Origin of the sequence: Rahnella woolbedingensis (genome assembly GCF_003602095.1) — a bacterium.
Classification (GTDB): Bacteria; Pseudomonadota; Gammaproteobacteria; order Enterobacterales; family Enterobacteriaceae; genus Rahnella; species Rahnella woolbedingensis.
Genome location: NZ_RAHH01000013.1, coordinates 57,672 through 148,929, shown reverse-complemented (window position 1 = coordinate 148,929; position 91,258 = coordinate 57,672). Strand labels below are relative to the sequence as shown.

88 protein-coding genes, 1 pseudogene and 1 riboswitch (1 of these 90 running past the window's edge) are annotated in these 91,258 nt (G+C 52.1%); of the genes and pseudogenes, 53 read left to right on the top strand and 36 right to left on the bottom strand.

The features are described from left to right. Window positions 1-309: 309 nt before the first annotated feature. The gene (murI, locus tag D6C13_RS13055; RefSeq protein WP_120133168.1) at window positions 310-1,191 is read right to left on the bottom strand and encodes a glutamate racemase; all 882 of its coding nucleotides are present in this window, start codon (window positions 1,189-1,191) and stop codon (window positions 310-312) included. Next, complete coding sequence (gene btuB / locus D6C13_RS13050; protein WP_120133167.1) at window positions 1,136-2,998, bottom strand: TonB-dependent vitamin B12 receptor BtuB; 1,863 nt, start codon at window positions 2,996-2,998, stop codon at window positions 1,136-1,138. Before btuB ends, murI begins: the two co-directional genes overlap by 56 nt. 71 nt (window positions 2,999-3,069) lie before the next feature. Further along, a riboswitch (cobalamin riboswitch) is annotated at window positions 3,070-3,345 on the bottom strand. 141 nt (window positions 3,346-3,486) lie between these two features. On the opposite strand from btuB, the gene trmA reads away from it, so the two are divergent. Further along, complete coding sequence (gene trmA, locus D6C13_RS13045; RefSeq protein WP_120133166.1) at window positions 3,487-4,587, top strand: tRNA (uridine(54)-C5)-methyltransferase TrmA; 1,101 nt, start codon at window positions 3,487-3,489, stop codon at window positions 4,585-4,587. Window positions 4,588-4,651: 64 nt separating this feature from the next. Here the strand turns inward: trmA and bglB are convergent, their stop codons facing one another. From bglB to fabR, 4 genes are all read right to left on the bottom strand, one after another. Further along, window positions 4,652-5,791 (bottom strand): beta-galactosidase BglB, encoded by a 1,140-nt coding sequence (gene bglB, locus D6C13_RS13040; protein ID WP_120133165.1) that lies wholly within the window; start codon window positions 5,789-5,791, stop codon window positions 4,652-4,654. A gap of 24 nt (window positions 5,792-5,815) precedes the next feature. Then, on the bottom strand, window positions 5,816-7,402 hold the full coding sequence (locus tag D6C13_RS13035) for an MFS transporter (RefSeq protein ID WP_120133164.1): 1,587 nt from the start codon (window positions 7,400-7,402) through the stop codon (window positions 5,816-5,818). A 274-nt stretch (window positions 7,403-7,676) separates the two neighbouring features. After that, a complete protein-coding gene (locus tag D6C13_RS13030) occupies window positions 7,677-8,036 on the bottom strand; it encodes a YijD family membrane protein (RefSeq protein WP_120133163.1) in 360 nt (119 codons plus the stop codon). Continuing rightward, on the bottom strand, window positions 8,011-8,691 hold the full coding sequence (gene fabR, locus D6C13_RS13025) for an HTH-type transcriptional repressor FabR (RefSeq protein WP_112289361.1): 681 nt from the start codon (window positions 8,689-8,691) through the stop codon (window positions 8,011-8,013). Before fabR ends, D6C13_RS13030 begins: the two co-directional genes overlap by 26 nt. Window positions 8,692-8,903: 212 nt before the next feature. Between fabR and sthA the strand changes: the two genes are divergently transcribed. After that, entirely contained in the window at window positions 8,904-10,304 is a 1,401-nt protein-coding gene (gene sthA, locus D6C13_RS13020; protein WP_120133162.1) for a Si-specific NAD(P)(+) transhydrogenase, read from the top strand. Here sthA and oxyR read toward each other — a convergent pair. Further along, on the bottom strand, window positions 10,287-11,210 hold the full coding sequence (gene oxyR / locus D6C13_RS13015; protein ID WP_120133161.1) for a DNA-binding transcriptional regulator OxyR: 924 nt from the start codon (window positions 11,208-11,210) through the stop codon (window positions 10,287-10,289). The two genes, sthA and oxyR, sit on opposite strands and share 18 nt — an antisense overlap. A 160-nt stretch (window positions 11,211-11,370) precedes the next feature. On the opposite strand from oxyR, the gene D6C13_RS13010 reads away from it, so the two are divergent. The 7 genes from D6C13_RS13010 (at window position 11,371) to D6C13_RS12980 (ending at window position 17,527) form a co-directional block, all read left to right on the top strand. Beyond that, entirely contained in the window at window positions 11,371-12,132 is a 762-nt protein-coding gene (locus tag D6C13_RS13010) for a glutathione peroxidase (RefSeq protein WP_120133160.1), read from the top strand. A gap of 187 nt (window positions 12,133-12,319) precedes the next feature. Then, on the top strand, window positions 12,320-13,357 hold the full coding sequence (locus D6C13_RS13005) for a LacI family DNA-binding transcriptional regulator (protein ID WP_120133159.1): 1,038 nt from the start codon (window positions 12,320-12,322) through the stop codon (window positions 13,355-13,357). A 146-nt stretch (window positions 13,358-13,503) separates the two neighbouring features. After that, the gene (locus D6C13_RS13000) at window positions 13,504-14,595 is read left to right on the top strand and encodes a Sapep family Mn(2+)-dependent dipeptidase (RefSeq protein WP_167458026.1); all 1,092 of its coding nucleotides are present in this window, start codon (window positions 13,504-13,506) and stop codon (window positions 14,593-14,595) included. Further along, window positions 14,537-14,845, top strand: a complete 309-nt coding sequence (locus D6C13_RS12995; protein WP_120133157.1) for a M20/M25/M40 family metallo-hydrolase — start codon at window positions 14,537-14,539, stop codon at window positions 14,843-14,845. Before D6C13_RS13000 ends, D6C13_RS12995 begins: the two co-directional genes overlap by 59 nt. A 2-nt stretch (window positions 14,846-14,847) precedes the next feature. Beyond that, window positions 14,848-15,168 (top strand): PTS fructose transporter subunit IIB, encoded by a 321-nt coding sequence (locus D6C13_RS12990; RefSeq protein WP_120133156.1) that lies wholly within the window; start codon window positions 14,848-14,850, stop codon window positions 15,166-15,168. 36 nt (window positions 15,169-15,204) lie between these two features. Beyond that, the gene (locus D6C13_RS12985; protein ID WP_120133155.1) at window positions 15,205-16,446 is read left to right on the top strand and encodes a PTS fructose transporter subunit IIC; all 1,242 of its coding nucleotides are present in this window, start codon (window positions 15,205-15,207) and stop codon (window positions 16,444-16,446) included. 13 nt (window positions 16,447-16,459) lie between these two features. Next, window positions 16,460-17,527 carry an aminopeptidase P family protein gene (locus tag D6C13_RS12980; RefSeq protein ID WP_120133154.1) on the top strand — a complete coding sequence of 356 codons (1,068 nt, stop codon included), beginning with the start codon at window positions 16,460-16,462 and terminating at the stop codon, window positions 17,525-17,527. A gap of 42 nt (window positions 17,528-17,569) precedes the next feature. Here the strand turns inward: D6C13_RS12980 and argH are convergent, their stop codons facing one another. The 3 genes from argH to argC form a co-directional block, all read right to left on the bottom strand. Beyond that, window positions 17,570-18,946, bottom strand: a complete 1,377-nt coding sequence (argH, locus tag D6C13_RS12975; RefSeq protein ID WP_120133153.1) for an argininosuccinate lyase — start codon at window positions 18,944-18,946, stop codon at window positions 17,570-17,572. Window positions 18,947-19,035: 89 nt separating this feature from the next. Then, window positions 19,036-19,809, bottom strand: coding sequence for an acetylglutamate kinase (argB, locus tag D6C13_RS12970; RefSeq protein ID WP_120133152.1), 774 nt, complete (start codon window positions 19,807-19,809; stop codon window positions 19,036-19,038). Between the two features lie 129 nt (window positions 19,810-19,938). After that, the gene (gene argC / locus D6C13_RS12965) at window positions 19,939-20,943 is read right to left on the bottom strand and encodes an N-acetyl-gamma-glutamyl-phosphate reductase (RefSeq protein ID WP_120133151.1); all 1,005 of its coding nucleotides are present in this window, start codon (window positions 20,941-20,943) and stop codon (window positions 19,939-19,941) included. A 137-nt stretch (window positions 20,944-21,080) separates the two neighbouring features. On the opposite strand from argC, the gene argE reads away from it, so the two are divergent. Then, the gene (argE, locus tag D6C13_RS12960; RefSeq protein WP_120133150.1) at window positions 21,081-22,232 is read left to right on the top strand and encodes an acetylornithine deacetylase; all 1,152 of its coding nucleotides are present in this window, start codon (window positions 21,081-21,083) and stop codon (window positions 22,230-22,232) included. 290 nt (window positions 22,233-22,522) lie between these two features. Further along, window positions 22,523-25,168, top strand: coding sequence for a phosphoenolpyruvate carboxylase (ppc, locus tag D6C13_RS12955; protein ID WP_120133149.1), 2,646 nt, complete (start codon window positions 22,523-22,525; stop codon window positions 25,166-25,168). A 72-nt stretch (window positions 25,169-25,240) separates the two neighbouring features. On the opposite strand, the gene metF is transcribed toward ppc, so the two are convergent. From metF to metB, 3 genes are all read right to left on the bottom strand, one after another. Continuing rightward, window positions 25,241-26,149, bottom strand: a complete 909-nt coding sequence (gene metF / locus D6C13_RS12950; protein ID WP_120133148.1) for a methylenetetrahydrofolate reductase — start codon at window positions 26,147-26,149, stop codon at window positions 25,241-25,243. 246 nt (window positions 26,150-26,395) lie between these two features. After that, window positions 26,396-28,831, bottom strand: coding sequence for a bifunctional aspartate kinase/homoserine dehydrogenase II (locus D6C13_RS12945; RefSeq protein ID WP_120133147.1), 2,436 nt, complete (start codon window positions 28,829-28,831; stop codon window positions 26,396-26,398). A 2-nt stretch (window positions 28,832-28,833) separates the two neighbouring features. Next, window positions 28,834-29,994 carry a cystathionine gamma-synthase gene (metB, locus tag D6C13_RS12940; RefSeq protein WP_120133146.1) on the bottom strand — a complete coding sequence of 387 codons (1,161 nt, stop codon included), beginning with the start codon at window positions 29,992-29,994 and terminating at the stop codon, window positions 28,834-28,836. A 331-nt stretch (window positions 29,995-30,325) separates the two neighbouring features. Here metB and metJ point away from each other — a divergent pair, with 331 nt between their 5' ends. Continuing rightward, window positions 30,326-30,643 carry a met regulon transcriptional regulator MetJ gene (gene metJ, locus D6C13_RS12930; RefSeq protein WP_004392248.1) on the top strand — a complete coding sequence of 106 codons (318 nt, stop codon included), beginning with the start codon at window positions 30,326-30,328 and terminating at the stop codon, window positions 30,641-30,643. 153 nt (window positions 30,644-30,796) lie between these two features. Here metJ and rpmE read toward each other — a convergent pair whose 3' ends face one another. Continuing rightward, the gene (gene rpmE / locus D6C13_RS12925; protein WP_112289349.1) at window positions 30,797-31,009 is read right to left on the bottom strand and encodes a 50S ribosomal protein L31; all 213 of its coding nucleotides are present in this window, start codon (window positions 31,007-31,009) and stop codon (window positions 30,797-30,799) included. Window positions 31,010-31,210: 201 nt separating this feature from the next. Between rpmE and priA the strand changes: the two genes are divergently transcribed. From priA to rraA, 7 genes are all read left to right on the top strand, one after another. Then, on the top strand, window positions 31,211-33,406 hold the full coding sequence (gene priA / locus D6C13_RS12920) for a primosomal protein N' (RefSeq protein ID WP_120133144.1): 2,196 nt from the start codon (window positions 31,211-31,213) through the stop codon (window positions 33,404-33,406). A gap of 203 nt (window positions 33,407-33,609) precedes the next feature. Then, window positions 33,610-34,638: a DNA-binding transcriptional regulator CytR gene (cytR, locus tag D6C13_RS12915; RefSeq protein ID WP_120133143.1), complete on the top strand. Its 1,029-nt coding sequence runs from the start codon at window positions 33,610-33,612 to the stop codon at window positions 34,636-34,638. Window positions 34,639-34,758: 120 nt separating this feature from the next. Further along, a complete protein-coding gene (ftsN, locus tag D6C13_RS12910) occupies window positions 34,759-35,697 on the top strand; it encodes a cell division protein FtsN (RefSeq protein WP_120133142.1) in 939 nt (312 codons plus the stop codon). A gap of 115 nt (window positions 35,698-35,812) precedes the next feature. Further along, complete coding sequence (gene hslV, locus D6C13_RS12905; protein ID WP_056774599.1) at window positions 35,813-36,343, top strand: ATP-dependent protease subunit HslV; 531 nt, start codon at window positions 35,813-35,815, stop codon at window positions 36,341-36,343. Window positions 36,344-36,355: 12 nt separating this feature from the next. Next, on the top strand, window positions 36,356-37,690 hold the full coding sequence (hslU, locus tag D6C13_RS12900) for an HslU--HslV peptidase ATPase subunit (RefSeq protein WP_120133141.1): 1,335 nt from the start codon (window positions 36,356-36,358) through the stop codon (window positions 37,688-37,690). 96 nt (window positions 37,691-37,786) lie between these two features. Continuing rightward, on the top strand, window positions 37,787-38,713 hold the full coding sequence (locus tag D6C13_RS12895) for a 1,4-dihydroxy-2-naphthoate polyprenyltransferase (RefSeq protein ID WP_120133140.1): 927 nt from the start codon (window positions 37,787-37,789) through the stop codon (window positions 38,711-38,713). A gap of 120 nt (window positions 38,714-38,833) precedes the next feature. Continuing rightward, window positions 38,834-39,319 carry a ribonuclease E activity regulator RraA gene (gene rraA, locus D6C13_RS12890; protein ID WP_120133139.1) on the top strand — a complete coding sequence of 162 codons (486 nt, stop codon included), beginning with the start codon at window positions 38,834-38,836 and terminating at the stop codon, window positions 39,317-39,319. 64 nt (window positions 39,320-39,383) lie between these two features. Here rraA and zapB read toward each other — a convergent pair whose 3' ends face one another. Next, a complete protein-coding gene (gene zapB, locus D6C13_RS12885) occupies window positions 39,384-39,623 on the bottom strand; it encodes a septal ring assembly protein ZapB (RefSeq protein WP_013577585.1) in 240 nt (79 codons plus the stop codon). 576 nt (window positions 39,624-40,199) lie between these two features. Between zapB and D6C13_RS12880 the strand changes: the two genes are divergently transcribed. From D6C13_RS12880 to glpX, 3 genes are all read left to right on the top strand, one after another. Further along, entirely contained in the window at window positions 40,200-41,048 is an 849-nt protein-coding gene (locus D6C13_RS12880) for an MIP/aquaporin family protein (RefSeq protein WP_120133138.1), read from the top strand. A 45-nt stretch (window positions 41,049-41,093) separates the two neighbouring features. After that, window positions 41,094-42,617, top strand: coding sequence for a glycerol kinase GlpK (gene glpK / locus D6C13_RS12875; protein WP_120133137.1), 1,524 nt, complete (start codon window positions 41,094-41,096; stop codon window positions 42,615-42,617). A 142-nt stretch (window positions 42,618-42,759) separates the two neighbouring features. Beyond that, the gene (gene glpX, locus D6C13_RS12870) at window positions 42,760-43,770 is read left to right on the top strand and encodes a class II fructose-bisphosphatase (protein WP_120133136.1); all 1,011 of its coding nucleotides are present in this window, start codon (window positions 42,760-42,762) and stop codon (window positions 43,768-43,770) included. Between the two features lie 63 nt (window positions 43,771-43,833). Here glpX and emrD read toward each other — a convergent pair whose 3' ends face one another. Continuing rightward, window positions 43,834-45,027: a multidrug efflux MFS transporter EmrD gene (gene emrD, locus D6C13_RS12865; RefSeq protein WP_120133135.1), complete on the bottom strand. Its 1,194-nt coding sequence runs from the start codon at window positions 45,025-45,027 to the stop codon at window positions 43,834-43,836. Window positions 45,028-45,335: 308 nt separating this feature from the next. Between emrD and fpr the strand changes: the two genes are divergently transcribed. Next, entirely contained in the window at window positions 45,336-46,082 is a 747-nt protein-coding gene (fpr, locus tag D6C13_RS12860; protein ID WP_120133134.1) for a ferredoxin--NADP(+) reductase, read from the top strand. A gap of 15 nt (window positions 46,083-46,097) precedes the next feature. Here fpr and D6C13_RS12855 read toward each other — a convergent pair whose 3' ends face one another. Then, on the bottom strand, window positions 46,098-46,520 hold the full coding sequence (locus tag D6C13_RS12855) for a DUF805 domain-containing protein (RefSeq protein WP_120133133.1): 423 nt from the start codon (window positions 46,518-46,520) through the stop codon (window positions 46,098-46,100). 158 nt (window positions 46,521-46,678) lie between these two features. Here D6C13_RS12855 and D6C13_RS12850 point away from each other — a divergent pair, with 158 nt between their 5' ends. Together D6C13_RS12850 and tpiA are read left to right on the top strand one after the other, a co-directional pair. Further along, window positions 46,679-47,287, top strand: a complete 609-nt coding sequence (locus D6C13_RS12850) for a DUF1454 family protein (protein ID WP_120133132.1) — start codon at window positions 46,679-46,681, stop codon at window positions 47,285-47,287. A gap of 127 nt (window positions 47,288-47,414) precedes the next feature. After that, window positions 47,415-48,182 carry a triose-phosphate isomerase gene (tpiA, locus tag D6C13_RS12845; protein WP_120133131.1) on the top strand — a complete coding sequence of 256 codons (768 nt, stop codon included), beginning with the start codon at window positions 47,415-47,417 and terminating at the stop codon, window positions 48,180-48,182. Between the two features lie 80 nt (window positions 48,183-48,262). On the opposite strand, the gene D6C13_RS12840 is transcribed toward tpiA, so the two are convergent. The 3 genes from D6C13_RS12840 to cpxP all read right to left on the bottom strand — a co-directional run bounded on the left by D6C13_RS12840 (window position 48,263) and on the right by cpxP (window position 51,278). Beyond that, a complete protein-coding gene (locus D6C13_RS12840) occupies window positions 48,263-49,252 on the bottom strand; it encodes a sulfate ABC transporter substrate-binding protein (RefSeq protein WP_120133130.1) in 990 nt (329 codons plus the stop codon). Window positions 49,253-49,435: 183 nt separating this feature from the next. Continuing rightward, complete coding sequence (gene pfkA, locus D6C13_RS12835) at window positions 49,436-50,422, bottom strand: 6-phosphofructokinase (RefSeq protein ID WP_120133129.1); 987 nt, start codon at window positions 50,420-50,422, stop codon at window positions 49,436-49,438. A 346-nt stretch (window positions 50,423-50,768) separates the two neighbouring features. Next, the gene (gene cpxP / locus D6C13_RS12830) at window positions 50,769-51,278 is read right to left on the bottom strand and encodes a cell-envelope stress modulator CpxP (protein WP_120133128.1); all 510 of its coding nucleotides are present in this window, start codon (window positions 51,276-51,278) and stop codon (window positions 50,769-50,771) included. A gap of 152 nt (window positions 51,279-51,430) precedes the next feature. On the opposite strand from cpxP, the gene cpxR reads away from it, so the two are divergent. Genes cpxR through trmL form a run of 3 tightly spaced genes read left to right on the top strand, consistent with a single transcriptional unit; the run spans window position 51,431 to window position 54,010 of the window. Next, the gene (gene cpxR, locus D6C13_RS12825; RefSeq protein WP_120133127.1) at window positions 51,431-52,132 is read left to right on the top strand and encodes an envelope stress response regulator transcription factor CpxR; all 702 of its coding nucleotides are present in this window, start codon (window positions 51,431-51,433) and stop codon (window positions 52,130-52,132) included. After that, window positions 52,129-53,499, top strand: a complete 1,371-nt coding sequence (cpxA, locus tag D6C13_RS12820) for an envelope stress sensor histidine kinase CpxA (RefSeq protein WP_120133126.1) — start codon at window positions 52,129-52,131, stop codon at window positions 53,497-53,499. Before cpxR ends, cpxA begins: the two co-directional genes overlap by 4 nt. 37 nt (window positions 53,500-53,536) lie before the next feature. Further along, window positions 53,537-54,010, top strand: a complete 474-nt coding sequence (gene trmL / locus D6C13_RS12815; RefSeq protein WP_120133125.1) for a tRNA (uridine(34)/cytosine(34)/5-carboxymethylaminomethyluridine(34)-2'-O)-methyltransferase TrmL — start codon at window positions 53,537-53,539, stop codon at window positions 54,008-54,010. Between the two features lie 65 nt (window positions 54,011-54,075). Here trmL and cysE read toward each other — a convergent pair whose 3' ends face one another. From cysE to D6C13_RS12790, 5 genes are all read right to left on the bottom strand, one after another. Next, window positions 54,076-54,897 carry a serine O-acetyltransferase gene (gene cysE / locus D6C13_RS12810; RefSeq protein WP_120133124.1) on the bottom strand — a complete coding sequence of 274 codons (822 nt, stop codon included), beginning with the start codon at window positions 54,895-54,897 and terminating at the stop codon, window positions 54,076-54,078. A gap of 87 nt (window positions 54,898-54,984) precedes the next feature. Next, entirely contained in the window at window positions 54,985-56,004 is a 1,020-nt protein-coding gene (gene gpsA, locus D6C13_RS12805) for an NAD(P)H-dependent glycerol-3-phosphate dehydrogenase (protein WP_120133123.1), read from the bottom strand. After that, complete coding sequence (secB, locus tag D6C13_RS12800) at window positions 56,004-56,474, bottom strand: protein-export chaperone SecB (RefSeq protein WP_013577602.1); 471 nt, start codon at window positions 56,472-56,474, stop codon at window positions 56,004-56,006. The genes gpsA and secB overlap by 1 nt, the downstream gene beginning before the upstream one ends. Window positions 56,475-56,533: 59 nt before the next feature. Further along, on the bottom strand, window positions 56,534-56,788 hold the full coding sequence (grxC, locus tag D6C13_RS12795; protein ID WP_120133122.1) for a glutaredoxin 3: 255 nt from the start codon (window positions 56,786-56,788) through the stop codon (window positions 56,534-56,536). A gap of 52 nt (window positions 56,789-56,840) precedes the next feature. After that, on the bottom strand, window positions 56,841-57,272 hold the full coding sequence (locus tag D6C13_RS12790; protein ID WP_120133121.1) for a rhodanese-like domain-containing protein: 432 nt from the start codon (window positions 57,270-57,272) through the stop codon (window positions 56,841-56,843). 303 nt (window positions 57,273-57,575) lie between these two features. On the opposite strand from D6C13_RS12790, the gene gpmM reads away from it, so the two are divergent. From gpmM to D6C13_RS12765, 5 genes are all read left to right on the top strand, one after another. Then, window positions 57,576-59,120 (top strand): 2,3-bisphosphoglycerate-independent phosphoglycerate mutase, encoded by a 1,545-nt coding sequence (gene gpmM, locus D6C13_RS12785; RefSeq protein WP_120133120.1) that lies wholly within the window; start codon window positions 57,576-57,578, stop codon window positions 59,118-59,120. A gap of 172 nt (window positions 59,121-59,292) precedes the next feature. Then, window positions 59,293-60,558, top strand: coding sequence for a murein hydrolase activator EnvC (gene envC, locus D6C13_RS12780; RefSeq protein WP_244212688.1), 1,266 nt, complete (start codon window positions 59,293-59,295; stop codon window positions 60,556-60,558). 2 nt (window positions 60,559-60,560) lie between these two features. Next, a complete protein-coding gene (locus tag D6C13_RS12775) occupies window positions 60,561-61,493 on the top strand; it encodes a divergent polysaccharide deacetylase family protein (RefSeq protein ID WP_120133118.1) in 933 nt (310 codons plus the stop codon). 179 nt (window positions 61,494-61,672) lie between these two features. Then, a complete protein-coding gene (locus tag D6C13_RS12770; RefSeq protein WP_120133117.1) occupies window positions 61,673-62,896 on the top strand; it encodes a glycosyltransferase in 1,224 nt (407 codons plus the stop codon). Window positions 62,897-62,898: 2 nt separating this feature from the next. Then, window positions 62,899-63,828 (top strand): hypothetical protein, encoded by a 930-nt coding sequence (locus D6C13_RS12765; protein WP_120133116.1) that lies wholly within the window; start codon window positions 62,899-62,901, stop codon window positions 63,826-63,828. Between the two features lie 66 nt (window positions 63,829-63,894). Here the strand turns inward: D6C13_RS12765 and tdh are convergent, their stop codons facing one another. Next, a complete protein-coding gene (gene tdh, locus D6C13_RS12760; RefSeq protein ID WP_120133115.1) occupies window positions 63,895-64,917 on the bottom strand; it encodes an L-threonine 3-dehydrogenase in 1,023 nt (340 codons plus the stop codon). 9 nt (window positions 64,918-64,926) lie between these two features. After that, window positions 64,927-66,123 (bottom strand): glycine C-acetyltransferase, encoded by a 1,197-nt coding sequence (kbl, locus tag D6C13_RS12755; RefSeq protein ID WP_120133114.1) that lies wholly within the window; start codon window positions 66,121-66,123, stop codon window positions 64,927-64,929. 241 nt (window positions 66,124-66,364) lie between these two features. On the opposite strand from kbl, the gene rfaD reads away from it, so the two are divergent. From rfaD to coaD, 12 genes are all read left to right on the top strand, one after another. After that, window positions 66,365-67,297 (top strand): ADP-glyceromanno-heptose 6-epimerase, encoded by a 933-nt coding sequence (gene rfaD, locus D6C13_RS12750; RefSeq protein WP_112289323.1) that lies wholly within the window; start codon window positions 66,365-66,367, stop codon window positions 67,295-67,297. A 30-nt stretch (window positions 67,298-67,327) separates the two neighbouring features. Next, window positions 67,328-68,377: an ADP-heptose--LPS heptosyltransferase RfaF gene (gene rfaF / locus D6C13_RS12745; RefSeq protein ID WP_120133113.1), complete on the top strand. Its 1,050-nt coding sequence runs from the start codon at window positions 67,328-67,330 to the stop codon at window positions 68,375-68,377. After that, the gene (rfaC, locus tag D6C13_RS12740; protein WP_120133112.1) at window positions 68,377-69,360 is read left to right on the top strand and encodes a lipopolysaccharide heptosyltransferase RfaC; all 984 of its coding nucleotides are present in this window, start codon (window positions 68,377-68,379) and stop codon (window positions 69,358-69,360) included. Before rfaF ends, rfaC begins: the two co-directional genes overlap by 1 nt. Before the next feature lie 2 nt (window positions 69,361-69,362). Next, a complete protein-coding gene (locus tag D6C13_RS12735; RefSeq protein ID WP_120133111.1) occupies window positions 69,363-70,460 on the top strand; it encodes a glycosyltransferase family 9 protein in 1,098 nt (365 codons plus the stop codon). After that, window positions 70,453-71,457, top strand: coding sequence for a glycosyltransferase family 8 protein (locus D6C13_RS12730; protein ID WP_120133110.1), 1,005 nt, complete (start codon window positions 70,453-70,455; stop codon window positions 71,455-71,457). The genes D6C13_RS12735 and D6C13_RS12730 overlap by 8 nt, the downstream gene beginning before the upstream one ends. Continuing rightward, window positions 71,454-72,740, top strand: a complete 1,287-nt coding sequence (locus D6C13_RS12725) for an O-antigen ligase family protein (RefSeq protein ID WP_120133109.1) — start codon at window positions 71,454-71,456, stop codon at window positions 72,738-72,740. The genes D6C13_RS12730 and D6C13_RS12725 overlap by 4 nt, the downstream gene beginning before the upstream one ends. A 66-nt stretch (window positions 72,741-72,806) precedes the next feature. After that, a complete protein-coding gene (locus D6C13_RS12720) occupies window positions 72,807-73,814 on the top strand; it encodes a glycosyltransferase (RefSeq protein ID WP_120133108.1) in 1,008 nt (335 codons plus the stop codon). Between the two features lie 160 nt (window positions 73,815-73,974). After that, on the top strand, window positions 73,975-75,057 hold the full coding sequence (gene rfaQ, locus D6C13_RS12715) for a putative lipopolysaccharide heptosyltransferase III (RefSeq protein WP_120133107.1): 1,083 nt from the start codon (window positions 73,975-73,977) through the stop codon (window positions 75,055-75,057). Then, window positions 75,050-76,198 carry a glycosyltransferase family 4 protein gene (locus D6C13_RS12710; RefSeq protein ID WP_120133106.1) on the top strand — a complete coding sequence of 383 codons (1,149 nt, stop codon included), beginning with the start codon at window positions 75,050-75,052 and terminating at the stop codon, window positions 76,196-76,198. Before rfaQ ends, D6C13_RS12710 begins: the two co-directional genes overlap by 8 nt. A gap of 120 nt (window positions 76,199-76,318) precedes the next feature. Further along, window positions 76,319-77,593: a lipid IV(A) 3-deoxy-D-manno-octulosonic acid transferase gene (gene waaA, locus D6C13_RS12705; protein ID WP_120133105.1), complete on the top strand. Its 1,275-nt coding sequence runs from the start codon at window positions 76,319-76,321 to the stop codon at window positions 77,591-77,593. Next, window positions 77,593-78,360: a glycosyltransferase family 2 protein gene (locus D6C13_RS12700; protein WP_120133104.1), complete on the top strand. Its 768-nt coding sequence runs from the start codon at window positions 77,593-77,595 to the stop codon at window positions 78,358-78,360. The genes waaA and D6C13_RS12700 overlap by 1 nt, the downstream gene beginning before the upstream one ends. A 6-nt stretch (window positions 78,361-78,366) precedes the next feature. Then, complete coding sequence (coaD, locus tag D6C13_RS12695) at window positions 78,367-78,849, top strand: pantetheine-phosphate adenylyltransferase (RefSeq protein WP_120133103.1); 483 nt, start codon at window positions 78,367-78,369, stop codon at window positions 78,847-78,849. A gap of 8 nt (window positions 78,850-78,857) precedes the next feature. Here the strand turns inward: coaD and mutM are convergent, their stop codons facing one another. The 4 genes from mutM to radC form a co-directional block, all read right to left on the bottom strand. Continuing rightward, window positions 78,858-79,667: a bifunctional DNA-formamidopyrimidine glycosylase/DNA-(apurinic or apyrimidinic site) lyase gene (mutM, locus tag D6C13_RS12690; RefSeq protein ID WP_120133102.1), complete on the bottom strand. Its 810-nt coding sequence runs from the start codon at window positions 79,665-79,667 to the stop codon at window positions 78,858-78,860. Between the two features lie 141 nt (window positions 79,668-79,808). Continuing rightward, entirely contained in the window at window positions 79,809-79,976 is a 168-nt protein-coding gene (gene rpmG / locus D6C13_RS12685) for a 50S ribosomal protein L33 (protein ID WP_004392084.1), read from the bottom strand. Between the two features lie 11 nt (window positions 79,977-79,987). Further along, a complete protein-coding gene (gene rpmB / locus D6C13_RS12680) occupies window positions 79,988-80,224 on the bottom strand; it encodes a 50S ribosomal protein L28 (RefSeq protein ID WP_004953342.1) in 237 nt (78 codons plus the stop codon). 265 nt (window positions 80,225-80,489) lie between these two features. Next, on the bottom strand, window positions 80,490-81,170 hold the full coding sequence (radC, locus tag D6C13_RS12675) for a RadC family protein (RefSeq protein WP_120133101.1): 681 nt from the start codon (window positions 81,168-81,170) through the stop codon (window positions 80,490-80,492). Window positions 81,171-81,354: 184 nt separating this feature from the next. On the opposite strand from radC, the gene coaBC reads away from it, so the two are divergent. From coaBC to slmA, 3 genes are all read left to right on the top strand, one after another. Beyond that, on the top strand, window positions 81,355-82,572 hold the full coding sequence (gene coaBC / locus D6C13_RS12670; protein WP_167458025.1) for a bifunctional phosphopantothenoylcysteine decarboxylase/phosphopantothenate--cysteine ligase CoaBC: 1,218 nt from the start codon (window positions 81,355-81,357) through the stop codon (window positions 82,570-82,572). Next, window positions 82,550-83,008 (top strand): dUTP diphosphatase, encoded by a 459-nt coding sequence (gene dut / locus D6C13_RS12665; protein ID WP_147408181.1) that lies wholly within the window; start codon window positions 82,550-82,552, stop codon window positions 83,006-83,008. Before coaBC ends, dut begins: the two co-directional genes overlap by 23 nt. Window positions 83,009-83,179: 171 nt before the next feature. Beyond that, a complete protein-coding gene (slmA, locus tag D6C13_RS12660) occupies window positions 83,180-83,776 on the top strand; it encodes a nucleoid occlusion factor SlmA (RefSeq protein ID WP_120133099.1) in 597 nt (198 codons plus the stop codon). A 208-nt stretch (window positions 83,777-83,984) separates the two neighbouring features. Here slmA and pyrE read toward each other — a convergent pair whose 3' ends face one another. Both pyrE and rph read right to left on the bottom strand, forming a co-directional pair. Further along, window positions 83,985-84,626 (bottom strand): orotate phosphoribosyltransferase, encoded by a 642-nt coding sequence (gene pyrE / locus D6C13_RS12655; protein WP_120133098.1) that lies wholly within the window; start codon window positions 84,624-84,626, stop codon window positions 83,985-83,987. Window positions 84,627-84,709: 83 nt separating this feature from the next. Beyond that, window positions 84,710-85,426 carry a ribonuclease PH gene (gene rph, locus D6C13_RS12650; protein ID WP_013577632.1) on the bottom strand — a complete coding sequence of 239 codons (717 nt, stop codon included), beginning with the start codon at window positions 85,424-85,426 and terminating at the stop codon, window positions 84,710-84,712. Window positions 85,427-85,552: 126 nt separating this feature from the next. On the opposite strand from rph, the gene D6C13_RS12645 reads away from it, so the two are divergent. From D6C13_RS12645 to D6C13_RS12630, 4 genes are all read left to right on the top strand, one after another. After that, the gene (locus D6C13_RS12645) at window positions 85,553-86,416 is read left to right on the top strand and encodes a YicC/YloC family endoribonuclease (protein WP_120133097.1); all 864 of its coding nucleotides are present in this window, start codon (window positions 85,553-85,555) and stop codon (window positions 86,414-86,416) included. 236 nt (window positions 86,417-86,652) lie between these two features. Further along, on the top strand, window positions 86,653-87,873 hold the full coding sequence (locus tag D6C13_RS12640) for a tyrosine-type recombinase/integrase (protein ID WP_120133096.1): 1,221 nt from the start codon (window positions 86,653-86,655) through the stop codon (window positions 87,871-87,873). Window positions 87,874-88,039: 166 nt separating this feature from the next. Continuing rightward, on the top strand, window positions 88,040-88,603 hold the full coding sequence (locus D6C13_RS12635; protein ID WP_120133095.1) for a hypothetical protein: 564 nt from the start codon (window positions 88,040-88,042) through the stop codon (window positions 88,601-88,603). Between the two features lie 90 nt (window positions 88,604-88,693). Continuing rightward, window positions 88,694-89,011, top strand: coding sequence for a helix-turn-helix domain-containing protein (locus D6C13_RS12630; protein WP_120133094.1), 318 nt, complete (start codon window positions 88,694-88,696; stop codon window positions 89,009-89,011). Between the two features lie 10 nt (window positions 89,012-89,021). Here D6C13_RS12630 and D6C13_RS12625 read toward each other — a convergent pair whose 3' ends face one another. Further along, window positions 89,022-89,282 carry a helix-turn-helix domain-containing protein gene (locus D6C13_RS12625; protein ID WP_120133093.1) on the bottom strand — a complete coding sequence of 87 codons (261 nt, stop codon included), beginning with the start codon at window positions 89,280-89,282 and terminating at the stop codon, window positions 89,022-89,024. 97 nt (window positions 89,283-89,379) lie between these two features. Here D6C13_RS12625 and D6C13_RS12620 point away from each other — a divergent pair, with 97 nt between their 5' ends. Continuing rightward, on the top strand, window positions 89,380-89,712 hold the full coding sequence (locus D6C13_RS12620) for a helix-turn-helix domain-containing protein (RefSeq protein WP_120133092.1): 333 nt from the start codon (window positions 89,380-89,382) through the stop codon (window positions 89,710-89,712). Window positions 89,713-89,909: 197 nt separating this feature from the next. Here the strand turns inward: D6C13_RS12620 and D6C13_RS25915 are convergent, their stop codons facing one another. Both D6C13_RS25915 and D6C13_RS25910 read right to left on the bottom strand, forming a co-directional pair. After that, window positions 89,910-90,959: a helicase RepA family protein gene (locus D6C13_RS25915; RefSeq protein ID WP_244212686.1), complete on the bottom strand. Its 1,050-nt coding sequence runs from the start codon at window positions 90,957-90,959 to the stop codon at window positions 89,910-89,912. Window positions 90,960-91,022: 63 nt separating this feature from the next. Further along, a pseudogene (locus D6C13_RS25910) lies at window positions 91,023-91,258 on the bottom strand (primase-helicase zinc-binding domain-containing protein); its annotated part runs 655 nt beyond the window's last position; the annotation flags it as partial.

The following is a 91,258-nucleotide window of genomic DNA, read 5'->3' as shown; positions in this document are numbered from 1 at the left end:
GATATTTTTTGCCACCGAGGTGGCTGATATCGCCTTGTGAGTGCCCACACAGATTGTCTGATAAATTGTTAAAGAGCATGCCGCGGTTCGCAAGGAATCTTATGCGGCGCGGGAGGCGTATATTACGTTTTCCCGCTGAAGAGTCAAGAGATTATTCATTCGAACTTTCACCTTTTTCTCTTCCTGTCCGAGCGACTTGTCAGTCGTTGTTCCCGGTCAGTGGAGGCGCATTATAGGGAGTTCTCAGAAGGCCGCAACCCCTAAAATACAAATAATTTACTGACCGCTGAATCTTTCATCAAATGGCGTTTAAAGCGGCAATTGCTGGATACTTCTGAAGCCATATGACTGTAAAACAGGCAGCAGACTTTGCGCCTCTGGGGTCATCGCCATGCAGTAGGCGACACTTTCTATTTCAACACCGGCTTTTTTTTCTGGAATAGCGGCGTGAGAAGTCTCAATTAACCAGTGCGCACGTCTGGCAATCGCAGAACCGGAGTCGATCATACGCGTGCCGTCGGGTAAAACCTGTGACAACTCTTGCGAAAGCAGCGGGAAATGCGTGCAACCTAATACCACAGTGTCCGGCGGTTCACGTAAACGCAGCCACGGATGCAGGATTTTCTTCAATGCCGCCAGTGAAACCTCTTCGCCATGCAGCTTCGCTTCGGCCAGTTCCACCAGCTCCGCCGAACCCAGCATCAGAATCTGGCAATCTGTCGCAAACCGCGCCACTAAGTCATGCGTATAAGGACGTTGTACCGTCGCGCGCGTCGCCAGCAATCCAACCACTCCATTACGGGTTAATTTGGCCGCAGGTTTGATGGCAGGGACAACCCCGACAACAGGGCAACTGAATTTGGCGCGTAATGCAGGAAGTGAAACGGTGCTCGCAGTGTTGCAGGCGATGACAATAACAGAGAGGGGATGGCGTTTCGCGACAGCGGTGACAATCTCAACCACGCGCTCGACGATAAACTCTTCGGATTTCTCGCCGTAGGGGAAAGCCACATTATCGAAGGCATATATATAGTGCAGGTCCGGCAACATCTGCCGGACCTCATCATAAACCGACAACCCGCCGACGCCGGAATCGAAAACCAGCACCGTCGGGCGGTCAGGAACTTGTGTTGTATCAGAAGGTATAGCTTCCAGAGAGGTAGTACTCACGTCCTGGTGTGGCATAGCCATAAGCCGTCTCGTAATCTTTATCAAACAAGTTGGCAATTCTACCACGAACTGTCAGGTGTGAGGTCACAGGATATGAGGCTGCCAGATCCCATAAGCTTACGCCACCCAGTTTAACGGTCTGATAAGGATAGGTTCCGTAGTCGGTATCGTAACGTTGTCCCAGATACTGATAGTTGATCGACCAGTCGATGTCAGCGATGTTCCAGTCAATCTGGTATTTCGCCTGTTGCTTCGCACGACGAACCAGAATTTCATTGGTTGTGGCGTCACGCGGATCGAGATATTCCAGCGTGATCTGGTGTTGCAGCGGACCGGTATCGAAAGACCCCGTCCATTCCACACCTTTAATCGTCGCTTTACCGATGTTGTAGTAAACATTGGTCGAGTCGTCGTAATCAATCATCTGATCGATGTCGTTACGATAGACGTTCAGGCGCCAGCTGAGAGGCCCCGTCAGACCTTCCAGCCCGCCTTCCCATTGCTTACTTTCTTCTGGTTTAAGATCCGGATTGCCGCCGTAACCGCTATACAGCTGCCCCAGGTTCGGCGATTTATAGGCTGTGCCGTAAGACGCTATCAGACGATAACCGTCGATGAATTCCCACGCCGCGCTGCTTTGCCAGGTAGTGTGCTGACCAAACTGAGAGTTATCGTCGCTACGCACTGCGCCTTCCAGCGTGAAATCGCGAATTTTTTGCTGTGTGGTCAGATACACGCCGGTGTTGTGCTGGTCATAGCCATCGGCCAGATAGTTGGTTCCCGGCTCGGTGGTCAGTTTCTGCCAGTCCAGACCGGCGCTGACTTCCCCTTTCCATATCTGGAACGTATTCCCCCATTGCACGTTGTACTGATCGGAGTCATCCAGAGAGGCCGAGGGATCATACGGGCCGTATTTCGGATCGTAGTTATAGTCTTTGACGTGGCTGTAGCTGCCGATGAGCTGCGTGGCGTAAATACCATTCTGATAACGCAGCCCGGTGTCATAGGTACGGCTGTAAAGCTGGCGGGTATCAATCAACGGGCTGCCCGGAGAATCGTAGGCATCATAAGCCGTGCGGTTATCGAAACCATAGGCGCGGGCAAAGCCGCTGATCTCTTCATTAAACTGGTGCTGCAATGCCAGATAGAGCGTTTTACTCATGAAGCCGTCGCGGTCGGGCTGCGGAATGCCGCCTGTTGCGCCGTCGGCAACCACATCAATACCGCGCGTATAGGTGTAATCCCCCGCTGCGGTCACTGTGGTGTTTTCACCAATTTTTTGCTGCGTGGAACCGTTATAGTTTTGATAACCATGCGAGCCCACACCGGCACCGAGCGTTGTGCCGTCGGTATCCCGCGTCGTAATAATGTTGACGACACCACCGATGGCATCCGAGCCATACACCGCCGAACGCGGGCCGCGGATAAACTCAATGCGCTGAACCAGCGAAAGTGGGATCTGGCTGATATCGGCAGAACCGGAAATACCCGCCTGATTAAGGCGTACGCCATCGATTAAAACCAGCGTATGGCTGGAATTGGTACCGCGAACGAATAAGGAAGACTGCTGCCCCATTCCGCCGTTTTGCGCAATATCTACACCCGGCAAGCGGCGCAATACATCCGCCACGGATTTTGACTGCCATCTGTCGATATCTTCACGCGTAACGACATCCGTCGGTGCGAGGACAGAAGAGACCGGCTGAGGGAAACGGTTAGCGGTAACGACCATATTATCGCTGCTATTTGTGGAAGTGCTGTCTTGCGCCCACCCTGAAAAAGCCGTGACGGATAATGCCGTCAGCAGCACGTGCTTTTTAATTGTCATGAATCGAGCATCCAAACTTAATTGGCGGATGCCGCAGAGGATCACCGGCGGTATTTCGCGACGACGATGATTAATGCGACGTAACATCGGCAGGTTTTCGGACTTAGGATTTGCAGGCTCATTAATTACGGCGTAATTAATTGAACACACCCGCACCGAGCGATGACTTCCCATCCCTTCTTCTCTTCTTGTCTTTATATATAAAGAGGGAAAGAAAAGAAGAAACAGTGTCTGCATAATAAAGAATGCTATCGCCGTGATTTCCCCATACCGCTGCGCGCCAGTTCCGGATTCACACCGGATTCCCTTTTAACTCAGTCAATGAGGCCGAAGCGCAATCCTACGATCAACCCATTTGGAAATCCAGACATCCGTAATACCAGATGGACTTTCCCGTTATAAACACAACAAAGGTGGACATAGGGGAGACTTTGCCTACAATCCCCCGCTAAGTTTGTACATTCATTCCCTGGTAGACGAGAAAACTGATGACGCCTGAAAACCTGCCCATTGAACAATACGACGACCAGCTGGCGGAAAAGACCGCACGTCTCACGGCGATGATGTCGCCTTTTAATGCGCCGCAGCCTGACGTTTTTCGTTCTCCTGTCAGCCATTACCGTATGCGTGCGGAATTCCGCGTCTGGCATGATGAGGGCGACCTGTACCACATCATGTTTGATCAGCAGACCAAAGCCCGTGTGCGCGTGGATCAGTTCCCGACCGCCAGCGAACTGATTAACCGCCTGATGCCGGTACTGATCTCAGCTATCAAGCAAGACCCGGCGCTGCGTCGTAAGATTTTCCAGATCGACTATTTGTCGACCCGCAGCGGCAAAATCATCGCCTCGCTGCTCTACCATCGTAAACTCGATGAAGAATGGCAGCAGGCCGCCACCGCGCTGCGCGACCAGCTGCGTGCTGACGGTTTTGACATCCAGCTGATTGGCCGCGCCGCGAAAACCAAAATCATGCTCGACCAGGATTATGTCGATGAAGTCCTGCCGGTTGCGGGTCGCGATATGATTTACCGTCAGGTGGAAAACAGCTTCACCCAACCCAATGCTGAAATGAATATTCAGATGCTGGAATGGGCGCTGAAAGCCACTGAAAACTCAACCGGTGATTTGCTGGAGCTTTACTGCGGTAACGGCAACTTCTCGCTGGCTCTGGCTCGTAACTTCCGCCGCGTTCTGGCAACTGAAATCGCCAAGCCTTCCGTTGCCGCCGCTCAATACAACATTGCCGCGAACCATATTGATAACGTGCAGATTATCCGCATGGCAGCGGAAGATTTCACTCAGGCGCTGAATGGCGTACGTGAATTCCGTCGTTTGCAAGATGTCGATTTAAGCGGATATGAATGCAACACGATTTTTGTCGATCCACCGCGCAGCGGGCTGGATGACGAAACCGTGAAAATGGTGGCAGGCTATGACCGTATTCTTTATATCTCCTGTAATCCGGAAACACTGTGTGCGAATCTGGAAACCCTGAGCACAACGCACCGCGTGACGCGTCTGGCGTTGTTTGATCAGTTCCCGTACACGCACCATATGGAATCGGGCGTTCTGCTGGAAAAAATCTGATGATCACCGGATGAAAAAAACGGGCACCTCGGCGTGCCCGTTTCCTTTTACTGCACAACTCTTTTTATAGATAAACCCGCAGATATTCTGACAGGCAGAGGATCGCCATCGCCTGTCCGTAAGGCATAGACGTCAGCGCAATTTCGCGATAGAAATCGAGATTGTTCCCCATCGCCGTACCGAATGAGGTTTGCGTCAGTTCCCCGGCCGGATTGATATGCTTAATGACCCCCTGAATGGCTTTCTCAGCCACCGGCGCATACGACGCATCGATATAACGCTTACGCACCGCTTTCAGAATGCCGTAGGCGAAACCGGCAGTCGCCGAGCTTTCCAGATAAGAGTGCGGATCGTCGAGCAGCGTATGCCATAACCCGCTGTCATCCTGACATTTCGCCAGCGCACTGACCTGACTTTCCAGCACCTGCAATAAATAGCGGCGTGTCGCGTTGTTTTCCGGTAAATCCACCAGTTCAAGGAATTCAGGAATGGCGATCGTCAGCCAGCTGTTGCCGCGCGCCCAGCGGGCCTGTGCAAAATTATGATGGCCGTCGAATGTCCAGCCGTGGAACCACAGGCCGGTTTCACGATCCATCAGATACTGCACATGCAACAGGAACTGATACGTCGCCTCTTCAACAAACTCCGGGCGGTCAAGCAATTTGCCAATTTTGGCCAGCGGCAGAACACTCATCATCAGGGTGTCGTCCCACATCTGCTGATGGTTTTCGTTGTTATAAACGATGTGCTGCATCGCGCCTTTGTCGGTGCGCGGCATTTCATACATCACCCATTCTGCCCAGCGTTCCAGATAAGGACGCCATGCCGCATTACCGGTTTCTTCGTAACGATACGCCAGCGTCAGGAACGGACTCATGGTATTGACGTTTTTGGTCGGCGTCCCTTCTGCCAGACGCGCGGTAAACCAGTCGTCGATCACCGCGCGCATTTTTTCGTCGCCGGTCTGCTGGTAATACTGATAGATCCCATACAGCCCGATGCCGTGCGTCCACTCCCAGCCTGCCCAGCCTTTGGTATCAATCACGCGACCGTCATCGAGTCTCAACAGGAATTCCCCGGTTTTATCTTCGATATTCACCAGATTATTGGTCACGTTGTGGATCAGCGATTTCAGTTCCCCGCGTGAAATGAAATGTTCCGGCTGTCGCAGCAAAGCACTGTGTTTAACTTCAAAAACTTTCATGGCGTTCTCCTGTGAATTCAAAAATTACAAACGTCCCTGGACCGGCATTTCGGCGGTATTTTCGCGGGTCAGCTTTTCGGGTGGCGGGTTATTGCGATGCAGATAACCGATATTGTTATTGCCCCACAGAGATTCGTATTTTATCCCTGTCAGCATTTCGACGGTTGCCCGGTCTTCCGGTGTGATTTGCTCCGGCACAATGCGGTTGGCATCACGCATTTTTTGCGTTTCACGGGTCAGCACACCGTGAGTTTTCTGGTTCAGGTGGAAGAACAGAGAGATGATGAAGCCCATGCTGAGCATCAGCAACGACCCGATCACCAGCACACCAAGAATGGTATGGCCGACCGCCGGAACCTGCTGGCTTTGCCCGGATACAAATCCGGCAAGTTGTAAAATAATCCCCACCAGCATTACCGCGCCCGCCTGAGAAGCTTTACGGGTCAGCGTCATGACGCCCGCGAAAATCCCTTCGCGGCGCTGTCCGGTGATGGTTTCATCGACGTCAGCAATATAGGTATAGATATTCCAGGGTACGTAGTTGATCCCGCCACGTCCCAGACCGGCCAGCGCGGAGATCAGCAACAGCAACGACATCGAATCATTCATACCGGTGTAATACAACACGCCGTAAGACAACGCCGCGAGCCCGAACAGGGAAACCGCCAGCCGGTAAGAAGGCGCAGGGCCGAACCGGATACACATCGGGATCATGCCGATCACCGCCACGAATTGCAGAATCGCCATCATGCCCATCAGATTGGAAGCAATCGCCGCACTTTGCATCAGCACGAACACCACGTAATACGTGAACACGGCATTAAATACATCCTGCGCGATATACCCGCCAAGATATAACCCCAGATGCTGACGGAAAATCTTGATGCGCAGTGTCGAAGACAATTCGACTTTCAGGCGTTTCAGGCTTTGTGCCAGCGTCAGTTGCTGACGTTCGCGTTCGATTTTCTTCGTGGCTTCAGATTTGAGTTCTTCCGGACGCTCCCAGGTAAAGAAATACACCAGCGTCAGAACGAAGGCACAAATCACCGCAAAGACCAGACTCGAATAGAAGAAGGAAATGGCGTTATCTTTGCCGAAATGCTGCAACAGAATCCCCGGCAGGAATGCAGCGAGGATGGCGGAAAGCTGCGCCAGTGCGATACGGGCACCAGAGAATTTGGATTTCTGTTTGAAATCATCCGTCATTTCCGGCACCAGTGTTTCATACGGTACCAGGATCATGGTGTAGACAATGTCGAACAGCAGGTAAGTCAGCAGGTAATAGACGTATCCCATGTCGCCCACCCACATAAAGCTGTAGCTGAAGACACAGGGGATGCCGAGCAGAATGAAGAATTTACGGCGGCCAAACCGTTTGCCGAGCCAGGTGTTACCGAAATTGTCGGTGAGATAGCCCATCATTGGACTCAGTACCGCATCGGCGACGCGTGCGGTAGCAAAGATAAAGGTCGCCTCGATGGGCGAAAGGCCGCAGAACGTGGTGTAGAAATAGAGCAGCCACGCCGCCGTCAGGGCTGTGGTCCCCGCCCCCAGAAAATCGCCAGAACCGTAGGCGATGTAATTAAAGATCCCAATTTTACGAGTTTTCATTGCCGTCTTGCCTCTGTTAAATCACCTATAGGCATAGGCTGAATGCGAACGAAAACACTTCGTCCGGCCATGATTCAAACTAACGAGGTGCAGGAATGAAAACCTTTTGGTTTTTGCCACTCAAACGAATTTTATGGCAAAGAAATAAAGAAGTGGGCGATCAATATCTAAATATTGAACATGGGTTTGATATTAATGAAATGTCAGTTCATTAAATGACGGGAACATAAAAAAGGCAATCCGCAGATTGCCTTTTTAAATATCAGAATAGGTTTTACTGAATTGAAGATTTTCGTTTTTTCAGCTTCAGGCCTATCCAGAACACCAGCACGACACTGATCAGCGACGGCATGAAATTCGAACCCAGCTCAGGGTATTCCGCGCGGACAATCGTGCTGTAAAGCAGCAGTCCCAGCAGGAAACTCGCCGCTGCCAGCACCGGTAATCCTTTCGGCATTTCACCTCTGTGGTAGCGAACATGCAGGCAATATACCGCTAACACCAGGGAAACGATCGGGAAAATCGAAAACGTGACGATGGAGCTGAATAACGCATCGAAAGTGCCATTAATCGACAGCCCGGCAATCAGAGCCAAAACCAGAGTGCCATTATCCTGGTTCGGTTGTTCGGTCATCTTCTTTACCTCGGGTCTTATTATTGATGGGAGTCACAGCCGTACGTTCCTGTTGACGGCGATACCAGTAATACGCGCCTTTGGAAATCATCCGCAACTGCAACACCAGTCGTTCTTCGAGCTGACGACGCTGTGCGATATCCACATCCAGTGCTTCAGCACCGGCGTTGAAAACGATAATCACCATGGCTTCAGCCTGCGCTTCGGTAAAACTGCGCGGCATATGGTTTTCGAGTTGCAGATAGTCAGCAAGTTCCGCAATAAAATGCTGAATTTCACGGGCGACAGCGGCACGGAATGCCGAAGACGTGCCGGAACGTTCACGCAGCAGCAGGCGGAATGCGTTGGGATTGTTACCGATGAATTCCATAAAGGTGGAAACGGACGTGCGGATCACGCTGCCGCCTTTGGCAATACGCTGACGTGCCTGACGCATCAGCTGACGCAGCATCAGGCCACTTTCATCCACCATTGTCAGGCCCAGTTCATCCACATCACGAAAATGCCGGTAAAAGGATGTGGGTGCAATTCCTGCTTCGCGGGAAACCTCACGCAAACTCAGACTGGCAAAGCTACGCTCGGCACTGAGCTGGCTAAAAGCCGCCTCAATCAGCGTGCGACGCGTGCGCTCTTTTTGTTGTGCTCTTACGCCCATAACCTTCATCCGGATAGTATTCTTCTTTTTGATTATTCGCCCGTTACCGATTCACTATACCAAAATTTTTAACGGGCGGAGCCAAAGATACAACAGCATAAAGTGGGTCAGAATGTTGCTGCTTTACCATTAAATGACAACTGCATGTGGGGTAAACAGGTGTAATATGTTACTTTCTCGTTGTGATTTTGTATAAAAATAGGTTTCGAACTATGCCACAGCACTCACATTTTGATGCCATCATCATTGGCTCAGGCCCTGGCGGAGAAGGCGCCGCGATGGGACTGGTTAAACAAGGCGCCCGGGTTGCTGTCATCGAACGCTATAACAACGTCGGTGGCGGATGTACTCACTGGGGCACCATCCCTTCCAAAGCACTGCGCCACGCCGTCAGCAGAATCATCGAATTTAACCAGAATCCGCTCTACAGCGATAACTCGCGCACCATGAGTTCCAGCTTCCCGGATATTCTGCGCCACGCCGATTCGGTTATTAATCAGCAGACCCGTATGCGTCAGGGTTTCTATGAAAGAAACCAGTGCCAGCTGTTTTCCGGCGATGCCAGCTTCGTGGATGCTAATACCATCAGCATCCGTTATGCCGACAACACGCACGAACAAATTACCGCTGATAACATCATCATCGCCTGCGGCTCGCGTCCTTACCGCCCAGCCAACGTCGATTTTGGTCATCCCCGCATTTATGACAGCGACCTGATCCTCGAACTGAGCCACGAACCGCGCCACGTCATTATTTATGGTGCAGGTGTGATCGGCTGCGAATATGCGTCGATTTTCCGTGGTCTGAACGTCAAAGTGGACTTAATCAACACCCGCGACCGCCTGCTCTCTTTCCTCGATCAGGAAATGTCAGACGCCCTTTCCTATCACTTCTGGAACAACGGTGTGGTTATCCGCCACAACGAAGAATTCGAGATGATTGAAGGCGTGGAAGATGGCGTGATCATGCATCTCAAATCCGGTAAAAAAGTAAAAGCCGACGCGCTGTTGTACGCCAACGGACGCACCGGTAACACCGACAAGCTGGGTCTGGAAAATATTGGTCTGGAAGCCGACAGCCGCGGTTTGCTGAAAGTGAACAGTATGTACCAGACGGCGTTGTCGCATATTTATGCGGTCGGCGATGTCATTGGTTATCCAAGTCTGGCATCAGCCGCTTACGATCAGGGCCGTATTGCCGCGCAGGCGATGATTCAGGGCGAAGCCAAAGTCCACCTGATTGAAAACATTCCGACCGGTATCTACACCATCCCTGAAATCAGCTCCGTCGGTAAAACCGAGCAGGAACTGACCGCGATGAAAGTGCCGTACGAAGTGGGCCGTGCTCAGTTCAAGCATCTGGCTCGCGCACAAATTGCCGGCATGAACGTGGGCAGTCTGAAGCTGTTGTTCCACCGGGATACCAAAGAAATTCTGGGTATTCATTGCTTTGGTGAACGCGCCGCCGAGATTATTCACATCGGTCAGGCAATCATGGAACAGAAAGGGGAAGGCAATACTATCGAGTATTTCGTTAATACCACCTTCAACTATCCGACCATGGCAGAAGCCTATCGTGTTGCCGCGCTGAATGGATTAAACCGCCTGTTTTAATACCGCGGTTCTGTCCATGTAAGGCTGCATGTGCTCTTTAATGGCTTCAGCAAGTTGTTCGTAACGCCCGCGCAGTGGCGAACCGGGACGATATACCAGTGCGATAGTGCGTCGCGGTTCCGGTTTGTCACACGTCAGATAAGTCACTCCGTCACGGCTGCGCTCTTTTGGCACGGCCAGTGATGGCAGTAAGGTAATACCGCTGCCTGCCGCTACCATGTTGCGCAGCGTTTCCAGACTGGTGGCACGAAAATGCGTATCCTCGTCTGCACCTGCCTGGAAGCAAAAACCTAAGGCCTGATCGCGCAGACAGTGTCCGTCTTCCAGCATCAGCAGTTTTTCACCCGCCAGATCTGCCATCGCCACGCGATCCCGTGATGCCCACGGATGATCGTCATAGATCGCCAGTTTCATCGGTTCATCGAATAACGGCACTTCAATAAACGCTTCGCTCTCTTTCACCAGCGCCAGAATGGCACAGTCGAGTTTTCCGCTGTCGAGTTGCGCCAGCAGCTGATGGGTTTGTGCTTCATGCAGATACATTTCCAGTTTCGGGAACGTCTTGTGCAGTGAAGGAATAATTTGCGGCAAAAGATACGGTCCGACAGTCGGTATCAGCCCGATATGCATGGGTCCGGACATCGCTTCGCCCTGCTGGCTGGCCATCTCTTTCAGCACTTTCACTTCGCGCAGCACCGTGCGAGCCTGATCGACCAGCAGTAACCCCGCTTGCGTAAACAGCACCTTACGGCTGGTTCTTTCCAGCAACATCACACCCAGCTCGTCTTCCAGTTTGCGGATCTGTCCGCTCAACGTTGGCTGGCTGACATGGCATGAGTCTGCGGCGCGACGGAAATGACGGAACTCTGCCAGTGCCACCAGATACTCTAAATCACGGATGTTCATTTTTCCTCCAGTCCCTATAAGGCAATGCGATAGCCGGTAACGATAGATAAGATAGCAATCAACGATTATATCTATCAACCATTATCGTTAATAATGCTTCCCAACGAAACGGCACGACCGTAAAGACATTCATTTTTATTTAGTAATTAGGAGGTTATTCATGTTTGCAAGCCAGGAAGGTAAACACGTACCGCAGGTTACTTTTCACACCCGTCAGGGCGACCAGTGGGTAGACCTCACCACCGATGAGCTGTTTAAAAATAAAACAGTGATTGTCTTTTCACTACCGGGCGCTTTCACCCCGACGTGCTCTTCGAGCCATCTGCCACGTTACAACGAACTGGCACCGGTGTTTAAGAGCCACGGCGTTGACAGCATTCTGTGCGTTTCCGTGAATGACACCTTCGTGATGAACGCCTGGAAAGCCGAGCAAAATGCCTCCAACATCACTTTCATCCCGGACGGTAACGGTGAATTCACCAAAGGGATGGACATGCTGGTTGAGAAAGCCGATTTAGGTTTCGGCCCGCGCTCATGGCGTTATTCCATGCTGGTGCGTAACGGCGTGGTGGAAAAAATGTTCGTCGAGCCAAATAAACCGGGCGACCCGTTTGAAGTGTCGGATGCCGACACCATGCTGAAATATCTGGCACCTGAATTCAAAGTGCAGGAATCCGTCTCCGTGTTCACCAAACCGGGATGTGCATTCTGCGCCAAAGCCAAACAAATGCTGCAGGAACGCGGCATTCAGTACGAAGAAATTGTATTAGGTAAAGACGCGACCACCGTCAGTCTGCGCGCCGTGACGGGCCGGGCAACAGTGCCGCAAGTCTTTATCGGTGGACGCCACATCGGGGGAAGTGACGACCTGGAGGTTTACCTCCATTCAGAAACAGAAGATCTGTGTGAAGTCGCACAATAATCTTCGATAAGAAACAGTTGTAAGCAGTAAGACAAGAAATCCCTGCACTACCAACAAAAAAGCAAAGTTAGACTACGTGAACTTTCGGCGGATCTCTGATCCGCCTTTTTTTATCCTCAAATTCAGTAATCTGAGATCGTCCCCTGCTTTTTCCCGCTTGCCACCTGCGACACTTTGCGGTTCCTTTATGGCAAATGGCACAACGATGACGGCGCAAAAAACCCGCAATAAAATCACTCAGCAGGATGTCGCGCGTCTGGCAGGCGTTTCCGTTGCGGCAGTTTCTCTGGTGCTCGGCGGTAAAGGCCGCATTTCACCGCAAGGCGTGAAAAGAATTTATCAGGCGATTGATCAGCTGGGTTATCGTCGCGCCACGACTTCCCCGCCCGTCACGCTTTCTCGTATCGGGCTTTTACTGCCGCTTGATTGTGCCTTTTCGGCGGGTCTGCTGCCGGAACTGGCAAACGTGCTGCAACAGGCCGGTTTCTCCGTCGCGCTGGCTTATTCCACGCTGGATCCCGCCGACGTTCTCGCTCAGACCGAAGCGCTTCTGGCGCAGGATGCGCGGGGGATTATTGTCTGCGGGAAATTACTGAGCAGCCGTCCGGAAACGTTGCAGGCGCTGAACGCCAGAACGGCGGCGCGTCACGTCGCCCTGACCGGCATCAGCGCACATCATCATCCGGGGCCGGTTGCCGCCGTCCATCCCGATAATGCGCTGGCCGCGCATATGGCCGCAGACGCTTTACTGGAGCAGCAACATCAACATATTGCGTATCTCGGCGGTGAAAACCACTCGCTGATCCGTGCCGAGCGGCTCGGCGGACTTTCCGTTGCGCTGGGCAAGGCGGGCGTGGCATTTTCACCTTCGCTCAGTTTTCCCTGCGCCGAGACGTTTGATGATGCATCAGTGGCTGCCACACAGGTTCTCAAACATAACCCTAAGGTCTCCGCAATCCTGTGCGATAACCCGACGGTTTTGCAGGCTGTACACCACGCGCTGGCCAACCGGTTACAGGCCCATAAATGGCGGCTTTTTTCACGACGCATTGCGCTGACCGGCTTCGGTGAATGTGAACCGTCGGTAAAACTGCAACTGCCACTGATCGCCGTCAGTCACAACGCGATCGCCACCCGTGCGCTGGAATGCCTGCGACATCAGCTGGAGGGCTCATTATTATTACCCGGAGACTCGCGGCTGACGGTTGCTCCCGCCTTCCTCTGACTCACTCTCCTGTGGCGAGCTGAACAGGTAAAAAAAAACGGAGAAAAATTTTACCTGTTTTATTTATCATTCCTGAACCCTGCCTTTTGACGCTTTTTCCGCCAGCCGTGATGCTTACCTTCATGTTTTCCAGAGGGTCAGGGTCAATGATCGACTTCTCCGCACACGCCCGGGACAGGGCAAATCATTTTCTTCAATTACTCGCACAATGGGTGGCAATCCCCTCGCCCTTCGACAGCGAAAGTCGCCAGCCGGGCGCTCCGTTTGGTCAGGGTGTGGCCGATGCGCTGGGCTGGTGGCAAAAACTCGGCGACGAGGCCGGACTGAAAACGCTCAACGTAGATCATCACGCGGTACATATCGAATACGGTAGTGGCGACGAAATTGTGTATGTCTTTGGGCATGCCGATGTCATTCCTGCGGGTGAGGGCTGGCATTTTCCGCCGTATCAGCTGACGCGGCTAGGCGATAAGCTGATGGGCCGCGGCGTCGTTGATGATAAAGGCCCGATGATCGCCGCATGGCTGGCACTGGATATTCTGCGCGAGCTGCAACTGCCGCTGGCGCGCCGCATTCGGCTGGTCGCGGGCGGTAACGAAGAAACCGGCTTCCACTGTATCCGCCGTTATTTTGCATCACAGCCACAACCGGCCTTCGCCTTCACGCCGGACGGCAAATTTCCGGTGATCTACGGCGAAAAAGGCTCGCTGCTGGTCACGCTGACTGCGCCTGTTGAACAACCGGAATTGTCAGTTTCCTGCGGCGAAGTGGTGAATTCCATTCCTGATGTTGCGCACCTGCATGGCCTTTCGCTCTATTCCGGCGGCTGGACGCTGGATGAAGGTTTTACGCTGCTGGCGGAGCCGGAATGCGCCGATCGCTGGCGGCTGTATGGCCGCGGCGGTCATTCATCAAAACCGGAAGCCTGCCTGAATCCCATTGCCGCTACGGCGCAGTTACTTCATCAGCGCTTTGACGCCCGCTGGACGCAACAACTGGTCGAAATCACTGAGCCGAAAACCGGCCAGAGCGGCGTGCGCTTTGCGCTGGATACCGCCGGAGAATGCGGGAATATTCTGCTGGTGCCGACGGTGCTGAACATCGAAAGCGGGCTGATGACACTGACGCTCAACGTGCGTTATCCCGAAAATCTCAGCGCAGAAATGATTATGGAAAGTCTTGCGCAATGGAATCACGACTGGCCCGCCAGACAGCCCGCTGGTGCAGACGCTGCATGAGATTTACACCCGCCACACCGGCGATACAGACCATCCTTCACGCACCACCGGCGCGGGCAGTTACGCCAGCGCGATGCAAAACTCCGTGATTTTTGGCTGTGAATTTCCCGACGGATCCTCCGGAAACACCCACAGCGCAGATGAATACGGCAGCTTAAGCCGCTTTATCAGCGCCATCGGCATCTATGCCGAAGCCCTTTACCGGCTGGCAAATCTGCCCGCCGAAACCAGTGAAAAACGAGGTAACTGATTATGTCTGCTAAGAAACTGATTGCTCTGTGCGCGTGCCCGATGGGTCTGGCCCATACCTTTATGGCGGCTGAAGCTATCGAAGTGGCCGCCCGCGCTCGGGGTTATGACGTGAAAATTGAAACGCAGGGCGCCGGCGGCATCCAGAACGAACTGACGGCGGAAGATATCGCACAGGCCACCGTCATCATTCACGCGACCGGTATCACGCCGCAAAACATCGAGCGGTTTAACGGCGTGGAAGTGTATGAAGTCGAGCTGAAAGACGCGGTGAAAAACGCCGGCGGGCTGATCGACGAAATCGAAGAAGATCAGGGTCAGTAATTCCACTTTTGCTTTGTTAAGCGCAAGGAGTTTCCCGTGGCGATAAGAAAAAGAGTCATCAATACCGGTCACAGTCAGTCCTCCGATACCCCGGCAGTACCCGCAGGACCGGCAGGTAAAGGCCAGAGCCATGCCTGGAAAGAGTTCAGCAAACACATCATGACCGGTATTTCCTACATGATCCCGGTGCTGATTATGGGCGGTCTGATTGGCGCACTGTCGCAAATCATTCCGTATGTTTTTCTGGGGATGTCGCCGGATGAATCCATCATGGCGGCGCTCAACAGCGGGCGTTACACCGGCAGTTCCGTCTGGATGCTGCAAATCGCCAGCATCATGGAAAGCTTCGGTTTCACGTTATTTGGCTTCGCTATCCCGATGTTTGCCGCTTTCACCGCCAACTCTATCGGCGGTAAAACGGCGCTGGCAGCCGGATTTATCGGCGGCTATGTGGCAATCAAACCGGTAGCCGTTCCTGCCCTGGTCAGCGGGCAATGGGCGGCGGTCGCACCGGTCGCTTCAGGGTTTCTCGGCGCCATCGTGATTGCGTTTGTGGTCGGTTACTTCGTCCGCTGGATGAACAACAACATCAAACTGCCGCACAACTGGCTGGCGTTCAAAACGACCTTTTTCATTCCGCTGATTTCCGCAATTGTCGCGATGATGCTGATGGTATTCCTGATCACGCCAATCGGCGGCTGGCTGAATACGCTTATCAAAGAGGCTTTACAGGCCGCAGGCTCGGCGGGGACTTATTTCTACGCCACTTTACTGGCAGCCGCGACAGCCTTTGACCTCGGCGGGCCGGTGAACAAAGCCGCCGGATTTGTGGCGCTCGGTTTCACCACCGAAAAAGTGCTGCCGATCACCGCACGCTGTCTGGCCATCGTCATTCCTTCATTCGGGCTGGGGCTTTCAACGGTTATCGATAAATGGCTGGTAGGACGCCGGGTTTACGATCGCCAGTTCAATCAGATTGGCCGCACCGCGATTTTCCTCGGCTTTATGGGAATTTCAGAAGGGTCGATTCCGTTCGCGCTGGAACGTCCGGGGTTTGTCATTCCGGTGTACGTGATTGGTGCCGTTATCGGCGCGCTGCTGGGGGTTTCGCTAGGTGCCGTGCAATGGTTCCCGGAATCCGCCATCTGGGCATGGCCGCTCATCAGCAACATTCCGGCCTACCTGATTGGTCTGCTCGGTGGTTCGCTGTTTATCGCGGTGACCTGCGTGTTCTACCGTAACCGTTTAATCAAGAAAGGCCTGCTCGAAGTCGCCTGATACCGGAGGATAAATGAGCCGTCAGCAACGTCTGGATGTTCTGCGCCAGCACATGGCAGAGCGAAATATGGCCGCAGTACTTCTCACCGACAGATTCAGCAAATACGCGATAGCTGAACTGTACAGCGCATCGGGCTATGTGCTGGTCACGCTAAGTGGTCTGTGGATTTTGGTTGATGGCCGCTACAGCGCCGAATGCAGCCAGAACAATCCGGACGTGGAGGTGCTGACGCTCACCGCTGAGCATCCGCTCAGCCATTTCCTCAGGCAGTTTATCGGCACAGAAAGGCTGTTCGCCGATGCCAGCGCAATATCGCACCTCGCCTGGCAGGCGCTGGAAAGTCAGTGCGGCCTGGCACTTCAGCACCGGGATGCTTCAGTTCTGCGCGTGCATAAATATCCCGATGAAATCGCCAAAATCCGTGAGGCCGCCGTGATTGCCGACCGCGCGCTGCAAACGGTAATGCCGTTTATCAGGCCGGGTATCACTGAAAAAAAACTGGCCGATCACATCGAAATGGCCGTGAGGCAGGCCGGTGGCAGTAAAACGTCGTTTGATACCGTGGTGGTTTCCGGCACGCGCGGTGCATTGCCGCACGGGCGTCCGACAGACAAAAAGCTGATGGCCGGTGAACTGGTGACGATAGATTTCGGCGCGGTATATCAGCATTACTGCTCCGACATGACGCGCACTTTCGCACTCGGCAACGCCAGTGAACAACTGAAAGCGATTTACGACACAGTACTTATCGCGCAGCAGGCTGCCCGCGACGCCGTACGGCCGGGGATCCGCTGTCAGGAACTGGATGCCGTCGCCCGCAATATTATTGCATCGGCAGGCTATGGCGAGTATTTCAGCCACAATCTGGGGCACGGTTTAGGGCTGGATGTTCATGAAGCACCCGCGCTTAGCCCGCAAAACGCGCAACCGCTGGAATCGGGAATGGTGATCACCCTCGAGCCGGGAATTTATGTTCCGGGTCTGGGCGGTGTGAGAATCGAAGATGACGTGCTGGTGACTGAGAGGGGTGGCGAGGTGCTGACGAACAGCCCGCGGGCGTGGGGAAAAATCTGTCTGTGAAGTAATTTTCTCCCCCTTCGCAGGGGGGAGAAGCTAAAAGATTTACATCCCGAGTCGCGTTTTCGCATCGGCAATCGCCTGCGCAACCTGCTGCGGAGAGACGCCGCCTTTAGCCGCACGTTTATCAAGGCAGGATTGCAGTTCGAGAATGGCGTAAACATCATCGCCAATCACGCTGCTGAATTTCTGCAAATCTGCCAGCGGCAATTCTTCCAGCGCTTTACCCTGATTAATGGCTTCCACCACTGCTTCACCGACGATATGGTGCGCTTCACGGAACGGCACACCTTTGGCGACCAGATAATCCGCCAGCTCGGTGGAGTTGGCGTAACCCTGCTGCGCAGCCTCTTTCGCCCGCGGGCGTTTCACCTGAATACCGTCCAGCACCAGGGATGCCATGTTCAGACAATCCATCCAGGTATCGAGCGCGTCGAACAGCCCTTCTTTGTCTTCCTGCATGTCTTTGTTGTACGCCAGCGGCAAGCCTTTCATGGTCATCATCATGCCGGTCAGCGCGCCCTGCACACGACCACATTTGCCACGGATAAGCTCCAGCGCGTCCGGGTTTTTCTTCTGTGGCATCAGCGAAGAACCAGAGGTCACGCGGTCAGACAAATCGATAAAGGCCGCTTCACCGGTGTTGAAGAAGATCAGGTCTTCGGCGAAACGGGACAGGTGAACCATGCTGATGGCCGCATTGGAAAGCAGTTCCAGCACGTGGTCACGGTCGGATACGCTGTCGAGACTGTTGCGGGTGGCAGATGCAAAACCTAACCAGCCTGCCAGCTGCTCCCTGTCCATCGGGTACGCAGTACCGGCCAGTGCGCCACAACCCAGCGGGCTGACGTCCAGACGGGTCAGGGTATCTTTCAGACGGCTTTCATCACGCGCCAACATTTCGACATACGCCATGCACCAGTGCGCGAAAGTCACCGGCTGAGCGCGTTGCAGGTGGGTGTAACCCGGCATCACCGCGTCCTGATTGGCTTCGGCTGTCGCGACCAGCGCCTGTTGCAAATGATGCAGCGCATCGCCCAGTTCAACCACCTGCGCTTTACACCACAGTTTGATGTCGGTGGCGACCTGATCGTTACGGCTGCGGCCGGTGTGCAGTTTTTTGCCGAGATTGCCGACTTTGTCGATAAGCTTACCTTCGACCCAGCTGTGAATATCTTCGGCATCGCTGGCTAAAATAGCGCGGGGATTGGCACGGACTTCTTCCAGCAGTACGGTCAGAGCTTCTTCCAGCTGAACCTGTTCATCCGCGGTTAATACATTCACGGTGACCAGTGCTTTGGACCAGGCAACGGAGCCCACGATGTCCTGCTCTGCCAGCCGGTAATCGAAACGCAGTGAGTCATTCAGCTCTTTAAAACGCTGATCTGCTGCCTGAGTAAAACGTCCGCCCCAAAGTGCCATTTTCCTGCTCCTGAAATTTTTTTATGCAAAAGGGCGCAAGATGCTGCGCCCTGACAAAAGTGTGTACCAAATGCGCGCCAGATCCTGAGCTACGCCAGAATGCGTGTGCCGATCGCCACGCCGTTAAACAGTGCCGGTAATTGCTCAGCGTGACGCCAGCTGGCGATGTCCACCGGACGTCCGAGAGAACGCGCGGCATCCAGCGCGGCGTGAACTTTGACGATCATGCCGTCAGTGATAATGCCCTGATCGATAAGCTGTTCAGCTTTCTCTGCGCTCATCTCAGGGATGCGCTGGCCTTTGCCATCGAGAATACCGCTGACATCAGACAGCAGGATCAGATCTGCACCCAGCGTGGCCGCCAGAGCCGTTGCTGCCTGATCCGCGTTAACGTTCATCAGTTCACCGGCTGCGGTGATGCCGATGGAGCTGACAATCGGCAGATAACCTGCGCCGGTCAGCGTGTTGATCAGCGCCGGATTGCCCGCTTCCGCTTTGCCGACGAAGCCCAGTGATTCATCCAACTGCGTGACGCTGACGGTGCCGCCGTCCGCCAGTGACAGACCCACCGCGTTGATATGATTTTTTACCGCCCATGCCAGCAGGGTTTTGTTAGCGCTGCCCGCGAGCGCGCCGGTGATGATATCAATCTGGTCAGCCGGAGTAACACGCAGACCCGCCTTTTTCACCACTGGCAGATTCAGCTTTTTCATCAGCTCATCAACCAGGCAGCCGCCACCGTGAACAATGACCAGCGGGCGGTGATATTCCTGACGATAAGCTACGACCGCCATGAACAGGCGCTCAAGCGCTTCTTCATTGTCCAGCAACACACCACCTAATTTGATGACTAACGGATTCATAGCTGTTCGCGCCCCGACCGGTTGAGAATGTTAATTAATAACAATGGGTTTCATTTAATCTAACACCCCTGCGCGTCTGAATAAACGCTCAGGGGCGGTTGTTTTTGTTTGCTGACAATCTGAGGATTGTTAAAGCAGAGACTGCGTTTCAGGGAAGCCGAAACGGATATTCATGCACTGAACCGCCTGTGCTGACGCGCCTTTGAGCACGTTATCTTCCGTCGCCACCACAATCAGGTGTTCGCCTTTCACCGCAAAACCGATATCGCAGAACGGCAGGCCGACCACGTCTTTCAGCGCCGGAACCCCTTTAGTGTACAAACGCACCAGCGGTTTATCGTGATACGCATTGTGGAACGCTTGCGCCACATCCTGTTCCGTCACACCCGCGTTCAGACGGCAGGTGATGGTCGCCAGAATACCGCGCGGGAAGTTGCCCAGATGCGGGGTAAAAATCACCGGCACGCCAAGGTGTTCGGCAATTTCCGGCTGATGACGGTGGCTGAACAGTTTATACGGCTGAAGGCTGACTTCGCAGAAGCTGTTACCGAGCGTGGCTTTACGGCCTGCGCCGCTGACGCCGCTGGTGGCGTTGATCACCGGCCACTGGCTGTCATTGAGCAGGCCATTTTCGATAAGCGGTTTGAGCGCCAGCTGTGAAGCGGTCGGATAACATCCCGGCACGGCGATCAGCTGGGCGTCTTTTAATTTGTCAGCCTGCCATTCGGCCAGGCCGTAAACGGCTTTATCGAGCAAATCGAGATGCTGATGCTCGAAGCCGTAGAATTCGGTGTAAAACTCAGGTTTGCTGACGCGAAAGGCTCCCGAGAGATCAAACACCACGCAGCCCGCCGCCAGAAACTGTGGCGCCAGATCGTGGCTGACTTCGTGCGCCGTCGCCAGAAATACCACATCGACACCCTTCGCTGCTTGCGCCACATCCGTCAGCGGCAGAACAGGCAAATCGACGATGCCTTTTAATTGAGGATGCAAATCAGAAAGCAATTTTCCTGCATCTGCACTTTGCGCTGAAACCGTTAAACCGGTTATGTTCATATGTGGGTGGCGATTCAGGTAAGCGGCGAGTTCGGCTCCGGCATAACCTGTGGCACCAACAATCAGCGTATTCAACATAGGGCTTGTTCACCTTCTCAATTTTTGGGTAGGGGGCGGATAAATTTTTTCCGGTTTCCTTACGCGCTGGCTTATTGTATTTTTATTCACAATTATTGCATGAATATGAATACTACCCTAACTAAAGGCTGTCAACAGTGAAGATGAAATTACCTCCTTTTATTGAGCTCTACCGGGCGTTAATTGCAACCCCTTCCATCAGCGCAACCGATGCGGCTTTGGACCAGAGCAATGAGACGTTAATCAATTTACTGGCAGGCTGGTTCGGTGATTTAGGCTTCAAAGTCGAAGTGCAACCCGTTCCAGGTACACGCCATAAATTCAATATGTTAGCCAGCACTGGCGAAGGCGCTGGCGGCTTGCTGCTGGCCGGTCACACCGACACAGTTCCGTTCGATGACGGCCGCTGGACGCGCGATCCTTTCACCCTCACCGAGCATGAAAATAAGCTCTATGGTCTGGGTACTGCCGACATGAAAGGTTTCTTCGCCTTTATCCTCGATTCACTGCGTGATGTTGACCTGACCAAACTGACTAAACCACTGTATATTCTGGCGACCGCCGATGAAGAAACCACCATGGCCGGTGCCAGCTATTTCTCCAAAAACGCCAAAATTCGTCCCGATTGCGCCATCATCGGCGAACCGACTTCCCTGAAGCCCGTTCGTGCGCACAAAGGCCATCTGTCGAACGCGATCCGCATCACCGGCCAGTCCGGTCATTCCAGTGACCCTTCACGCGGCGTGAACGCGATTGAGCTGATGCACGAATCCATTACCCATTTAATGACGCTGCGCAATACGCTGAAAAGCCGTTACAACCACAGTGGTTTCGTGATCCCGTATCCGACCATGAACTTTGGGTATATCAACGGCGGCGATGCGCCAAACCGTATTTGCGCCTGTTGCGAAATGCATATGGATATCCGCCCGCTGCCGGGTCTGACGCTGTCAGATATCAACGGATTGCTCAATGAAGCGCTGGCACCGGTGAGCGAACGCTGGCCGGGACGTCTGGCGATTGAAGAACTGCATCCGCCAATCCCGGGTTATGAATGTCCGCCGGATCACCCGCTGGTGCAGGTGGTCGAAAAGCTGCTGGGTGTGGAAACGGAAATCGTTAACTACTGCACTGAAGCGCCGTTCATTCAGGAACTGTGCCCGACGCTGGTTCTCGGACCGGGTTCTATCGATCAGGCGCATCAGCCAGACGAATATATTGATACCGCGTTCATTAAACCGACTCGCGAGCTGATTTCTCAGGTCGTTCATCACTTCTGTTATCACTGATACTGAATGTCGGATTGATGAAGAAACAATCAGGGCGCTCACGGGCGCCCTTTGCTACTGTACAAAACGTTGATTAGCCAAACTGATATCGTCGTTGTTGTAATTAAATTTCAGCGACATTGCCAAAAAGACCATTTTTCACGTGAGTGATCGGGGCTTTATGGGGTAAAACAGGGGTGGCTTTTAAAAAGTGTGGCCAGGTTGGCAGGGTGAACGGGGCAAGAATGCCTGACGGGTGAAAGTTATTTACAGAAAATAAAAATTAAACGAGAGAACGGGTCAGAGGTAATATGAACGAACAATATTCCGCAATGCGAAGTAATGTCAGTACCTTAGGTAAATTGCTAGGTGACACGATCAAAGATACGTTGGGAGAGCATATCCTGGATCGTGTTGAGAAAATCCGTAAGCTGTCGAAATCCTCCCGTGCCGGAAACGACGCGGATCGACAGGAATTGCTGTCAACGCTGCAAAATCTCTCAAATGATGAGCTGCTGCCTGTTGCCCGAGCTTTTAGCCAGTTCCTGAATTTAGCCAACGTGGCGGAACAATATCACAGCATTTCGCCGCACGGCGAAGCGGCCAGCAATCCTGAAGCGCTGGCGCAATTGTTCGATCGTCTGAAATCCAAAAATCTCTCTGAACAGCAATTACGGGATGCCGTTGACCAGCTTTCTATCGAACTGGTTCTGACCGCGCACCCGACAGAAATTGCCCGCCGTACGCTGATCCATAAACTGGTCGAAGTGAATAACTGCCTCAAGCAGCTCGACCATAACGATCTGGCCGATTACGAGCGCAAACAAATCATGCGTCGCCTGCGTCAGTTGATCGCGCAGTCATGGCATACCGATGAAATCCGCAAAAACCGCCCTTCTCCGGTGGATGAAGCCAAATGGGGCTTTGCGGTAGTCGAAAACAGCCTGTGGGAAGGCGTGCCTGCTTTCCTGCGCGAACTGAATGAGCAGCTGGAATCTTCACTGGATTACAAAATGCCAGTGGAAGCCGTGCCGGTTCGCTTTACCTCCTGGATGGGTGGCGACCGCGACGGTAACCCGAACGTGACCGCAGATATCACCCGTCACGTGCTGTTACTGAGCCGCTGGAAAGCGACTGACCTGTTCCTGCGCGATGTCGCGGTGCTGGTGTCAGAACTGTCGATGACCGAATGTACGCCGGAGCTGCGCGAGCTGGCTGGTGGTGCGGATATTCTCGAACCTTACCGCGAGATCATGAAACAGCTGCGTTCTCAGCTGACCAATACTCAGGTGTATCTGGAAGCCCGTCTGAAAGGCGAACGCGTTGCGCGTCCTCATGATCTGCTGGTGAAAAATGACCAACTGTGGGCACCGTTGTACGCCTGCTACCAGTCGCTGCAAGCCTGCAACATGGGCATTATCGCCAACGGTCAGTTGCTGGATACCCTGCGCCGCGTACGCTGTTTCGGCGTGCCGCTGGTACGTATCGACGTGCGCCAGGAAAGCACCCGCCATACCGATGCTATCGCTGAAATCACCCGTTATCTGGGTCTGGGCGATTACGAAGGCTGGTCAGAATCCGACAAACAGGCTTTCCTGATCCGCGAACTGAATTCAAAACGTCCGCTGGTGCCACGTCACTGGGAACCCAGCGCAGATACCAAAGAAGTGCTCGATACCTGTCAGGTGATTGCCGAAGCGCCGGAAGGCTCGATTGCGGCGTATGTCATTTCAATGGCGCGTACGCCGTCTGACGTGCTGGCCGTGCATTTGTTGCTTAAAGAAGCCGGTTGCCCGTTCCCGCTGCCTGTCGCGCCGCTGTTCGAAACGCTCGACGACCTGAACAATGCCGACGATGTGATGAAGCAGTTGCTGAGCATCGACTGGTATCGCGGTTTCATTCAGGGCAAACAGATGGTGATGATTGGCTATTCCGACTCCGCAAAAGATGCGGGCGTCATGGCGGCATCATGGGCGCAATATCGCGCTCAGGATGCATTAATCAAAACCTGCGAGAAAGCCGGTATTGCCCTGACACTGTTCCACGGGCGCGGCGGTTCTATCGGCCGTGGCGGCGCACCGGCGCAGGCAGCGTTGTTATCTCAGCCTCCGGGCAGCCTGAAAGGTGGCCTGCGCGTCACCGAACAGGGCGAGATGATCCGCTTCAAATTCGGTCTGCCTGAAGTCACCATCAGCAGCCTGGCGCTGTATACTTCTGCAATTCTGGAAGCCAACCTGTTGCCACCACCTGAGCCGAAACAAGCCTGGGTCGACATCATGGAACAGCTGTCTGATGTGTCCTGCAAGATGTACCGCGGTTACGTGCGCGAGAATAAAGACTTCGTACCTTACTTCCGCGCCGCAACACCGGAGCAGGAACTGGCGAAACTGCCACTGGGTTCACGCCCGGCGAAACGTAAAGCCAGCGGCGGTGTTGAAAGCCTGCGTGCTATTCCGTGGATTTTCGCCTGGACGCAAAACCGGCTGATGCTGCCAGCCTGGCTGGGCGCCGGTGCCGGTTTGCAGGCCGTGGTGGATGGCGGTAAACGCGACGAGCTGGAAACCATGTGCCGCGACTGGCCATTCTTCTCCACCCGTATCGGCATGCTGGAAATGGTGTTTGCGAAAGCGGACCTGTGGCTGGCGGAATACTACGATCATCGTCTGGTCGGCGAAGAACTGTGGCCACTGGGTCAGCAACTGCGTGAGCAGTTGGCCAGCGATATCAAAGTGATTCTGGCAATTTCTAACGACGATCACCTGATGGAAGATTTGCCGTGGATTGCAGAATCCATCGCACTGCGTAACGTCTATACCGACCCGCTGAACGTGTTGCAGGCTGAATTGCTGCACCGCTCCCGCGAGCTGGAGAAAGACGGCAAACAGGACGCTAACGTCGAACAGGCGCTGATGGTGACGATTGCGGGTGTGGCAGCAGGTATGCGTAATACCGGCTAGTTTCCGCTGACAATCCCCCAAAGAAAAACCCGCGAATTCGCGGGTTTTTTGTATTCTGCATCGGGCAAAAGATTAAGCGCGAACCGGCACGGCGATTTCAGGGCGCACACCCAGCGTGTGGCAAATCGCGTAGCTCATTTCTGCACGGTTCAGGGTGTAGAAATGGAAGTCCTTCACGCCTTCGCGGCTGAGGATTTTCACCATGTCCATCGCGATATTAGCACCGACCATTTTGCGGGTTTCCGCATCATCGTCCAGCCCTTCAAACTGGCTGTTCATCCATTTCGGCACTCGCACGTTAGTCATCGTGGCAAAACGCGTCAGCTGCTTGAAGTTGGAGACCGGCAGAATGCCCGGCACGATTTCCACATCAATCCCCTGACCAGCGCAGCGATCGCGAAAACGCAGGTAGCTTTCGACATCGAAGAAGAATTGCGTGATGGCGCGGTTTGCACCGGCATCAATTTTACGCTTCAGGTTAATCAGATCAGCCTGCGCGCTTTTGGCTTCAGGATGCACTTCCGGATAGGCCGCGACAGAAATATCAAAATCGCCGACTTCTTTCAGCAGATGCACCAGATCGGTGGCATACATTTCCGGTTTGCCGCCGCCTGCCGGTAAATCCCCGCGCAGTGCGACGATATGACGGATGCCGCTGTCCCAGTAATCCTGTGCAATCTGGCGCAACTCATCTCGACTGGCATCGATACAGGTCAGGTGCGGTGCCGCTTCCAGACCGGTACGCTCTTTAATGCCTTTAATGATGCTGTGCGTGCGGTCACGTTCGCCGGAGTTTGCGCCATAAGTCACAGAGACAAACTTAGGTTTGAGGCTGCTGAGACGGTCAATAGAGCTCCACAACGTATCTTCCATCTCGCTGGTCCGCGGCGGGAAAAATTCGAAAGAAACGTTAATCTGACCCTGCAATTCGGCCAGATTCTGATTCAGCGCTTCGCGCTGGTTTGCGTGGAAAAAGCTCATAAACACTACCTCATGGATCACTGCGTTTTATTATGGTTCGTCATGATGGACGTTTGGACGTCTAAACGTATAGATAGAAAATGACGGAAAGCGGGCAAAGTGTCAACGTTAAAATGAGGGGAAAGGATGATTAATCTTCACGCAAACTGAGAGAATTTCACTTTGGGGAATTTTTGCTGCGGGGAATATGAAGATAAATGGAGGTTTTTTACTCCTGCCCCTCGTGAGAGAGGCAGGAGTCAGGAATTACAAAAGTTGAGTCAGACGGTTAAGGTCAGATTGCAATGCACCAGCGGTGACATCACGTCCTGCGCCCGGCCCGCGGATCACCAGCGGGTTATCACGATACCAGCGGCTTTCGATGGCAAACACGTTATCGCATGGCAACAGGGAAGCCAGAGGATGATCCTCACGCACCGCTTCAACGCCAACGCGCGCTTTGCCGTTCGCATCGAAACGCGCCACGTAGCGCAGCACCAGACCCATTTCACGGGCAGCTTCCAGACGTTGCAGCATTTGCTGGTTCAGCGCCTCGCCGTCTTCAAAGAACTGATCGACGGAACCGGTCACACAGCTTTCCGGCACCAGCGACTCAACACGAACCTGCGTCGGTTCGATGTCATATCCCGCTTCACGCGCCAGAATCACCAGTTTACGCATCACATCCTGACCGGATAAATCATCACGCGGATCTGGCTCCGTCAGCCCCTGCTGCCACGCCAGATCCACCAGTTCGGTGAACGGCAGCGTGCCGTCAAATTGCAGGAACAGCCAGGACAATGTGCCGGAGAAAATCCCGCTGATGGCCAGAATGCTGTCGCCGCTGTCGCGCAGATCACGCACCGTATGGTTAACCGGTAAACCGGCGCCCACAGTCGCGTTATACAACCAGTGGCTGTCGGTTTTGGAAAACGCATCGCGGATCTGGCGGTATTTGTTGGTATCCGACGCGCCTGCCAGTTTGTTGGCGCTGATCACGTGGAAACCGTAGCTGGCGAAATCCAGATACTGATCCGCCAGTTCAGCGCTGGCGGTAACGTCCAGCACCACTAAATCGTCATAAGGATGCGCACGCATCCACAGGAACAACGATTCTTCATCGTGCGCCTGCGCTTCATCATCAAAGAAGGCCAGCGCACGGCTGGCGTCCAGCCCTTCGTAATTAAGCAGGCTGCGTTTGCTGTCGACCACACCGGCCAGCACAAACTCAAAGCCGCTGCGGGCGGAAATGTTCTTTTGCTCGCGGGCGAACAGTTCCAGCCAGCGTGAACCGATGTTGCCTTTACCAAACAGCATCAGGCCAATTTGCTTTTCAGCGCGGAACAGCGTTTTGTGCAGCCCCTGAATCAGGTGCGCGGTCGGCCCGATACGCAGCACGGCCACCAGACTGATGCCGTCTTCCGCCTGCCAGATAAACTCGACAGGCTGATCTTTCATTTCCTGATAGAAACGGTGGCTGTGCAGCGGATTCTTGCAAACCCCCGCACCGACCAGCGCCACCAGCGCCAGCCCTTCACGCAGCGTCAGACGCGCCGGAAGTGCCGCTTCTTCGAGAACCTGCAAAGCGCTTCCCGCCACTTCGGAGGTGTAGCAAAGTTGCAGCAAATTGCGGTCAGGGTGAATGCCGGTACACAGCGGTTTGATCTGCGCACGTTTAAGCAGCAGCTCGACATCTTTTTGCGCCAGACCAAAATCGTGGCCGGACGGAATGACCATTTCGATCAGACAGATATCATCATGGCTGGTGACAATTTTTGCACCGGTACCGGAAGCCAGAACGCGTTCAATACGCGTTGAGCCCTGCTCCGGCTGGTAGCTGCAACGCAGCTGTAAATCGATATCGCTGCCGGAAACCGGCTGAAGCGTACGGGTGTGCAGCACCGGAGCCGCAAGACGCGCCAGTTCGCTGGCTTCATCGAGGCGCAGTAACGGCAGCAGACACGCATCTTTCACTTTTCGCGGGTCAGCGCTGTAGACACCGGCCACATCACTCCAGATAGTCACGCGGCTGGCATCGGCAAGTGCGCCAATCTGAGTCGCGGAATAGTCACTGCCGTTACGGCCAAGCAGCACGGTTTCACCCGCTTCACTGCGGGCGATAAAGCCGGTCACCACCAGATATTGCTGAGGATGTTGCGCGAGAAGTTGTTGCAACAGCGGATACGAACGGCCTTCATCCACCTGAGGTTGAGCGGCACGTTCGGCACGCAGGAATTCACGGGCATCCAGCCAGGCGGCCGGTAATTCCAGTTTGCACAGTACCGCAGACATCAGGCGTGCAGACCAGACTTCGCCGTGCCCGACGACTTCGGCGTAAATCGCGTCGGTCATTTTGCCATCGAGCAAAACAGCCAGACGTTCGAGATCATGAATAAACGAAGCAATAAGCGGTTCGGCCATTTCCGGCGGCAACAGACCGGTTATCAAATCACTCTGATAACGGCGCAGAGCCTGCTGAACCTGATGCGCGGCAATTCTGTCTGTCTGGCTGAGCTTCAGCCAGCTGATCAGCTGGTTGGTTGTACTGCCCGCCGCCGACACCACCATCATGTCACCCGGCTTAGCATACTCGGCCATGATCCCGGCAACGCGCAGATAACATTTCACGTCGGCCAGACTGCTACCACCAAATTTGTGCAACTGACGGCTTCCCGCCGGCGCTGCAACCGCTATTGCATTCATACTTACCTCGTTGCCACTGACTGGAATGCGTGTTCCAGATCAGCAATCAAATCTTCGCTGTCTTCAAGACCTACAGAAATACGGAGCAAGCTGTCAGAAATCCCGGCGGCTTTACGCGCTTCCGGCGCCATGCCAGCGTGCGTCATGGTCGCGGTATGAGAAATCAGGCTTTCGACGCCCCCCAGTGATTCTGCGAGGGTAAATAACTTCAATTCTTTCAGGAAATGGCGCAACTGAGCTTCATCTCCGTTAAATTCAAAACTGATCATGGCACCGAAGCCACGTTGCTGACGGCGGGCAATTTCATGGCCCTGGTTTTCCGGCAGCGACGGATGATACAGCTTTTTGACCTGCGATTGTTTCTGTAAATAAGCAACAATTGCCAGTGCATTTTCCTGCTGCTGTTTCACGCGAACGGTCAGCGTGCGCAGACCGCGCAATAACAGATAGCTGTCAAAGGCTGCGGCAGTCACGCCGATGTTGTTCGCCCACCACGCCAGTTCTGTGGCGTGTTCTGCGGTCTTAGATATTACCGTACCGGCGACCACATCAGAATGCCCGTTAAGATATTTCGTACACGAATGGACGACTAAATCCGCCCCAAGCTGCAACGGGTTCTGCAAGGCCGGGCTGAGGAAGGTGTTATCCACCACGGTCAGCGCACCGGCGGCGCGGGACGCATCGCAAATCGCCTGAATATCCACCACACGCAGCAACGGATTGCTCGGGGTTTCAATCAGCACCAGTTTCGGTTGTTCTTTCAGCGCTTCGGCCAGCGCCTGCGGGTCGCCCTGATCGACAAACAGCACGCGATAGGCGCCCCGCTTGCTGAGGCTGTCGAACAAACGGTAGCTGCCGCCGTAGCAATCGTGCGGCGCAACCAGTAAATCGCCAGGTTTCAGAAAGACCGTACATACCAGATGAATGGCAGACATACCGCTGCTGGTCAGTACCGCTCCGGCACCCCCTTCCAGATCAGCCAGCGCACGCTGGACCACATCACGTGACGGATTACCGCGACGCGAATAGTCATGGGCTCTTGGCTGATTGAAATCTTCAAAGTTGTAAGTACTGGAAAGGTAGATTGGCGGAACTACACAACCATATTGCTGATCATTGTTCAGGCCACTGCCCACGGCAATGGTGGCTTGCTTGTGCGTCATAATCATTTCTTCCTGACGAAATGCGGAGGATGAGAGTATCAAGAGTAACGCCCGGAGTTATAGACGTCAATACATCTGGACATCTAAACTTCTTTGCGTATAGATTGAGCAACAGAGCAATACCCGCTAAAATTATGGCGTTAATGAAGATGTCAGGCAGAACTGTCGCGCGGAGGTCGTTAAGCGCAAGGTGACAAAACCAACAATGCCGCAGAGGAAATCGTGAGATATCCCTGTCAAATTCCGACATTTATTTAGTGAGAACAGTGAAAATCGGGCATAATCACGCGGTTTTCAGAATTTTATTTTTTTGATAAATTTAAGGTGTCCCATGGCTGAGTGGAACGGCGAATATGTCAGCCCTTACGCTGAACACGGTAAGAAAAGCGAACAAGTTAAGAAAATTACGGTATCCATTCCGCTGAAAGTCCTCAAAATTCTGACTGATGAGCGCACCCGTCGCCAGGTGAACAACCTGCGTCATGCGACCAACAGTGAATTATTGTGCGAAGCTTTCCTTCATGCCTTCACCGGTCAGCCTTTGCCGAATGACGAAGACCTGCGTAAAGAACGCAGTGACGAAATCCCGGAAGCGGCGAAGATCCTGATGCGTGAACTGGGTGTGGATCCTGATACCTGGGAATATTGATCGCGATTTTGCAAAGAAGTGCTGAAAGACCGTGCGAACCGTCGCGCGTTTTTTCAGTGTCTTTGTGATAAGAGAAGATGTGTCTGGCGGGAAGTGAAACGGCAGGCAACAAAAAAGGCGCCAAAGGCGCCTTTTTTTGCTCTCAAGCGTAGCTTATTTGCTGCTTGGAACGCTGAAACGCTTGTTGAAGCGGTCAACGCGGCCACCGGTAGCGACTTCACGTTGCTTACCAGTGTAGAACGGGTGACATTCGCCACAAACGTCCAGGTTCAGATCATGACCCACAGTTGAGTGAGTTTTGATAACGTTACCGCATGAGCAGTTTGCAGTAACTTCTACGTATTTAGGGTGAATACCTTTTTTCATGGAAAACCTCTTCTTAAGGCCGCGTCGCTATCCAACCCTGTTCTGTCAGACACCACGCGTAGTGGATGATAGGCTTTGAGTACGAAATGCACCAAAGGCGGCGAATCATACAGAATCTCTGAGAACCGCGCAATGATGTTCATGCATTTCGAAGGACACAGTGTACACTATCTCGTCATTTTTTTATAGTCTGGACCCACAATGCCTGTTGCCCACGTTGCTTTACCCGTCCCGCTCGCCCGTACTTTCGACTATCTTTTGCCGCCTGATATGCCGGTTTCAAAGGGTTGCAGGGTCAGTGTGCCTTTCGGTAAACGCGACGCTATCGGCATTGTGGTTAACGTCAGTGAATCCAGCGATTTTGGCCTGGATAAGCTGAAACCTGTACGCGAAGTGCTCGACAGTTCCGGTCTTTTTACCCCTGATTTGTGGCGCATCCTGTTCTGGGCTGCCGACTATTATCATTATCCGATTGGTGAAGTGCTGTTCCATGCACTGCCGGTTTTACTGCGTCAGGGGAAACCCGCCGAACTCACTCCGCTATGGCAATGGTTTGCCACCGAACAGGGGCGCGCTACGCCGCTCGACAGCCTCAAACGCGCGCCTAAGCAACAACAGGCGATGGCCGCGCTGATGCAAAAACCACTGTATCGCCATCAGGTCGCGGATCTTGATCTGACGGACACGGCGTTGCAGGCACTGCGCGCCAAAGGGCTGACGGATTTACGCAGCATCGCCCCCGCCACGCTCGACTGGCGCAAAGATTTCTCGGTGATCGGCGAGCGTTTACGCCTCAATACTGAACAGGCCACCGCCGTTGGCGCCATCCGCAGTGAAGATCAGCAATTTTCTGCGTGGCTGCTGGCCGGTGTGACCGGCTCAGGGAAAACAGAAGTTTATCTGAGCGTACTGGAAAACATTCTGGCGCAGGGCCGTCAGGCGCTGGTGATGGTGCCGGAAATCGGCCTGACGCCGCAAACCATCGCGCGTTTTCGCGAACGTTTCAGCGCGCCGGTAGATGTGCTGCATTCCGGCCTGAACGACAGCGAACGTCTCGCGGTCTGGCTGCGGGCGCGTAATGGCGAAGCGGGGATTGTCATCGGCACGCGCTCTTCGCTGTTTACGCCGTTCGCACGGCTGGGCGTCATTATTATCGATGAAGAGCACGACAGCTCTTATAAACAACAGGAAGGCTGGCGCTATCACGCGCGTGACCTGGCGGTATACCGCGCTCATGCTGAAAATATCCCGATTATTATGGGCTCTGCGACGCCTGCGCTGGAAACCCTGCACAACGTGGAACTGGGTAAATATCGCCAGCTGAAACTGACCAAACGCGCCGGGAATGCCAAACTCGCCCGCCAGAATTTACTGGATTTAAAAGGATTGCAGCTGAAAGTCGGGCTGTCGCAGCCGTTAATTCAGAAGATGCATGAACATCTGAAAGCCGACAATCAGGTGATGTTATTCCTCAACCGTCGTGGCTATGCGCCCGCCCTGCTTTGCCATGAATGCGGCTGGATTGCTGAATGTCAGCGCTGCGACCACTATTACACTATCCACCAGAATCAGCGTCAGCTGCGTTGCCACCATTGCGACAGTCAGCGCGCCGTGCCGCATCAGTGTCCGCACTGCGGATCGACGCAGCTGGTTTCCGTTGGTGTCGGTACTGAACAGCTGGAAAACGAAATCGCGCCGTTGTTCCCGGATACGCCTATCACGCGTATTGACCGCGATACCACCAGCCGCAAAGGCTCGCTGGAACAGCATCTGAATGAAGTTCATCGCGGAGGCGCGCGTATTCTTATCGGTACGCAGATGCTGGCAAAAGGGCATCACTTTCCCGATGTCACGCTGGTGTCATTACTGGATGTCGACGGCGCGCTGTTCTCGGCGGATTTCCGGTCTGCCGAGCGCTTTGCCCAGCTTTATACGCAGGTATCCGGTCGTGCCGGACGTGCCGGTAAGCCAGGGGAAGTGGTCCTGCAAACGCATCATCCTGAACATCCGCTATTGCAGGTTCTGTTGCAGCAAGGTTATGACGAGTTCGCCAGGCAAACGCTGGCGGAGCGCAAGAGCGTGTTTCTTCCTCCTTTTACCAGCCATATTCTGATCCGCTCTGAAGATCACGATAATCAGCAGTCGGCGCTGTTTCTCCAGCAGTTACGCAATCTGCTCGAATCGAGCCCGCTGAAAGATGATTCGCTGTGGATTTTAGGGCCTGTTCCCGCCTTGCAGGCCAAACGCAGCGGACGCTTCCGCTGGCAGTTGCTGTTACAGCATCCTTCACGACGCGTTTTGCAGCATCTGATCAAAAGTTCTCAGCCATTGATTGCCAGCCTGCCGCAAGCTAAAAAAGTGAAATGGACGCTGGATGTAGACCCGATTGACAGCTGATCCCTGAGGGAAATCCGCATAATTAGTCAGGATTTCTGCGTGATGGATCGAAAAAAGCATCTGCATCACACTTTTAATGCAAATTAGGTAACAAATCCTACTCACATTCTGTTTAGAATGTGATGTGCTACACATCATCGGTAGCCAGGTGAGGAATGTTGATGTTGTTGTGTCAGTTTGATGCTGTTGCAAGGAGAGAGACGTTGGAGCACAAGAAAGAATTACCCGCCGCGACAATGAAAGATGTGGCTGAACAGGCAGGCGTTTCAACAGCAACGGTATCCCGCGCGTTAATGAATCCGGAGAAAGTCTCCGCCTCTACCCGTCAGAAGGTTGATCAGGCCGTCATGGCTGTGGGTTATTCTCCTCACGCCTTGTCCCGCAACCTGAAACGTAACGAATCGCGTACGATCCTGGTGATCGTCCCGGACATCTGCGATCCGTTTTTTGCCGACCTGATCCAGGGGATCGAACGAACGGCGGCTGAAAGCGGCTATCTGGTGCTTATTGGCGATTGTGCCCAGCAGAATCAGCAAGAAAAAACCTTCATCAATCTGATCATTACCAAGCAAATTGACGGCATGCTGCTGCTCGGCTCCGATTTACCTTTCGACGCCAGCAAAGAAGAACAGCGCAATTTGCCGCCGATGGTGATGGCCAACGAATTTGCGCCAGAACTCGAACTGCCAACGGTACACATCGATAATCTGACTGCCGCCTTTGAAGCTGTGCATTATCTTTTGAAACTCGGCCATCAGCGCATTGCCTGCATCGCCGGGCCGAAACACATGCCGCTGTGCCAGTACCGTTCACAAGGCTACGTGCAGGCGCTGCGCCGCAACGGGCTGAGCGTCGAAAGTCAGCTGAGCGTACACGGTGACTTTAGCTATGAATCCGGAGCTCAGGCGGTTACCGAACTGATGTCACTGGCACAGCCGCCGACGGCGATTTTCTGTCATAACGATATTATGGCGATTGGCGCGATGTTCCAGGCGAAAAAAATGGGTCTGCGCATCCCGGAGGATCTGTCGGTCGTCGGCTTCGATGACATTAAGGCCAGCCAGTATACCGACCCTCCGTTGACCACTGTCGCGCAGCCAAGATTCCAGCTTGGTCGTCAGGCCATGTTATTATTACTTGAGCAGTTGCAGGGAAATCAGGTACAAAGCGGTTCACTGCTGCTCGATAGCGAACTGGTCGTGCGGGAAAGCACCGCCGCCCCCAAAGCGTGAGTCAGTTTTGATTACTATTCAGTGATTTTAATTTCAGCAATTGAGTTTTAATTTCAGTAAATGTTCAGGGTTGAGTAACATGACGCACTTCTTCATTCATCACGACACAGCGAAACGATAGTGGCACAAAGAGACTATGTAAGCCGTGGGCGCTCAGGAGCGCGGCGGAAAAGTACCAGCCGGAGTAAAAAACGCAGTTCCCCAACGATCTCCAAAACCATGGTGGTGTTAGCCGTTGCGGTGCTGGTGGTGTTTGTCGGTGGCCTCTATTTTATTGCGCACAATAAACATGAAGAAGCGGCGGTATTACCGACGCACGCTGTCCGTCCGGGTAATGGATTGCCACCTAAGCCAGAAGAACGCTGGCGCTACATCAAAGAGCTGGAAAACCGCCAGATGGGCGTGACTACGCCAACCGAACCGACGGCGGGCGGCCAGGTCGAATCCAAAACACAACTGACGCCGGAACAACGTCAGCTGCTCGAACAGATGCAGGCCGATATGCGCCAGACCCCGACACAACTGTCGGAAGTGCCGTATAACGACCCGAATCAGGCGACACAAGCACGTACAGCGCCAGCACAGCGTCAGGTTCAGCAACAGCAACCGGTACAGACTCAGCCGCGTCAGGTCCAGCCACAACCGACCTATACGCCGCAGACTCAGCCGGTGCGTGCGCCGCAGGCTCAGGTGCAAACACAGCCCGTTCAGCCAAAACCGAAACCACAGGTTAAAGAGCCGGTGAAAGAGGTGCCGAAAGAAGTGGCGAAACCGCAACAACCGGCAGCGATCACTCAGGTCACGCCAGAGAAACCGAAAGCGCAGGAAAAAACCCAGCACTTTTTGGTTCAGTGCGGTTCGTTCAAAGGGTCTGATCAGGCGGAATCTCAGCGTGCCAAGCTGGCATTCGAAGGTTTTGAAGGCCGGATCACTAACGGCGGTGGCTGGAGTCGCGTCGTCATCGGCCCGTACAACAGCCGTTCTGGTGCTGACAGCACACTATCGCGCCTCAAAGGCGCTGGCATATCCGGTTGCATTCCCGTCGCAACCGGGGGTTGAAAACCCGTAATCCTTCCCCAATCTATACTTTCAATATGCCCCGTAAGTTTGTGAGACACATTCAGTGTCCTGCAAACCTGCGGGGATCTTTTCCGTCTGCAACGAGGTACCGCTCGTGACAACAATTGTAAGTGTACGCCGCAACGGCAAGGTCGTTATTGGTGGTGATGGCCAGGCCACATTGGGAAATACCGTCATGAAGGGCAACGTCAAAAAAGTACGTCGCCTTTATAACGATAAAGTGATCGCCGGTTTTGCTGGCGGTACGGCTGATGCCTTCACGCTGTTTGAACTGTTCGAACGCAAACTGGAAATGCACCAGGGTCATCTGGTGAAAGCGGCCGTTGAACTGGCAAAAGACTGGCGTACCGACCGCATGTTGCGTCGTCTGGAAGCCCTTCTGGCCGTGGCGGATGAGAACGCATCGCTTATCATCAGCGGTAACGGTGACGTTATTCAGCCTGAAAACGATCTGATCGCGATTGGTTCCGGTGGCCCATACGCGCAAGCGGCAGCCCGCGCATTGCTGGAAAACTCCGAGCTTGGCGCACGCGATATCGTCGAAAAATCGCTGAGCATCGCGGGTGATATCTGCATCTACACCAACCAATTCCACACTATTGAAGAATTGTCTTCTAAAGCGTAAGGATCGAAAATTATGTCTGAGATGACCCCGCGCGAGATTGTCAGCGAGTTAGACAGCTACATCATTGGCCAGGATAAAGCGAAACGCGCTGTGGCCATTGCTTTGCGTAACCGCTGGCGCCGCATGCAGCTTGATGAAGCGCTGCGCCATGAAGTCACACCGAAAAATATTCTGATGATCGGCCCGACCGGTGTCGGTAAAACCGAAATCGCGCGTCGTTTAGCCAAACTGGCTAATGCGCCGTTCATCAAAGTGGAAGCCACTAAATTCACCGAAGTGGGTTATGTCGGTAAAGAAGTGGATTCTATTATCCGCGATCTGACCGATTCCGCCGTGAAAATGGTGCGCCTGCAATCGATTGAGAAAAACCGTTACCGCGCCGAAGAAATGGCCGAAGAACGTATTCTCGACGTGCTGATCCCGCCGGCTAAAAACAACTGGGGACAGTCCGACGAGGCGCAGGAACCTTCTGCCGCACGTCAGAACTTCCGCAAGAAACTGCGCGAAGGTCAGCTCGACGATAAAGAAATCGAAATCAATCTGGCCTCTGCGCCAATGGGTGTGGAAATCATGTCCCCTCCGGGCATGGAAGAAATGACCAATCAGCTGCAGTCGATGTTCCAGAGCATGGGCGCTCAGAAACAGAAACCGCGCAAACTGAAAATCAAAGAAGCTTACAAGCTGTTGGTTGAAGAAGAAGCGGCGAAACTTGTTAACCCGGAAGAGCTGAAAGAGCAGGCCATCGAAGCCGTTGAGCAGCACGGTATCGTGTTCGTCGATGAGATCGACAAAATCTGTAAACGCGGCGGCCAGAGTTCCGGTCCTGACGTTTCCCGTGAAGGCGTTCAGCGCGACCTGCTGCCGCTGGTGGAAGGGTGCACGGTTTCGACCAAGCACGGCATGGTGAAAACGGATCACATTCTGTTTATCGCTTCCGGTGCCTTCCAGACGGCCAGTCCGTCAGACCTGATCCCTGAATTGCAGGGCCGTCTGCCAATCCGTGTGGAACTGCAGGCGCTGTCGACTGAAGACTTCGAACGTATCCTGACTGAGCCAAGTGCCTCACTGACGCATCAGTACAAAGCGCTGATGGCAACCGAGGGCGTGACGATTGATTTCACGGCTGACGGCATCCGTCGTATTGCCGAAGCGGCATGGCAGGTCAACGAAACGACCGAGAACATCGGTGCGCGTCGTCTGCATACCGTTCTGGAGCGTCTGATGGAAGATATCTCCTATGACGCCAGTGAAAGTAACGGTATCTCTATAAACATTGATGCAGATTATGTTAGAAGCCACCTTGACCAGCTGGTAGCTGATGAAGATCTGAGCCGTTTTATCTTATAATTTGCTCATACGTTCCGAAAGTGATCTTCAGGGAGGCGTTTTGCCTCCCTGATTTTTTTTGATTCGGACTGATTCTTCACCTGAGCGAAATCACCTATGAGCACAATGACTCCCTGCCCCCCGACGACACCTGCCCGCGCGTGGCTGGAAAGCCTGCGTCCGAAAACGTTGCCCCTGGCTTTTGCCTCTATCGTCATGGGTTCTGCTATTGCCAGCCTGCAAGGCGTTTTCCACCCTCTTACCGCGCTGCTGGCTTTGCTGACTGCCGGATGTCTGCAAATTCTGTCGAATCTGGCCAATGACTATGGTGACGCCGAAAAAGGCAGCGATACGCCCGATCGCGTCGGGCCTTTGCGCGGTATGCAAAAAGGTCTGATCACGGCCGCGCAGATGAAACGTGCCATCATGCTGACTATCGCGCTGACCATTGTTTGCGGGATTGCGCTGATTGCCGTCGCCTGCCACAAACCAAGCGACGTGGTGGGATTCCTGATCCTCGGTCTGCTTTCGATCGGCGCGGCTATCACCTACACCGTCGGCACCCGTCCTTACGGTTACATGGGGCTTGGCGATATTTCTGTGCTGATTTTCTTCGGCTGGATAAGCGTTGCGGGCACGTTCTATTTACAGGCAGGATATTTTGACTGGATTGTGATGCTACCGGCAACAGCAACCGGTTTGCTCTCAACTGCCGTTCTGAATATCAATAATTTGCGCGATATCGAAACCGATAGCGCAAATGGCAAAAACACGCTGGCGGTGCGTCTCGGCCCGGTCAATGCCCGTCGCTATCATGCAACCATTCTGACAGCCGCTGTCGTATGTCTGGCAATCTTCTCCGCCGTGCATTTGCCTCACTGGACCGGCTGGTTGTTTATTCTGGCCATTCCGATGCTGGCAAAACACGTCATGCGCGTGATGCGGGCCAAAACCTCTACGGAAGTACGTCCCCTGCTGGAACATATGGTGAAAGCGGCGTTGCTGACTAACGTCTTGTTTGCAATAGGTCTGTTGCTGAACTGAGCCAAGTTGGCCTGATGTGCGTTTCTCGGCCCACTTTTCACATTTAACAATTGATGATTTTGCCAACATCTGCCGGAAAGGGATATACTGAACACTCATGCAGCAACCAGATGAAATCCTATGAAATACGATACTTCCGAACTTTGCGACATCTACCATGAAGAAGTGAATGTCGTCGAACCCCTGTTCTCCAACTTTGGCGGCCGTACTTCATTTGGCGGGCAAATCACGACAGTGAAATGCTTCGAAGATAATGGCTTGCTTTATGATCTGCTGGAAGAAAATGGCCGTGGCCGCGTTTTAGTGGTCGATGGTGGCGGCTCTGTTCGTCGCGCATTGCTGGATGCCGGACTGGCACGCCAGGCGCTGCAAAACGAATGGGAAGGCATTGTGATTTACGGTGCAGTCCGTCAGGTGGACGATCTGGAAGAGCTCGACATCGGCATTCAGGCGATGGCAGCTATTCCTGCGGGCGCAGGCAGTGAAGGGATCGGCGAAAGCGACATTCGTGTCAATTTTGGCGGCGTCACCTTCTTCTCCGGCGATCATCTGTATGCCGACAATACCGGCATTGTGCTGTCAGAAGATGCGCTCGATATCGAATAAGCCCCTGTTTTCAGACACAAAAAAGGACGCCTCAGCGTCCTTTTTCATTTAATGGCGGAAGTACTCAGACTTCTTCCATTTTTCCCAACAGTGCACGCAGACGATCCTGCCATACGTGTTGTTCTTCTTTCAGCTGCGCATTTTCACGCACCAGAGACTCGTGGTTGCCGCTGGCCTGCTGAACTTCCTGAGACAGGGTGTTGTTCTGCTCTTTCAGTTCTTCGATTTCCATCTGCAACAGAGTGATGGTATCAATCGCTTGCTGAACTTTAGCTTCTAATTTCTCAAATACTTCAAATGACATTTTTCGGTCCCCTTATGTTCGCAAGGCGCACATCTTATGTTCTGCCGCATCGTCCGGACACGGCTCAAAAATTCCTGCACTCCGCCGATTTTCATAACGAATTCAAATCAGAATTTCGTTGAAACGTCAGGTGTCTTAACGGGTGATTGTATGTAGCCAGCTTTGCCCTGTCTACCAGGAACCCCTTTATCCACGCAGTCTGTTGCAATTTTACTGCCCCGGATATCAGGAAATGCCTAAAAAGCTGCGTCAGCCGCCAGAAATCAGCCTTAATACCGAATAACCTTGGCGACCATACTGAAATCCCCTTTCGTGTTCGTTTACCTCAAAAGCGGCCCTGAAATGTTAAATCACGGACTTTCCACTGTGCCTGACGCTCCAATAATACGCGAAATCGCTCATTTTTATGACACAACACACAAAATTTGATTTCGCTATTTCTCGTTTATGCTCGTTAACGATAAATTCACATTACGTTCTCATTTAATGAGGAACGTCAAAATCCGATTACGTTCACGTACGCATGATAGAAAAACTATAACTAACCATTAACATCATCCTTAGCAGGATCAAACTATGAGCCAAACCATGAGTTCCACATTAAAAGGTCAGTGCATCGCTGAGTTTCTAGGTACCGGGCTTATCATTTTCTTTGGTGCGGGTTGTGTCGCAGCAATGAAACTGGCCGGAGCTACCTTTGGCCAGTGGGAAATCAGTATCGTCTGGGGGTTTGGTGTGGCAATGGCCATCTACCTGACCGCCGCGATTTCAGGCGCACACCTGAACCCGGCTGTAACCGTCGCCTTATGTCTGTTCGCGAACTTTGAAGGACGCAAAGTTCTGCCTTACATCGTGGCGCAAGTCGCAGGTGCCTTCTGCGCCGCCGCACTGGTCTATGGCCTGTACTACAATCTGTTCTTCGATTTCGAGCAAAGCCACAACATGGTGCGCGGCAGTGTCGAAAGTCTGGATCTGGCCGGTATTTTCTCTACCTATCCAAACCCGCACATCAGCGTATTGCAGGCATTCTTTGTTGAAACCGTGATCACCGCCGTACTGATGGCACTGATCCTCGGCCTGACCGATGACGGCAACGGCCTGCCGCGTGGCCCGCTGGCACCGCTGCTGATCGGTATTCTGATTGCGGTTATCGGCGCATCAATGGGTCCTTTGACCGGATTCGCCCTGAACCCGGCTCGTGACTTCGGTCCTAAGCTTTTCGCGTACTTCGCTGGCTGGGGCAAAGTTGCCTTCACCGGTGCCCGCGATATTCCTTATTTCCTGGTGCCAATTTTCGGTCCGCTGGTGGGTGCTGCCCTGGGTGCCGCCGGTTATAAAGCGTTGATTAGTCGCCATCTGCCACATCAGATTAATGTGCCGGCAGAAGATAAAGCGCCGCAGCCAACCAAACAGCGTAAGGCCTGATCGGCTAAACTGTTCCACAGCTTACTTATTCGCAGGATGAACATTATGTCAGCAGATACGACTCACGAAAAAAAATACATTGTCGCCCTCGACCAGGGTACGACCAGTTCACGCGCCGTGGTTCTGGATCACGATGCCAATATCGTCAGCGTTTCACAGCGCGAATTCACCCAGATCTACCCTAAATCTGGCTGGGTTGAGCATGACCCGATGGAAATCTGGTCATCGCAAAGCTCGGTGCTGGTGGAAGTGCTGGCGAAAGCCGACATTAACTCCGATCAGATCGCCGGTATTGGTATCACCAACCAGCGTGAAACCACCATCGTGTGGGAAAAAGAAACCGGCAAACCAATCTATAACGCGATTGTGTGGCAATGCCGCCGTACTGCTGACATCTGTGAAAAGCTGAAAAAAGACGGCATGGAAGAGTACATCCGTCACAACACCGGCCTGGTGGTTGACCCGTATTTCTCCGGTACCAAACTGAAATGGATCCTCGATAACGTTGAGGGCTCCCGCGAGCGTGCTAAAGCTGGCGAATTGCTGTTCGGCACCGTGGACACCTGGTTAGTCTGGAAAATGACTCAGGGACGCGTTCACGTGACGGATTACACCAACGCCTCACGTACCATGCTATTCAACATCCACGACCTGAAGTGGGACGACCGTATGCTGGAAGCGCTGGATATTCCGCGTGAAATGCTGCCGGAAGTGCGCCCTTCTTCTGAAATTTATGGTCAGACCAACATCGGTGGTAAAGGCGGTACGCGTATTCCAATCGCCGGTATCGCGGGTGACCAGCAGGCAGCACTGTATGGCCAGCTGTGCGTACAACCGGGTATGGCGAAAAATACTTACGGCACCGGCTGCTTCCTGCTGATGAACACCGGTACTGAAGCGGTTACCTCTAAAAACGGTCTGCTGACCACCATCGCCTGCGGTCCGCGTGGTGAAGTGAACTATGCACTGGAAGGCGCGGTGTTTGTTGGCGGGGCATCTATTCAGTGGCTGCGCGACGAGCTGAAACTGATCAGTGACGCAACCGACTCCGAATATTTCGCGTCTAAAGTGAAAGACACCAACGGCGTTTACGTGGTGCCTGCTTTTACTGGCCTGGGTGCGCCTTACTGGGACCCGTATGCCCGTGGCGCAATCTTCGGTCTGAGCCGTGGCGCGAACAGCAACCACATCATCCGCGCAACGCTGGAATCTATCGCTTACCAGACCCGTGACGTGCTGGATGCGATGCAGGCTGACTCAGGCGCTCGTCTGCAATCCCTGCGCGTAGATGGCGGCGCGGTTGCTAACAACTTCCTGATGCAATTCCAGTCAGACATTCTGGGCACCCGCGTTGAGCGTCCTGAAGTGCTGGAAGTTACCGCGCTGGGTTCTGCTTTCCTCGCAGGTCTGGCCGTCGGTTTCTGGAACGATCTGGAAGAAGTCCGCAGCAAAGCCTCTATTGAACGTGAATTCCGCCCAAGCATCGAAACGACGGAACGCAATGTCCGCTATAAAGGCTGGCAAAAAGCGGTGGCACGCGTTCGCTCCTGGGAAGATCACGACGAATAATCGTCAGAGATTACCGCCAACACCACTTTCTGAAACTCCCCGCATGGGGAGTTTTTTTATGCCCATTCCCCGTTGTGCTAAAATCGCTCCACAGATGAGCCCTGCCTCACCGACCTCTTTTTTTCTTTCTACAGGCTTTCCAATGAAACGTGAATTAGCAATCGAGTTTTCCCGCGTGACCGAAGCTGCCGCGCTCGCCGGTTATAAATGGCTGGGCCGGGGTGATAAAAACCTCGCCGACAACGCTGCCGTGCAGTCCATGCGCATCATGCTCAACAAAGTTGATATCGACGGCACTATCGTGATTGGCGAAGGGGAAATCGATGAAGCGCCGATGCTGTACATCGGCGAAAAGGTCGGTACCGGTAATGGCGATGCGGTGGATATCGCGGTCGATCCGATTGAAGGCACGCGTATGACCGCAATGGGACAATCCAATGCGCTGGCCGTGCTGGCCGTGGGCGACAAAGGGTCGTTTCTCAACGCGCCAGACATGTACATGGAGAAAATCGCCGTCGGGCCAGCTGCCAAAGGCGCTATTGACCTGAACCTGACGCTGGCTGAGAATTTGGCGAATATCGCCACAGCGCTGGATAAACCCCTGACCGAACTGACTGTCGCTGTGCTGGCGAAACCCCGCCATGACGACGCTATCCGTGAAATGCTGGTATCAGGCGTGCGTGTGTTCGCCTTCCCGGACGGTGACGTGGCGGCAACCATTCTGACCTGTATGCCGGAAAGCGAAGTGGATGTGTTGTACGGCATCGGCGGCGCACCGGAAGGCGTGATTTCCGCTGCGGTGATCCGCGCGCTGGATGGCGATATGCAGGGCCGCCTGCTGGCGCGTCATGACGTGAAAGGCGATACGCCGGAAAACCGCCGCATGGGCGAAGACGAACTGGCACGTTGTCAGGCGATGGGGATTGAAGCCGGGAAAGTGCTGCTGCTTGATGATATGGCGCGCAACGATAACGTGATTTTCTCCGCAACGGGCATTACCAAAGGCGATCTGCTGGATGGTATCAGCCGCAAGGGAAATATGGCGACTACCGAAACGCTGCTGATCCGTGGTAAATCCCGCACCATCCGCCGCATCCGTTCGACGCATTATCTCGACCGTAAAGACGCCGCACTGCACGAATTTATTATCTGACCGGGCGCCTGAAAGACAAAAAGCAGAGCTCAGGCTCTGCTTTTTTATGTGCCGGACGCGGTTTCAGACCGTATGGCCCTGCTCCTGATGACGGTTCGACATTGGCCACCAGCACAGTAAAATCAGCACTGCCATCGCAAACATCAGCAAACCGAGACTGAACTGACCGGTTTGTGGCAGCATAGCGGACATCCACGCCACCAGCCCTGATCCCATATTCTGTAAGCCACCGACCAGCGCACCTGCCGCACCCGCCAGATACGGGAAAGGCTCCATTGCCCCGGTGGTCGCCAGCGGGAATAACATGCCTGCGCCAAAGAAGAACAGCGAAGCGGGAACGATCAGCGTCCAGATATTCATAATGTCCAGCCAGCCTGGGATCCACATCGCCAGCCCGGCCAGCAGACAACTGATGACCGAATGCCACATCAGTTGCTGGAAGCTTTTCTCCGTGCGCCCGGCATACCAGGCACCGAAGAATGCCGCAGGGATCGGCAGGATAAACAGGATGCTGACCATCACCCCGCTCAGCCCGAGAACGCCCCCCATCAGCACGCCGCAGCTGGCTTCGAATACCGCCACACCGGCCAGCGCGCCGACCAGCATCACCAGATAACGGCTGAAGTTTGCATCAGCCAGTAATAACCGCAGGCTGGCGAGCATTTTGCGCGGTGGATTATCAGCCGTGAATTCCGGACGGGTTTCCGGCAACCAGCGGTACATCGAAAACGCCACGCCCGCGCACAAGATTAACAGAAACCCAAAACTGGCGCGCCAGCCCAGCCACGCCGACAACGCCCCACCGATAACGGGCGCCAGCAGCGGACTGACCAGAATACCCATATTCAGCAGGCTGTTGGCATGACGTAACGCGCCACCATTGTATAAATCACGCGGCATGGTTCGCGCCATCACGCCTGCCACGCCCGTACCCAGCCCCTGAACTGCACTGGCCAGGATCAGCATATTCAGACTGGTCGACATCATCGCGCCCGCCGCGCCAATCAGGAAAATCATCAGACCGGTCAGGATCACCGGTTTACGCCCGACGTTATCGGAGAGCGGGCCGTATATCAGTTGCGAGCCACCGTACGTCAGCAGATAGGCCGCCATCACGCGCTGCACCGCACCAGGTTTTACCGCCAGACTGGTGGCCATATCCGCGATATTCGGCACATAAATAGTCTGCGCCATCTGGCCAACGGCGACCAGCAAAATCAGCATTACAAGCAGGTGAATGTTTTCCAGTTTTTTCATTTTTTAGTTCATTATCAGACAGTGTTGGAAAAGTGCAGAACAAATAACCAGTAAAAAGGCCGGATGTGCGGCGGCGCATAAGTTAACAAATTAGGATGAATAAGCGAATGTCGGGGTGAACTCTCCTGTCCTCTGAGTGGCAGCAGGACAAGCCAGCGGTGTAACGCTGGGTGTACGAAAATCGAGACTGACTAACCGAAGCTGAACAGGCTGATAACATTTAACCGATAAGGGATCCGAAAAATTTGAAATAAAATCAGGCCTCAATTTCGGTATTCATGAATAAATCAGGAACAACGGGAGTTTTTATGGCTGATTGGGTGACGGGAAAAGTCAAAAAAGTTGAGCACTGGACAGACAATTTGTTCAGCATCACGGTCAATGCACCGGTCGATCCTTTTACCGCAGGCCAGTTCGCCAAACTCTCACTTGATATCGATGGCGAGCGGGTTCAGCGTGCTTATTCGTATGTGAATCCGCCTTCCAGCAACGAGCTGGAGTTCTATCTGGTTAATGTGCCTGAAGGAAAGCTCAGCCCGCGCCTGCATGTTATGCAACCGGGTGACGAAATTAATATCACCAAAGAAGCCGCCGGGTTTTTCGTGATTGAAGAAGTACCGGAATGCGATACGTTATGGATGCTGGCAACCGGCACGGCTATCGGACCCTATTTGTCGATTTTGCAGGAAGGCATCGGGCTGGAGCGGTTCAAAAATATTGTTCTGGTGCACGCGGCGCGCTTCGCAGCTGATCTCAGTTATCTGCTACTGATGCAGCAACTTCAGCGCCGCTATGAAGGCAAATTACATATTCAGACGGTGGTGAGCCGCGAGGAAATTTCTGGCTCGCTGACCGGTCGCGTACCTGCGCTGATTGAGAGCGGCGCGCTGGAAACCGCAGTCGGCCTGAAGATGCTGGCCGAAGACAGCCACGTGATGCTGTGCGGAAATCCGCAGATGGTGCGCGATACCCAGCAAGTCCTCAAAGACACACGGGGTATGCGCAAGCACCTCAAACGCAAGCCGGGCCATATGACCAGCGAGCATTACTGGTAAATCAGTTCCCGCAAACTAGCGGAATTTAACGTCATCCGGTTCCGGGCCAAAACGATTTGTGCCCGGCGTACCGACGAAGGCGCCGCAGTCGATAATCAGCATAATGAAAATCACCGATGGCGCCAGACGGCCTAATACCCAGCTCCAGGTTTGCGGCATCGCCGCGGCCCAGTTACCGGCCACCAGCATCCACGCCAGCACAAACAGCAATGCCCACCAGGCGGATTTATTGCGATCATGCAATCTTTTCACCAGTACCGCAGCGGTCGGCCACAGTAAAACCACCAGCGCAAAACCGGCGGTCTGGTAGGTAATCCATTCCTGTGCGGCAAAAAAGAAATCAGCCACCATCAGAACCAGCCAGCTGACCATCCAGAGCCAGAAATCGCGGCGACCCAGGCGGCCGTTAAAAGAAAACAGTGCATGCTGTAACGTCATTGACAGTCCGTTCCGTAAAATACAATGGGAGTAAATTGTTAAATCAGGCGGAGTGTAACCCACGCACAGCGGCGGCGAGAATCTTTACGCTCTCCTTTTGACATTACCCCTCATTCCCCGCTTTAATCGGTCTGTTGAAACAAAATAAGAAACGCCCTATGACTGTTGCTCAATCTTTAATACGACTGGCGCTGCCCGCGCTGCTGATGCTGGCAGGCCAGAATATCGCGCTCGCCGCTCCACCCACCGATCACTCAGGCGCGGAGGAAATGCCAAAGGCCCCTTACCTGCTTGCCGGTGCGCCGACCTTTGAAACGACGCTGATCAACTTTCGCGCCAAATACAATGAAGCCAACCCGGCTCAGCAGATAGGTGAATTCCGTTCTATCAGCGATAAATCCGCGAACAGTTCCCTGACCCGTGCCGCCAGCAAGATTAACGAAAATCTGTATGCCTCGACTGCGCTGGAAAAAGGAACAGGCAAAATCAAAACGCTGCAAATCACCTACCTGCCGATTCAGGGGGCGGAAGAAAAAGCCGCCCGTACGCTGGCGATAAGTTACATGGCGAACCTGATGCGTCAGTTTGACGCCACACTTTCTGTGCCACAAAGCGTGGCGAAAGTAACTTCCATGATTGAGAAAGGCAAAGGCCAGCAGTTTTATAAGCAGGAAGTGGGCGCGGTACGTTTTGTGATTTCAGACAATGGCGAAAAAGGTCTGACATTCGCCGTGGAGCCGGTCAAGCTGGCGTTGGCTGAGCCGTGAGATGACGGCTTTTAATGACAAAAAGCAAAGCCTTTATGTCCAATGATCTCTATACTGTTGCACAGGTAATCTGCTTATTTGGCAGAAATTTTAATCGACACTCGCGTCCCCTTTTGGAGGAAAAAATATGCGACATCCATTAGTGATGGGTAACTGGAAGCTTAACGGCAGCACCCACATGGTTAACGAACTGATTGCAGCTCTGCGTACTGAACTGAGCACAGTTGTAGGTTGTGGCGTTGCGATTGCTCCACCAGAAGTTTACCTGTCACAGGCTAAACACGCTCTGGCTGGCAGCCGTATCGTGCTGGGTGCTCAGAACGTTGATGCTAACCTGTCCGGCGCATTCACCGGTGAAATCTCTGCCGATATGCTCAAAGACATCGGTGCGCAATACATCATCATCGGTCACTCAGAACGCCGCACTTATCACAAAGAAAGTGACGAATTTATCGCGAAGAAATTCGGCGTGCTGAAAGAAGCGGGTCTGACTCCTGTTCTGTGCATCGGTGAAACCGAAGCAGAAAACGAAGCTGGCAAAACTGAAGCCGTTTGCGCTAAGCAACTGGACGCAGTTCTGAACACTCTGGGTGCAAAAGCATTCGAAGGCGCAGTTGTCGCTTACGAACCTGTTTGGGCGATCGGTACCGGTAAATCAGCAACTCCTGCGCAAGCTCAGGCAGTTCACAAATTCATTCGTGACCACATCGCGAAACAAGATGCTGCGGTTGCTGAACAAGTGATCATCCAGTACGGCGGTTCCGTGAATGCAGCTAACGCTGCTGAGCTGTTCACCCAGCCAGACATCGATGGCGCACTGGTTGGCGGCGCATCACTGAAAGCTGATGCTTTCGCAGTGATCGTGAAAGCGGCTGCAGAAGCTAAACAAGCGTAAGCCTGTTTCTTCTGTGCATAAAAAAACCCCGGCACGCCGGGGTTTTTTATTGTTTGCGAAGACTGGTCTGCGAAAGACGATTAGCGTTTGCTGATTTGGTCAAAAATACCGTCTGTCGCGAAATGTTCTTTCTGAGCCTGCGCCCAGGTGCCGGCAACCTGATCAATGGTGAACAATTTCAGTTTCGGGAATTCAGAAGCGAATTTCTTCTCAACTTCCGGATCACGCGGACGGTAATAGTTTTCTGCCGCGATAGTCTGGCCTTCCGGTGAATACAGATATTTCAGGTAAGCATCCGCCACTGCGCGGGTATCACGTTTATCCACGACTTTATCGACCACAGAAACCGTTGGCTCTGCCAGAATGGATTCACTCGGCGTCACGATTTCAAACTTATCTTTGCCGACTTCTTTGGTCGCCAGCAGCGCTTCATTTTCCCATGCAATCAGCACATCGCCGATACCACGCTCAACGAAGGTATTGGTCGCGCCACGTGCGCCGGAATCCAGAACTTCCACGTTTTTATACAATGCTTTCACGAAATCCTGAGCCTTCGCTTTGTCATTGTTGTTGTGATGCAGGGCATAACCCCAGGCAGCCAGATAGTTCCAGCGCGCACCGCCTGACGTTTTAGGGTTCGGGGTAATAATCGACACGCCCGGTTTGATCAAATCATTCCAGTCATGAATTTGTTTCGGGTTGCCTTTGCGGACCAGGAAAACAATGGTGGACGTGTAAGGCGCAGAGTTATCCGGCAGACGGGTGATCCAGTTTTTATCGATACGGCCGCGTTCGGCAATCGCATCAACGTCATACGCCAGCGCCAGTGTCACCACATCCGCTTCAATACCATTGATTACAGACGTTGCCTGTTTGCCGGAACCGCCATGCGACTGGCGCACGGTCACGGTATCGCCGGTTTTAGCCTGCCAGTATTTGCTGAACGCTTTGTTGTATTGTTCATAGAACTCACGCGTAGGATCGTACGACACGTTCAGAATCTGAATATCTTTGGCAATTGCTCCGGTTGCCACCAACAGTAATCCCAAACCTACAGCCCATTTACGCATCGCACTCTCCCGAGATAGTTTCTATGGATTTCATTTATTTGTTCGTTAGGGAGAGCGTGCCAGATAAAAATGAAACGCATAAAGAATAAAAGGTTTTTTTCTATTACTTTCTGGAATAACCAAAAAGAAGGCGAAAAAAAACCTCCCGCACAGGAGGTTCTTTCGAATGCGTAATAAACTGTATCAGAACAGTTTTTTCGCCGTGTCGTACCAGTCTTCTTTGAATTTGCTTTTCTTGTTCTCTGGCGCGATACAAACCGAGATAAGTTCGTGAACCATTTTCTCGTTTTCAACACCGACGCAGAAACCGCCCTGAGTATAATCGCGGCCTTCTTCGAGCAGCAGATCAACAGCATAAGCGCCCATGCGGGAGGCTAAGATGCGGTCGTAAGCGACCGGCGCACCGCCACGCTGGATGTGACCCAATACAGTGCCACGCGTTTCGCGGCAGGTTTCTTTCTCGATGTATTTGGCCAGCTCTTCGATGTTATCTAACTTCTCAGTGATAGCGACGATCGCGTGTTTTTTGCCTTTCGCGATGCCTGCTTTGATTTCAGCAACCAAATCATCACGTTTGAATTCAACTTCAGGGATGGCGATAAATTCGCAACCACCGGCAATCGCAGCCGCCAGGGTCAGGTCGCCGCAATAACGGCCCATCACTTCAACGATAGAGATACGCTGGTGGGAAGAAGAGGTATCGCGCAGACGGTCAATCGCTTCCACTACGGTGCCAAGCGCCGTGAAGAAACCGATGGTGTAGTCAGTACCGGCAACGTCATTATCGATTGTGCCTGGCAGGCCGATACAACGGATGCCGCCTTCTTTGGTCAGCAGGTCTGCACCTGCATAAGAACCATCACCACCGATAACCACCAGGCCATCGATACCGCGGTCTTTCATATTCTGCAGAGCCACTTTACGCATTTCCGGGTCACGGAATTCCGGGAAACGAGCTGAACCCAGGAAAGTACCGCCGCGGTTAATCATGTCTGAAACGCTGTAGCGATCCAGTTTGCGCATACGGTTTTCGTACATGCCGAGGTAGCCATCTTCAATACCGTAGACTTCTAAATCTGCAGATAAAGCGGAGCGTACAACGCCACGGATCGCAGCATTCATGCCTGGGGCATCGCCACCACTTGTCAGTACACCAATTTTTTTGATCATGACTACCTCTGAACTTGTAGATGCAATTTCTTAAGAATCTTGAGCCAGCCTGTTGGGCGAATTTTCTTGTGCAGCCAAAAGGGCTTACTGGCGTTTGAGCCTATAGTATAACAAAACACCGGTGCTGAATTGATTCAAGTCAGCAAGAATACGCATACACTGCTCTGTACTTCGCAATTTACTGATTCATACGGCTTTTACAAGATATTTCCAGTTCGTTACGCGCAGATTTCCACCTTGTTAATTTCTGCTTCTGTGAACCCATCCCGAATTGCAGGCAAAAAAAACCCCACCTTTCGGTGGGGGAAGACAGGGATGGTGTCTATGGCAAGGAAAAACAGGGATCTTACTCGGTCGTGCTGGTACTACTCGTCTTCTGGGCAGAAGAGGGCTGTAATCCAGATAACTGCATACGTAACTGTTGCATACGTTGCTCGTGTTTCTGGTTTAGTACATCTTTTTGCTCAGGCGTCAGCAGATTAAACATCTGGTTGCGGATGCGGGCCATTTCGACCTGGCGATCCACCTGTTCCTGAGCCATTAATTCGGCTTGTGCCCGGACTGCGGACTGATCAAACTTTTCGGCAGTCACCAACCTGTGCATCGTTTCTATCTGTTCTACATTTACATGAGGCAGATCTTTACGAGCCTGATGCATCAGGTCACGCATTTGCTGGCGCTGCTGCTCAGTGAGATTTACACCATCAAACATGGTGTTGCGTTCCTGAGGCTTATCCAACATCGTGCTATCATGTTCTGCTGGCATCGCCGACACTGGTTTTGCGCCATCTGCTAAAACGACACCTGAACTGAGCGTCAGAAGCGTGGCCAAACCGAATGAAGCTGCCTTAAACATCACATACTCCTAAAGTCTTTATCGCTTAATCGCGAATCATTGAAAAGCAGTCTAAACCTGCTGCTGCAAACAAGCGTCAGTGCTTGTAAAAGTACGTAAAGTCATGGAATAGCGGCAATTGATGACGTATTTTGCGTCTAGAGGTAAATACAATGAATAAAATTTTGTTGGTTGATGACGACCGTGAACTGACTTCACTTTTGAAAGAATTGCTCGAAATGGAAGGCTTTAATGTTGTGGTGGCTTACGACGGTGAGCAGGCATTAGAGAAAGTCGATAATACCATCGATCTTCTGTTACTTGACGTGATGATGCCGAAGAAAAACGGCATTGAAACCCTTAAAGAATTACGCCAGCGCCACCAGACGCCAGTGATTATGTTAACCGCTCGCGGCAGTGAATTAGACCGTGTCCTTGGCCTCGAATTGGGTGCCGATGACTATCTGCCAAAACCGTTTAATGACCGCGAACTGGTTGCCCGTATCCGGGCAATGTTGCGCCGTTCCAACTGGAGCGAGCAGCAACAAACCAACGAGAACAACGGTTCACCGACGCTGGAAGTCGATGGCTTACAGCTCAATCCGGGCCGTCAGGAAGCCAGCTTTAATGGCGAAGCGCTGGATTTAACCGGTACGGAATTTACCCTGCTGTATTTACTGGCAAAACATCTCGGGCAGGTCGTTTCCCGCGAACATCTGAGCCAGGAAGTATTGGGTAAACGTCTGACGCCGTTTGACCGTGCGATTGATATGCATATTTCTAATTTACGCCGTAAATTGCCCGATCGTCAGGACGGACATCCGTGGTTTAAAACCTTGCGCGGACGCGGTTATCTGATGGTTTCTGCTTCATGATAAACAGCCTTACGGCACGTATTTTTGCCATTTTCTGGTTCACATTAGCCCTGGTGCTAATGCTGGTACTGATGGTGCCGAAACTCGATTCACGCCAGATTACGCCGTTGCTCGATAACGAACAACGGCAGGGCCTGATGATTGAACAGCACGTAGAAGCTGAGCTGGCGACCGATCCGGCCAATGATCTGATGTGGTGGCGCAGGTTGTTCCGCGCTATCGACAAATGGGCACCGCCGGGTCAGCGTTTGTTGCTGGTCACCAGCGAAGGGCGCGTGATTGGCGCTCAGCGCAATGAAATGCAGATCGTGCGTAACTTTATCGGTCAGTCTGATAACTCAGATCGTCCGAAAAAGAAAAAATATGGTCGGGTGGAAATGGTCGGGCCCTTCTCCGTTCGTGACGGCGAAGATAACTACCAGCTTTATCTGATGCGCCCTGCCAGCAGTTCTCAGTCTGATTTTATCAATCTGATGTTCGACCGCCCTCTGCTTTTGCTCATCGTTACCATGCTCATCAGCGCCCCGCTGTTGCTCTGGCTGGCGTGGAGCCTGGCGAAACCTGCGCGTAAGTTGAAAAACGCCGCAGATGACGTTGCACGCGGTAATCTCAAGCAGCATCCGGAACTTGAAGCAGGTCCGCAGGAATTTCTCGCAACCGGGGCCAGTTTCAACCAGATGGTCAGCGCACTTGAACGGATGGTGACCGCTCAGCAGCGGCTGATTTCTGATATTTCCCACGAATTGCGTACTCCGCTGACCCGTCTTCAGCTGGCCACCGCGCTGATGCGCCGTCGTCATGGTGAAGGCAAAGAACTGCAACGTATTGAAAATGAAGCACAACGTCTTGATGGCATGATCAATGACTTACTGGTGTTATCACGCAGCCAGCACAAGAACGAGCTGTCGCGCGAAACCCTGAAAGCCAATGAACTGTGGGAAGGTGTGATTGACGATGCGCAGTTTGAAGCCGAACAGATGGGCAAAACTCTGGAGGTCACGTCGCCTCCTGGCCCGTGGAAACTGGTCGGCAATGCTGCGGCGCTCGACAGTGCACTGGAGAATATTGTGCGTAACGCCCTGCGTTATTCGCACCATCACATTGCGCTGAATTTCGCCCACGACAGTGAAGGGATCACCATCACCGTTGATGACGATGGCCCCGGCGTGAGTGAAGAAGATCGTGAACAGATTTTCCGTCCGTTCTACCGCACTGATGAAGCGCGCGACCGTGAATCCGGGGGTACCGGCCTTGGGCTGGCTATCGTGGATACCGCGGTTCAGCAGCACAGAGGTAAAGTCAAAGCCGAGGACAGCCCGCTGGGCGGCCTTCGTTTGATTATCTGGCTGCCGCTGCACCAGCGTTAAGTTTCTGCTATTCTGCGTCCCTCTATCAGGGGGACGCATGCTTAACATCGTTTTATTTGAACCAGAAATCCCGCCAAATACCGGCAATATTATCCGCCTGTGTGCCAACACCGGATGTCAGCTTCACCTCATCGAACCTTTGGGTTTCGGCTGGGACGATAAGCGTCTGCGCCGCGCAGGGCTCGATTACCATGAATTCGCCCATATTAAGCATCACGCCAATTATGACGCTTTCCTTGGCAGCGAGGATCCGCAACGTCTTTTCGCACTGACGACCAAAGGTACGCCAGCGCACAGCGCCGTCAGCTATCAGGATAATGATTTCCTGCTGTTTGGCCCGGAAACCCGCGGCCTGCCGGCAACCATTCTGGATAATCTGCCCGCACAGCATAAAATCCGCATTCCAATGCTCGCAGAAAGCCGCAGCATGAACTTGTCGAATGCCGTGTCAGTCGTGGTGTACGAGGCCTGGCGCCAGCTGGGATATCCGGGCGCACTGCTGAAAGAATAGGTTTGCTGGAACTATTTGCTGAAACTGAAAGATGGCATGCAGATCCATGCCATCTGAAATGCCTGTCAGATACCGTCGCCGAATTCAAAACCCTGCACAATACCGTTGAAATGCTGATCCATATCCATGGAAGGACGCTCGCTTTCCGGCCGGCCGACAATACGCGCCGGTACGCCCGCTGCGGTGGTGTGCGGAGGAACGGATTGCAACACGACTGAGCCCGCCCCGATTTTCGCACCGGCACCCACCTCGATATTACCGAGGATTTTCGCGCCAGCGCCAATCATGACGCCTTCACGGATTTTAGGGTGACGGTCGCCACAGGTTTTGCCGGTACCGCCAAGGGTGACGGACTGCAAAATCGAAACGTCATTCTCGACCACGGCCGTTTCACCGATGACAATACCGGTTGCATGGTCAAACATAATGCCGCAGCCAATACGTGCCGCCGGATGAATATCCACGCCGAAGGACACTGAAATCTGATTCTGGAAATAAATCGCCAGCGCTTTGCGATCCTGCTTCCACAGCCAGTTACCGATACGGTAAGCCTGAAGCGCGTGAAAGCCTTTCAGATAAAGCAGCGGGGTCGAATATTTATCGACTGCCGCATCGCGCTGATGCACAGCCAGAATGTCACGAGCGGCGGACAAAATCATTTGCTCGTCGTTACGGTAGGCTTCTTCGACCACTTCACGAATAGCCATTGCGGGCATAATGGGATTACCCAGCTTGTTGGCCAGAATGTAGCTCAACGCGCCGCCCAGCGTTTCATGTTTAAGCAACGTCGCATGGAAAAAACTTGCCAGCATCGGTTCACACTCAGCCAGTGCTCTCGCTTCTGATTTAATGTTATTCCAGACCAGCTCTAATTCTTCTAGCGACATCACTTTTCCTTACGACTTTGCAAGTTCGGGTAATAAAAAGCCGCCCTGTCGGATGTACCAACAAGGTGGCTATACTTTATACGCCTTTCAGTGGCTGTGTTTTTCGTCCTTGCTCGCACGGGCAAGCAAACTGATCGCTGCTTCACGCGCATCTTTACCGCAGTACAACACCTGGTAAATCTGTTCTGTGATCGGCATTTCAACGTTATTACGCTGCGCCAGAGCCCGTACTTCTTTGGTATTGCGATAGCCTTCAACCACCTGGCCAATGGTGTCCTGAGCAGTCTGAACATCCTTGCCTTGCCCCAACATAATGCCAAAGCGGCGATTGCGGGACTGGTTGTCTGTGCAGGTTAACACCAAATCACCCAGGCCTGCCATGCCCATAAATGTCGCAGGATCAGCACCCAAAGCGGCACCCAGACGGGTCATTTCTGCCAGACCACGAGTAATCAGCGCGGTTCTCGCATTAGCACCAAAGCCAATGCCATCCGACATTCCGGCACCGATGGCGATGACGTTTTTAATCGCCCCGCCCAGTTGAACGCCGATAAAATCGGGATTGCTGTAAACACGGAAGCTTTTGCCACAGTGCAGTAATTGCTGCAAATCTTCGGCAAAAGTCGCATCGGTTGCCGCCAGAGAGATTGCCGTCGGCATGCCAGCTGCCAGCTCTTTGGCAAATGTCGGACCTGAAACCACAGCTAACGGAATACCATCGCCGAGTTCTTCGCGTGCCACATCCTGCAACAGACGGCCGGTTTCTGCTTCCAGCCCCTTTGTCGCCCATACCACACGCGCATCAGAGCGCAAATGCGGTTTCAGCTGACGCAATACGTCACCAAATACATGGCTAGGCACCACAACCAGCACATTACGGCTGGCCGCTAACGCGACAGACAGATTGGTTTCGAGCAACAGATTATCGGGGAACGGAACATCAGGAAGGAATTCCTGATTACAACGGGCACGTTGTAAGGCGTTGATGTGGTCGGGATTATGTCCCCACAGCACAACGGGATGACCATTTCTGGCGAGAGTAATCGCTAAAGCGGTGCCGTACGAGCCGGCACCGATCACTGTCATTGACGCATTGACGGTTTTCATCAGGCATCCTGATGCGGTTCAGCACCTTCGCCTTCAGCTTGCTGTTGCAGATAGTTCATGAACAGAGCGTCAAAGTTAACAGGTGCCAGGTTCAGTTGCGGGAAGGTACCGCGGGAAACCAGGCTGGTGATGCACTCACGGGCATACGGGAACAGAATGTTCGGGCAATATGCACCCAGGCAATGCGCCATCTGGTTGCCATCAATACCGGAGATAGTAAAGATACCACCTTGCTGAACTTCACACAGGAACGCAGTTTCGTCGCCCAGTGAAGAAGTTACGGTAACACGCAAGACAACTTCATATACGCCTTCGGCCAGCTGGCTGGAAGCAGTATCAAGATCCAGTTTAACTTCTGGCTGCCAGTCCTGCTGGAAAACCTGCGGAGCATTTGGCGCTTCGAAAGAAATGTCTTTGGTGTAAATACGTTGGATCTGGAAAGCCATCTCGGTGTTATTTTGTTCTGACATGTGAGTAGTACCCTTGGGTTAATAGTCCTTTAAACACTTAATGAAAAACGCAGCCGCCTTTATTGACTCAACATTGGGTCAAGGCCACCGCGTGCATCAAGCGCATACAAATCATCGCAACCGCCAACATGCTGTCCGTCGATAAAAATCTGAGGAACAGTAGAACGACCGCTGCGGGCGATCATTTTTTCACGTGTATCTGCATCGCCATCAATGGCGATTTCATCAAACGAAGCGCCTTTGCTATTGAGCAAAGCTTTCGCCCGATGACAGTAAGGGCAGGTTGCCTTGGTATAGATTTCAATTTTAGCCATGGGTTCCACCTCTTAGTCGTAGAATTTAGTGCCGTTGCGACTGGCTTACGTCTTACTTACCGCGCGCTAAAGGCAGGTTTTCACCGCTCCAGCCGCTGATACCTTCTTTCAACGTGTAAACACGTTCGAAACCGGCAGCGATCAGACCTTCTGCCGCAGTGCGGGAAGTTTGTCCGGTTGCACAAACTACGATAACCGGTTGCGCTTTATGTTTGGCCAGTTCACCCAGGTTATTGTTTTTGATGTCAGCAGAAAGTACGTTCTGCGATTCGGCGATGTGGCCTTTGCGGAATTCTTCACGCGCGCGAACATCGACCACGACGGCATCTTCTTTGTTGATCAGGCGGGTTGCTTCGCCACGGGTGATCTCTTTCACTTTAGAAAAACGTGTTTTAAAGGTGGTCACAATTACTGCAATCAGTAACGCAACCCACGCCAGGCTGAGAACCGGATGCGCACTGATGAATGGCATAATATCTTGCATGGGGTGTAGCAACTCCCGTCAGTTGGGGGAAAATTCAAGGCTTCAGAGTATACCTGCGCGTCGGAGCAAATACAGCCAGTAAGCGCGGTGATTGCCACAATCTGCGGCACGTCTTGGAAAATTAACATGCCTTTATAGCGAAAGTTAACCCTCACCTCACCTCATCTTTGATCTCCTCCGGCTATTCCCTTACCACGCTGAGGTAAAATCAGCCGCCTTGAATGCCCTTAGCCGCGCCTGTTCAGACCGTTTTAGCTGGCGAGCCTATTGAGCATTTCATCTTTTAAACTGAGGTCAATTGACATGTCGAGCAACAAAAAACCGATGGTTCTGGTGATTCTGGATGGCTACGGCCATCGCGAAGAACAACAAGATAACGCGATTCTGAATGCCAAAACGCCGGTAATGGATAACCTGTGGGCGACACATCCACATACCCTGATTGCCGCATCCGGATTAGATGTCGGTCTGCCAGACGGACAGATGGGCAACTCCGAAGTAGGCCATGTCAATTTAGGCGCAGGGCGCATCGTGTATCAGGATCTCACCCGCCTGGATAAAGAAATCAAAGAAGGCGACTTCTTTAATAATAGCGTACTGACCGGTGCCGTTGATCGCGCCATCAGCGCAGGCAAAGCAGTTCACATTATGGGCCTGTTGTCTGCGGGCGGTGTTCATAGCCACGAAGACCACATTATGGCGATGGTGGAACTTGCGCACCGTCGTGGCGCGAAAGCGATTTACTTGCACGCTTTCCTTGATGGCCGCGATACGCCACCGCGCAGCGCAGAAGCCGCCCTGAAACGCTTCTCTGAGAAATTCGCGCAAATTGGTGCCGGTCGTATCGCATCTATCGTCGGTCGTTATTACGCGATGGATCGTGATAACCGCTGGGATCGCGTGCAGCTGGCTTACGATTTGATGTCTCAGGCCAAAGGCGCATTCACCGCTGATAACGCGCTTGCAGGTCTGCAGGCCGCCTATGCCCGCGATGAAAACGATGAATTCGTGAAACCGACTGTGTTGCAGGCAGCAGGTGAAGAATCTGCCGCGATCCATGATGGCGATGCCATGATATTCATGAACTTCCGTGCTGACCGCGCCCGTGAAATTACCCGTGCCTTTATCAACCCGGATTTCGACGGTTTTGCCCGCGAAAAAGTGATTAACTTCGGTGATTTCATCATGCTGACCGAATACGCTGCAGACATCAACGCCGCCTGCGCTTACCCACCGGCATCACTGAAAAATACCCTCGGCGAATGGCTGATGGCGCACGGCAAAACGCAACTGCGTATTTCCGAAACCGAAAAGTACGCACACGTTACCTTCTTCTTTAACGGCGGTATGGAAGACTCATTTGAAGGCGAAGACCGTATTCTGGTGAAATCCCCGAACGTGGCAACCTACGACCTGCAACCGGAAATGAGCTCTGTTGAGCTGACGGAAAAACTCCTCGGCGCGATTGCCAGCGGTAAATACGACACCATTATTTGTAACTACCCGAATGGCGATATGGTCGGTCATACCGGCGTTTACGACGCCGCGGTGAGCGCCGTTGAAGCACTCGATAACTGCGTTGCTCAGGTTGTGGATGCCGTGAAAGCTGTCGGTGGCCAGTTGCTGATCACCGCAGACCACGGTAACGCAGAACAAATGCGCGACCCGGCGACTGGTCAGGCACATACCGCACACACCAGTCTGCCAGTGCCACTTATCTATATCGGCGGGAACGCACAAGCGGTTGAAGGCGGTAAATTGTCCGATATCGCACCAACGATGCTTTCTCTGATGGGCATGGAAATTCCGGCAGAAATGAGCGGCAAACCGCTGTTTATCGCGCGTTAATTTCTCTTAAAGCTCGGTAAAAAAGGCGTACTGACACCCGTTGGTACGCCTTTTTTGTTTGTGCATCAGCCGGTTGATTAGTGTTACGATACGATAAGGGACAGCCATATTGTCTATCATCCACGGTCGACAAGCGGAAAAAAGTTTGAGCAAATTCATTCATTTCAGCCTGATGAGAACCCGCCTTTCCGCTCAGGACAAGGCCGTATCTGCCTTCCCATCTTCAGCCTTATTGCTTTGCGCCTCTTTACTCTCTCTTTCCGTGAGTGTGCATGCTGACGACAATAAAGATCAGCTCAAAACCATTCAGCAAAACATCGCGGAAAAAGAAAAAAGCGTAAAACAGCAGAAACAACAGCGCGGCACTTTGCTGCAACAATTGCAGGCGCAGGAAAAAACCATTTCCTCTGCCAGCAGCCAGCTTCGCGGAACTCAGTCAACACTATCCACGCTCAGCAAAGACATTGCCGGGCTGAACGCGTCTATCGATCAGTTGCAGAAACAGCAAAAGACTCAGGAAGAGATCCTGGCAAAACAGCTCGATGCGGCTTTCCGTATCGGCCAGCATAAAGGATTGCAGTTGCTGCTCAGCGGTGAGGAAAGTGACCGCAACGAGAGGATCTTGGCGTATTTCGGTTATCTGAATACCGAGCGGCAAAAAACCATCGAAGAGCTGAAACAGACCCGCACCACGCTGGCTGAACAGCGTGTTTCTTTGCAATCCAAGCAAACACAACAAAAAAGTCTGCTGAGTGAACAGCAAACACAGCAACAAAAACTCGAACAGGCGCGTGCCGCCCGTAAGCAAACCCTTACGGCGCTGGAATCCTCATTGCAAAAAAATGAGCAGAGCCTGACGGAACTGCGCGCCAACGAATCCAGCCTGCAAAACAAAATTGCTGCCGCTGAACGTGCTGCCAAAGCCCGCGCAGAAAAAGAAGCACGTGAAGCCGCCGCCGTCAGAGCGAAAGAACAACAAGCGAAAAAATCGGGTTCAACCTACAAACCGACCCAAAGCGAACAGTCACTGATGGCCCGTACCGGCGGTCTGGGACGTCCGTCTGGTCAAAATATGTGGCCAGTTAACGGTTCGTTGATACATCGCTTCGGCGAACAACTACAGGGTGAACTACGCTGGAAGGGCATGGTCATTTCAGCACGCGAAGGCAGTGATGTCCGGGCGATTGCAGACGGACGCGTCATTCTGGCGGACTGGTTGCAGGGCTACGGGCTGGTTGTGGTTATCGACCACGGCAAAGGGGATATGAGTCTGTACGGTTACAACCAGGATGCGCTGGTCAGCGTCGGCGATCAGGTGAGAACCGGTCAGGCTATCGCAAAAGTGGGGAACAGCGGCGGACAGGGCCAGCCATCGCTGTATTTTGAAATTCGTCGTCAGGGCCAGGCAGTAAATCCACAACCGTGGTTGGGAAGATAGCATTGCGATATAAAAAGTCCGTTTTAGCTGCCCTTTGTGGTACTGCGTTTGTCGTTTGTCAGGTTCAGGCAGCGAAATTATCCATCCTGATTGATGACTTTGGTTATCGCCAGCATGAGGAAAACCAGGTACTTCAGATGCCTAAAGCGGTATCGATCGCGATTTTCCCCAATGCACCTGATTCTCAAATGATGATGAAAAAAGCGCATCAGCAGGGACGGGAAATCCTGATCCACCTGCCGATGGCGCCGCTCAGTAAGCAGCCACTGGAAAAAGATACGCTGACACCTTCAATGAGTGCCGCAGAAGTGAAGCGTATTGTCGATCAGGCCATCAGCAATATCCCGTACGCGATTGGTATCAACAATCATATGGGCAGCGCCATGACATCCAGCCTGACCGGGATGGAAAACGTCATGCAGGCCATGAATGCCCACAACTTATTCTTCCTCGACAGCATGACCATCGGCAATACCAAGTCGGTTCAGGCCGCTCAGGGAACCCGGGTGAAAGTGATTAAGCGCAACGTCTTTTTAGATGATGTGCAGAACGAAGCGGAAATCCGCCATCAGTTTGAACGCGCCATTCAACTCGCCCGCAAGAATGGTTATGCCATCGCCATCGGTCATCCCCATCCGACCACGGTAAAAGTGCTGCAACAGATGCTGCCGAATTTGCCTTCCGATATCGTTCTGGTGCGGCCAAGCGACCTGCTCAATGAACCGCAGCGCAGCGCCCCGGCAGGTAAAGCGACCCGTAACGTGCCACCGAAACCATCGCGTAAAGGCATCAGCGTCTGCCGTGTAAAACAACCTGTCCCTCAAATCTATGCCGACAGCATGTTTAAAGTGCTGGGCGAAAGCCTGTCTGCATTGCCGGCAGTGCAGCTTGTTGAACGCCAGTATTTAACGTGGACCACATTTTATAAAAAATAGGATTCAAAGACATTGACGGGCGTCAGCTCCCCATTTTCGAAAAATGGATGTAAAAGACTGATTCAACATATTGATATGAATGGTTTTATCTTCATAATCAAATAACTAGAGCTTATAGAATTTGCCTCTTATAATGGGCAGCATATTTTTTTAACCGGGCTGAGCAAGGGCGCAAACCGATGGGACTAGATCGATCTAAAATTCTGCTGCTGGACAGCGGCAAAGAATGGGGAGGTGGCACCAACAGCATGTTGGAGCTGCTGAAAAGAATCGATCGTGAAAAGTTTGAAATCAGTTGCTGCTTTTACAATGATTATGCCCGCGATAATGGCGAAACAATCAGCCAGATATTGAACTCACTCAATGTGCCGGTTTTTTTCATTCCCCAGGTCAGGCAGCCCACCTGGGCGAAAATCAGCAAAGAAACCCTGCGAACGCTGTTTTTCTTTAGCGGAAATTTGCGCCAGAAAGCCATTTATTCTGTCGATAAAATCTGGCGTATAAATCCCAATATCCGCAAGATCCATTCCCTGCTTGAGCTCGGTCAGTTTGATATTTTATATATGAATAATCAGCCCAGCTCTAACGTGGAAGGCTATTATTCGACCGAAGGTTTACCGACAGAAATCGTGCAACATTGCCGCATTGAACCGGTTCTTAACCGGGAGGTTGTGCGCATCGTCAACCGGTTCTGCCACAGCATTATCTCTGTTTCTCAGGGTGTTCAGGAACAGTTGCTTAAACGTGGCGTGCGCAAAGAGCTGTGTTTTACCGTCTTCAACGGCATCGATATTAATCAGCCTTTACCCGATGGCACCAGGATCCGCCAAGAACTGGGCGCAACGGAAGATACTTTCATTCTAGGCAGTATCGGTTCTCTGATTAACCGTAAAGCACACCACTTCACATTACTGGCGCTCGACAAATTTAACCGCGCATTTCCGGAAGCAAAATGGAAAATGGTGTTTGTCGGGGAAGGCCCGAATTTGCGCCGTCTTATTCAGCAGGTTTCGGCTCTGAATATGATGGACAAAGTGGTATTTACAGGTTTCCAAAGCAATGCGCTGGAATATCTGGCGGCGTTTGACACCTTTATCTTAGGCTCAAAAAGTGAAGGCCTGCCGCGGGTGGTTCTGGAATCTATGTTACTCAAAACACCCGTGATAGGATCCAATGTCACGGGAACTGCCGAGCTGATTAAAAATGCAGAAACCGGGATGCTTTTTGAGTATGGCGATATCGAGATGCTCTTTAATCATATGAAAACGCTGTATCTCAACACCCATTTGCGAAGTGAAATCGCGATGCAGGCAAACCTCGCTGTCCGCGAAAAATTTGCGATTGAAAAATATGTCTCTGGCGTGGAAACCGTTTTAAGCAGTGTTAAAAAGAAACAAGGCTGAACATGTTCAAATTTCTAAATCCTAAATATCGTCACATTCTTTCACGCCACAATCTGCCTTATGCCAATACTGTTGTAGCAGGTGCGCCGAAGAACAATATCACTTCTGTCGTCATTCCATCCGCGGGTGCTGACTATATTGAAGAAGCCTGTTTATGCGCGGAATTTGCCGACAAATTCGCCACTCAGTTGCAGGAAATCGTCATTGTGACCGATCAGGATGCCAGCCTGTTCCGGCCTCTGCCTGAAAAAGTCCGCATCGTGACGCTGAATCTTGAAACCAAAACGGGTGATTATCGCTATAAACAAATTTATCTCAGTCGTCTGATTAAACTGCTGGCACCTTTGCAGGCGAAAACTGACGGTATTTTGATGATCGATTCAGATCTGAATCTGCTGAAAATGCCTGAAATTCAGCTGCATGAAAACCATATTTACTCGAGTTTCCGTCAGGGTAAGATGATTGCCAAACTCGAGGGTTGCGACCCGGAAATCATTCCAGCGTATTACAAGGACAGCGTGCGGCCTTATATCGTTGACCACGTCAACGGCGCATTCTTAGCGGCGACGCGTAAAACCTGGGAACGTTTGTGCCCGCTTTGGATTATGTTTTTCAGAGATACTTGGAATATTCTGCCAGACAATCAGCCTCCGACGGATCAGTTGCCACTGGCGGCAATGCTCGACACTCTGGATATCAAAAGCGTCAATCTAGGCGACTGGATGAACTGGCCGGTTTCGAAGAAAATTGGCGGTACGCCGTCGGTTATTCCGAAAGAAGTCATTGGTGCGCATGGCGGTTTCCCGCTGACCGAATGGCAAAAATATCTAGCCTCGCCTGATAATGAACTGCTGTTTAAAGGTCAGGATTACACCCGTAAAGTGCGATATCTGACGGATGTTGAGAAACAAAAAGCAGAGCCGGGCGCATAAACCCCCCCGCCAGTCAGAAAAAAGCCTGCTATTTCAGCAGGCTTTTTCATATCTGCAAAAATCCGGTCACCAGTTAAGAATGACTTTCCCCGAATGCCCGGAACGCATCGCATCAAACCCTTTCTGGAATTCATCAATCGGGAAATGATGTGTAATTAATGGCGTGAGATCTAACCCGGACTGGATCAGTGCCGCCATTTTGTACCAGGTTTCAAACATTTCCCGGCCGTAGATACCTTTAATGAACAACCCCTTGAAAATCACCTGATTCCAGTCGATGGCCATTTCTGTGGAAGGAATGCCGAGCATGGCAATCCGGCCGCCGTGATTCATGGCACTCAGCATGCTGCGAAACGCCGCCGGTGCGCCGGACATTTCCAGTCCGACATCAAACCCTTCCGTCATCCCCAGTTCTTCCATGACGTCCGTCAGGCTTTGCTGGCTGACATTGACCGCCCGCGTCACACCCATTTTGCGTGCCAGTTCCAGCCGGTATTCGTTCATGTCGGTGATCACCACATGACGCGCGCCGACGTGTTTGCAAATCGCTGCGGCCATAATACCAATCGGACCTGCACCGCTTATCAGAACGTCTTCTCCGACAAGATCAAAAGACAGCGCTGTATGAACCGCGTTGCCCAGCGGGTCGAAAATAGCCGCCAGATCATCAGAAATATTGTCCGGGATTTTGAACGCATTGAACGCAGGCAAAACCAGATATTCCGCAAAAGCGCCGGGGCGGTTTACCCCTACGCCCTGTGCATTGCGACATAAGTGCGTGCGGCCGCCACGGCAGTTGCGGCAATGCCCGCAGGTGATATGACCTTCACCGGAAACACGGTCACCGATGCTGAAACCTTTGACTTCCTGCCCGATCCCGACGACCTCGCCGACGTACTCGTGCCCGACCACCATCGGTACAGGAATGGTTTTTTGTGACCATGCATCCCAGTTATAAATATGCACATCTGTACCGCAGATGGCCGTTTTGCGGATTTTGATCAGCAAATCGTTATGGCCCATTTCCGGCACCGGCGCATCCGTCATCCAGATGCCTTCTTCACGTTTGAGTTTTGCTAAGGCTTTCATGGAATCTCCTCAGGCGATCACGCCAAGTTTTTTGCCGATACGGGTAAAGGCTTCAACCGCCTTTTCGATCTGTCCGGTGCTATGTGCCGCAGACATCTGGGTGCGGATACGCGCCTGGCCTTGCGGCACCACCGGATAAAAGAAGCCGGTGACATAAATGCCTTCCTGCTGCAAAAGCGCGGCAAATTCTTGTGCCAGACGGGCTTCGCCCAACATGACAGGAATGATGGCGTGATCGGCGCCCGCCAGCGTGAAGCCTGCTGCGGTCATTTTTTCTCGGAACAATTTGGCGTTACTGAGCAGACGCTCACGCAGTTCGCTGCCTTCTTCGAGCATGGACAGCACTTTGAGAGAGGCCGCAACAATCGAAGGTGCTAAAGAATTGGAGAAAAGATAAGGACGTGAACGCTGACGTAACCAGTCAATGACTTCCTGACGCGCCGCCGTATAACCGCCGGAAGCCCCGCCCAGCGCTTTGCCGAGCGTACCGGTGATGATGTCCACCCGCCCCATCACGTCACAATATTCGTGAGTACCGCGCCCTTCGGCACCGACAAAACCGACAGCGTGGGAATCATCGACCATCACCAGCGCGTCAAAACGTTCGGCCAGATCGCACACGCCTTTCAGGTTAGCAATCACGCCATCCATGGAAAATACGCCGTCGGTTGCAACCAGGATATGCCGGGCACCGTCGTCTTTCGCCTGCTGCAAACGGGCTTCGAGTTCGTCCATATTATTGTTGGCATAGCGATAGCGTTTGGCTTTGCACAACCGGACACCATCGATGATGGATGCGTGGTTTAGCGCATCCGAAATGATGGCATCTTCTTCGCCCAGCAGCGTTTCGAATAATCCACCGTTGGCATCAAAACAGGAGGAGTAGAGGATCGCGTCGTCCATACCGAGAAAATCGGCCAGACGGTGTTCGAGTTCTTTATGGGTATCTTGTGTACCGCAGATGAAACGCACCGACGCCATACCAAAACCGTGGCTGTCGAGCCCTTCTTTCGCAGCCCGGATCAGCTCCGGATGGTTGGCTAATCCGAGATAGTTATTCGCACAAAAATTGATGACCGGCTTGCCACCTGCGACAGAAACTTCAGCTTGCTGGGGCGTGGTTAGAATGCGTTCTTCTTTAAACAGCCCTTCAACCCGAGCCTGATCGAGCTGGTCTTCCAACTGCCGATAAAACGAAACAGACATACAGTATTCTCCTGAAATGACTCATTCACGGAATACCTTACTAATCTGAATATGAAATAACGATGGAACTGCGCACAATATCTTTGTTTTGCAGCATAGTTCACGCCTTACGGTCTGAAACACAAGAATGCGTGTTATCGGACACCTTCCCAATGTGAGCTTCATAATGAAGTGTTATGATATTACTCAATTACAGACTGCGCATGGTGCGCGGTTCTTCAAATGATTAAAGGTGGATCCCATGATAATCGTCACTGGCGGCGCTGGTTTTATCGGCAGCAATATTATTAAATCGCTCAATGATATGGGATACCGCGATATTCTGGTGGTTGATAATCTGAAAGACGGCACCAAATTCGTCAATCTCGTTGACCTGGATATTGCGGATTATTGCGACAAAGAAGATTTCATCGCCAGTATCGTTGCAGGCGACGATTTAGGGGATATTGACGCCATTTTCCATGAAGGCGCCTGTTCGTCCACCACTGAGTGGGACGGCAAGTACATGATGGACAACAACTATCAGTACTCTAAAGATATTCTGCATTATTGCCTGGATCGCAGCATTCCTTTCCTTTACGCCTCTTCTGCCGCCACTTATGGCAGCCAGAGCACCAGCTTTGTAGAAGACCGTAAATACGAGCAGCCGCTGAACGTCTATGGCTATTCAAAGTTCCTGTTTGACCAGTATGTCCGCGAAATTCTGCCACATGCGGAATCTCAGATTTGTGGTTTCCGTTACTTCAACGTCTACGGACCACGTGAAGGCCATAAAGGCAGCATGGCCAGCGTCGCGTTCCATCTGAATAACCAGATCAACGCCGGCGAGAACCCGAAATTGTTCTCCGGCAGCGAAGGTTTCAAACGCGATTTCATCTACGTGGGCGACGTGGCTGCGGTAAATCTGTGGTTCTGGCAGAACGGTGTTTCCGGTATTTTCAACTGCGGTACCGGCCGTTCAGAATCCTTCCAGGCTGTGGCAGACGCCGTTGTGGCGTACCACAAATCTGGCGATATCGAATACATTCCTTTCCCGGAAAAACTGAAAGGCCGTTATCAGTCCTTCACTCAGGCCGACATGACCGCGCTGCGTAATGCCGGTTATGACAAACCTTTCAAAACGGTTGCTGAAGGCGTGACGGAATACATGAGCTGGCTTAACCGCACAGTTTAAGCCCTGCACATTGAGGAATGGATTAACGGTATGAAAATACTGGTAATTGGGCCGTCATGGGTCGGTGACATGATGATGTCTCAAAGTCTCTACCGCACCCTGAAAGCGGCGCACCCGCAAGCACAAATAGACGTGATGGCACCTGCATGGTGCCGTCCTTTGCTCGACCGGATGCCAGAAGTTAATCAGGCGCTGGCGATGCCATTGGGCCATGGTGCTTTGGAACTTGGCGAGCGTCGTCGTCTGGGCGTTTCATTACGTGATACGCATTATGACCGCGCCTATGTCTTGCCTAACTCCTTTAAATCAGCGCTGGTTCCGTTTTTTGCGCGCATTCCTCAGCGTACTGGCTGGCGTGGCGAAATGCGCTATGGCCTGCTCAATGATGTGCGGGTACTCGATAAGGCGGCATTTCCGCTGATGGTTCAGCGCTACGCTGCGCTGGGCTACGAAGCCGGGCGAATCAAAACGGCCGCTGATCTTCCGCAGCCGGTTCTGTGGCCGAAACTTCAGGTCACCGGAGCCGAAATCACTGCCGTCAAAAACGCATTCACTGTCGATAATACGCGCCCGTTGATCGGGTTTTGTCCGGGCGCCGAATTCGGCCCGGCCAAACGCTGGCCGCATTATCACTATGCCGTGCTGGCCGAAAAACTGATCAGCCAGGGCTATCAGGTCGTGCTGTTTGGCTCAGAGAAAGACAATGCTGCAGGGGAACAAATCCGTCTGGCGCTGACCGAAAGCGCTCAATCTTTCTGTCTGAATTTTGCCGGTAAAACCTCACTGGATCAGGCCGTTGTGATGATCGCCGCCTGTCAGGCTGTGGTCAGCAATGACTCAGGTCTGATGCATGTGGCCGCTGCGCTGGATAAACCGCTGGTAGCACTTTACGGGCCAAGCAGCCCGGACTTCACTCCGCCGCTCAGCCATCAGGCAAAAGTTATACGCCTGATCACCGGCTACCATAAAGTCCGCAAAGGAGATGCCGAAGAAGGCTATCACCAGAGTCTGATTGATATTCAACCAGAGCAGGTTTATCAGGAATTAAGCCAGTTACTGGGCGCAAGGAAGGAGCTTTAATGCGGGTTCTCATCGTCAAAACCTCGTCCATGGGCGACGTCTTGCACACACTTCCGGCGTTAACGGATGCCATGCAGGCTATTCCCGGGATCCGCTTTGACTGGGTTGTGGAAGAAGGTTTCACTCAGATCCCTGGCTGGCATCCGACTGTCGACCGCGTTATTGCGGTGGCTATCCGCCGCTGGCGTAAAAACTGGTTTGGCTCTGAAACGCGGCAGCAACGCTGTGATTTCAAACGCGAAGTTCAGTCCACCCCGTATGACGTCATCATTGACGCTCAGGGGCTAATCAAAAGTGCAGCGCTGATCACCCGCGTTGCCAAAGGTGAAAAACACGGGCAAGACTGCAAAAGCGCCCGTGAACCTTTCGCCAGTTGGTTCTTTAATCAGCGGCACGAAATTGATAAAAAGCAGCACGCAGTGGAACGAACCAGAGAACTGTTCGCTAAAAGTCTCGGTTATGAAAAACCTGCGACTCAGGGAGACTACGCCATTGCAGCGCGTTTCCTTTCACATCTGCCTGCCGATGCCGGTCAGTATCTGGTCTTTCTCCACGCGACCACCCGTGCAGACAAACACTGGCCGGAAGAAAAGTGGCGGGAGCTGATCGGGATGCTGAGTACGACTAATCTGCGCGTCAAACTGCCATGGGGCGCTGAGCATGAGTATCAGCGTGCATTACGCCTCGCAGAAGGGTTCCCGTACGTCGAAGTCTTGCCTAAATTAAGCCTGGAGAAAGTAGCCGAGGTTTTAGCTGGCGCGAAAGCCGTTATCTCAGTGGACACCGGACTCAGTCATTTGACCGCAGCGCTGGATCGCCCGAATATCACCCTCTACGGCCCGACAGATCCGGGTTTGATTGGCGGGTATGGGAAGAATCAGTTTGTCCTGAAAGCAGAAAACAACTCGTTGGAAAATCTGCCGGCAGAGCGCGTTTTTGAGCAACTTAACGATGTTATTTTTGCCAATAAGGACCAGAACTGACCATGAGCTATGTGATTATTTTCATTTTGCTGTGGCCATTTAAAATACTGATGAAACCTTTTCATCAGGGCAAAGGGCGAAATCTGGTCATCCAGACTGCCAAAATTGGCGATTTTGTTAACATCACGCCGTTACTTAAACATCTGAAAAAATCGGATGTGCTCATCAGTAAAACGGTTTTGCCACTGGCAGAACGCGATGCGACAATTGATGCCATTTTCATGATTGAAGATTATAAAAAATCTCTGCTCAGCAAAATTCATCTCGCATTTAAACTGCATAACCGCTACGACAATGTTTATCTGTTGCAGCCGAACAGCGTTAATGCTTTCTACGCTGCATTTTGTAATGCGAAGTACAAAGCGTTTCTGATTGCTTATACCCGCAAGTGGTATCACGGGATTTTTTATCAGACGGCCGACGTGGTTCGCTTACATCAAAAAACCGATTTCACACTGGAAAGTTACCTGAAGCTGGCAGATACCAGCCTCAGTGCAGAAAGCTATTCTAAACACGCCACCTTTCCCTTGTGGAAGCCTGAAAAAACGTTGCAGGGGCTGACTGAAAACAACCAAATCAAAATTGGCATCAGTATTTCGGCAGGTAATAAAGCTAAAACAATTCCGACGGCGGTATGGGTTAAAATCCTGAACGTTCTGGCCGGGCTGCCTTGTCAGTTTTATGTTTTTGGTCCGGAAAATGAGCAGAAATATCTTGATCAGCTTCTGGAGAAACTGAGCAATCGGGAAAACATCATCAGCTTAATAGGTAAACTGGAATTGCATGAAGTTCCCTATGCGATTTCGCAGATGGACATGTATATTGCCTCAGACTCTGGCAACATTTATATCGCTGATGCCGTTAATATCCCGGTAGTTTGTCTTGCGGGTCCGTGTGACCTGACTGAGCAACATCCTACCTACGCACCCTTGATCCTGACGCCAGAAGATAAAAAGCTCACACCTGAATCTTTCATTTTCTCTGCACCTTATAAATTCAGGCACAGCGCGGAAGAACTCTTTTCACTGAGTGATACACAGCTGGATAAAATACGTTCATTCGTTATGAACAAAGTGTTTCAGGGACAAAACCATGTCTGACCATGAATACCTGAGCTATATCGAGTATAAAGAAGAGCTCGTGAACAATTTAGGGGGATCACCCTTCCCCGTGGTTCATATCGCATTCGGGATAAACAATGCATATGCCCGCGGTATGGGGATCACTATCTTTTCTGTTTTAGAAAATAACCCTGAGTTAGTATTTCACATTCATGTTTTTGGTAGTGCACTGGACGAAAAATCAAAATCCCTGCTGCTTGAACTGGCTGTGGATCATCCGCTCGCCATTACCTGCTACGTTTTCAAAGAGTCCGCATTTTCCGGTTTACCGCTGATGGGGCGCTATCCGCAGGCTATTTATTATCGTTTGTTTACGCCTTATATTCTGGCTGATGTCACGTCCAGATGTCTCTATCTTGACGCCGACACATTATGTTTAGGCAGTTACAAAGAACTAAATGAGTTGGATATCAGCGCTTATACGCTGGCAGCGGTGAATGATACGCAACGGGCCAGAAACAAGCTTTGCACTCAATTAGGCCTGACCAGTGGCAATTACTTCAATTCGGGTTTTTTATACATCAACATCCCTCAGTGGCTCGCGAAAAACACCACTGAACGGATAATCCGGACACTTTCCTGTCAGAAAAATGAATTTAAATTCCCTGACCAGGACGCGCTCAATATCGTTCTTGAGCATGAAGTACTGCTGCTTCCTAAAAAATACAACTTTGTTTGCGACATAATTATAAACAAAGTAGGAAAAAGAATAGCGGTTCCGGAAGATACCATCCTGATCCATTATACCGGTAAGTGTAAACCCTGGCACATTTGGGGAATGGGAGAACTGGCTGATATATATGACCGTTATTATGCGCAATCTCCGTGGCAGGCAGTCCCACATGACATGCCTGCTTCCTATAAAGAGATGAAACGCTATGCGCAGGCGCTCTGGCACAAAGGCCGGTATGCAGCCAGCTTTTGCTGGATGACTAAGTACATGAATAATAAGATTTTCAGGAAAAGTTCTTTATGATCAGGCCGCTGATAACCGAGATTAAAAAATCGTCCTTTGACGATAAACTGGCATCTTTGTTTTTCTTATTTATTACTATTTCCATCTCCTTCTTTATGTACTCCGGGGAGGTAACCCGCAACTTCTTTTATATCGCAACCTATATCGCTATAATCTATTTTATCTATCTCACTTTACGGATTGAGAAGAGGATTTATTTTTATCCGATTACCACGGTAGTCCTGCTTCTGGGCATCAGCAAGTTGCTTTGGGTTGTCCTCACCATAAATCATGAATATCCACTGATCGCTCACCATTATCAGATCAGTGGCAAAAGACTGATATTAGCGTCTTTTATCTTGTATGCCATTGAGCATAACATCCGAAAATGGAAGATCCCCACACTGACAGTGCGCACGGGCATCTCCATTATGACGCTTCTGTTCATTATCATCTCCGTCACACGGATCATTATTTATTTAAAAACGGGTGACCGGATAAAAATAAATTCTGATGCCCCGACTTCCGGTGCTTATACGTTTACTATTTTCTCGTTATTGGTGATGTACAGTCTCAAATTTCATGGGCTCAAACATTACAGGCTCATTTGTCTGGTAGTCATGACCTTAACATTTGGCGTTCTGGCAGCAACAGAAACCCGGTCAGCGGTAATGCTCTTTACCTTAATTAGCGCATGTAGCGTTCTTTATGATTTTGCAAAGAGTTCACATACCTCAAAAGTAATTTATGGCTTTGCAATTGCAGGATTAATCATTGCGGCGGTTGTCTCCGGCCACCCTTATTACAGTAAAGTCGTCAACCGGATAGATAATCTTCATAATGAAGTCGCTTCTTACGATGCCGGAGACCGTAATACTTCCGTAGGCGCCCGTTTCTCTATGTGGCGTGCGGGTATTGATGCTTTTAAGCATCATCCTTTCGGGCAGTCAGCTGACAGCCGGAATGCGCTTGCGACAACCTTCATTAATCAGCATGAGGGCGGAAATCCGGAAGCCTTACGTAATCTGCAATTCCATTTACACAATGACATTATTGATACGATGTCATTGCAAGGGATTTTTGGCGCATTGATTATGGTGCTTTTCTTCGCCACATTACTGCTCTATCCCTTCAGACTTGTTCCTAAAGGTTACGAGTTTTTATTACTTTCAGTTCCGGTCATTTACTTTAGTCTGGGCGATACTCAATTTTATAATCGCGAATCGCCGTATTTTATTGTACTGGTATTTGCCTATCTGCTGATGCTGAGGATGAAGACCCCTTCAGTGACTGAAAAACAATGATTTTGCGGACCGGGCTCTCTCCCCGGTCCGGTTGCCTGATCTCCTTATCCGTGGAAATTTTGTGTTATGACCCTTACAACGCCATCCGAAAACATTAAGCTCAGCGCGATCATCCCTATGTACAACGCAGGGGCGATGTTCCGGAATTTTATGGATTCACTCGTCGCACAAACGCTGGATAGCCTCGAAATTATCATCGTTAACGACGGGTCTACGGACGGGTCAGAGCAGGTTGCACAAGAGTACGCTGAGAAACACTCGCATATTCGTGTCATTACTCAGGAAAACGGCGGGGTTTCGCGTGCGCGTAATGCGGGTCTGGATATCGCCCGGGGCAAGTATGTGACCTTTCCGGATGCCGATGACATCCTCTATCCGGATATGTACAAGACGTTGATAGAAATGTGTGAGCAGGATGATCTGGACGCCGCTCAATGCAATGGCGAACGCTACTTTGTCGGCTCAGAAAAAGTAAAACCCCTCATCCCTGAGGACCGTTTAACTTCAACGTCCGTATTGGATGGGCCTCTGTGGCTGAAAACGGCGTTGGCGACGAACCGGTATTTGCATGTGGTCTGGCTTGGCGTTTATCGTCTTGAGCTGATTAAAAAACAGGGTCTGTATTTTGAACCTGATTTACATCATCAGGATATTCCCTGGACGACCGAATTCATGTTCAATGCCCGCCGCGTGAGATACACCCAAACTATCCTCTATCGCTATTACATTCACGGCCAGTCAATCAGTAATCAGAAACGCACCGGAATGAAAAATGTTGAATATCAGCGACATTATCTGAAAATCGCCAGAATGCTTGATGAGCTGAATGAGCGGTATAAAGACAAGATAAAAATTTATGCGGAGTTTCCACGGCAGGTCACACGTGAAGCGCTGACTGTCTGCCATTCTGTCCGTCGTGAGCCTGATCCCGCGGCGCAGAAAGCCATGATTGCAGACATTTACACCTCCGGCACGCGCAAAATAATGCTCCGCAATGCCCGCGGCCCTAAGCAATGGTGGCAATTGCTGTTGTGGTTAAAGCGCCTGCATAACTTGCGTAAAAAACTCGCCTGAGGCCTTTAAGAAAGAGATGATTTTTTTACCCAGACAATTCCTTTATAACTATTTACTAAACGAAGTTATTTACCTTTCTATATCAGGCAGATAAATAACTTCACAGCTTAGGATTCTTCACCTAAAATCTATTCACTATATTCTAATATCAGATAATAGAATGCCTAACTCAGAAGCCAAGTACGCAGCCTTTATCCCCAGACGAATTTTGCTGGTGAAACTCCGTCATCACGGAGATATGGTGCTCACAACACCAGTGATAAACAGACTGCGACAGCATTACCCTGATGCTGAAATCGATGTGCTTCTCTATAAAGAAACCCGCCCGATCCTAAGCGAACATCCGGCGCTTACACATATCCATGTCATTGACAGAACATGGAAAAAACAAGGTATCCGCTATCAGTTACAACAAGAATTCAAGCTGCTGAAAGCCGTTCGCGCACGGCATTATGATCTGGTGATCAATCTGGCTGATCAGTGGCGCAGTTCGCTGCTTTCGTTGTTTACCGGAGCAAAAGTCCGGCTGGGTTTTGACTATAAAAAACGTCGCTCTCCGGTCTGGAGGGTTGGACATACCGGTTTAGTGACCACCGAAAATCACGGTATTTTGCATACCGTTGAACAAAACATGTCGATTTTGTCTCCGCTGGGGATCTCTCTGGAGAATGCCCAAACGTCGATGCATTATTCAGAAAGTGATAAAGCTTTTTGCCAGCAACTGCTGCTCAAACATAAGGTGACCGGCGGATACATCGTGATCCAGCCCACTTCACGCTGGACGTTCAAATGCTGGGATGATGAGAAGTTCGCCAATGTCATTGATGGACTGGCAGATACAGGGCTGACGATCGTCATGACCGCCGGTCCCGATAAAAAAGAGCTGGATATGGTGCGGAAAATCCAGGATCTCACGCACAACCCTCAGGTTATTTCTGTTGCGGGGCAGTTATCACTTACGCAACTGGCCGCCATGATAGATGGCGCGAAGCTTTTTATTGGTGTCGACTCCGCGCCTATGCACATGGCGGCAGCCCTCAATACGCCTTGCGTAGCTTTATTTGGACCGACAAAAATGCAGCACTGGCGCCCGTGGGGCAATAACAATACGACCCTCTGGGCCGGCGATTACGCCCCGCTGCCCGCACCGGATTCTATCGACACAAAAACCCAGCAGCGTTATCTGCATGCCATTCCGGTCAGCGATGTGATTGATGCTGCAAGGAGTTATCTGCATGACTAATTCTGCAGATCAGGCAAAGAGTATTCGTTTAGCGATTGTCAGGCAGAAGTATCGCCCGGATGGCGGCGCGGAACGTTTTATCTCCCGCGCACTGGAAGCACTGGACGATCAGAATATCGACCTGAACATCATCACCCGCCAGTGGGAAGGCAAGCCAAATCCGAAATGGAAAATTCATCTTTGTAACCCGGCTAAATACGGTAGGGTTTCAAGGGAAAAAGGTTTTGCCGCAGCCGCTCAGCAATGCTGGAAGCAGGAACATTTCGATATAGTACAGAGTCATGAGCGCATCCCGGGCTGCGATATTTTCCGTGCTGGTGATGGCGCACACCGCGTCTGGCTGGAACAAAGGGCACGCGTCATTTCCCCTCTTCAGCGGTTCTTTACGCAAATCAGCCCTTATCACCGATATGTCCTGCAAGCCGAAGAAGCAATGTTCCATTCGCCGGCATTAAAAAAAATCATCTGTAATTCTGAGATGGTCAAACGCGACATCATGCGTTGTTACGGGGTTGATGAGAGCAGGTTCGAAGTTATTTATAATGCGATCGACTCGCAAAAGTTTATTCCGGCAACCGACGATCAACGTCATGCCTCGCGCGAATCGCTTTCTATCCCTGCAGACGCAGTTGCGCTCATCTATGTGGGTTCAGGTTTCGAACGTAAAGGACTCAAACCCGCGATAGAAGCCATTGCCACCAGTGACCGCTATCTCATCGTTGTCGGACAGGACAAAGATCAGAAGAAGTACGAATCATTAGCCAGACAGGCAGGCTGCTTTGAACGGATTCGTTTTGCCGGTGTACAAAACAATGTTCTGCCTTTCTATCACGCAGCTGATGGGATGATTTTACCGACGCTGTATGACCCGTTTCCTAACGTAATTCTTGAAGCAATGGCCTGTGGCCTGCCGGTTATTACCAGCCAGACCTGTGGCGGCGCGGAATTCATTCGGGAAGGATACGAAGGGTTTGTTTGTGATGCGCTGGACGTGGCAAGACTCAGTGAATACGTGCAGAAAATTCCTTCCCGGCTGGAAAATGCTGAGATGGGAATTGCAGCCAGAGAGCGTATTCTCCCTTACAGTCCGAAAAACCTTTCACAACAGCTGGTTGCGCTTTATCACTCGCTGCTGGCCTGATGCCATTCACGCTGACATGATGAGTCGATCACACTTATCTGGTAACATGTGCTCATCTATCCGCCGGGACTATTTTCGCTTCATGAAATTGACTTTCCCTAATGCAATGCCTGATAAAAGATGAATATTTTTTATAATATAATCATATATTTAATTCAGCCTCTCATCTGGGCTCGTTTACTCTTACGCAGCCGGAAGTCTCCTGCATACCGTAAACGCTGGGCTGAACGTTATGGCTTCTGCAAAGGGAAGGTTGTCTCCGGCGGCATCATGCTGCATTCCGTCTCCGTGGGCGAAACACTGGCAGCGATTCCTTTAGTCCGTGCTTTACGCCATCGCTATCCTTCCTTGCCGATTACCGTCACCACCATGACACCGACCGGGTCGGAGCGCGTTCAGTCTGCCTTCGGCAAAGGCGTGCACCATGTTTACCTGCCTTATGATCTGGCTGGATCGGTAAATCGTTTTCTTGATGAAGTGAATCCTAAGCTGGTGATCATCATGGAAACTGAGCTGTGGCCAAATCTCATCAGTGCCCTGCACCGTCGCCAAATCCCGCTGGTGATTGCCAATGCGCGCCTTTCAGCCCGCTCGGCGAAGGGATATCAGAAACTGGGCAAATTCATTCGTACTATTTTGCAACGCATCACACTGATTGCAGCGCAGAATCAGGAAGATGGTGACCGCTTCCTCTCTTTAGGGCTAAAACGCAATCAGCTCGCGGTGACCGGTAGCCTGAAATTCGATATCTCCGTGACGCCAGAACTCGCAGCAAAAGCCATTGCGCTGCGCAGTCAGTGGGCCTCACGCCGTCAGGTCTGGATAGCCACCAGTACGCATGAAGGTGAAGAAACTCTGCTGCTCGAAGCACACAAAGAGTTACTGAAAGCGCATCCGAACTTGCTGCTGATTCTGGTCCCCCGCCATCCGGAACGTTTCCCGGTTGCCTGTGAACTGACCCGTAAAGCAGGGCTTTCCTTCATTCAGCGCAGCTCCGGTGAAGTCCCTTCTTCGGCGACTCAGGTGGTGATTGGCGATACGATGGGCGAATTAATGTTGCTGTACGGAATTGCCGATCTGGCATTTGTCGGCGGCAGTCTGGTTGAGCGCGGTGGCCATAACCCGCTGGAAGCCGCAGCACACGCCATCCCGGTGCTGATGGGACCGCATACCATTAATTTCAAAGATATCTGCGCCAAACTGGCTCAGGACGATGGCCTGATCACCGTGACGGATACCGCATCGCTGGTGAAAGAAATTTCTACCCTGCTGACTGACGAAGACTATCGTTTGTATTATGGGCGTCATGCCGTTGAAGTTCTGCATCAAAATCAGGGGGCATTACAACGCCTGCTGCATTTACTGGAGCCTTATCTGCCTGTCCGGAGTCATTAATGGCTGATAAAAAACGTTTATCCGTTGTACTGATTGCGCGCGATGAAGCCGGTTTATTGCCGGAATGCCTGGAATCAGTCGCGTGGGCGGATGAAATCATTCTGCTCGATTCCGGCAGCAAAGATGCAACGCAGGACGTCGCCCGCAGTTTCGGCGCCAAAGTATTCCAAAACAGTGACTGGCCGGGGTTCGGCAAACAGCGCCAGCTGGCGCAAAGCCATGCCACTGGCGACTATATTTTGATGATCGATGCCGACGAACGTGTGACACCGGAATTACGCAAGTCGATTGAAAACGTTCTGAATACTCCTCAGGAAAATACCGTTTATAGCCTCGGGCGCAGTAACTTATTCCTCGGCAGATTCATGCGTCACAGCGGCTGGTACCCCGATCGCGTCAACCGTTTGTACCCTTCCACATTCAGTTACAACGACGATCTGGTTCATGAATCACTGAACACAGACAATGCAGTTGTCGTTGGGTTGCAGGGTTACCTCCAGCATCTTACCTGTCGCGACCTTTTCGCATTCCAGCGTAAACAACTCAGCTATGCCCAGGCCTGGGCGGAACAACGCCATCAGCAAGGGCGTAAGTGCAGTTTCTTCTCAATTATTTCGCATACGCTGGGGGCATTCACAAAAACCTGGATACTTCGCGCTGGCTTTCTGGATGGGAAGCAAGGGTTGATCCTGGCAGGCGTCAATGCACAATATACGTTCAATAAATATGCCGCCCTGTGGGCGCTCAGCCATCAACTGCAAAAGTGAGCCGTCATGAGCACTAAGGCAATTTATCCCGGTACGTTTGACCCGATGACCAACGGGCATCTCGATATCGTCACCCGTGCGGCGCTGATGTTCGACCATGTTATTCTTGCGATTGCGGCCAGCCCCAGCAAAAAACCGATGTTCTCGCTCGATGAACGCGTCGCGCTGGCGACACAAGTGACGTCGCATCTGGATAACGTTGAAGTGATTGGATTCAGCGATCTGATGGCGAATTTTGCCAAAGCTCAGGGCGCTAATGTGCTGGTTCGCGGATTACGTGCGGTGTCTGATTTTGAATATGAAATGCAGCTGGCGAACATGAACCGGCATTTGCTGCCTACGCTGGAAAGCGTGTTCATGATGCCATCAAAAGAGTGGTCGTTTATTTCTTCTTCGCTGGTCAAAGAAGTGGCGCGCCACGGTGGAGACATTACGCCGTTCCTGCCGCAAATCATTACTCAGGCACTGATGGCAAAAATCAGCGCCTGAATCACTGATCAGTGCTGACAGTTCGGGCAGAAAAACGTGGTGCGCTGGGCGTGTTTCTTACTCTCAATCGGCGTACCACAGGCCCGGCAAGGCTCGCCTGCCCTTCCGTACACCTGCAGTTCCTGGGCGAAATATCCCGGCTTCCCATCAGACTGTAAAAAGTCCTTCAGCGTTGTCCCGCCCTGTTCAATAGAACGCAACAATACCGCTTTGATGGTTCTGACCAGCAAAGCCGCTTCATCATGTTTGAGCGAATGCGCGGGTCTGTCAGGTGAAATACCGGCAACAAATAAGGATTCGCTGGCATAGATATTCCCCACGCCCACCACCAGTTTGTTATCCATCAGCCAGGGTTTGATCGGTGACTTCTTCGTGCGACATTTCTCAAACAGATAATCTGCCGTGAAATCTTCACTCAGCGGTTCGGGCCCCAGATGGGCCAGGACATTGCTGGCGGTCAGATCAGAAGACCATAACCAGGCACCAAAACGGCGCGGATCGGTATAGCGCAGTACATGTCCGGTCTCCATAACCAGATCGACGTGGTCATGTTTGCCGGGCTCCGTTTCTTCCGGTAATACCCGCAAACTCCCGGACATGCCCAGATGAATGATGATCCAACCGGTTTTCAGCTCAACCAGGAGATATTTTGCGCGGCGCTGAACACTCAGAACAGGCTGATCGCTTAACGCTAAGATCTCCGCCGAGACAGGCCAGCGCAAACGCGGATTGCGCACGACGGCATGGAGTATCGTGTGACCTTTCAGATAGGGTTCAATCCCTCTGCGGCTGGTTTCAACCTCAGGTAATTCCGGCATAATTTCTCCCTTAGCAGAATCAAGATCAGAGTGTGTCGCAGACACCGACCTCAGGCAATTAAAAGTCGCTCTGAATGGAGATCACAAAATTCAGGCAATAAAAAACCCGGCCGGAGCCGGGTTTTTAGCAATCCACTAAAATTATTTAATTTTAGCTTCTTTGTAGATCACGTGTTGACGGACAACTGGATCGAATTTCTTCAGTTCCAATTTTTCCGGCTTAGTACGCTTGTTCTTCGTAGTGGTATAGAAGTGACCAGTACCAGCAGAAGAAACCAGCTTGATCTTCTCGCGAACACCTTTAGCCATGATGCAGTTCCTTAATACTTCTCACCGCGGGTACGCAGATCGGCCAAGACCGTCTCAATACCCTTCTTATCGATAACACGCATACCTTTAGCAGATACACGCAGAGTTACAAAGCGCTTCTCAGCCTCAACCCAAAAACGGTGGGAGTGCAGGTTCGGCAGAAAACGGCGTTTGGTCGCGTTCATTGCGTGGGAACGGTTGTTACCGCTCACCGGGCGCTTGCCAGTAACTTGGCAGACTCGGGACATGTCTATTCTCCAAAAATCAAATCAGCTCGAGCTTCGTATAGGGTATGGCCGCCTCGTCAGGCTTTTAGAGCCCATCTCAGCAAACTCCACTGAGAACCGACTCACTGTCGTCGGGTAAAAACCAATTCATCAGGTCAGAAACCTGCTGAGATAGGCTCTTAACGCCAAACCCAAGATTCTCAAAGGTGGCGTAGTATACGCTCTGTAGCGTAAGTGCTCAAGTCCCGAACAGCTAAAGATCCCTAAGGATCTTCAAAAAACGAGCCTAAATCCAACCGCGCTCGGCAAAAGACACCGTTTCTCCGTGACCTACAACTAAATGATCGAGGACACGGATCTCAAGCAGCTGGCACGCTCGAATAATCTGTTCAGTCACTTTTCTGTCCATCAGGCTGGGCTCAGCCCGACCGGATGGGTGATTATGCGCCAGAATTAAAGCTGCCGCATTAACCTTCATCGCACCACGAACAATTTCGCGGGGATACACTTCTACGTGCCCAATAGTACCAGCAAACATCTCCTCATGGCGAATAACGCGATGCTGGTTGTCGAGAAAAAGTACCAAAAAGACCTCTCTTTCCCGAAAAACGAGCAAATTCTGTAAATATTCTCTGATAACCTCAGGGCTGAGCATCGCATTTTCGGCGCTAAGGTGACGTAAATAGGCACGGCGTGATAACTCAGACACGGCGACCAGCTGGGAAAATTTGGCGACGCCCATGCCTTTCATGCGAGCCATCGCGTCAAAATCTGCCGTCAGTAACTGATGCAAAGAACCGAACTCCTCCAGCAGGTTCTTTGCCAGTTCCATCACATGCATCCCCCGGCACCCTGTGCGCAGGTAGATCGCCAGCAATTCCTGATCTGAAAGCTCTTTCGCCCCCTGCTGCAATAATTTCTCCCGTGGTGGCATCATGCCCGGCCAGAGCTCTTGTCGTTTCGTCATCCTGACTCCCTAATTGACCCAGATTGTGTCACAACGCACAGCCGTCGTGATTTCCACCTGATCAGCTTGCGAGGCATTACGCAAAATTTTTATTGCTCCGGTAAAGGAGCATCGCCAATAGCTGTCATCATTGCGCGTTATGCTAAAATGTCGCTTCTTCCAGCTTTCAACCAATCGGACAATGATGATGACGGGACTTTCCGGCAAACATATTGTGCTCGGTATCAGCGGCGGTATCGCTGCCTATAAAGCACCAGAACTGGTACGTCGCTTACGTGAAAGAGGCGCTGAAATCCGCGTCGTCATGACAGAAGCGGCGAAATCTTTTGTAACTCCGCTGAGCCTTCAGGCTGTTTCTGGCTATCCGGTTTCTGACGATCTGCTTGACCCTGCAGCTGAAGCGGCAATGGGCCATATCGAGTTAGGCAAATGGGCAGATTTAGTGATTATCGCCCCCGCCACGGCGGATTTGCTGGCCCGTATGAATGCCGGCATGGCAAATGATCTGCTGACGACGGTGTGTCTGGCGACAGCGGCACCGGTCGCGGTACTCCCGGCGATGAACCAGCAAATGTATCGCGCGGCCGTTACGCAGGAAAACCTGCAAAGCCTGGCGGCGCGGGGCACATTGTTGTGGGGGCCGGACAGTGGTAGTCAGGCTTGTGGCGATGTCGGCCCGGGCCGCATGCTCGATCCGCTGGTGATTGTTGATATGGCGAACGCACATTTCTCTTCGCGCAACGATCTGGCCCATCTGAACATTATGGTGACCGCTGGCCCGACCCGTGAACCCCTGGATCCGGTCCGTTTCATCAGTAATCACAGCTCAGGAAAAATGGGTTTTGCGATTGCCAAAGCAGCGGCAGAACGTGGTGCTCAGGTTACGCTGGTCGCCGGACCGGTGACGCAGCCGACACCTTTGAATGTCCGTCGTGTTGATGTGGAAAGCGCGCTGGAAATGCAGCAAGCGGTGCAGCTTTGTGCAGCATCTCAGCATATTTTCATTTCCTGCGCTGCCGTAGCGGATTACCGCGCAGAAGCTATCGCCGATGAGAAAATCAAAAAGCAAGGCGATGAAATTACTGTAAAAATGGTGAAAAACCCCGACATCGTCGCGGGCGTTGCGGCCATGACAGAAAACCGGCCTTACGTCGTGGGATTTGCCGCTGAAACCCAGAATGTGGAAGAATACGCGCGGCAAAAAAGGATCCGTAAGAATCTGGATCTGATCTGCGCCAATGATGTTTCACTTGCCGGGCAAGGTTTCAACAGCGATTCCAATGCCCTGCATCTTTTTTGGCAAGACGGGGATAAAATCTTACCGCTCAGCGATAAGTCCTTGCTCGGTCAACGTTTATTAGAAGAGATTGTCAGCCGTTATGATGAAAAAAATCGACATTAAAATTCTCGACCCGCGCATCGGTTCGACTTTCCCTTTACCGGCTTACGCGACACCAGGGTCCGCAGGTCTGGATTTACGCGCCTGTCTGGACACGTCAGTAGAACTGAAACCGGGTGAAACTACGCTGCTGCCAACCGGTCTGGCTATCCATATTGGTGATGCTAATCTGGCGGCGGTGATTTTGCCGCGCTCAGGTCTGGGCCATAAACACGGCGTCGTGCTGGGCAATCTGGTCGGTCTTATCGACTCTGATTATCAGGGCCAGCTGATGGTGTCTGTGTGGAACCGCGGTCAGACCACATTTATTATTGAACCCGGTGAACGCATTGCTCAGATGGTATTTGTCCCTGTAGTTCAGGCAGAATTCAATCTGGTGGAAGATTTTGACGCCAGTGAACGCGGCGAAGGTGGTTTTGGCCACTCAGGTCGCCAATAAGAACCTGTTCAGCACCGCAGATTTTGATGCGATATTGAACAGATCCTTATCACTATCAGACCGTAACAACGAGAAGGGAACGAAATAAGCCGCAGGATCACAGTGATTCATGCGGCAGTTGTGCGGTTTCTCCATGGTTTTAGCCGTTTTTTAGCAAGGGTCTATTCAGACATGGCAGAGAAAGAAACGACAAAAAGGAACAGGCGCGAAGAGATTTTGCAGGCGTTAGCGCAAATGCTTCAGTCCAGCGATGGCAGTCAGCGGATCACGACTGCAAAACTCGCCGCCAGCGTAGGTGTTTCAGAAGCAGCTCTTTACCGTCATTTCCCCAGTAAAACGCGGATGTTTGACAGCTTAATCGAGTTTATCGAAGACAGTCTGATCACCCGTATCAATCTCATCCTGCAGGATGAAAAAGATACGCTAAACAGAATACGTCTGATTTTGCTGCTGATTTTGGGTTTTGCCGAACGCAATCCGGGGCTGACCCGCATCATGACCGGTCATGCGCTGATGTTTGAACAAGATCGCCTGCAAGGTCGCATCAGCCAGCTATTTGAGCGGATTGAAGCTCAACTGCGTCAGGTTTTGCGGGAAAAGAAAATGCGTGAAGGCAGCGGGTTTATCAGTGATGAAACCCTGCTCGCCAGCCAGTTACTGGCGTTTTGCGAAGGAATGCTGTCGCGCTTTGTACGCTCTGAATTTAAGTACAAACCGACTCAGGACTTCGATACCCGCTGGCCGCTTATCTCTGCTCAGTTGCAGTAAACGCGCGAAGCGGGGTCAAACGTCAGATATCAAAAAGGGCCGAAAGGCCCTTTTGTTTTCCCGCTACGGCTGAATCATTTTTTCATTTTCATCCAACATCGCAGTCAGTAGCGCAGCACCGTCTTCCCCGACCCTGAATGCACCATAACGCGCGCCGGCGAACCGCTTTGTGTCATGACATTCCGGCCTGTTGAAGTTTTATCCGATATTAAACGCCATACTCCTGCCGGTAAGTCCGCACAGCAGCCAGATGGTCAGCCATTTCCGCTTTTTCTTCCAGATACTCAATCAGGTCGGCCAGCGTAATAATAGAAATCACTTTGCAATGATAGTCGCGTTCAACTTCCTGAATTGCAGAGATGTCTGCACGTCCGCGTTCCTGACGATCCAGAGAAATTAGCACGCCTGCCAGTGTGGCTTTATTAGCGTTGATGATTTCCATCGATTCACGGATGGCGGTACCGGCGGTTATCACATCATCCACCAGCATGACGCGCCCCTGCAACGGACTACCGACCAGTAAGCCACCTTCGCCGTGGTCTTTGGCCTCTTTGCGGTTAAAGCAGTATGGCACATCGCGATCATGGTGCTCCGCCAGCGCAACCGCAGTGGTCGTCGCGATCGGAATACCTTTATAAGCCGGACCAAATACTAAATCGAAATCAATTTTGGAATCCATCAACGCTTCGGCATAAAAACGTCCCAGTAACGCCAGATCACGGCCAGTATTAAACAAACCGGCATTGAAGAAGTAAGGACTGATGCGCCCGGACTTCAGAGTAAATTCGCCGAATTTCAAAACCTGTTTGTTCAGTGCGAACTCAATAAACTGGCGCTGATAGGCTTTCATTGATGATCTCCTCGATAATGTCTTATTGCTCATTGTCAGCCCGCAGGCCATAAAAAAGGCGACTTCTCAGTCGCCTTAAAAAATTATTCCGCCAGCGCCGCTTTCTGCGCCTGGAAGATAGTGTCGATGCCCCCTCGGGCGAGAGCCAGTAAACCGAGCAACTCCTCATGACTGAACGGCTCGCCTTCTGCGGTGCCCTGCACCTCAATCATGCGGCCATCTTCCATCATCACGACGTTCATATCCGTTTCCGCTGCGGAGTCTTCAACATACTCAAGGTCGCACAGCGCTTCGCCTTTAACGATACCGACAGAAACCGCGGCAACCATGCCTTTCATCGGGTTAGCTTTCAGTTTGCCCGCAGCCACCAGCGCATTCAGCGCATCGGCGAGAGCGACACAAGCACCGGAAATGGACGCTGTACGCGTGCCACCGTCAGCCTGCAACACATCGCAGTCGAGGGTAATGGTGAACTCACCGAGTTTTTTCAGATCCACCGCAGCACGCAGGGAACGGGCAATCAGACGCTGAATTTCCAGCGTGCGGCCACCTTGCTTACCTTTTGCGGCTTCGCGTGCATTACGCGTATGGGTAGAACGCGGCAACATGCCGTACTCCGCGGTGATCCAACCTTGTCCCTGACCTTTCAGAAAACGCGGAACACCTTCCTCCACCGTGGCGGTACACAGCACTTTGGTATCACCAAACTCCACCAGCACGGAACCTTCAGCGTGTTTAGTGTAATGGCGGGTCAGTGTTACGGGGCGCACTTGTTGTGCATTTCGGCCTGCTGGACGCATGGATAGTTCTCCGGGTCGCGAATCATGTTTGGCTGCGCATTATACGGACTTCGCGAGGTAATGCCTATCATGACCGGCACGGCACGGCTATAATCGCTGCATCTTTACATTAACAGGTACGCATACATGATCAGAAGTATGACCGCTTATGCCCGACGCGAAATTAAGGGTGACTGGGGCAGCGCAGCGTGGGAACTCCGCTCGGTAAACCAACGTTATCTCGAAACTTACATCCGTCTGCCCGAGCAATTCCGCAGCCTGGAGCCGGTTGTCCGCGAGCGCATTCGCGCCCGTCTGACCCGCGGTAAAGTCGAATGTAATTTGCGTTTTGATCTCGATCCGGGCGCACAAAGCACATTGCAGCTCAACGAAAAACTGGCCAAGCAGCTGGTTGAAGCAGCGCAATGGGTGAAAATGCAAAGTGATGAAGGCGAAATCAACCCGCTGGAAGTTCTGCGCTGGCCGGGCGTGATGCTGGCCGAAGAACAGGACCTGGATGCTATCAGCACCGAATTGCTGCAGGCGCTGGAAACTGCCCTGGATGATTTCATCAGCGCCCGCGAAAGCGAAGGTGCCGCACTGAAAACGATGATCGAACAACGCCTCGATGGTGTCAGCGCTGAAGTCCTCAAAGTCCGCGCCCAGATGCCAAACATTCTGCAATGGCAGCGCGAGCGTCTGGTCAGCAAGCTGGAAGATGCGCAGGTACAGCTGGAAAATACCCGTCTGGAGCAGGAACTGGTTCTGATGGCACAACGTGTTGATGTTGCAGAAGAGCTGGACCGCCTGGAAGCGCACGTCAAAGAAACGCACAAAATCATGAAGAAAGAAGAAGCCGTGGGCCGACGTCTTGATTTCATGATGCAGGAATTTAACCGCGAGTCGAACACACTGGCGTCTAAATCCATCAATGCCGATGTCACAACTTCCGCCATCGAGCTGAAGGTGTTGATCGAGCAAATGCGCGAGCAGATCCAAAATATTGAATAATGTCCATCCTGTGCCACTAACTACCACAACGCCCTGTTTTTAGGGCGTTTTTGTTGATATCAACATCTACTCTGCCCTACCAAAATCCACCGAAATCCACTACTAAATGGGTAGTAAATTGGGTAGCACCTTCGCTTTACAAACCAAAATGTTCGTTTTATAACCTATGTACTACCCACTTTTTCGCACTGGCCACGATTCACGAGCCTCGGCGGGATACTTTAGAGAGGCAGGGCATGGGAAATCTGACCGTTAAAACCATACAGTCCATCCTGAAAGCAGACCGCCCCGGACGATACAGCGACAGTCAGGGGTTGTACATGATGGTGCCGCAGCGCGGCGCACCTTATTGGATGCTGCGCTATACCCTGAACGCCAAACGCCGTTCGCTCACGCTAGGCAAACTGTCCGACCTGTCGCTGGCGGAAGCCCGCTCTCAGGCCGAAGACGCCCGCAGGAAGGTCAGGAAAGGCGACGATCCCATCGTCGAACGTAAATATAATCGGCCCGCCAGAATTCACACCGTCGATGACCTATTTAACGACTGGAATCAGGATTTGGTGCGGCGCCTTAAACACCCGCATATCCCACAGAGGATCTTCGCCAGAGAGATCGCGCCATACATTGGCGAGCTGACGTTAGGCAAGGTCACGCCGCTGGACATACGCGCCATCATCCAGCAAATCGCCGCTAGCGACAGGCCCAGCACCGCCAACGATGCACTGATGTACCTGAAACAATTATTTAATCACAGCATTAAACTTGGGCTTCTTGTTCATAACCCGGCGGCGGCGTTCAAGGTGGACGATGCAGGAGGCATTGAAAAAAGCCGCGACCGGGCGTTGAATCTGGAAGAGTTGGCGCAGGTTTTTCAGATATTCCGCAGCCAGAGCGACAGCTTCACTCGCGATAACTATCTGGCTTGCGCATTACTGATCGTGCTTGGCGTACGCAAAATCGAACTGACCGAAGCCCAATGGAATGAATTTTCCCTTGAAGACGCAACGTGGGAATTGCCTGCGGCGAGGAGCAAATCGGGCGTCGCTATCGTCATTCCCCTGCCCTCTCTGGCGCTGGAATGGCTGCGGGAATTGAAAATACGCGCCTGTGGTTCAGAGTATGTGTTCCCAAACCGCCGGGTCAGCGGTTCGCCACATATGGGAAGCGATACCCTAAACCGGGCGATCGCCAAACTTTTCGGCCGTGAACCGGGAAGAAAAACTCAGCCGCCCAACCGCATGGGTGAACTTGAGCCGTTCACAGTACACGACTTGCGCCGCACCTGCCGCAGCCTGCTGGCCGCATTAGGCGTTCCGGGCTATGTCGCCGAAAGGTGCCTTAATCATAAGCTAAAAGGTGTTGAAGGCATTTACGATCGGTATGATTACTTTGAGGAACGGCGGGAAGCACATTGTAAACTTGCAGACCTCGTTAAGCCGATTATTGATAATTATTAATTTTCTCTAATTCGGAGTTGTAAACGGGAACTCGCCAAAAATACCGGTAAGTATTCAATCAGTTATTGTCAGAATAGGAGGTAAGGGGGGATGATAGTTAAAAAATCACAGGCCGGAAATTTCGGTGGTTCCGGCGTAGGGGCCTAATTTAAGGAGGTAGCAACCCGTGGAATGGTTAGCAGAGTTATTATCACTTATCACTAAGAATCCGTGGGCTGCGGGGATACTCGGCACACTTATTACGGCGCTGTCAGGTATGCTTTCCTATCATCTGAAAGAGCGTGGATGCAGACGGATGAAACGCTATGAACTAACACTAGAACATTACAACGACTACAGTTGTCAGATGTTCACGGCGATGAATGCATTATGTGCTGACAAAGGATTTGAAAAACACCAGACACGGAGCATTGAACCGGGCCAGCCCGAACTGGTGCTGGAAGAGTTTACTCATGACACACTCAATGATCTTCTTTGTGCTTCGGGGCGGGCAACGCTGGTTGCCGATCCTTTGGCGCGTGAACGGATTGCCGCCTGTACGAACTGCATCATCCATAAAGTTAATGGAAAGCAACAATCGTCTGACGATTGTCATGGCAAAATACTTGAAGCGCTCAGAGCAATGAACCAGCATCTGAGGCGTTTTGAATACTGGTGGTTGCTCAGGTGGGGATTCACTGCCATAGCATGGTTTGAAGCACGGAGCGTGAAGAAAATATGCATGAATTGATAAAGCCGTTTCTCAGCTAATTACCGATGCCACAAAATTTTGGCGGGTTCCGGCTATACTAACGACAAGATAGCTACGACTATCGTAGTTATGAGTATTCATCGACCACACCGCGATATTTTTAGTCAACGTCTTAAGGATGCCCGATTGCTTCGGGGGCAGTCCCAGAAAGGATTGGGTATCACAGCTGGAATTGGTGAGTTTGTTGCCAGTGCTCGTATCAATCAGTATGAAAAAGGTGTACATGAAGCCAGCATCGTAACGGCAAACCGATTAGCGGAAGCGTTAAATGTCCCGCTGGCGTACTTCTATGCGGAAGATGACAATCTGGCGAAGATGATCCTGAAATTTTCCAACCTATCCTCAGCACAACAATTAGCACTGCTTGCCTCGTTCGAAGACAAATAACGCGGGTAAGTTACTTAAGCCGGTCCCCTCTGATTTTTACTTTACGATCAATTAATTTACCTGCCTCGTTATAGTAGCGACTCGGCCAGATCCTGGCGGGATGGATGCCCAAAGCCCCGGCAATTAACCATTCGCCTTTGGGCCAGGGACGCACCAGTACATTCGCCAGTGTCGATGAACTCAGGCCAACAGAGCGGGAAAGTGCAGCCATTGTTGTGCTTTTTTTGCGTAAAGCAGCGATGATATCTGCCTGATGCCAATCATTTTTCATGTAATTCCTGACGTTTCGTCATAAAAGTAACGTGTATAACTTAATACTACGTTATTCGTAGTATCTCACTCAAGCGAAAACTACGACTATCGTAGTTATGAAAACTAAACCTAATTATCATGACATTTTCTGTCAACGGCTTAAGCAAGTGCGTCTGGCTAAAGGGTTATCGCAAAAACAGCTCGGCATTAATGCCGGGATTGATGAGTTTGTTGCCAGCCCCCGTATTAATCGTTACGAAAGAGGCGTTCATGAGGCTAACACTGAAACCATTCAACTATTAGCCAATGTGCTGGAAGTACCATTAGCCTATTTTTATGCCGCTGATGATGAACTGGCCGAGCTGATACTGACATTTCAGGCTTTGCCGCCAGAGGAAAAAACGGAAATTCTTACACTGGTAAAAAGCCGCACTAAACAGCCTCGATAAGAAATGTTTCCCCCATTTTCCGTCTACCTGCAACGCCACACTTTGTCCCCCACCAAAAAGAGACTTACCCCTGCTCAGACCAGGCATTATGCGACTTTCGACTATTTACCCCACATCGTTGTCATATACAGGTGAGAAGTGGGGGGGGATCCGGTTTTTTAGGGCCGGATCCCCCCACCAGTACCACATAACTCAACTTATTCCCCCGGATGCCCGGCAAGGTGGATCATCTCGCCCTCCTGTACAATCAAACCGTCCTTTTCCAGCTTCTGTAGCCAACGGGTAAATTTTTTATCCACATTCAACCCTCTGGCTCGCAAGTCGTCACGTAACTGAGCACGAGTACAGATTTCTCGTGTCTTAAGAGACTGCCATAGGGCGATGTGATTAGCAGTCAGATGCGAAATACCGGCCAGTTCCGGATAAACATCAGTTCCATCCTGAACCTCCCTCGGCTGGTCGTTTAGCACCAGTGAATCAACGGGTTCACCATCTTCATCGATATAGACCGTGGCTGGCGTCAGGTCGTAAGCCGCTGGAACAGGTGATTCAGCATCTTTCATTTTGGTACAGCTCAATACCAGCGCATTGCCATTGCTTTCCCGCCGGACATTAAACTCAGCATCCAGTGCGGCCTGAAACGCGCTGGAGCCGCGAGCACCGCGCTCCCGATCTTTGCCGGAATGATGGACTATCAACACTGATGCCTGCGTAGCGGCCTTAATGGTGTCGCAACCCTGAATAAATGCGCCCATATCCTTAGCCGTGTTTTCATCAGATCCACCAAAGCAACGAGCCAGCGTATCGAGGATAATCAACCGAACCGGCATACTGGTTTCTCGCTCAACGTCATTCGCCGCCCGTATTACCTGCTGAACGCTCTTCAGACTGGCCGGGAATACTGGACAGTCAATCCGGAACAGTTTATCGACTGGGTTGCAGCCATTCAGCGTCAACTCCCACGCCCGGATCCGACGCGGTACACCGATACCACCTTCACCCACCACGTAAATCACCGCCCCCTGATTAACCAGCCGGTTGGCCCACGGCTTGCCGGTCGCAATATGACAGGCCCAGGACACGGCCAGAAACGATTTATACGACCCGCTGGGCCCGTAAATGCTACACAGCGAATGACCTGCAAGGTATCCCTTGATCAGATAATCCTGCCGGGTATCGTAGCCCTCAGAGCCCCGGCGTAGCGGTAGCGCGGTAGCAAAACCGTGTTCAGGATTAACGGGAGTCATAACGGATTGCTCCGGGGAAGAAAGCTGACAGTGAAAAGTTCGGCAGGCGACATCATGGCCGTTGTGGCGTAGATAATCATCCCAGTCAACAGCAACATCGCCGGGTGGTAACACGGCAATCCCGTTCACCTGTTGAGCGGCATACTCAGCCCGTTTCTGACCGGTGTTTTCACCAGAACCATTGTCGTTATCGCCAGCCAGGATAAGGCGGGTATGAGGATGTTTTGCGCGTAAAGCATGGGCAACCTGCAGCAGGTTACTTGCCGATAAAGCTGCGTATGTCTCAGCCCCAGTCAGAG

What these genes read in the sequence shown, in the direction of transcription:
- murI (WP_120133168.1), bottom strand. Translation starts at nt 1,191, where the DNA reads ATGGCTATGCCACACCAGGACGTGAGTACTACCTCTCTGGAAGCTATA.
- btuB (WP_120133167.1), bottom strand. Translation starts at nt 2,998, where the DNA reads ATGACAATTAAAAAGCACGTGCTGCTGACGGCATTATCCGTCACGGCT.
- trmA (WP_120133166.1), top strand. Translation starts at nt 3,487, where the DNA reads ATGACGCCTGAAAACCTGCCCATTGAACAATACGACGACCAGCTGGCG.
- bglB (WP_120133165.1), bottom strand. Translation starts at nt 5,791, where the DNA reads ATGAAAGTTTTTGAAGTTAAACACAGTGCTTTGCTGCGACAGCCGGAA.
- D6C13_RS13035 (WP_120133164.1), bottom strand. Translation starts at nt 7,402, where the DNA reads ATGAAAACTCGTAAAATTGGGATCTTTAATTACATCGCCTACGGTTCT.
- D6C13_RS13030 (WP_120133163.1), bottom strand. Translation starts at nt 8,036, where the DNA reads ATGACCGAACAACCGAACCAGGATAATGGCACTCTGGTTTTGGCTCTG.
- fabR (WP_112289361.1), bottom strand. Translation starts at nt 8,691, where the DNA reads ATGGGCGTAAGAGCACAACAAAAAGAGCGCACGCGTCGCACGCTGATT.
- sthA (WP_120133162.1), top strand. Translation starts at nt 8,904, where the DNA reads ATGCCACAGCACTCACATTTTGATGCCATCATCATTGGCTCAGGCCCT.
- oxyR (WP_120133161.1), bottom strand. Translation starts at nt 11,210, where the DNA reads ATGAACATCCGTGATTTAGAGTATCTGGTGGCACTGGCAGAGTTCCGT.
- D6C13_RS13010 (WP_120133160.1), top strand. Translation starts at nt 11,371, where the DNA reads ATGTTTGCAAGCCAGGAAGGTAAACACGTACCGCAGGTTACTTTTCAC.
- D6C13_RS13005 (WP_120133159.1), top strand. Translation starts at nt 12,320, where the DNA reads ATGGCAAATGGCACAACGATGACGGCGCAAAAAACCCGCAATAAAATC.
- D6C13_RS13000 (WP_167458026.1), top strand. Translation starts at nt 13,504, where the DNA reads ATGATCGACTTCTCCGCACACGCCCGGGACAGGGCAAATCATTTTCTT.
- D6C13_RS12990 (WP_120133156.1), top strand. Translation starts at nt 14,848, where the DNA reads ATGTCTGCTAAGAAACTGATTGCTCTGTGCGCGTGCCCGATGGGTCTG.
- D6C13_RS12980 (WP_120133154.1), top strand. Translation starts at nt 16,460, where the DNA reads ATGAGCCGTCAGCAACGTCTGGATGTTCTGCGCCAGCACATGGCAGAG.
- argH (WP_120133153.1), bottom strand. Translation starts at nt 18,946, where the DNA reads ATGGCACTTTGGGGCGGACGTTTTACTCAGGCAGCAGATCAGCGTTTT.
- argB (WP_120133152.1), bottom strand. Translation starts at nt 19,809, where the DNA reads ATGAATCCGTTAGTCATCAAATTAGGTGGTGTGTTGCTGGACAATGAA.
- argC (WP_120133151.1), bottom strand. Translation starts at nt 20,943, where the DNA reads ATGTTGAATACGCTGATTGTTGGTGCCACAGGTTATGCCGGAGCCGAA.
- ppc (WP_120133149.1), top strand. Translation starts at nt 22,523, where the DNA reads ATGAACGAACAATATTCCGCAATGCGAAGTAATGTCAGTACCTTAGGT.
- metF (WP_120133148.1), bottom strand. Translation starts at nt 26,149, where the DNA reads ATGAGCTTTTTCCACGCAAACCAGCGCGAAGCGCTGAATCAGAATCTG.
- D6C13_RS12945 (WP_120133147.1), bottom strand. Translation starts at nt 28,831, where the DNA reads ATGAATGCAATAGCGGTTGCAGCGCCGGCGGGAAGCCGTCAGTTGCAC.
- metB (WP_120133146.1), bottom strand. Translation starts at nt 29,994, where the DNA reads ATGACGCACAAGCAAGCCACCATTGCCGTGGGCAGTGGCCTGAACAAT.
- metJ (WP_004392248.1), top strand. Translation starts at nt 30,326, where the DNA reads ATGGCTGAGTGGAACGGCGAATATGTCAGCCCTTACGCTGAACACGGT.
- rpmE (WP_112289349.1), bottom strand. Translation starts at nt 31,009, where the DNA reads ATGAAAAAAGGTATTCACCCTAAATACGTAGAAGTTACTGCAAACTGC.
- priA (WP_120133144.1), top strand. Translation starts at nt 31,211, where the DNA reads ATGCCTGTTGCCCACGTTGCTTTACCCGTCCCGCTCGCCCGTACTTTC.
- hslU (WP_120133141.1), top strand. Translation starts at nt 36,356, where the DNA reads ATGTCTGAGATGACCCCGCGCGAGATTGTCAGCGAGTTAGACAGCTAC.
- D6C13_RS12895 (WP_120133140.1), top strand. Translation starts at nt 37,787, where the DNA reads ATGAGCACAATGACTCCCTGCCCCCCGACGACACCTGCCCGCGCGTGG.
- rraA (WP_120133139.1), top strand. Translation starts at nt 38,834, where the DNA reads ATGAAATACGATACTTCCGAACTTTGCGACATCTACCATGAAGAAGTG.
- zapB (WP_013577585.1), bottom strand. Translation starts at nt 39,623, where the DNA reads ATGTCATTTGAAGTATTTGAGAAATTAGAAGCTAAAGTTCAGCAAGCG.
- D6C13_RS12880 (WP_120133138.1), top strand. Translation starts at nt 40,200, where the DNA reads ATGAGCCAAACCATGAGTTCCACATTAAAAGGTCAGTGCATCGCTGAG.
- glpK (WP_120133137.1), top strand. Translation starts at nt 41,094, where the DNA reads ATGTCAGCAGATACGACTCACGAAAAAAAATACATTGTCGCCCTCGAC.
- glpX (WP_120133136.1), top strand. Translation starts at nt 42,760, where the DNA reads ATGAAACGTGAATTAGCAATCGAGTTTTCCCGCGTGACCGAAGCTGCC.
- emrD (WP_120133135.1), bottom strand. Translation starts at nt 45,027, where the DNA reads ATGAAAAAACTGGAAAACATTCACCTGCTTGTAATGCTGATTTTGCTG.
- fpr (WP_120133134.1), top strand. Translation starts at nt 45,336, where the DNA reads ATGGCTGATTGGGTGACGGGAAAAGTCAAAAAAGTTGAGCACTGGACA.
- D6C13_RS12855 (WP_120133133.1), bottom strand. Translation starts at nt 46,520, where the DNA reads ATGACGTTACAGCATGCACTGTTTTCTTTTAACGGCCGCCTGGGTCGC.
- D6C13_RS12850 (WP_120133132.1), top strand. Translation starts at nt 46,679, where the DNA reads ATGACTGTTGCTCAATCTTTAATACGACTGGCGCTGCCCGCGCTGCTG.
- tpiA (WP_120133131.1), top strand. Translation starts at nt 47,415, where the DNA reads ATGCGACATCCATTAGTGATGGGTAACTGGAAGCTTAACGGCAGCACC.
- D6C13_RS12840 (WP_120133130.1), bottom strand. Translation starts at nt 49,252, where the DNA reads ATGCGTAAATGGGCTGTAGGTTTGGGATTACTGTTGGTGGCAACCGGA.
- pfkA (WP_120133129.1), bottom strand. Translation starts at nt 50,422, where the DNA reads ATGATCAAAAAAATTGGTGTACTGACAAGTGGTGGCGATGCCCCAGGC.
- cpxP (WP_120133128.1), bottom strand. Translation starts at nt 51,278, where the DNA reads ATGTTTAAGGCAGCTTCATTCGGTTTGGCCACGCTTCTGACGCTCAGT.
- cpxR (WP_120133127.1), top strand. Translation starts at nt 51,431, where the DNA reads ATGAATAAAATTTTGTTGGTTGATGACGACCGTGAACTGACTTCACTT.
- cpxA (WP_120133126.1), top strand. Translation starts at nt 52,129, where the DNA reads ATGATAAACAGCCTTACGGCACGTATTTTTGCCATTTTCTGGTTCACA.
- trmL (WP_120133125.1), top strand. Translation starts at nt 53,537, where the DNA reads ATGCTTAACATCGTTTTATTTGAACCAGAAATCCCGCCAAATACCGGC.
- cysE (WP_120133124.1), bottom strand. Translation starts at nt 54,897, where the DNA reads ATGTCGCTAGAAGAATTAGAGCTGGTCTGGAATAACATTAAATCAGAA.
- gpsA (WP_120133123.1), bottom strand. Translation starts at nt 56,004, where the DNA reads ATGAAAACCGTCAATGCGTCAATGACAGTGATCGGTGCCGGCTCGTAC.
- secB (WP_013577602.1), bottom strand. Translation starts at nt 56,474, where the DNA reads ATGTCAGAACAAAATAACACCGAGATGGCTTTCCAGATCCAACGTATT.
- grxC (WP_120133122.1), bottom strand. Translation starts at nt 56,788, where the DNA reads ATGGCTAAAATTGAAATCTATACCAAGGCAACCTGCCCTTACTGTCAT.
- D6C13_RS12790 (WP_120133121.1), bottom strand. Translation starts at nt 57,272, where the DNA reads ATGCAAGATATTATGCCATTCATCAGTGCGCATCCGGTTCTCAGCCTG.
- gpmM (WP_120133120.1), top strand. Translation starts at nt 57,576, where the DNA reads ATGTCGAGCAACAAAAAACCGATGGTTCTGGTGATTCTGGATGGCTAC.
- envC (WP_244212688.1), top strand. Translation starts at nt 59,293, where the DNA reads ATGAGAACCCGCCTTTCCGCTCAGGACAAGGCCGTATCTGCCTTCCCA.
- D6C13_RS12770 (WP_120133117.1), top strand. Translation starts at nt 61,673, where the DNA reads ATGGGACTAGATCGATCTAAAATTCTGCTGCTGGACAGCGGCAAAGAA.
- D6C13_RS12765 (WP_120133116.1), top strand. Translation starts at nt 62,899, where the DNA reads ATGTTCAAATTTCTAAATCCTAAATATCGTCACATTCTTTCACGCCAC.
- tdh (WP_120133115.1), bottom strand. Translation starts at nt 64,917, where the DNA reads ATGAAAGCCTTAGCAAAACTCAAACGTGAAGAAGGCATCTGGATGACG.
- kbl (WP_120133114.1), bottom strand. Translation starts at nt 66,123, where the DNA reads ATGTCTGTTTCGTTTTATCGGCAGTTGGAAGACCAGCTCGATCAGGCT.
- rfaD (WP_112289323.1), top strand. Translation starts at nt 66,365, where the DNA reads ATGATAATCGTCACTGGCGGCGCTGGTTTTATCGGCAGCAATATTATT.
- rfaF (WP_120133113.1), top strand. Translation starts at nt 67,328, where the DNA reads ATGAAAATACTGGTAATTGGGCCGTCATGGGTCGGTGACATGATGATG.
- rfaC (WP_120133112.1), top strand. Translation starts at nt 68,377, where the DNA reads ATGCGGGTTCTCATCGTCAAAACCTCGTCCATGGGCGACGTCTTGCAC.
- D6C13_RS12735 (WP_120133111.1), top strand. Translation starts at nt 69,363, where the DNA reads ATGAGCTATGTGATTATTTTCATTTTGCTGTGGCCATTTAAAATACTG.
- D6C13_RS12730 (WP_120133110.1), top strand. Translation starts at nt 70,453, where the DNA reads ATGTCTGACCATGAATACCTGAGCTATATCGAGTATAAAGAAGAGCTC.
- D6C13_RS12725 (WP_120133109.1), top strand. Translation starts at nt 71,454, where the DNA reads ATGATCAGGCCGCTGATAACCGAGATTAAAAAATCGTCCTTTGACGAT.
- D6C13_RS12720 (WP_120133108.1), top strand. Translation starts at nt 72,807, where the DNA reads ATGACCCTTACAACGCCATCCGAAAACATTAAGCTCAGCGCGATCATC.
- rfaQ (WP_120133107.1), top strand. Translation starts at nt 73,975, where the DNA reads ATGCCTAACTCAGAAGCCAAGTACGCAGCCTTTATCCCCAGACGAATT.
- D6C13_RS12710 (WP_120133106.1), top strand. Translation starts at nt 75,050, where the DNA reads ATGACTAATTCTGCAGATCAGGCAAAGAGTATTCGTTTAGCGATTGTC.
- waaA (WP_120133105.1), top strand. Translation starts at nt 76,319, where the DNA reads ATGAATATTTTTTATAATATAATCATATATTTAATTCAGCCTCTCATC.
- D6C13_RS12700 (WP_120133104.1), top strand. Translation starts at nt 77,593, where the DNA reads ATGGCTGATAAAAAACGTTTATCCGTTGTACTGATTGCGCGCGATGAA.
- coaD (WP_120133103.1), top strand. Translation starts at nt 78,367, where the DNA reads ATGAGCACTAAGGCAATTTATCCCGGTACGTTTGACCCGATGACCAAC.
- mutM (WP_120133102.1), bottom strand. Translation starts at nt 79,667, where the DNA reads ATGCCGGAATTACCTGAGGTTGAAACCAGCCGCAGAGGGATTGAACCC.
- rpmG (WP_004392084.1), bottom strand. Translation starts at nt 79,976, where the DNA reads ATGGCTAAAGGTGTTCGCGAGAAGATCAAGCTGGTTTCTTCTGCTGGT.
- rpmB (WP_004953342.1), bottom strand. Translation starts at nt 80,224, where the DNA reads ATGTCCCGAGTCTGCCAAGTTACTGGCAAGCGCCCGGTGAGCGGTAAC.
- radC (WP_120133101.1), bottom strand. Translation starts at nt 81,170, where the DNA reads ATGACGAAACGACAAGAGCTCTGGCCGGGCATGATGCCACCACGGGAG.
- coaBC (WP_167458025.1), top strand. Translation starts at nt 81,355, where the DNA reads ATGATGACGGGACTTTCCGGCAAACATATTGTGCTCGGTATCAGCGGC.
- dut (WP_147408181.1), top strand. Translation starts at nt 82,550, where the DNA reads ATGATGAAAAAAATCGACATTAAAATTCTCGACCCGCGCATCGGTTCG.
- slmA (WP_120133099.1), top strand. Translation starts at nt 83,180, where the DNA reads ATGGCAGAGAAAGAAACGACAAAAAGGAACAGGCGCGAAGAGATTTTG.
- pyrE (WP_120133098.1), bottom strand. Translation starts at nt 84,626, where the DNA reads ATGAAAGCCTATCAGCGCCAGTTTATTGAGTTCGCACTGAACAAACAG.
- rph (WP_013577632.1), bottom strand. Translation starts at nt 85,426, where the DNA reads ATGCGTCCAGCAGGCCGAAATGCACAACAAGTGCGCCCCGTAACACTG.
- D6C13_RS12645 (WP_120133097.1), top strand. Translation starts at nt 85,553, where the DNA reads ATGATCAGAAGTATGACCGCTTATGCCCGACGCGAAATTAAGGGTGAC.
- D6C13_RS12640 (WP_120133096.1), top strand. Translation starts at nt 86,653, where the DNA reads ATGGGAAATCTGACCGTTAAAACCATACAGTCCATCCTGAAAGCAGAC.
- D6C13_RS12630 (WP_120133094.1), top strand. Translation starts at nt 88,694, where the DNA reads ATGAGTATTCATCGACCACACCGCGATATTTTTAGTCAACGTCTTAAG.
- D6C13_RS12625 (WP_120133093.1), bottom strand. Translation starts at nt 89,282, where the DNA reads ATGAAAAATGATTGGCATCAGGCAGATATCATCGCTGCTTTACGCAAA.
- D6C13_RS12620 (WP_120133092.1), top strand. Translation starts at nt 89,380, where the DNA reads ATGAAAACTAAACCTAATTATCATGACATTTTCTGTCAACGGCTTAAG.
- D6C13_RS25915 (WP_244212686.1), bottom strand. Translation starts at nt 90,959, where the DNA reads ATGACTCCCGTTAATCCTGAACACGGTTTTGCTACCGCGCTACCGCTA.